At 63.6% G+C, this 115,343-nt stretch carries 96 protein-coding genes, 1 other RNA gene and 1 pseudogene (1 of these 98 cut by a window edge); 32 read left to right on the top strand and 66 right to left on the bottom strand.

Annotation, left to right across the window (positions count from 1 at the left end):
• Positions 1 to 340: 340 nt before the first annotated feature.
• Positions 341 to 2,185 (top strand): aminopeptidase P family protein, encoded by a 1,845-nt coding sequence (locus tag FJ970_RS15355; protein WP_140758143.1) that lies wholly within the window; start codon positions 341 to 343, stop codon positions 2,183 to 2,185.
• Positions 2,186 to 2,408: 223 nt separating this feature from the next.
• Here FJ970_RS15355 and FJ970_RS15350 read toward each other — a convergent pair whose 3' ends face one another.
• The 23 genes from FJ970_RS15350 to mraZ all read right to left on the bottom strand — a co-directional run bounded on the left by FJ970_RS15350 (position 2,409) and on the right by mraZ (position 29,768).
• Complete coding sequence (locus FJ970_RS15350; protein WP_140758144.1) at positions 2,409 to 2,705, bottom strand: AzlD family protein; 297 nt, start codon at positions 2,703 to 2,705, stop codon at positions 2,409 to 2,411.
• Complete coding sequence (locus FJ970_RS15345) at positions 2,702 to 3,430, bottom strand: AzlC family ABC transporter permease (protein ID WP_140758145.1); 729 nt, start codon at positions 3,428 to 3,430, stop codon at positions 2,702 to 2,704. Before FJ970_RS15345 ends, FJ970_RS15350 begins: the two co-directional genes overlap by 4 nt.
• A 170-nt stretch (positions 3,431 to 3,600) precedes the next feature.
• Positions 3,601 to 4,296, bottom strand: a complete 696-nt coding sequence (locus FJ970_RS15340; protein WP_140758146.1) for a DUF2461 domain-containing protein — start codon at positions 4,294 to 4,296, stop codon at positions 3,601 to 3,603.
• Positions 4,293 to 6,497 carry an NAD-dependent DNA ligase LigA gene (gene ligA / locus FJ970_RS15335; RefSeq protein ID WP_140758147.1) on the bottom strand — a complete coding sequence of 735 codons (2,205 nt, stop codon included), beginning with the start codon at positions 6,495 to 6,497 and terminating at the stop codon, positions 4,293 to 4,295. Before ligA ends, FJ970_RS15340 begins: the two co-directional genes overlap by 4 nt.
• A gap of 134 nt (positions 6,498 to 6,631) precedes the next feature.
• Positions 6,632 to 8,305: a DNA repair protein RecN gene (recN, locus tag FJ970_RS15330; RefSeq protein WP_140758148.1), complete on the bottom strand. Its 1,674-nt coding sequence runs from the start codon at positions 8,303 to 8,305 to the stop codon at positions 6,632 to 6,634.
• Between the two features lie 176 nt (positions 8,306 to 8,481).
• Positions 8,482 to 9,351 carry an outer membrane protein assembly factor BamD gene (locus tag FJ970_RS15325; protein ID WP_140758149.1) on the bottom strand — a complete coding sequence of 290 codons (870 nt, stop codon included), beginning with the start codon at positions 9,349 to 9,351 and terminating at the stop codon, positions 8,482 to 8,484.
• Between the two features lie 261 nt (positions 9,352 to 9,612).
• The gene (gene lpxC / locus FJ970_RS15320; RefSeq protein WP_140758150.1) at positions 9,613 to 10,563 is read right to left on the bottom strand and encodes a UDP-3-O-acyl-N-acetylglucosamine deacetylase; all 951 of its coding nucleotides are present in this window, start codon (positions 10,561 to 10,563) and stop codon (positions 9,613 to 9,615) included.
• A 280-nt stretch (positions 10,564 to 10,843) separates the two neighbouring features.
• A complete protein-coding gene (gene ftsZ, locus FJ970_RS15315; RefSeq protein ID WP_140758151.1) occupies positions 10,844 to 12,529 on the bottom strand; it encodes a cell division protein FtsZ in 1,686 nt (561 codons plus the stop codon).
• A gap of 66 nt (positions 12,530 to 12,595) precedes the next feature.
• Positions 12,596 to 13,903 (bottom strand): cell division protein FtsA, encoded by a 1,308-nt coding sequence (ftsA, locus tag FJ970_RS15310; protein ID WP_140758152.1) that lies wholly within the window; start codon positions 13,901 to 13,903, stop codon positions 12,596 to 12,598.
• Positions 13,900 to 14,841, bottom strand: a complete 942-nt coding sequence (locus FJ970_RS15305; protein ID WP_140758153.1) for a cell division protein FtsQ/DivIB — start codon at positions 14,839 to 14,841, stop codon at positions 13,900 to 13,902. Before FJ970_RS15305 ends, ftsA begins: the two co-directional genes overlap by 4 nt.
• Entirely contained in the window at positions 14,829 to 15,755 is a 927-nt protein-coding gene (locus FJ970_RS15300) for a D-alanine--D-alanine ligase (protein WP_140758154.1), read from the bottom strand. The genes FJ970_RS15305 and FJ970_RS15300 overlap by 13 nt, the downstream gene beginning before the upstream one ends.
• A gap of 300 nt (positions 15,756 to 16,055) precedes the next feature.
• A complete protein-coding gene (gene murB / locus FJ970_RS15295) occupies positions 16,056 to 17,021 on the bottom strand; it encodes a UDP-N-acetylmuramate dehydrogenase (RefSeq protein WP_140758155.1) in 966 nt (321 codons plus the stop codon).
• Positions 17,018 to 18,418 (bottom strand): UDP-N-acetylmuramate--L-alanine ligase, encoded by a 1,401-nt coding sequence (gene murC, locus FJ970_RS15290; protein WP_140758156.1) that lies wholly within the window; start codon positions 18,416 to 18,418, stop codon positions 17,018 to 17,020. The genes murB and murC overlap by 4 nt, the downstream gene beginning before the upstream one ends.
• On the bottom strand, positions 18,415 to 19,542 hold the full coding sequence (murG, locus tag FJ970_RS15285) for an undecaprenyldiphospho-muramoylpentapeptide beta-N-acetylglucosaminyltransferase (RefSeq protein ID WP_140758157.1): 1,128 nt from the start codon (positions 19,540 to 19,542) through the stop codon (positions 18,415 to 18,417). The genes murC and murG overlap by 4 nt, the downstream gene beginning before the upstream one ends.
• A gap of 1 nt (position 19,543) precedes the next feature.
• Complete coding sequence (gene ftsW, locus FJ970_RS15280) at positions 19,544 to 20,695, bottom strand: putative lipid II flippase FtsW (protein ID WP_015317209.1); 1,152 nt, start codon at positions 20,693 to 20,695, stop codon at positions 19,544 to 19,546.
• On the bottom strand, positions 20,695 to 22,095 hold the full coding sequence (gene murD / locus FJ970_RS15275; RefSeq protein ID WP_140758158.1) for a UDP-N-acetylmuramoyl-L-alanine--D-glutamate ligase: 1,401 nt from the start codon (positions 22,093 to 22,095) through the stop codon (positions 20,695 to 20,697). The genes ftsW and murD overlap by 1 nt, the downstream gene beginning before the upstream one ends.
• An 8-nt stretch (positions 22,096 to 22,103) precedes the next feature.
• Positions 22,104 to 23,186 (bottom strand): phospho-N-acetylmuramoyl-pentapeptide-transferase, encoded by a 1,083-nt coding sequence (gene mraY, locus FJ970_RS15270; RefSeq protein ID WP_140758159.1) that lies wholly within the window; start codon positions 23,184 to 23,186, stop codon positions 22,104 to 22,106.
• 17 nt (positions 23,187 to 23,203) lie between these two features.
• Positions 23,204 to 24,661, bottom strand: coding sequence for a UDP-N-acetylmuramoylalanyl-D-glutamyl-2,6-diaminopimelate--D-alanyl-D-alanine ligase (locus FJ970_RS15265; RefSeq protein WP_140758160.1), 1,458 nt, complete (start codon positions 24,659 to 24,661; stop codon positions 23,204 to 23,206).
• Positions 24,658 to 26,106, bottom strand: coding sequence for a UDP-N-acetylmuramoyl-L-alanyl-D-glutamate--2,6-diaminopimelate ligase (locus FJ970_RS15260; protein WP_140758161.1), 1,449 nt, complete (start codon positions 26,104 to 26,106; stop codon positions 24,658 to 24,660). The genes FJ970_RS15265 and FJ970_RS15260 overlap by 4 nt, the downstream gene beginning before the upstream one ends.
• Before the next feature lie 54 nt (positions 26,107 to 26,160).
• A complete protein-coding gene (locus tag FJ970_RS15255) occupies positions 26,161 to 27,885 on the bottom strand; it encodes a peptidoglycan D,D-transpeptidase FtsI family protein (RefSeq protein ID WP_140758162.1) in 1,725 nt (574 codons plus the stop codon).
• Entirely contained in the window at positions 27,882 to 28,277 is a 396-nt protein-coding gene (locus FJ970_RS15250; protein ID WP_140758163.1) for a hypothetical protein, read from the bottom strand. Before FJ970_RS15250 ends, FJ970_RS15255 begins: the two co-directional genes overlap by 4 nt.
• Positions 28,278 to 28,281: 4 nt before the next feature.
• Positions 28,282 to 29,298: a 16S rRNA (cytosine(1402)-N(4))-methyltransferase RsmH gene (rsmH, locus tag FJ970_RS15245; protein ID WP_140758164.1), complete on the bottom strand. Its 1,017-nt coding sequence runs from the start codon at positions 29,296 to 29,298 to the stop codon at positions 28,282 to 28,284.
• Positions 29,295 to 29,768: a division/cell wall cluster transcriptional repressor MraZ gene (gene mraZ / locus FJ970_RS15240; RefSeq protein ID WP_140758165.1), complete on the bottom strand. Its 474-nt coding sequence runs from the start codon at positions 29,766 to 29,768 to the stop codon at positions 29,295 to 29,297. The genes rsmH and mraZ overlap by 4 nt, the downstream gene beginning before the upstream one ends.
• A 407-nt stretch (positions 29,769 to 30,175) precedes the next feature.
• On the opposite strand from mraZ, the gene FJ970_RS15235 reads away from it, so the two are divergent.
• Positions 30,176 to 31,291 carry a cystathionine gamma-lyase gene (locus tag FJ970_RS15235; protein ID WP_140758166.1) on the top strand — a complete coding sequence of 372 codons (1,116 nt, stop codon included), beginning with the start codon at positions 30,176 to 30,178 and terminating at the stop codon, positions 31,289 to 31,291.
• Positions 31,292 to 31,299: 8 nt separating this feature from the next.
• On the opposite strand, the gene FJ970_RS15230 is transcribed toward FJ970_RS15235, so the two are convergent.
• From FJ970_RS15230 to FJ970_RS15210, 5 genes are all read right to left on the bottom strand, one after another.
• Positions 31,300 to 31,593: a type II toxin-antitoxin system RelE/ParE family toxin gene (locus FJ970_RS15230; RefSeq protein WP_140758167.1), complete on the bottom strand. Its 294-nt coding sequence runs from the start codon at positions 31,591 to 31,593 to the stop codon at positions 31,300 to 31,302.
• The gene (locus FJ970_RS15225; RefSeq protein WP_140758168.1) at positions 31,590 to 31,874 is read right to left on the bottom strand and encodes a type II toxin-antitoxin system ParD family antitoxin; all 285 of its coding nucleotides are present in this window, start codon (positions 31,872 to 31,874) and stop codon (positions 31,590 to 31,592) included. Before FJ970_RS15225 ends, FJ970_RS15230 begins: the two co-directional genes overlap by 4 nt.
• Positions 31,875 to 32,053: 179 nt before the next feature.
• Positions 32,054 to 32,453: RNase P RNA component class A (rnpB, locus tag FJ970_RS15220), an RNA gene on the bottom strand.
• Between the two features lie 65 nt (positions 32,454 to 32,518).
• Positions 32,519 to 33,238, bottom strand: a complete 720-nt coding sequence (locus tag FJ970_RS15215) for a lytic transglycosylase domain-containing protein (RefSeq protein ID WP_140758169.1) — start codon at positions 33,236 to 33,238, stop codon at positions 32,519 to 32,521.
• A gap of 212 nt (positions 33,239 to 33,450) precedes the next feature.
• On the bottom strand, positions 33,451 to 34,206 hold the full coding sequence (locus tag FJ970_RS15210; RefSeq protein ID WP_140758170.1) for an N-acetylmuramoyl-L-alanine amidase: 756 nt from the start codon (positions 34,204 to 34,206) through the stop codon (positions 33,451 to 33,453).
• Positions 34,207 to 34,469: 263 nt separating this feature from the next.
• On the opposite strand from FJ970_RS15210, the gene FJ970_RS15205 reads away from it, so the two are divergent.
• A complete protein-coding gene (locus tag FJ970_RS15205) occupies positions 34,470 to 35,681 on the top strand; it encodes an IS110 family transposase (protein ID WP_140765949.1) in 1,212 nt (403 codons plus the stop codon).
• Between the two features lie 11 nt (positions 35,682 to 35,692).
• Here the strand turns inward: FJ970_RS15205 and FJ970_RS15200 are convergent, their stop codons facing one another.
• Positions 35,693 to 36,412 carry a J domain-containing protein gene (locus FJ970_RS15200; RefSeq protein ID WP_140758974.1) on the bottom strand — a complete coding sequence of 240 codons (720 nt, stop codon included), beginning with the start codon at positions 36,410 to 36,412 and terminating at the stop codon, positions 35,693 to 35,695.
• A 159-nt stretch (positions 36,413 to 36,571) separates the two neighbouring features.
• Complete coding sequence (locus tag FJ970_RS15195; protein WP_140758975.1) at positions 36,572 to 36,778, bottom strand: hypothetical protein; 207 nt, start codon at positions 36,776 to 36,778, stop codon at positions 36,572 to 36,574.
• A gap of 184 nt (positions 36,779 to 36,962) precedes the next feature.
• On the opposite strand from FJ970_RS15195, the gene FJ970_RS15190 reads away from it, so the two are divergent.
• The 5 genes from FJ970_RS15190 to FJ970_RS15170 all read left to right on the top strand — a co-directional run bounded on the left by FJ970_RS15190 (position 36,963) and on the right by FJ970_RS15170 (position 43,335).
• Positions 36,963 to 40,595 (top strand): hydantoinase B/oxoprolinase family protein, encoded by a 3,633-nt coding sequence (locus tag FJ970_RS15190; RefSeq protein ID WP_140758976.1) that lies wholly within the window; start codon positions 36,963 to 36,965, stop codon positions 40,593 to 40,595.
• 83 nt (positions 40,596 to 40,678) lie between these two features.
• A complete protein-coding gene (locus FJ970_RS15185; protein WP_227792138.1) occupies positions 40,679 to 41,926 on the top strand; it encodes a DUF3419 family protein in 1,248 nt (415 codons plus the stop codon).
• Positions 41,923 to 42,588: a class I SAM-dependent methyltransferase gene (locus tag FJ970_RS15180; RefSeq protein WP_140758978.1), complete on the top strand. Its 666-nt coding sequence runs from the start codon at positions 41,923 to 41,925 to the stop codon at positions 42,586 to 42,588. The genes FJ970_RS15185 and FJ970_RS15180 overlap by 4 nt, the downstream gene beginning before the upstream one ends.
• Positions 42,589 to 42,721: 133 nt before the next feature.
• On the top strand, positions 42,722 to 43,018 hold the full coding sequence (locus FJ970_RS15175; protein ID WP_140758979.1) for a type II toxin-antitoxin system RelE/ParE family toxin: 297 nt from the start codon (positions 42,722 to 42,724) through the stop codon (positions 43,016 to 43,018).
• 8 nt (positions 43,019 to 43,026) lie between these two features.
• Entirely contained in the window at positions 43,027 to 43,335 is a 309-nt protein-coding gene (locus FJ970_RS15170; RefSeq protein ID WP_140758980.1) for a HigA family addiction module antitoxin, read from the top strand.
• A 27-nt stretch (positions 43,336 to 43,362) separates the two neighbouring features.
• On the opposite strand, the gene FJ970_RS15165 is transcribed toward FJ970_RS15170, so the two are convergent.
• Positions 43,363 to 44,742, bottom strand: coding sequence for a serine hydrolase domain-containing protein (locus FJ970_RS15165; protein ID WP_140758981.1), 1,380 nt, complete (start codon positions 44,740 to 44,742; stop codon positions 43,363 to 43,365).
• 287 nt (positions 44,743 to 45,029) lie between these two features.
• Between FJ970_RS15165 and FJ970_RS15160 the strand changes: the two genes are divergently transcribed.
• On the top strand, positions 45,030 to 45,830 hold the full coding sequence (locus tag FJ970_RS15160; protein ID WP_140758982.1) for a GH25 family lysozyme: 801 nt from the start codon (positions 45,030 to 45,032) through the stop codon (positions 45,828 to 45,830).
• Positions 45,831 to 46,067: 237 nt separating this feature from the next.
• Positions 46,068 to 47,246, top strand: a complete 1,179-nt coding sequence (locus FJ970_RS15155; RefSeq protein ID WP_140758983.1) for a lytic murein transglycosylase — start codon at positions 46,068 to 46,070, stop codon at positions 47,244 to 47,246.
• 69 nt (positions 47,247 to 47,315) lie between these two features.
• Here FJ970_RS15155 and FJ970_RS15150 read toward each other — a convergent pair whose 3' ends face one another.
• Entirely contained in the window at positions 47,316 to 48,536 is a 1,221-nt protein-coding gene (locus FJ970_RS15150; protein WP_140758984.1) for an alanine racemase, read from the bottom strand.
• Between the two features lie 275 nt (positions 48,537 to 48,811).
• On the opposite strand from FJ970_RS15150, the gene FJ970_RS15145 reads away from it, so the two are divergent.
• Entirely contained in the window at positions 48,812 to 49,693 is an 882-nt protein-coding gene (locus FJ970_RS15145) for a DMT family transporter (protein ID WP_415752045.1), read from the top strand.
• A 433-nt stretch (positions 49,694 to 50,126) separates the two neighbouring features.
• Here FJ970_RS15145 and metF read toward each other — a convergent pair whose 3' ends face one another.
• Together metF and FJ970_RS15135 are read right to left on the bottom strand one after the other, a co-directional pair.
• Positions 50,127 to 51,044, bottom strand: a complete 918-nt coding sequence (gene metF, locus FJ970_RS15140; protein ID WP_140758986.1) for a methylenetetrahydrofolate reductase [NAD(P)H] — start codon at positions 51,042 to 51,044, stop codon at positions 50,127 to 50,129.
• Positions 51,044 to 52,066 (bottom strand): ArsR/SmtB family transcription factor, encoded by a 1,023-nt coding sequence (locus FJ970_RS15135; RefSeq protein WP_140758987.1) that lies wholly within the window; start codon positions 52,064 to 52,066, stop codon positions 51,044 to 51,046. Before FJ970_RS15135 ends, metF begins: the two co-directional genes overlap by 1 nt.
• A 175-nt stretch (positions 52,067 to 52,241) precedes the next feature.
• Between FJ970_RS15135 and tsaA the strand changes: the two genes are divergently transcribed.
• The 4 genes from tsaA to FJ970_RS15115 all read left to right on the top strand — a co-directional run bounded on the left by tsaA (position 52,242) and on the right by FJ970_RS15115 (position 55,139).
• The gene (gene tsaA, locus FJ970_RS15130; RefSeq protein ID WP_140758988.1) at positions 52,242 to 52,766 is read left to right on the top strand and encodes a tRNA (N6-threonylcarbamoyladenosine(37)-N6)-methyltransferase TrmO; all 525 of its coding nucleotides are present in this window, start codon (positions 52,242 to 52,244) and stop codon (positions 52,764 to 52,766) included.
• Positions 52,763 to 53,077, top strand: a complete 315-nt coding sequence (locus FJ970_RS15125) for a DUF2293 domain-containing protein (protein ID WP_140758989.1) — start codon at positions 52,763 to 52,765, stop codon at positions 53,075 to 53,077. The genes tsaA and FJ970_RS15125 overlap by 4 nt, the downstream gene beginning before the upstream one ends.
• Positions 53,078 to 53,188: 111 nt before the next feature.
• The gene (locus tag FJ970_RS15120) at positions 53,189 to 54,145 is read left to right on the top strand and encodes a D-amino acid aminotransferase (protein WP_140758990.1); all 957 of its coding nucleotides are present in this window, start codon (positions 53,189 to 53,191) and stop codon (positions 54,143 to 54,145) included.
• Positions 54,146 to 54,299: 154 nt separating this feature from the next.
• The gene (locus FJ970_RS15115; RefSeq protein ID WP_140758991.1) at positions 54,300 to 55,139 is read left to right on the top strand and encodes an SDR family oxidoreductase; all 840 of its coding nucleotides are present in this window, start codon (positions 54,300 to 54,302) and stop codon (positions 55,137 to 55,139) included.
• A 72-nt stretch (positions 55,140 to 55,211) separates the two neighbouring features.
• Here the strand turns inward: FJ970_RS15115 and FJ970_RS15110 are convergent, their stop codons facing one another.
• Entirely contained in the window at positions 55,212 to 55,829 is a 618-nt protein-coding gene (locus tag FJ970_RS15110; RefSeq protein WP_140758992.1) for an MOSC domain-containing protein, read from the bottom strand.
• Positions 55,830 to 55,833: 4 nt separating this feature from the next.
• Positions 55,834 to 56,475 carry a TetR/AcrR family transcriptional regulator gene (locus tag FJ970_RS15105; protein WP_140758993.1) on the bottom strand — a complete coding sequence of 214 codons (642 nt, stop codon included), beginning with the start codon at positions 56,473 to 56,475 and terminating at the stop codon, positions 55,834 to 55,836.
• A 119-nt stretch (positions 56,476 to 56,594) separates the two neighbouring features.
• Between FJ970_RS15105 and FJ970_RS15100 the strand changes: the two genes are divergently transcribed.
• The 3 genes from FJ970_RS15100 to FJ970_RS15090 all read left to right on the top strand — a co-directional run bounded on the left by FJ970_RS15100 (position 56,595) and on the right by FJ970_RS15090 (position 58,128).
• Positions 56,595 to 57,017 (top strand): hypothetical protein, encoded by a 423-nt coding sequence (locus tag FJ970_RS15100; protein WP_140758994.1) that lies wholly within the window; start codon positions 56,595 to 56,597, stop codon positions 57,015 to 57,017.
• 11 nt (positions 57,018 to 57,028) lie between these two features.
• The gene (locus FJ970_RS15095) at positions 57,029 to 57,445 is read left to right on the top strand and encodes a glyoxalase/bleomycin resistance/extradiol dioxygenase family protein (RefSeq protein ID WP_140759154.1); all 417 of its coding nucleotides are present in this window, start codon (positions 57,029 to 57,031) and stop codon (positions 57,443 to 57,445) included.
• Between the two features lie 116 nt (positions 57,446 to 57,561).
• The gene (locus FJ970_RS15090; RefSeq protein WP_140758995.1) at positions 57,562 to 58,128 is read left to right on the top strand and encodes a methyltransferase family protein; all 567 of its coding nucleotides are present in this window, start codon (positions 57,562 to 57,564) and stop codon (positions 58,126 to 58,128) included.
• A 17-nt stretch (positions 58,129 to 58,145) separates the two neighbouring features.
• Here FJ970_RS15090 and FJ970_RS15085 read toward each other — a convergent pair whose 3' ends face one another.
• From FJ970_RS15085 to ettA, 3 genes are all read right to left on the bottom strand, one after another.
• Positions 58,146 to 59,267: a beta-ketoacyl-ACP synthase III gene (locus FJ970_RS15085; protein ID WP_140758996.1), complete on the bottom strand. Its 1,122-nt coding sequence runs from the start codon at positions 59,265 to 59,267 to the stop codon at positions 58,146 to 58,148.
• Between the two features lie 118 nt (positions 59,268 to 59,385).
• Positions 59,386 to 60,156, bottom strand: a complete 771-nt coding sequence (gene tam / locus FJ970_RS15080; protein WP_140758997.1) for a trans-aconitate 2-methyltransferase — start codon at positions 60,154 to 60,156, stop codon at positions 59,386 to 59,388.
• Between the two features lie 47 nt (positions 60,157 to 60,203).
• Positions 60,204 to 61,853 carry an energy-dependent translational throttle protein EttA gene (gene ettA / locus FJ970_RS15075; protein ID WP_140758998.1) on the bottom strand — a complete coding sequence of 550 codons (1,650 nt, stop codon included), beginning with the start codon at positions 61,851 to 61,853 and terminating at the stop codon, positions 60,204 to 60,206.
• 257 nt (positions 61,854 to 62,110) lie between these two features.
• On the opposite strand from ettA, the gene FJ970_RS15070 reads away from it, so the two are divergent.
• A complete protein-coding gene (locus FJ970_RS15070; protein WP_140759156.1) occupies positions 62,111 to 63,397 on the top strand; it encodes a sensor domain-containing diguanylate cyclase in 1,287 nt (428 codons plus the stop codon).
• Between the two features lie 49 nt (positions 63,398 to 63,446).
• Here FJ970_RS15070 and FJ970_RS15065 read toward each other — a convergent pair whose 3' ends face one another.
• Positions 63,447 to 64,454 (bottom strand): ribonuclease T2 family protein, encoded by a 1,008-nt coding sequence (locus tag FJ970_RS15065; protein WP_140758999.1) that lies wholly within the window; start codon positions 64,452 to 64,454, stop codon positions 63,447 to 63,449.
• A gap of 185 nt (positions 64,455 to 64,639) precedes the next feature.
• Here FJ970_RS15065 and FJ970_RS15060 point away from each other — a divergent pair, with 185 nt between their 5' ends.
• From FJ970_RS15060 to FJ970_RS15050, 3 genes are all read left to right on the top strand, one after another.
• Complete coding sequence (locus FJ970_RS15060) at positions 64,640 to 65,572, top strand: alpha/beta fold hydrolase (protein WP_140759000.1); 933 nt, start codon at positions 64,640 to 64,642, stop codon at positions 65,570 to 65,572.
• Positions 65,573 to 65,671: 99 nt separating this feature from the next.
• Positions 65,672 to 66,847, top strand: coding sequence for a CaiB/BaiF CoA transferase family protein (locus FJ970_RS15055; protein WP_140759001.1), 1,176 nt, complete (start codon positions 65,672 to 65,674; stop codon positions 66,845 to 66,847).
• Positions 66,844 to 68,493: a thiamine pyrophosphate-binding protein gene (locus FJ970_RS15050; protein WP_140759002.1), complete on the top strand. Its 1,650-nt coding sequence runs from the start codon at positions 66,844 to 66,846 to the stop codon at positions 68,491 to 68,493. Before FJ970_RS15055 ends, FJ970_RS15050 begins: the two co-directional genes overlap by 4 nt.
• Before the next feature lie 67 nt (positions 68,494 to 68,560).
• Here FJ970_RS15050 and FJ970_RS15045 read toward each other — a convergent pair whose 3' ends face one another.
• The 6 genes from FJ970_RS15045 to FJ970_RS15020 all read right to left on the bottom strand — a co-directional run bounded on the left by FJ970_RS15045 (position 68,561) and on the right by FJ970_RS15020 (position 73,559).
• The gene (locus FJ970_RS15045) at positions 68,561 to 69,004 is read right to left on the bottom strand and encodes a CHRD domain-containing protein (RefSeq protein WP_140759003.1); all 444 of its coding nucleotides are present in this window, start codon (positions 69,002 to 69,004) and stop codon (positions 68,561 to 68,563) included.
• A gap of 195 nt (positions 69,005 to 69,199) precedes the next feature.
• The gene (locus tag FJ970_RS15040; protein WP_140759004.1) at positions 69,200 to 70,171 is read right to left on the bottom strand and encodes an ABC transporter substrate-binding protein; all 972 of its coding nucleotides are present in this window, start codon (positions 70,169 to 70,171) and stop codon (positions 69,200 to 69,202) included.
• Between the two features lie 40 nt (positions 70,172 to 70,211).
• The gene (locus FJ970_RS15035) at positions 70,212 to 71,366 is read right to left on the bottom strand and encodes an ABC transporter permease (RefSeq protein ID WP_140759005.1); all 1,155 of its coding nucleotides are present in this window, start codon (positions 71,364 to 71,366) and stop codon (positions 70,212 to 70,214) included.
• On the bottom strand, positions 71,363 to 72,241 hold the full coding sequence (locus FJ970_RS15030; RefSeq protein ID WP_140759006.1) for an ABC transporter permease: 879 nt from the start codon (positions 72,239 to 72,241) through the stop codon (positions 71,363 to 71,365). The genes FJ970_RS15035 and FJ970_RS15030 overlap by 4 nt, the downstream gene beginning before the upstream one ends.
• On the bottom strand, positions 72,242 to 72,775 hold the full coding sequence (locus FJ970_RS15025) for an endonuclease domain-containing protein (RefSeq protein WP_411966542.1): 534 nt from the start codon (positions 72,773 to 72,775) through the stop codon (positions 72,242 to 72,244).
• The gene (locus FJ970_RS15020; RefSeq protein ID WP_140759008.1) at positions 72,768 to 73,559 is read right to left on the bottom strand and encodes an ABC transporter ATP-binding protein; all 792 of its coding nucleotides are present in this window, start codon (positions 73,557 to 73,559) and stop codon (positions 72,768 to 72,770) included. The genes FJ970_RS15025 and FJ970_RS15020 overlap by 8 nt, the downstream gene beginning before the upstream one ends.
• Positions 73,560 to 73,698: 139 nt before the next feature.
• On the opposite strand from FJ970_RS15020, the gene FJ970_RS15015 reads away from it, so the two are divergent.
• Positions 73,699 to 74,103, top strand: coding sequence for a cupin domain-containing protein (locus tag FJ970_RS15015; RefSeq protein WP_015317160.1), 405 nt, complete (start codon positions 73,699 to 73,701; stop codon positions 74,101 to 74,103).
• Positions 74,104 to 74,449: 346 nt separating this feature from the next.
• On the opposite strand, the gene hydA is transcribed toward FJ970_RS15015, so the two are convergent.
• A complete protein-coding gene (hydA, locus tag FJ970_RS15010; protein WP_140759009.1) occupies positions 74,450 to 75,901 on the bottom strand; it encodes a dihydropyrimidinase in 1,452 nt (483 codons plus the stop codon).
• A gap of 67 nt (positions 75,902 to 75,968) precedes the next feature.
• On the bottom strand, positions 75,969 to 77,219 hold the full coding sequence (locus tag FJ970_RS15005) for a Zn-dependent hydrolase (RefSeq protein ID WP_140759010.1): 1,251 nt from the start codon (positions 77,217 to 77,219) through the stop codon (positions 75,969 to 75,971).
• Between the two features lie 121 nt (positions 77,220 to 77,340).
• Here FJ970_RS15005 and FJ970_RS15000 point away from each other — a divergent pair, with 121 nt between their 5' ends.
• A complete protein-coding gene (locus tag FJ970_RS15000) occupies positions 77,341 to 77,979 on the top strand; it encodes a TetR/AcrR family transcriptional regulator (RefSeq protein WP_140759011.1) in 639 nt (212 codons plus the stop codon).
• Positions 77,980 to 78,086: 107 nt separating this feature from the next.
• Here the strand turns inward: FJ970_RS15000 and FJ970_RS14995 are convergent, their stop codons facing one another.
• Entirely contained in the window at positions 78,087 to 79,415 is a 1,329-nt protein-coding gene (locus tag FJ970_RS14995) for an aspartate aminotransferase family protein (protein ID WP_140759012.1), read from the bottom strand.
• A 226-nt stretch (positions 79,416 to 79,641) separates the two neighbouring features.
• On the opposite strand from FJ970_RS14995, the gene FJ970_RS14990 reads away from it, so the two are divergent.
• Positions 79,642 to 80,277 carry a TetR family transcriptional regulator C-terminal domain-containing protein gene (locus FJ970_RS14990; protein WP_140759013.1) on the top strand — a complete coding sequence of 212 codons (636 nt, stop codon included), beginning with the start codon at positions 79,642 to 79,644 and terminating at the stop codon, positions 80,275 to 80,277.
• 72 nt (positions 80,278 to 80,349) lie between these two features.
• Here FJ970_RS14990 and FJ970_RS14985 read toward each other — a convergent pair whose 3' ends face one another.
• On the bottom strand, positions 80,350 to 81,231 hold the full coding sequence (locus tag FJ970_RS14985; protein WP_140759014.1) for a helix-turn-helix transcriptional regulator: 882 nt from the start codon (positions 81,229 to 81,231) through the stop codon (positions 80,350 to 80,352).
• A gap of 103 nt (positions 81,232 to 81,334) precedes the next feature.
• Here FJ970_RS14985 and FJ970_RS14980 point away from each other — a divergent pair, with 103 nt between their 5' ends.
• The gene (locus FJ970_RS14980; protein WP_140759015.1) at positions 81,335 to 82,174 is read left to right on the top strand and encodes an SDR family oxidoreductase; all 840 of its coding nucleotides are present in this window, start codon (positions 81,335 to 81,337) and stop codon (positions 82,172 to 82,174) included.
• Positions 82,171 to 82,893 carry an SDR family oxidoreductase gene (locus FJ970_RS14975; RefSeq protein ID WP_140759016.1) on the top strand — a complete coding sequence of 241 codons (723 nt, stop codon included), beginning with the start codon at positions 82,171 to 82,173 and terminating at the stop codon, positions 82,891 to 82,893. The genes FJ970_RS14980 and FJ970_RS14975 overlap by 4 nt, the downstream gene beginning before the upstream one ends.
• A gap of 11 nt (positions 82,894 to 82,904) precedes the next feature.
• Here the strand turns inward: FJ970_RS14975 and FJ970_RS14970 are convergent, their stop codons facing one another.
• From FJ970_RS14970 to FJ970_RS14960, 3 genes are all read right to left on the bottom strand, one after another.
• Positions 82,905 to 83,399, bottom strand: a complete 495-nt coding sequence (locus tag FJ970_RS14970) for a DUF3592 domain-containing protein (protein WP_140759017.1) — start codon at positions 83,397 to 83,399, stop codon at positions 82,905 to 82,907.
• A 142-nt stretch (positions 83,400 to 83,541) separates the two neighbouring features.
• Complete coding sequence (locus FJ970_RS14965) at positions 83,542 to 84,000, bottom strand: carboxymuconolactone decarboxylase family protein (RefSeq protein ID WP_140759018.1); 459 nt, start codon at positions 83,998 to 84,000, stop codon at positions 83,542 to 83,544.
• Positions 84,001 to 84,028: 28 nt separating this feature from the next.
• Positions 84,029 to 84,547 carry an RrF2 family transcriptional regulator gene (locus FJ970_RS14960; RefSeq protein WP_140759019.1) on the bottom strand — a complete coding sequence of 173 codons (519 nt, stop codon included), beginning with the start codon at positions 84,545 to 84,547 and terminating at the stop codon, positions 84,029 to 84,031.
• 489 nt (positions 84,548 to 85,036) lie between these two features.
• Here FJ970_RS14960 and FJ970_RS14955 point away from each other — a divergent pair, with 489 nt between their 5' ends.
• Complete coding sequence (locus FJ970_RS14955) at positions 85,037 to 85,969, top strand: IS110 family transposase (RefSeq protein WP_140759021.1); 933 nt, start codon at positions 85,037 to 85,039, stop codon at positions 85,967 to 85,969.
• Between the two features lie 84 nt (positions 85,970 to 86,053).
• On the opposite strand, the gene preA is transcribed toward FJ970_RS14955, so the two are convergent.
• The 4 genes from preA to FJ970_RS14935 form a co-directional block, all read right to left on the bottom strand.
• The gene (gene preA, locus FJ970_RS14950; RefSeq protein WP_140759023.1) at positions 86,054 to 87,367 is read right to left on the bottom strand and encodes an NAD-dependent dihydropyrimidine dehydrogenase subunit PreA; all 1,314 of its coding nucleotides are present in this window, start codon (positions 87,365 to 87,367) and stop codon (positions 86,054 to 86,056) included.
• 11 nt (positions 87,368 to 87,378) lie between these two features.
• Positions 87,379 to 87,699: a hypothetical protein gene (locus FJ970_RS14945; protein WP_140759025.1), complete on the bottom strand. Its 321-nt coding sequence runs from the start codon at positions 87,697 to 87,699 to the stop codon at positions 87,379 to 87,381.
• Positions 87,692 to 89,059, bottom strand: coding sequence for an NAD(P)-dependent oxidoreductase (locus tag FJ970_RS14940; protein ID WP_140759027.1), 1,368 nt, complete (start codon positions 89,057 to 89,059; stop codon positions 87,692 to 87,694). Before FJ970_RS14940 ends, FJ970_RS14945 begins: the two co-directional genes overlap by 8 nt.
• Before the next feature lie 121 nt (positions 89,060 to 89,180).
• The gene (locus FJ970_RS14935) at positions 89,181 to 89,906 is read right to left on the bottom strand and encodes a gamma-glutamylcyclotransferase (RefSeq protein ID WP_140759029.1); all 726 of its coding nucleotides are present in this window, start codon (positions 89,904 to 89,906) and stop codon (positions 89,181 to 89,183) included.
• 176 nt (positions 89,907 to 90,082) lie between these two features.
• Between FJ970_RS14935 and FJ970_RS14930 the strand changes: the two genes are divergently transcribed.
• On the top strand, positions 90,083 to 90,859 hold the full coding sequence (locus tag FJ970_RS14930) for a VOC family protein (protein WP_140759031.1): 777 nt from the start codon (positions 90,083 to 90,085) through the stop codon (positions 90,857 to 90,859).
• 41 nt (positions 90,860 to 90,900) lie between these two features.
• Here the strand turns inward: FJ970_RS14930 and FJ970_RS14925 are convergent, their stop codons facing one another.
• Positions 90,901 to 91,389, bottom strand: coding sequence for a hypothetical protein (locus tag FJ970_RS14925; protein ID WP_140759033.1), 489 nt, complete (start codon positions 91,387 to 91,389; stop codon positions 90,901 to 90,903).
• Between the two features lie 201 nt (positions 91,390 to 91,590).
• Here FJ970_RS14925 and FJ970_RS14920 point away from each other — a divergent pair, with 201 nt between their 5' ends.
• The gene (locus tag FJ970_RS14920; protein WP_140759035.1) at positions 91,591 to 91,983 is read left to right on the top strand and encodes a DoxX family protein; all 393 of its coding nucleotides are present in this window, start codon (positions 91,591 to 91,593) and stop codon (positions 91,981 to 91,983) included.
• Between the two features lie 22 nt (positions 91,984 to 92,005).
• Here FJ970_RS14920 and FJ970_RS14915 read toward each other — a convergent pair whose 3' ends face one another.
• Positions 92,006 to 94,447: a GcvT family protein gene (locus FJ970_RS14915; protein ID WP_140759037.1), complete on the bottom strand. Its 2,442-nt coding sequence runs from the start codon at positions 94,445 to 94,447 to the stop codon at positions 92,006 to 92,008.
• Positions 94,448 to 94,523: 76 nt separating this feature from the next.
• Positions 94,524 to 96,062 (bottom strand): trimethylamine methyltransferase family protein, encoded by a 1,539-nt coding sequence (locus tag FJ970_RS14910; RefSeq protein ID WP_140759039.1) that lies wholly within the window; start codon positions 96,060 to 96,062, stop codon positions 94,524 to 94,526.
• A 216-nt stretch (positions 96,063 to 96,278) separates the two neighbouring features.
• Here FJ970_RS14910 and FJ970_RS14905 point away from each other — a divergent pair, with 216 nt between their 5' ends.
• Complete coding sequence (locus tag FJ970_RS14905) at positions 96,279 to 96,869, top strand: transglycosylase SLT domain-containing protein (protein ID WP_140759041.1); 591 nt, start codon at positions 96,279 to 96,281, stop codon at positions 96,867 to 96,869.
• Positions 96,870 to 97,302: 433 nt separating this feature from the next.
• Here FJ970_RS14905 and FJ970_RS14900 read toward each other — a convergent pair.
• From FJ970_RS14900 to FJ970_RS14875, 6 genes and pseudogenes are all read right to left on the bottom strand, one after another.
• Positions 97,303 to 99,627, bottom strand: a pseudogene (locus FJ970_RS14900) (dipeptide ABC transporter ATP-binding protein); the annotation flags it as partial.
• Between the two features lie 48 nt (positions 99,628 to 99,675).
• Positions 99,676 to 100,833 carry an ABC transporter permease gene (locus FJ970_RS14895; protein WP_140759045.1) on the bottom strand — a complete coding sequence of 386 codons (1,158 nt, stop codon included), beginning with the start codon at positions 100,831 to 100,833 and terminating at the stop codon, positions 99,676 to 99,678.
• An 11-nt stretch (positions 100,834 to 100,844) separates the two neighbouring features.
• A complete protein-coding gene (locus tag FJ970_RS14890) occupies positions 100,845 to 101,879 on the bottom strand; it encodes an ABC transporter permease (RefSeq protein WP_140759047.1) in 1,035 nt (344 codons plus the stop codon).
• 150 nt (positions 101,880 to 102,029) lie between these two features.
• The gene (locus tag FJ970_RS14885) at positions 102,030 to 103,688 is read right to left on the bottom strand and encodes an ABC transporter substrate-binding protein (protein ID WP_140759049.1); all 1,659 of its coding nucleotides are present in this window, start codon (positions 103,686 to 103,688) and stop codon (positions 102,030 to 102,032) included.
• A gap of 252 nt (positions 103,689 to 103,940) precedes the next feature.
• Positions 103,941 to 109,997, bottom strand: coding sequence for a translocation/assembly module TamB domain-containing protein (locus tag FJ970_RS14880; protein ID WP_140759051.1), 6,057 nt, complete (start codon positions 109,995 to 109,997; stop codon positions 103,941 to 103,943).
• A 2-nt stretch (positions 109,998 to 109,999) separates the two neighbouring features.
• Positions 110,000 to 111,928, bottom strand: coding sequence for an autotransporter assembly complex protein TamA (locus FJ970_RS14875; protein ID WP_140759053.1), 1,929 nt, complete (start codon positions 111,926 to 111,928; stop codon positions 110,000 to 110,002).
• Positions 111,929 to 112,208: 280 nt separating this feature from the next.
• Here FJ970_RS14875 and FJ970_RS14870 point away from each other — a divergent pair, with 280 nt between their 5' ends.
• A protein-coding gene (locus tag FJ970_RS14870; protein WP_140759055.1) for an alpha-2-macroglobulin family protein crosses the window boundary here: on the top strand, positions 112,209 to 115,343 show its 5' portion. It continues 2,364 nt past the right edge of the window; the window shows 3,135 of its 5,499 coding nt (coding positions 1-3,135); its start codon is at positions 112,209 to 112,211; its stop codon lies off the right edge, out of view.

Genomic DNA, 115,343 nt, shown 5'->3' with positions numbered 1-115,343 from the left:
CTCTTCATGAAAACCCCCGTTGTCCCTCAAGTGACAAGTTTGTCTTGCGCCGGCAAAGACAGTCAACCGGCGACTAAATTAGGGTGAACTTAACCCACCGGTGTTGCCAATTGGCTATGGACATGAGCGCTTCTGACGTCGAGAAAATGACTTCTAGCACCAGCTTGGCACGGAATCCGACCTCGGTCGGATCGTCCGCTCGCCTCAGCCTTCCGGCATGGCTGGACCAAGCGCGATCGGTTGTCAGCCGGGCGACGCTGTAGCAGTTTGCGCCGGCTGGAAATCGATTCCGATTTACAGCCCCATAGGTTACGGTCGCGCGAATACCAGGAGGCCCACCATGTTCCAGTCCTTCGATTCCGCGGGCGACCCGGCGGTCGGCAAGCCGCGCGTGGCGCTGCTACGCCAATGGCTCGGCGACAATGGCCTCGATGGCTTCATCGTACCGCGCGCCGACGAACACCAGGGCGAATATGTCGCCGATCGTTCGGCCCGGCTGAAATGGTTGACTGGCTTCAGCGGCTCGGCCGGCGTCGCCGTCGTGCTGCGCGACCGCGCCTTCGTCTTCGTCGACGGGCGCTACACGCTGCAGGTGCGGGGCGAAGTCGACCTCGGCATCTTCTCGATCGAGAGCCTGGTCGACAACCCGCCCGCTGTCTGGCTCAGGGATAACATCGGCAAAGGGGCGCGGCTGGGTTTCGATCCCTGGCTGCACACGATCGGCGAGGTCAAGGCGCTGCAGGCCTCCGCCGACAAGAACGGCGCGCTGCTCGTGCCGCTCGACAGGAACCCGATCGACATCATCTGGAAGGATCAGCCCGCCGCACCCGTGACCCCGGTCGAGCTGCATCCGATCGGCTTTGCCGGCGAGCTCGCCAAGGACAAGCTGGCGCGGCTGGCAACGGCAATCGGCAAGGACGGCGCCACCCATGCCGTGCTGACCGACCCATCCTCCATTGCCTGGGCCTTCAACATCCGTGGCGGCGACGTTCCGCACACGCCGCTGGCGCTCGGCTTCGCCATCCTCGCAGCCGACGGATCGCACCAGCTTTTCATGGATCGGCGCAAGTTCTCGCGTCAGGTCGCGGCCTACCTCACCCAGCTTGCCGATCCGCATGAGCCCGGCGAATTCGAAGCCGCGATCGTGGCGCTTGCGAAAAGCGGCGCGAAAATCGCGCTCGATCCGGTGCTGGCGGCCGACCGGCTGCGCATGCTGGTCGAGGACAATGGCGGCACGGTGATTGCCGCGCCCGATCCTGCCCGCATCCCGCGTGCCACCAAAAACCCTGCCGAGATCAACGGCTCGCGCGCCGCGCATCGCCGCGACGGCGCGGCGGTGGCCAAGCTGCTGTGCTGGCTGGAGCGCCAGAAACCCGGCTCCCTCGACGAGATCGCGGTTGTCACCAGGCTCGAAGAGACGCGCCGGCAGACCGGCGAGGAAACCCAGATGCCGCTGCGCGACGTCTCCTTCGACACCATTTCCGGCGCCGGCCCGAACGGCGCCATCATGCATTACCGCGTCTCGAGCGCCACCAGCCGCAAGCTGCAGGCCGGCGAACTGTTCCTGCTCGATTCCGGCGCGCAATACCAGGACGGCACGACAGACATCACCCGCACCGTGCCGATCGGCCAGCCGACCGAAGAGATGCGCGAACGCTACACGCTGGTGCTGAAAGGCATGATCGGCATTTCGACGCTGCGCTTCCCCGCCGGCACGCGCGGCTCGGAAATCGATGCGGTTGCCCGCATGGCGTTATGGAAGCATGGCTGCGACTTCGCCCATGGCACAGGCCACGGCGTCGGCTCGTATCTGGCCGTGCATGAGGGTCCGCAGCGCATCGCCCGCACCGGCACCGAAAAGCTGCTCGAAGGCATGATGCTGTCGAACGAGCCCGGCTACTACAAGGAAGGCGCCTATGGCATCCGTATCGAGAACCTCATCCTGGTGACACCGGCCGAACAGATCGAGGGAGGCGACATCGCCATGCACGGGTTCGAGACGCTGACGCTCGCCCCGATCGACATCAGGCTGGTGCGATCGGACCTGCTGACTCGCGACGAACTGCACTGGCTCGACACCTACCACGCCCGCGTGCTGGCCGAGGTCGGACCGATGCTCGACGGCGAAACGCTGGCCTGGCTGGAAAAGGCGACGGCACCGCTGCCGCACGACGCGAAGATTTGAATGCCAGGCTCGGAAGGTCAGCGCTGCCCCTCATCGCCCTGCCGGGCACTTCTCCCCGTCTAGTGACGGGGAGAAGGACGCTGTCACCGTCGGCTTCGCCAAACATCAATGCTGCAGAAAAGAGCGCCAAGGCTGACGCCAGCCCCTTCTCCCCGTCACTATACGGGGAGAAGATGCCGGCAGGCAGATGAGGGGCAGCGCCGACGATTCAAACCGATCGCGCCTACCCCGCGAACTGACGCGCCAGGATCAGCACCGCAGCGCCTGCCAGAAACATCGCCATCAGCCCGCCACGCAGCGAAACCACGGCTGTGACGACCAGGGCCGCCCACTCCGCCGGTCCGGCATGCAGCAGCTCCGGCGCCACCAGCGTCGTCAGCACTGCCGCCGGCACGGCATTGAGGCCGGCTTCCACGCGCGGATGGATGTTGTCAAAGCGGGAGATGACCAGATGCCCGCCGATGCGCGTGAGATAGGTGGCGATCGCGCCGGCGATTATGATCCAGAATGTCGTGCTCATGGCCTTGTCTCCACGCCGCTGTGGTGCGGCGGCAGGATGACGGCGAGCAGCACGCCGGCAACGGCGCCGATCGACACGTGCCAGGGCGAGCCCACCGTCTTGTAGGCGACGATCGAGGCGCAGGCACTGGCGACGACCACCGGCAGCCACAGCGGCCGCTTGCGGAACCCCATCACGAGGCCGAGGAAATAGATCGGCAGCAGGAAATCGATGCCCAGCGCATGGGTGTCGGGGATGAGCTTGCCGAACAGCGCGCCGAGCGCGCTTTCGACGATCCAGAACAGATAGACCGGCAGGCCAAGCCCCAGATACCAGGCGAAGCCCACGGTCTGACCGGATTGCGCCCGTGCCTCGGCGACCGCGAATTGCGGATCGGTGAGGATGAAATAGCCGAGTGCCTGCTGAATGACGGGCCAGTGCGCGATGCGCCGGCCGATGCCGGCGGAATAGAGCACGTGGCGGAAGTTGACGGCGAAGATCGACAGCACGACCAGCCATGGCGCGACATGCTGGCCGAACAGCTGGATGCCGACCATTTGGCTGGCGCCACCATAGACCAGCGCGCTCATCAGGAAGGCTTCGAGGACCGAGAAGCCGTTGTCGACGGCGAGTGCGCCGAACAGCACCGCGAACGGCGCCGACGCCACCACGACCGGCATGGAGAGCCGCACGCCCTGCCAGAAATCGCTCTTGCCGCCGCTCTCTGAAATCACGTCCGTCGCCATCGGCCACTCCTGATGCATGTCGCCCAAAACTGCGTAGCGGTTTTTGGACAACGACATGCACGACAACAAAAGGAGTGGCGGTATTTAGGTGGCATGGTTTGCCGTGTCACACGAATTCGGTTGAGCCAAACGATCAGCGGAAATGATCGTCGCGACGCTTGCGGGGAAGCTCATTGTTTCTCGGCCTTGCCCTCGATCGCCCTGCCCCAATCGAGCAGCGGCTTGGCGCGCATGGTGAAATCGACAAGTTCCTCGACCAGTTCCGGCCCGTGGATACCAGCCGGATCGATCGCGTGGCGGACGGCGAAATGCCGGTTGCGGATGGCGGCGACGAGGTCTTTGTCAGCGACCTCTTCGAAGCCGCGCGGCGTTCGTTTCATGCCGCCTTCGGCATCGAGTTCGAGGCCATTCTTCCTCAGCGCCGCCACCACGGCGCGAAACGCATCGGGATGGCTCGCGATGGCCTTGCGCATGGCCGTCAGCAGTTCCGGCGCCGGCTGCCACCAGGCAACGCCGGCAAAGCAGCGCTCGAGCCCGATATGGACGAAGAACACACCCTGCTCCATCTTGGTGCCGTCCGCCGACAGGATAGCCGACAGATGTCGGTTGTAGGGTCGCTTGTCCTTGGCGAAGCGAACGTCGCGGTTGATGCGGAACAGCGACTTCTTGCGATCGCCGCGCAGGCCGAGACCCGCCTCAGTAAAACGATGCGTCAGCGTCTCGACGAGATCGCCCAGTGGGTCGCGCAATTCCTTTTCGAACAAGTCGCGATTCTCCAGGAACCACTCGCGGCTCTGGTGGAAATCCAATGCCTTCAGGAACGGAATGGCCTTGGGGCCGAACCCTTTGAACGCTTCGCCCGTCACGACTTGCCGACCCGCTGCAGCCAGCTGTCCTCGTCGATGACTTCGACGCCCAGTTCACTGGCAAGCTTGAGCTTGGAGCCCGCACCCGGCCCCGCAACCACAAGATCGGTCTTGGCCGAAACCGAGCCGGCCACCTTGGCGCCGAGACGTTCGGCCATTGCCTTGGCTTCGGAGCGTGTCATCTTTTCCAGCGAACCGGTAAAGACGATCGTCTTGCCGGCGACCTCGCTGTCGGCCGAGACGGTGACGATGTACGGCTTCGGTTTGACCTGCTCCAGCAGCTTGTCGAGCACGTCGTCATTGCGCTCATTGCCGAAGAAATCGCGAAGCGCATCGATCACCGTGTCGCCAATGCCGTTGATCGATGGGAAGACGGCATGCGGATCCTCCGCCGCCGCGGTCTCCTTGCCGACGCGGATAAGCTCCTCGATGGTAGAGAACGTGCGGGCCAACACGGCGGCCGTGGTTTCGCCGATATGGCGGATGCCGAGCGCGAAAATGAAGCGGTCGAGCTCCGGCGCGCGGCGCGAATCGATGGCCGAAAACAGCTTGTCGAGACCCTCATAATTGCGGTCCTCGACGCTGCGCACATTCTTGCGGGCCTTGCCGGACGCCGCCTCGCGCTGCCTGGCCTGCTCCTCGCGCCGCTCGGCCAGCGCCTTGGTCACGGCCGGGCGGCGCTCCCTGAGCGTGAAGATGTCGGCGGCTGTCTTGATCAACCCGGCATTGAAGAAAGTATCGATGTTTTCCGCGCCGAGGCCTTCGATATCCAGGGCGCCGCGCGACACGAAGTGGCGCAGCCCTTCCACGGCCTGCGCCGGGCAGATCAGCTCGCCGGTACAACGGCGGCGCGAATCCTCCTTGCCGGTCTTCTCGTTGATCTCGCGCGTCGCCGGCGAGCCGCAGATCGGGCAGGTGTGCGGGAATTCGTACGGCACGGCATCAGGCGGACGCTTGCCGATGACGACGCTGACAATCTGCGGGATGACGTCCCCTGCCCGCTGGATCACGACCGTGTCGCCAATGCGCACGTCGATACCGTCGCGGATCGGTTGGCCGGTGCTGTCCAGGCCCTTGATATAGTCCTCATTGTGCAGCGTGACGTTTTCCACCACGACGCCGCCGACCGTCACCGGCGCAAGCCGCGCGACCGGCGCCAGCGTGCCGGTCCGGCCAACCTGGATGTCGATCTTCTGCACGGTCGTCATTGCCTGTTCGGCCGGGAATTTGTGCGCGACGGCCCAGCGCGGCTCGCCGGTGACGAAGCCCCAGCGGCGCTGCAGCTCCAGTTGATCGACCTTGTAGACGACGCCGTCAATGTCATAGCCGAGCGACGAGCGCTGCTCCTCGATCCGGTGATAATGCGCGACCAGTTCCTCGACCGATTTTGCGCGCACCATCAGCGGACTGATCTTGAAACCCCAATCGGCGAATTTCCGCACTGATTCGTACTGCGTTGGTGCCGGATCGGCCGTCGTATAACCCCAGGCATAGGCAAAGAATTTGAGATTGCGGCTGGCGGTGACGGACGGATCCTTCTGGCGCAGAGACCCGGCCGCCGTATTGCGCGGATTGACGTAATCCTGGCCGCCGACAGCCGCCGAGCGCGCCTTGAGTGCCTCGAATTCCGCATAGGTCATGTAGACCTCGCCGCGAATCTCGATGGTTTCAGGCCAGCCTGATCCCTTGAGCTTCGCGGGAATGTCGGCGATTGTCCTCAAATTGGCGGTGATGTCCTCGCCCACAGTGCCGTCGCCGCGCGTCGCACCTTGCATGAACACGCCCTTTTCGTAACGCAGCGAAGCCGACAGGCCATCGATCTTCGGCTCGGCGGTGAAAGCGATGTCGAGGTCCTTGTCGCGGTCGAAGAAGCGGCGGCCACGCTCGATGAAATCGGCAACGTCAGCGTCGGTATAGGCCTTGGCAAGGCTCAGCATCGGCACGGCATGGCGCACCTTGGTGAAACCTTCCGCCGGTGCGGCACCCACCCTGAGCGAGGGCGAATCCTCGCGCACCAAGCCGGGAAAGCGCTCCTCGATGGCGAGATTGCGCCGCCGCAACGCGTCATACTCCGCGTCCGTGATCGTGGGTGCGTCCTCGGCATGGTAGCGCCGGTCATGAGCGGCGATCTCCTCGGCAAGGCGCTGGAGTTCGGCTTCAGCCTCGCTTTCGCTGAGCGAATCGACAGGTTTTTCGGCCATGCTTTTTGTCCCTGAACGGTGGCGCGTCACAATAGAGCATGATCCCGAAAGGTGGGAACCGGTTTTCGGAAAAGATCATTCCTGAACAGCAGGATGGAGCCATATCCTGACTCGCCCCATGATGCCGGATAGTCTCATGCCGCGTTTGTATTCTCGCGCAGCAGCCGCTCGGCGGCGGCGCGCGCCTCGTCGGTGATCGTGGCGCCGGCCAGCATGCGGGCGATCTCCTCCTGCCGCGCGGTCCTGTCCATCTCGGCAATGCCGGTCGCGACACGGTCGGTGCTGCCCGATTTGGAGATCAGGAAATGTGTCGCCGCGCGCGCCGCCACTTGCGGCGCATGCGTGACCGAAAGCACCTGGACGCGCTTCGACAGCCGCGCCAACCGCTGGCCAATGGCGTCGGCCACCGCGCCGCCCACGCCGGTGTCGATTTCGTCGAAAACCAGTGTCGGCGCCGAACCACGATCGGCAAGCGCCACTTTCAGTGCCAGCAGGAAGCGTGACAGCTCGCCGCCGGACGCGACCTTCATCATCGGGCCGGGCCGCGTGCCAGGATTGGTGCGCACCCAGAACTCGATCTGGTCGATGCCCTCTTCCATGCGGGCCTCGGCCTCGCTCTTCATCTCGACGATGAAGGCCGCGCGTTCGAGCTTCAGCGCCGGCAATTCCGCCATCACCGCCTTGGTCAGACCGACCGCCGCGCCATGGCGAAGCGAGGACAACTGTGCGGCGGCGATGTCATAGGTTTCGCGCGCGGCGGCCGCCTGCTTTTCCAGTCCATGCAGGCGCTCCTCGCCCGCATCGAGATCGGCGAGATCGGCAACCATCGTGTCGCGCAGCTGCGCCAGATCGTCGACGGCGACGCTGTGCTTGCGCGAGGCCGCGCGCAGCGAAAACAGCCGTTCCTCGGCTTTTTCCAGCCGTTGCGGGTCATATTCGGTGGCACGCAATGCGGCCTCGACGCCGGACTGCGCCGCGTCGAGCGACAGCATCGCTTCATCCAGCGACTTGACCACGTCCTCGAGCAGGCCGGGCGCCTCCGTTGCCTTGCGCTGCAGCCGCCTCAGCAAACTTGCCAGTTGCGGCAAGGGCGACGACGGGCCCGACAGCACATCCTGCGCATCATGGATTTCGGAAGCGATCTTCTCGGCGCGCATCAAGTGGGCGCGCAGCTCGGCAAGTTCGGTTTCCTCGCCGGGCTGCGGGTCGAGCTTGGTCAGTTCGGCAACCGCGGCGCGCAGATAGTCGGCCTCGCGTGCGGCGGCGGCCACCTTGGCGCGATGGCGCGTCAGCTCCTGCTCGCAGGCGCGCCAGTGCCGCCATGCCTCGCCGGTCGAGCGGACGGCGCCCAGATGGCCGCCGAAAGCATCGAGCACGTCGCGGTGCGCGCCGGGATCGACCAAAGCGCGTTCATCATGCTGGCCATGGATCTCGACCAGCGCGCGGCCGACATCGCGCATCAGCGTCACGGAGGACGGCTGGTCGTTGACGAACACACGGGTGCGGCCGTCCGCTGTCTGCACGCGGCGCAGGATGATGTCTCCATCGTCCTCGATGGCATTTTCGGCAAGCAGCGCGCGCACCGGATGGTTGCGCGGAACATCGAACACGGCGATGACCTGGCCCTGCGATGCGCCATGGCGCACCAGCGAGGCATCGCCGCGCGCGCCGAGCGCCAGCGACAGGGCATCGAGCAGAATGGATTTTCCGGCGCCGGTTTCGCCGGTCAGCACGGAAAGACCCGGCTGGAAGTCGATGTCCAGCTTTTCGATCAGGACGATATCTCGGATCGACAGTCTGGAAAGCATGAGAAACCGGACCTATTGCATGCCGCCCGAAAGTGGACCCGGTCTCGGGATAACGACAGGCACGAGAACAAAGAGATTAAAGGCGGCGCCGACAGGTGGAGTCGCAGCGCCGCACTATCTTTTTGTTTGGGCTTCGGATCAATCCGAAAAAGCGCGCTGCGCTCGGAGCTCTGCGGTCACGCGCCGGTGATCAGCTTCCCGGCCTTGGATATCCACGATCCGGCATTTTCGCGCGGCGCCAGCCCGTTGCTCTGCAGCAGCTTGTAGGAATCCTTGTACCACGAGCTGTCGGGATAGTTGGTACCGAGCACCGCGGCGGCCGTCTGGGCCTCCGAGGTCAAGCCCAACGCGTAATAGCTTTCGGTGAGGCGGGCGAGCGCTTCCTCGACATGGCGCGTGTTGGAATAGTTTTCGACCACGGTGCGGAAGCGCTTGACGGCGGCGATGTATTCGCGGCGCTCCAGATAATAGCGGCCGATCTGCATCTCCTTGCCGGCGAGCTGGTCGTTGGCGAAGCGGATCTTTTCCTTGGCGTCGTCGACATATTCCGACGTCGGCCAGCGCGTCACCAGGTCCTGCATCGTCTGCAGGGTCTGGCGTGCTTCCTTCTGGTCCTGCGTCACGTCCTTGATCTGGCGATAGTAGCTGAGACCAATGATGTACTGGGCATAGGGCGCGTCATCCGTGGACGGATAAAGGGCCAAATATCGCTTTGCCGACTGGATCGCGTCGTCGTAGCTGCCCTTCCGATAGTCGGCGAACGCACCCATCACCATCGATTTGCGGGCCCACTCCGAATAGGGGTGCTGGCGGTCGACGGCGTCGAACTTCTTGCTCGCCTCGTCCAGGCGTCCCGCATTCATGTTGGCGAGACCCTGATTGTAGAGCACGTCGGCCGGCTCGGTCTGGTCGACATAGGTCGACAGGTCGATATCTTTCTCCGACGACATGCAGGCCGACAGAAAGAGCGATGGAACAACCACCGAAAGCGCCAGGAAAACGGACCGCTGCGGCACTTTCGATTGACCGACTCGCTTGAAGAACATGATTGGATTGCGCCCTTTCGGCGTTATTTCAATGCCTCTTGCATGCTGTTGTCCCAAAACTGGTCCCCACTTTTGAGCGACATGCACTAATCGACGGCAGCAGCCATAAACCTAACCGCCTTGCCCGGCAACGCTATGTCCAGCCAATCGCACATTTTTGTGGCGGCGGACCGCAGCGTATCAATCTATGCAATTTCGCTGATGGATGATGCATTCATGCAACACCCACGCCGCCATGGAATCCGAAAAAGATAAAGGAAATCAGATCATCCAGGGCGCATAGAGCGGCGCGTTGACGGCGTTCATTTCGGCGCCCCGGCCACGCTCGCGGCGTGTCGTCTCGACGATCTCGAAGGCCGTGCGATCCGACAGCAGGCGCCGCAGCGCGGCGGCGTTCAGCCTGTGGCCGCCGCGATAGGAGCGGAAACAGCCGATGAAGCGCGCGCCGGCCAGCGCCAGGTCGCCCATGGCGTCGAGCGTCTTGTGGCGCACGAATTCGTTGGGATAGCGCAGGCCGCCCATATTGATGACGCGGTTGTCGTCACCGATCACCAAGGAATTTTCCAGCGAGGATCCCAGCGCATAGCCGGCAGCCCACAGCCGTTCGACGTCCTTCATGAAGCCGAAGGTGCGGGCGCGGGCGATGTCGCGGCGGAAAATATCGGCATTGATGTCCGATGCGAAGAGCTGACGGCCGATAGCCGGGCTTTCAAAATCGATCTCGACCTCGAAACGGGTCCCGTCATAGGGCCTGAACTCGGCCCAGGAAGCGCCATTCTCGATGCGGACCGGCTTGACCACCCTGATATAGCGGCGCTTGACGGCCAGCACCTCGATGCCGGCCTGGTCGATGGCTTCGACGAATGCCATGGCGCTGCCGTCTAGGATTGGGACCTCGTGGCCGTCGATCTCGATGATGACATTGTCGATGCCGAGCCCGAACAGGGCGGCCATGATGTGCTCGACTGTCGCGATGTGCTCGCCCGAGGGATCGCCGAGCATGGTGCAAAGGTCGGTGGCGCCGATCTCGGAAAACAGGGCGCGGAACTCACGGCCCTGCCCGTCTCCATTGAGGAGTTGGAACACGATGCCGGTGTCGGCATCCGCGGGCAGGAAACTGATGGAAACTTCTTTGCCGCTGTGAACGCCGGTGCCTGTAAGCGACGCGCGCGTCTTCACTGTCGTCTGGTGGTCGTGCAAGACAATCCCCATGAGCCCGTAATGCCTAGGTCCGCTTCTCCAGCCCGAGGGCGCGGCTCTTGTTAAATCGGCAGGCAGGGCGACTTCCCCCAAAATCCCGGCAAACCGACTATGGTAGGCGGCGAAGATAATGTCCCGGCAGGGAGAGTCCAAATCACGGTTTCTTACTCTTTGTAACCGCGAACTGGAACATGTACGGCATCGTAACTGATTGATTATGCGCCGTTTTAAACGTTAACAGGCAAGCAATTTCTTGCCTGCCTGTTAACAATTGTTACAGTCCGTTAACGGCTCAGTTGGCCTGGCGGCGCAGGAACGCCGGAATCTCCAACTGATCGTCGTCCTGAGTCGCCCTGGTCTGTGGCGTCAGGCGGCCCTGATCGTCCAGCTGGCCGCGGCGCGGCGCGTAGAGCTGCGCATCCTGGCTGGCGAGGCGGCGCACTTCCGGTGCGGCCTGGCGCAGCTTGGGCTCGCGCGGCTGCGCCGGCTGCAAGCGTGCAGGCTCTTCTTCGCGACGGGTCAGGCCATTGGTCAGGCGCTTCAGGAGACCCATCGGTCCGCTGTTCTCATGATCGGCCGGACGGCTCTTGGCGTCGACCTCGGCCTTCACGACCGGCGGAAAGTCTTCGACGCGCGGCATGCGTTGCGGCGCCATCGCGACCGGCTGCTGAACCTCACGCAGGATTTCGCGCGGTTGCGGGGCCGGCTGCATCATCTGCTGGACAGCAGGCTGCACCATCGGCTGCGGCTGTGCGGGCGGCGCCTGGAAGATCTTGCTCTGCGGGCGGAAATCGTCCGCATGGGCGACCGGAGCCGGACGAGCCTGCGCCATGGCCGCGGCATTCGCTTCGGCCAACTGGATGGCTTCGGCAACCGGATCGGCGGCGCGTGGCTCATACACCGTGTGCTGGACCGGCGCCGGGCGGCTTTCCACCGCGGCGACGGCCGGCCGGGCAGCCGGCTTCGGCGGAGCGGCACGGATCGAGATCGGCGCGGCGGCGATTTCAGCGGCCGACTTGTCGATGCCGGTGGCGACCACCGAGACGCGGATGACGCCTTCGAGTTCCTCGTCGAAAGTGGCGCCCAGGATGATGTTGGCGTCCTGGTCGACTTCCTCGCGGATGCGGGTCGCCGCTTCGTCGACTTCGAACAGGGTCAGGTCGCGGCCGCCGGTGATCGAGATCAGCAGGCCCTTGGCGCCCTTCATCGAGGTTTCGTCGAGCAGCGGATTGGCGATCGCGGCTTCCGCGGCGGCCATCGCACGACCTTCGCCCGAAGCCTCGCCCGTGCCCATCATCGCCTTGCCCATCTCGCGCATCACCGAACGCACGTCGGCGAAGTCGAGGTTGATCAGACCTTCCTTGACCATCAGGTCGGTGATGCAGGCGACACCGGAGTAGAGCACCTGGTCGGCCATCGCGAAGGCGTCGGCGAAGGTGGTCTTGTCATTGGCTAGCCGGAACAGGTTCTGGTTCGGGATGACGATCAAGGTGTCGACGCATTTCTGCAGTTCCTCGATGCCGAAGTCGGCCGTCTTCATGCGGCGCTGGCCCTCGAAGTGGAACGGCTTGGTGACGACGCCGACGGTGAGAATGCCCTTCTCACGGGCTGCGCGCGCAACAACCGGAGCCGCACCCGTGCCGGTGCCGCCGCCCATGCCGGCGGTGACGAAGCACATATGGGTGTTGGTGAGATGGTCGATGATCTCGTCGATGCACTCTTCCGCCGCGGCGCGGCCGACTTCCGGCTGCGAGCCGGCACCGAGCCCCTCGGTGACATGCGCGCCGAGTTGGATCAGCCGGTCGGCCTTCGACATGGTCAGCGCTTGCGCATCGGTGTTGGCGACAACGAACTCGACACCGCGCAGACCGGCGGTGATCATGTTGTTGACGGCATTGCCGCCGCCGCCACCGACACCGAACACGGTGATGCGCGGCTTAAGCTCGGTGATGTCCGGCTTCTGCAGATTGATGGTCATTGTCTCCGTCCTTTGCCTTTCACGCCGCTTCGCCGCCGCGGCCGCCTATGGGGCTGTCCCCGTCAATTAGAAACTGTCTCTCAACCACTGACTCATGCGATGCAGTTTTCCGCCCGTTCCGGTCATCCTGAGACCGGAAATGCCTTTCGCCGGATGGCTCTCGAAGCTCGCCATCTGCGGATAGATCAGAAGCCCGACCGCAGCCGAGAAAGCCGGCCCTTTCGCCGCTTCGGGCAGGCCCGCCACGCCGAGCGGGCGGCCGATGCGCACATTGCGCCCCAGGATGCGGCGTGCCGCCTCGGGCAGGCCGGCCAGTTGGCTGGCGCCGCCGGTGAGCACGACGCGCTTGCCGACCGCATTGCCGTAACCGGATTTGTTGAGCCGGTCGCGCAGGAGTTCGAGCGTCTCGTCGATGCGTGCGCGCACGATGCGCGTCATCACCGAACGCGGAATCTGCAGCGGCACATCGCCATCGTCGCCGATCGGCTGGATCGAGATCAGGTCACGATCGTCGGCGCTGCCCGGCAGCGCCGAGCCGTGCATCACCTTCAGCCGCTCGGCCGCATCGAGCGAGGTCGAAAGGCCCTTGGCCATGTCGAGCGTCACATGGTTGCCACCGATGGCGATGGCATCGCCATGAACGAACTTGCCTTCCGAAAACACCGAGATCGTCGTCGTACCGCCGCCCATGTCGATGCAGGCGGCTCCGAGCTCCAGCTCGTCGTCGACGAGTGCCGCCAGCCCGCTGGCATAGGGCGTCGCCACCATGCGTTCGACCGACAGGTGCGAACGGTTGATGGAGAGCTCCAAATTGCGCATCGGCGCCGCGTCACCCGTCAGCACATGCATGTCGACGCCAAGCGCATCGCCCACCATGCCGCGCGGATCGCGCACGCCGCGCTCGGCGTCCAGCGAGAAGCCGACTGGCAGTGAATGGATCACCTCGCGTTCGGACTTGAGCGCCTGCTTGGCGCCGGCGCCGAGCACGCGCTTGATGTCGGCCTCGTCGGCCTCGTGGCCGCCAAGGTTGATGGTGGCCGAAAAGGCTTCACTCTTCAGCCGTCCGGCGGTCATGTTGACGATCAGCGAGTCGACCGTCAGCCCAGCCATGCGCTCGGCGGCATCGACGGAGAGGCGGATGGCATGCTCGGCGCGATCGAGATCGACGACGACGCCCGACTTCACGCCTTGCGATTTCTGGTGTCCGATGCCGATCACCTGGACCCGGTGCGAGCGGCCACGCAACAGTTTCCCGTCATCGCACGGCTTGAGCTTGGCCACCATGCAGCAGACCTTGTTCGAGCCGACATCCAGCACCGTCAGGGTGCCCGACCGGCGCGACGAGGCATCGCCAGAACCGCCAAGCCAGCTCATATCTTCGTCTCCGGCTTGCGCTTGAGGGTCTTTGGTTTCTCGTTGAGCGCGGCCTCGCGCTGCGTTGCCGCCTGCGGCGTCAGCTCCACGACCAGCCGGTCCGTCAGGCGCATGTCGACGGCGGCGATGTCGCGCGACAACAGCCCCTTGTCATGGTCCAGCTTGACGAGTTCGGCGAGCGCCTTGTCCTCGTCATCCTCGGGCAGCTTGATGGTGATGCCGTTGTCCAGCTTCAGGTCCCAGCGCCGCTCGCCGACACGGACATAGCCTTTGATGCGGCTGGCCAGGTCGGGATATTGTTCGACCCTGGCCAGGAAATCGGGCGCCTTCGCGGGCGCGCCGGCGCCGATCAACAGGGGCAGGAGCACCTGCTTGCCGCCCGAGAATGGCGCGATGACAGCGCCATTCTTTTCGATGACCGAGAGATCATTGCCCTGCTGCCAGAGCGCGAAGGCCGCACGCTCCTCGACACGCACTTCCAGCGTGTGCGGATAGACCTTGCGCACCGCGGCGACCTGGATCCACGGCAGGGTCGCGATGCGTTCGCGCGCGGCCTCGGCATCGAAGCCGATCAGCGACGTCCAGCCATCGAGTTCGAGCCTGTCGAGAATGTCGATCTCCGAAGTCTGACGATTGCCGACCACCTTGACCTGATCGACGGCAAAGCCGGTGCGGGCGGTGATGCTTTGAATGATGCCGTCGGCATGACCGCCAAGGTAGGCGCCATAGGCCCCGCTCGAGGCCAGCAGCACCGCCGACATGATCGCGGAGGAGAATCGCGGCGCCTGGAATTCACCGTCGCCCAGACGCGTCAGGATGCGCACGGGGCGGCGAAGCACGCGCGGCAGGACGAAATGGTCCAACGACAATGGCAGGCCGAACAGCGACGGCCCGGCCGCGCCCCTCACCTTGCCCTGTCCCCATTTCAACGCAGACACGAAGCGTCCTCCACCATCCAACTCAACAATTCACCAAACGAATGCCCGGCATGGGCGGCAATTTCAGGCACCAGAGACGTCGGCGTCATGCCCGGCTGAGTGTTGACCTCGAGCCATACAACCTCGCCATTTTCGGAGTGACGATCGTCATAACGGAAGTCCGACCGGGAAACGCCCCGACAGCCGACAGCTTGGTGAGCCTTGAGCGCCAGTGTCTGTATTTTTTGGTAAATATTCGGTGAAACTTTTGCGGGGCATTCGTGTTTTGATCCGCCCGCGACATATTTTGAATCGTAGTCGTAGAAGGAATGGCCCGTCGGGATGATCTCGCAGACGCCAAGCGCCACATCGCCCATGACGGCACAGGTCAGCTCGCGCCCATGGATGTAGCGCTCGACCATGACGATATCGCCATATTTCCACTCGGATGACCCGATCACCTGCGGTGGATGCGACTGCCCCTCCGACACGATGACGACGCCAAAGCTCGATCCTTCGCTGACCGGCTTGACCACGTAGGGCGGCTTCATCGGGTGCTTGTTCTGGATGGAGAAGCGATTGGCGACCTTCGATTCGGCAACCGGGACGCCGACCGATTTGACGATCTTCTTCGCCTGCTCCTTGTTCATGGCGAGCGCCGAAGCGAGCACGCCGGAATGGGTGTAGGGAATGCCGAGATATTCGAGGATGCCCTGAATGGTACCGTCCTCGCCAAAGGGTCCATGCAGCGCATTGAAGGCGACGTCGGGCTTGAGCTCGGCAAGCACCGAGCCGACATCGCGCCCGACATCGACGCGGCTGACCTGGTAGCCTTCCTGTTCCAGCGCATCGGCACAGGCCTTTCCGGAAGACAAAGACACGGGCCGCTCGGACGAGAAACCTCCCAGCAATACGGCCACATGCTTGCTCTTCATTCCCCGTCATCCCCTCTCACGGCGGACCAAAATCCAAGATTTCCGCAACATTGAGTCCGAGTCTCCCGGCAGGTTGCCCCCCAGACGGAAAACGCGGGTAACGCGTCGAACGACTCAAATCAGGAAACGCTTTGGGGCAGAGAATCAGAGAGTTGATTCACTGGCAAGTACTTATGATTCCGAGAGATTCACTTTCTGAGAAAATGGATGCGAAAACCGAGTCGCCGAGTCCCCGGAGCAACGGTTTCACGGCATTTCGATCCCGCTGAAGTTCACGCATCACGTGAACTTCAAGATGCGCTAAAGAAGCTGACCAAGGAACTCCTGCACGGCATGTCCGGAGCGGAAATTGCCGATGCGCTTGATCTCCCACTGCAAGCGGATGCCGGAATGCTCGAGCACCCGCGCGCGTACCGTCTCGCCGAGATATTCGAGGTCGTAGCCGGTCGCGGTTCCGGTGTTGATCATGAAGTTGCAATGCATCGGCGACATCTGCGCGCCGCCGATCATCAGGCCGCGGCAACCCGCCTTGTCGATTTCCTTCCAGGCCGAGGTGCCTTCCGGGTTCTTGAAGGTCGAGCCGCCGGTCTTCTCGCGGATCGGCTGTACGGTTTCGCGGTGGTTCTGCACCGCGTCCATCGCCGTCTTGATCGCCGCTTTGTCCTCGGCAAAGCCCTCGAAAATGGCCGAGGTGAAGATCAGACCGGATGGTGCCGCCGAATGGCGGTAGGCATAGCCCATCTCGGCATTGCTCAGCGTCTGGGCATTGCCCGCGCGGTCAAGCGCCCGCACCTCGACGACGCGCTCGCGCGTCTCGATGCCATTGGCGCCGGCGTTCATCCTGAGCGCGCCGCCGACGGCGCCTGGAATGCCGTGGTAGAAATGGAAGCCGCCAATGCCGGCCTCCAGCGCCACCGCCGCCACACGCTTGTCGGGCGTGGCGGCACCGGCCTTGATCCTGATCGGGGAAATGACTTCGGCCTCGCCAAAGCCCTTGGCGGAAAGCCTGACGACGAAACCCGGAATGCCGCCGTCGCGGACCAGAAGGTTCGAGCCGACGCCGACAATCGTCAGGGGGATCTCTTCGGGAACCGCCTTGAGGAACGCGGCAAGGTCCTCCTCGTCGGCCGGCTGGAACAGCGCCTCGGCAAGGCCGCCTGCCCGGAACCAGGTGATCTTGTCCATCTCGGCATTCGGCGTGATCCGGCCGCGCAGGCCGGCCAGCCGGTCGCCAAGTCTGTCGATCAGGGCCTGGCCGTTCATCATGAGGCGGCGAGCTCCTTCGGCAGCGCATAGGCCCATTGGGTGATATTGCCGGCGCCCAGGAAGACGACGAAGTCGCCGGGCTTGGCGATGTCGCGGATGACAGGCGCGATATCGGCCGGCCCTTCGATATAGCGGGCATCGCGATGGCCGCCGGCGCGGATGCGCGACACCAGCGCATCCGAGGTCACGCCGTCGATCGGCTCTTCGCCGGCGGCGTAGACCGGGGCGACCATCACCGTGTCGGCATCGTTGAAACAGGTGGAGAACTCGTTGAACAGATCGTGCAGCCTGGTGAAGCGGTGCGGCTGGGCAATGGCGATGACACGCCCATTGGTGGCGCTGCGCGCCGCCTTCAGCACCGCCGAGATCTCGACCGGGTGGTGGCCGTAGTCGTCGAACACGTCGACGCCGTTCCAGGAACCGGTGTGGGTGAAGCGGCGTTTGACACCGGCGAAGGACGACAGGCCCTTCCTGATCGCCTCGGCCGATAGGCCGAGTTCGTGCGCGACCGCGATCGCGGCCGTCGCGTTGGACACATTGTGGTGGCCAGGCATCGGCAGGCGCAGGCCCGCTATCGTCGTCTGGCCGCGCCCCTTGCGGTCGCGGATCATCACATCGAACTCCGAGGTCGCACCCGCCATGCGATGGTTGGTGAAGCGCACATCGGCCTGTGCGTTCTCGCCATAGGTGATGACGCGCCGGTCTTCGATGCGCCCGACCAGCGCCTGCACTTCCGGGTGATCCGTGCACATCACGCCGAAGCCATAGAAAGGCACGTTCTCGACGAACTGGCGGAACGCCTCGCGCACATTGTCGAAGTTGCCATAATGATCGAGATGCTCGGGATCGATGTTGGTGACGACGGCGATCTCGGCCGGCAGCTTGAGGAAGGTACCGTCGCTTTCGTCGGCTTCGACCACCATCCACTCGCCGTCGCCCATGCGCGCATTGGTGCCATAGGCATTGATGATGCCGCCATTGATGACGGTCGGGTCGAGCCCACCGGCTTCCAGCAGCGCCGCCACCATCGAGGTCGTCGTCGTCTTGCCATGCGTGCCGCCGATGGCGACAGCCTGACGGAAACGCATCAACTCGGCCAGCATCTCGGCGCGGCGCACGATCGGCAACAGCTTTTCACGTGCTGCCTTCAGTTCCGGATTCGACTTCTTGATCGCCGTCGAGACGACGATGACCTCGGCGTCACCGAGATTCTCGGCCTTGTGGCCGACGAAGCATTCGATGCCCTTGTCGCGCAGCCGCTGCACATTGGCGCTGTCGGCCTGGTCGGACCCTTGCACCTTGTAGCCGAGATTGTGCAGCACCTCGGCGATGCCGCTCATGCCGATGCCGCCAATGCCGATGAAATGCACGAGGCCAATGGTCTGCGGCATCTTCATGGGTGCGTCCCCTTCCTGAAATCCGATACTGTTTTGCGGGACGCAATAGCCTCTGTGAGGTCGGCGAGCAACCGTGCCGCGTCCGGCCTGCCGACCGATTTGGCCGCTGCGGCCATCGTCGCCAGCCGCTCCGGGTGGTCCATCAGGGCGCCGAGCAGTGCCGCGATACGCTCGGGCGAGAGCGACGATTGCACGTGCACTTCGCCGCCGCCGGCGGCGGCAAGCGCTGCTGCATTCGCCGCCTGGTCGTGGTCGAGCGCGAAGGGATAGGGCACCAGCAGCGCCGGCCGGCCGACGACGGCGATCTCCGACACGGTCGAGGCGCCGGAACGCGAGATCACCAGATGCGCCGCCGCTATGCGCGCCGCCATGTCGGTAAAAAACGGCGAGACCTCGACGGCGACGCCGAGCGCGGCGTAGGCCGCCTTCACCCGCGCCACGTCGTCCGCGCGAGCTTGTTGGGTAATGACAAGGCGTCTGCGCTGTGCATCCGAAAGCAGCGCGACTGCCCCCGGCATCGCATCGGAAAAGAATTGCGCGCCCTGGCTGCCGCCGAACACCAGCAGGCGGAAAGGCTCGTCCCCGGTTGAAGCCACGTACGGTGTCCTGGCTGCTTCGAGCACAGCCGGCCTGACCGGATTGCCGGTCGTCACCGTCTTGGCGCCGGCGGCACTCTCATCCAGCGGCAGGAAGCCGCCGGCAATGGCGTCCACACGGCCGGCCAAAGCCCGGTTGGCGCGCCCCATCACCGCGTTCTGCTCATGGATCAGCGTCGGCACCTTGCGCCGCGTCGCCGCGTAGAGGGGCGGCAAGGTCGGATAGCCGCCAAAGCCCACGACGGCCTCCGGCTTGATCCTGCCGATGATGGCGGAGGCCTGACGCACGCCGCTCCAGATTTTCCAGAAGGCGCCAAGCAGGGTGAAGGGATTTTTCGAGCCCAACGTCGCCGACTGGATCGGGTGGACGGCCGCTGCCGGGAAATGGGCGGCAAACCGCTCGGCCCGGGTGTCGGTCGCCAGATGCACCGCCCAGCCGCGCTCGATCAGTTCATGCGCCAGCGCTTCGGCTGGAAACAGATGTCCGCCGGTTCCACCCGCCGCGAGAAGGATAACGCCTCTGGCCATGTCACTCCGCCGGCATGGCGCGCTGCGGCAGGGTAAAGCCCATCTGCTTGCGCTTTTCCGGCCGCTTGCGCGTCAGCGCCAGCACCATCCCCATCGAGATGGCGATGGCGATCTGCGAGGAGCCGCCGTAGGAGATGAAGGGCAGCGTCATGCCCTTGGCCGGCACAAGCTGCAGGTTGACGCACATGTTGATGACGGCTTGCAGGCCGAACACGGTGACCAGACCGCCGACCGCGTAACGGGTGAAGTCGTCATGTTCCTTCAGCGCCGTATTGAGGCCGCGCAGCACGATGAAGGCGAAGATCGACATGATGAAGAAGCACATGATCAGCCCGAATTCCTCGCCCGCGACCGAGAAGACGAAGTCGGCATGGCTGTCGGGGATGACCCGCTTGACGGTGCCCTCGCCGGGCCCGACGCCGAACCAGCCGCCATTGATCAGCGCATCGCGGCCCATATCGACCTGGAACGTGTCGCCTTCACCGGTGAGGAACTTGTCGATACGCAGCGCGACGTGCGGAAACACCGTATAGGCTGCGAAGACGCCGCCGACGCCGGCGGCGCCCAGAACGATGATCCAAAGCCATGGCAGCCCCGCCATGAAGAACATGATGCCCCAGGTGCCGGTGGTCAGCATGGTCTGGCCGAGGTCCGGCTGCGCCACCAGCAACGACACGACCAGCACCAGCAGCAGCATGGCGAACAGATTGCCGGGAATGTCGGGCTGGCGCTTGTGTTCGGCGAACAGCCAGGCGCACATGATGACGAAGGCCGGTTTGAGGAATTCCGAAGGCTGGATCGACAGGCCGGCGAGCGACACCCAGCGGCGCGCGCCCTTCACCTCGACGCCGACATAGAGCACCGCCACCATCAGCACCAGCATGAGGCACAGCATGATCAGCGACATGCGCCGGATCTGCCTGGAATCGAGGAAGGAGACCGCCAGCATCACGCCGAGTGCCGGGACGGTGAAGATGATCTGCCGGGTGGCGAAATGGAAACTGTCGAGGCCGATGCGTTCGGCGACCGCGGGGCTTGCCGCGAAGGATAATACGATGCCGAGCCCCATCAGCGACAGGAACGCCGCCAGGAACCAGCGATCGATGGTCCACCACCAGGTTGCGACCGGACTTTTGTCGAGACGGCTCTGCATTATCGTGCCCCTCCGATGGGTTTGACACCATCTATAGCGCTCGCAGCTTGCCTGAAGGCTTCGCCACGGACCTCGAAATTCTTGAACTGGTCGAAACTGGCGCAGGCCGGCGACAACAGCACCACCGCCTCGCCGCCGTCGTCTTTGGCCGCGTCATGCGCGGCATGCTCGACAGCGGCCGCCAGGGTGCCCGAAATCTCGTAGGGCACGGCCTCGCCGAGCGTCGCCGAAAAGGCGGGTGCGGCTTCGCCGATCAGATAGGCCTTGGCGATGCGCGGGAAGAAGCCGCGCAGCGGCTCGATGCCGCCTTCCTTGGGCAGGCCGCCGGCGATCCAGTAAATGCGGCTGAAGCTGGACAGCGCGGGTGCCGCGGCATCGGCATTGGTCGCCTTGGAATCGTTGACGAACAGCACATGGTCCTTGCGGCCGACCTGCTCCATGCGATGGGCGAGACCCGGGAAGCTTTCCAGTCCGGACTGTATCTCGCCGAGGTCGAGCCCGACCTTGAGGCAGGCGGCGACGGCGGCCAGCGCGTTCTGCGCATTGTGCTGGCCGCGCAGCGAGCCGATGCCTTCGAGGAAGGCGACCCGGCTGTAGCGGCCATGCACCGCCTCCATCAGATCGGTACCGTCGGCGAAATAGCCGTCGGTCAGCGGCAGGCGCTTGGAAATGCGGATGACCTGCCGCCCCGCCCGCTCCAGCCGCTCGGCGATCTGCGCGCACCAGGAATCGTCGATGCCGATGATCGCCGTGTCGCTGCCCGCCACCAGCCGCTCCTTGATCGAAGCGTAGTGCTGCATGGTGCCGTGGCGGTCGAGATGGTCCGGCGTCAGATTGAGCAGGATGCCGGCCGTCGGATTGATCGAGGGCGCAAGGTCGATCTGGTAGGACGAGCATTCGACCACATAGTGCCGGTCGGGCTTCGGCGGATCGAGCGTCATCACCGCGCGGCCGATATTGCCGCCCATCTGCATGTCGCGCCCGGAAGCTTGAAGGATATGCGCCGTCAGTGCGGTCGTCGTCGACTTGCCGTTGGTGCCGGTGATGGCGATGAAGGGAGCATCCGGCGCACGCTGCGTCCGCTCCCTGCAGAACAGCTCGATATCGCCGATGACCTCGACGCCCGCCCCACGCGCCAGTTCCACGGTCCAGTGCGGCTTGGGATGGGTCAGCGGCACGCCGGGCGACAGCACGAAGGCGGAAAAGCCGGCCCAGTCGGCGCCACGCAGATCGCCGGTGGCGATACCGGTGGCGGCCGCCTTTGCGACGCTGTCGGGATTGTCGTCCCAGGCCAGCACCTCGGCGCCGCCCTCGATCAGCGCGCGCGCCGTGGCGATCCCCGAGCCGCCGAGCCCGAAGAGCGAAACACGCTTGCCTGCGAAGGATGCGGCGGGGATCAAATGGCGGCCTATCTCAGTTTGAGAGTGGAGAGGCCGACCAGCGCCAGGATGACGGCGATGATCCAGAAGCGGATCACCACCTGGCTTTCGGTCCAGCCGAGCTTTTCGAAATGATGATGGATCGGCGCCATCAGGAAAACGCGCTTTCCGGTCATCTTGAAGTAGCCGACCTGGATGATGACCGAGAAGATCTCGACCACGAACAGGCCACCGACGATGACCAGCACGATCTCGTGCTTGGTGGCGACCGCGACCGTGCCGATCAGGCCGCCCATGGCCAGTGACCCGGTGTCGCCCATGAAGATCGCCGCCGGCGGCGCGTTGAACCAGAGGAAGCCGAGGCCGGCGCCGATGACCGCGCCAAGCACGACCGCCAGTTCACCGGTGCCGGGCACGAAATGGATCTGCAGGTATTCGGCGAACACCGCATTGCCCGAGAGATAGGCGATGACGCCGAAGGACGCCGCCGCGATCATGATCGGCACGATCGCCAGGCCGTCGAGGCCGTCGGTCAGGTTCACCGCATTGCCGGCACCGACGATGACGAAGCAGGAGAACGGAACGAAGAACCAGCCGAGGTTGATGATGAATTCCTTGGCGAAGGGGAATGTCAGCGACGACGAGAACGGCGCCTGGCCATTGTGCATGATCACCCAGGCGGCGATGCCGGCGATAACGAATTCCAACGCAAGCCGCGCCTTGCCGGAGAAGCCGAGATGCGACTGCTTGGTCACCTTCAGATAGTCGTCATAAAAGCCGATCGAACCGAAGCCGATTGTCACCAAAAGCACCACCCAGACATAGATGCTCGACAGGTTCGCCCATAAAAGCGACGAGCCGATGATGCCGGACAGGATCATCAGTCCGCCCATCGTCGGCGTGCCCGCCTTCTTGAAATGCGTCTGCGGCCCGTCGGCGCGGATCGGTTGGCCCTTGCCTTGCCTGAGCCGCAGCGAATTGATGATGGTCGGCCCGAAGATGAAAACGATCAGCGCCGAGGTGATCAGCGCCCCGCCGGTGCGGAACGTGATGTAGCGGAAGACGTTGAAGACGGAGACCTTGTCCGCGAAATCGACCAGCAGTGTGAACATGCGCTTTTCGTCCCCGACTAGGTCTGGTTGCTTGTTGTCGTCTCGGCCGGGAATTTGCCCAGCAGCGCATCGACCAGTTTTGCAAAACCGATGCCCTTCGACGATTTGATCATCACCACGTCGCCCGGCTTCAGCGCGGCGAGCAGCACCGGCTTCAACTCCTCGACGCCGGCGCGGTACTCCGTGCTGATGTCGCCCGGCAGCGCTTCCGCCAGCGCCCGCATTTCCGGCCCGCCTAGAAAGACTGTCCGCGTGCCCGTGCCGACGATGAGATCGGCAAGAGCGGCATGCAGCTTGGCCGAATGGTCGCCGAGTTCGAGCATGTCGCCAAGCACGGCGATGCGTCGGCCCTCGCCCGTCACCGGCGTCGCGTTGAGCAGCGCCATGGCGGCCGCCATCGAGGCCGGATTGGCGTTGTAGCTTTCGTCGATCAGCGTGATCGAGCCACCGGGTTGGCTCGAAGTCGAGCCACCGAGGTGCCGCAGCACATGGCGTTTGCCGCGCCCGCGCTCGGCCGACAGATCGGCCAGCGCCAATGCCACCTTGTCGAGATCGGCGCCGACCAGATGCGCGGCACCAAGCACCGCCAACACGTTCTGCACCATGTGCCGGCCGGGAGCTCCGATACGAGCGATCATATCGTGACCGCCGATCCTGGCGGCGATGTCGGAATGGTCGGCATGCAACTCGCACTTGGCCAGCTTGAAGGTCGAGCGCGCATTCTCGCCGAAGCCATAGACATGCTCGACGCCGGCAGCCTGTGCCATCTTGTCCAGCAGCTTGAAACGCGCATCGTCGCGGTTGAGGACCGCGGCACCGCCAGGCTCCAGCCCTTCGAAAATCTCGGCCTTGGCCTTGGCGATCTCGTCCAGATTGCGAAAGAAACCAAGGTGCGCGGCCGCGATCATGGTGACGATGGCGACATGCGGCCGCACCATCTTCACCAGCGGCCGGATCTCGTCGGGATGGTTCATGCCGATCTCGAACACGGCATAGTCGCAATCGGCGGGCATGCGCGCCAGGGTCAATGGCACGCCCCAATGATTGTTGAAGGACTGCGCCGAGGCATGCACCTTGCCGACGGCCGAAAGCACGTGGCGAAGCGCCTCCTTGGTCGTGGTCTTGCCCGCGGAGCCGGTCACCGCGATAATCTTGGCCTGCGAGCGGGCGCGCGCCGCGACACCGAGCTTTTCCAGCGCAACCAGCACGTCCTCGACGACGATGATCGGCGCGGTCAACCGGCCGAGAGACGGCAGCTTGCCTTCCGCCACCACCAGCACGCCGGCGCCGGCCTTGATGGCCGCGGTGACGAAATCATGGCCGTCCATCGCCTCGCCCTTGATGGCAAAGAAAGCCTCGCCCGGCTGCAGGCTGCGGCTGTCGATCGAAATGCCCGATATGCCTGCGGGCATGGGGCCGAGCGGCCGCCCGTCCGTGGCGGCAACCAGCGCTTCCGAAGTCCACAGCAAACTCATGCGGCACGCTCCCTGAGCGCGGCGCGCACTTCCTCGTGGTCGGAGAAATGCAGGGTTTCCGAGCCGATCGTCTGGCCTTCCTCATGGCCCTTGCCGGCCACGATCAGCGTGTCGCCGGCATGCAGCATGCCGACAGCCTCGTGGATTGCCTTGCGCCGGTCGCCGATCTCGATGGCGCCGGGCGCGGCGGCAAGAATGGCAGCGCGGATGGTTTCGGGCACTTCGGAGCGCGGATTGTCGTCGGTGACGATGACGACATCGGCAAGACGTGTCGCGATCTCGCCCATGATCGCTCGCTTCCCCCGGTCACGGTCGCCGCCGCAGCCGAACACGACCATCACGCGCCCGGTGGTGAACGGACGCACCGAGGCCAGAACATTCTCCAGCGCATCGGGCTTGTGGGCGTAATCGACATAGACCGGCGCGCCGCTCGCCGTGGTTCCGACCAGGTCGAGCCGGCCCGGCGCGCCTTTCAATTTCTCCAATGCAGCCAAGGCCTTTGCGACAGATGTTCCGGTGGAAATGGCAAGCCCCGCCGAAACCAGCGCATTCGCGATCTGGAAATCGCCGGCGAGCGGCAGGTCGATCTCGTGGATCACACCGTTGGCCTCGACCTCGGCGCGCTGGCGATGACGCTCATGCTCGACCCGCTTCAGCCTGAGGAAGTCGCCATGGCGGCCGACCGTCAGCACGTCCAGCCCGGCGGCCCGCGCCGCCTTTATCGTCGGTTCCGACCACGGGTCGTCGGCGAAGACGACAGCGGGTGCACCCTTCGGCAGCAGCGTATCGAACAGGCGCAATTTGGCGCGATGATAATTCTCGATCGTCGGATGGTAATCCATGTGGTCGCGGCCGAGATTGGTGAAGCCGCCAGCCGAGAGCTTCACCCCGTCGAGGCGGCGCTGGTCGAGCCCGTGGCTGGAGGCCTCCATCGAGGCGTGGGTGACGCCGGCATCGGCCAATTCCCTCAGCAACTGGTGCAGGGCGACCGGATCGGGTGTCGTCAGCGAACCATATTCGTTGCGGCCGGGCGCGACCACGCCGGTGGTGCCGATCGAGGCGGCTGCGTATCCCGCCTGCTCCCATATCTGCCTGGTGAAGGCGGCGACCGACGTCTTGCCGCTGGTACCGGTCACGGCGACCATGGTTTGCGGCTGTCTGCCGAAATAGCGGGCGGCACTCAACGCCAGTGCCAGGCGCGGATCATCGACCGCCAGCACCGGAACCGGCAGATCGGCAAGGGCTTTGTCCGCGACGATCGCGGCAGCGCCACGCCGGGCCGCATCGGCGGCGTAGCTCGCGCCATCGGCCTTGGTTCCGGCAAGCGCGAAAAAGACGACGCCGGGTTTTACCTGGCGGGAATCCGACGAGATGCCGGTAACCTCCAGATCGGCGGAAGCTGTTCCTTCGACTGGCAGGATACCGGCTAGATCTTTGAGCTTCATCGAGTCCCGTTCACCGCAACAAAATAGCGCGCAGTTGCCGGCGCGCCCCAAGAATCACTGATAGGAAACCAGCGTTGCACCATTTTCATGGCTGAAATCTGGCTTCACGCCAAGCATGGCCGCTGCACGCCTGATAATATTGCCGGCCATCACCCCCGCATTGTTGGCCGCGACGTCCGTCATCCCGGGCTTTTCGGGATGCGGGGCGTCGGCGATCGTGAACACCAGATATTGCGGATCGTCCATCGGGAATGCGGCGACAAACGTGTTGAAATTCAACTCCTTCGAGTAACGGCCGTTGATGACCTTCTCGGCCGTTCCGGTCTTGCCGCCGACGCGGTAGCCGGGAACCCGGGCGTTTCTGGCCGACCCCTTCTCGGCATTGAGCGAATAGAGGTAGCGCATGCCCTCGACGGTCTTTTCGCTCACAACCCTCTTGGCGGTGGCCATGGCTTCCTGCTGAGTACGTACTAGGAAGGTAGGGTTCATCAGGAAGCCGCCATTCATCAACGCCGCGCAGCCGACAGCCGCCTGCAGCGGTGTCGTCGACACGCCATGGCCGAAGGCGATCGTGAACGAATTCACCTGTTTCCAGACCTTCGGTTCAGTCGGACGCGCGACTTCCGGCAACTCGGTCTGCATCCTTTCCAGAATACCCAGACGATGCAGGAATTCACGGTGCGCCTCGATGCCGACCAGTTCGGCCTCCCTGGCCGACCCGATGTTGGACGAATAGAGGAACACCTCCGGCAACGACAGCACACGGTTCTTGCCGTGGAAATCGTGAATGGCCTGATGACCGACCCGGATTGGATGCGAAGCGTCGAAGCGGCTTGACATCGTCGCCTTGCCGGAATCGAGCGCCATGGCCGAGGTGAAGCTCTTGAAGGTCGACCCCATCTCATAAAGGCCCGCCGACATCCGGTTCAGCCGGTCCTTTTCCTGTGCATTATAGGGGTTGTTCGGATCAAAATCCGGCACCGAGGCCATGGCCACCACTTCGCCGGTCTTGACGTTGAGCACGACTGCGCCGGCGCCGATGGCGCGATAGCGCTCCAGGCCGGCGGCGATCTCGTCGCGCACCACATGCTGGACGCGCAGATCGATCGAAAGCTTCACCGGCCTGAGATCCTTCGCCACCGCCAGGCCCGATGCCTGCAGGTCGCTCAGTCCCTGCTCATCGATATATTTCTCCATGCCGGAGATGCCCTGGTTGTCGATGTTGGTCAGGCCGACAACGTAGGATGAGGTTTCGCCGCTCGGATAGAAACGGCGCTTTTCGGTGCGGAAGCCGAAGCCGGGAATGCCGAGCTGCATGATGTCGGCCTGCTGCTTGGGCGTCAGCTGCCGCTGCAGCCAGACGAAGCCTGCGCCGCTCTTCAGCTTGTGATAGGTCTGCTCGTAGTCGATTTCGGGCAGCACCGTCGACAGCTTCTCGATCGCCTCGTCGGCATCGACGATGCGGCGCGGCTCGGCGAACAGCGACGCCGTCTTGATGTCGGTGGCCAGCACCTCGCCGTTGCGATCGACAATATCCGGGCGTGACGCGGTCACCCGGCTCTGCGGGCCGCCCGACAGGTCCGGTGTCTGGAAACCGAGATAGACCAGCCGCCCCGATATGGTAGAGAAGATGCCGAAGAACACCGCCATCGTCATCACGATGCGCGCCTTGCCCTTGCCGCCGGTCGCCTTGCGGGCGCCTTCGACCACGATCGACCCGTCCCCGCCAGTCCTGGCGCGGCCTACCGCGGCGAAGCGCTTCAGCAGTTTGCCGATCATTGGGCGATGTCTCCGGTCACGACGGGATCCTTGTCGCCCGAGGGCGCCTTGTCGGAATTGTCGGCCATGGCGCCCTGGCGCCCATTCAGGATGTCCTGGATGTCGAGCGCCTTGGCCGGCAGGTCGCCCAGGCCCACGATCTGCCGGGCACTGACCGGCTCCAGTGCGAGCTGCGATTTGTAGAGCTCTGCCAGCTTTTGCAGCCGCGACGGCTGGGTGAGCAGGCTCCAGTCGGCCTTGAGCAGGTCGATCGTGTCTTCCTCGTAGCGTATCTCGGCATGGATTTTCTGCACGGCCGTCAACTGGTCCTCGGCCTCGCGCTTGGCCTTGTAGGTCAGGGCGGCGGCCGAAACCATGACGGCGATCAGGATGATATCGCTGGTACGAAACACGTGCTTACCTCTCCCCCGGCCGGTCGATGCCGGGAAGTTTTGGAAGGCCGAAGATCGAAAAATCGCCGCTGCGCGCCGGCGCCTCGGTGCGGATCGCGGCACGCAGCCTGGCCGAACGGGCGCGCGGGTTGGCCGCGACCTCGGCATCGCCTGCCGTCACACCGCCACCAGCCTTGCGGAAGGTCGCGGTGCGGGCCTGCGCCTCCGGCATGTGGCGCGAGCCGGTCATGGCGTCGGAGCGGTCGGCGATGAAGCGCTTGACGATGCGGTCTTCCAGCGAATGGAACGTCACCACGACAAGGCGTCCGCCTGGCTTCAGCGCGCGTTCGGCCGCGAACAGCGCCTTGGCCAATTCGCCGAGCTCGTCATTGACGAGGATGCGCAGCGCCTGGAAGACTCGCGTCGCCGGATGGATCTTGTCCTTCGGCGCGCGGCCGATATGCGTCTCGATCGCGTCGGCAAGCTCCAGCGTGCGCTCGAACGGCCGTTTTTCCCGGCGCGCCTCGATCATGCGGGCGATGCGTCCGGCATGGCGCTCCTCGCCAAGGAAGCCGAAGATGCGGGCAAGGTCGCCCGGCTTGAAACTGTTGACGACATCGGCGGCGCTCAGTCCCGCTTGCGCCATGCGCATGTCGAGCGGTCCGTCGTTGCGGAAGGAAAAGCCGCGCTCGGCCTGGTCGAGCTGCATCGAGGAGACGCCGATGTCGAGCACGATGCCATCGGCGCTTTCGATGTGTTCGTCGAGCGTCGAGAACGGCACCTGCACGAGCTTCAGCCGGCCCCCGGACCGCGCCTCGAGGTCGCGGCCGGCCGCTATGGCATCGGGATCACGGTCGATGGCAACCACGGACGCGCCCGCGGCCAGGATGGCCTTGGTGTAGCCGCCGGCGCCGAACGTACCGTCGATGATGATGTCGCCTTCCACCGGCGCCAGCGCTTCCAGCACTTCGCCAAGGAGGACCGGAATGTGGCGGACCGATCCGCCAACGGCGTTGATATCATCGCCGTGGCCCACCGTCATTCCGGTCGCTCCCCAGCCTTGGCCTCGTGAGCCTTCGTCCCCTGCCGAAGCTGCAAAAGCCTGGCCCGCGCCTGCGCCCCATAGGCCGCAAGCCGCCCCGGCTCCCAGATCTGAAAGAAATTGCCGCGCCCGACAAAGGCCACTTCCGCAGAGATGCCGGCATGCTCGCGAATGAAGTCGGTCATGGTGATACGGCCGTCCTGGTCGAGTTTCAGGAATGCGCCGTCGCCATGGCAGAAGAACGACATGTCGTCCGCCGTCTGCAGGAACGGGTCTTCCCGCGCGATGCGCTGCTCGTAGCGGTCGAGCAGGTCTAGCCCGCCGACATCCATCGCCGGCAGGTCCAGGCAGCGCAGCGCATAGAGTTCCGAATAGCCGCGCTTCTGCACCACGGCACGAAAATGCGCAGGAACGGACACCCGCCCCTTCGCATCGATCCTGCTCACCGTGTTCGACAGAAACCGGTCCATCACACGTTGCAGCCGCTTGCGCCGCCGCACCCCTCTTCGTCGTGTCGCACGCGCCACCGCCGCGCGTTGCCTGCCCCGCACCCACCTCGTCCACACGGGCGAAAACCGGCAAACGCGCAGCCGCCGCGGCTGCCCGATTGGCGTACGCTTTACCCTGACGCGGAACGAAGGCTTTGATGTCTGGATGGGATATCATGGGGCACTATGGGCGTCAACGGGAATAGGCTTCTCAAACACGCGCATCACGCCGACTGGAGGGGCTTTGACAGCACGTCTCGTCTTTATGGTCTATTAAGCCTAACGAACCGTTTAGAGCCTGCCTGGCCCAACTTGAGGCGCCTTGCCGCGAGCCGCGGCCGGGCATAGCGTCTCGTCTATCTCACCGATCGCCAAGGGATTTGAAATCGATGCCTGAAACTGCGAAGTCGCGCGCTGCAGCCCTGCCCCATTTGCGTCGCAGCGGGTTTGCCGTGGGCGATTCCATTCCCCTGCCCCTGACCATGGCCGCCATCTTCCATGCACCGGGCGATGCCACCGGCTTCAACCAGTACGGTCGCTTCAGCAACCCGACCTGGGATGCCGTCGAACACATGTTGTCCCATTTGGAAGACGCGCCTTGCGTCGGTTTTCCCTCGGGGATGGCGGCGATCTCGGCGGCATTTTTTGCCGTACTCAAGGCCGGCGACCATATCCTGCTGCCTTCGGACGGCTATCACACCACCAGGGCGCTGGCCGATCGTTTCCTGAAGCCGCTCGGCGTCACCCACGATGTCAGGCCGACATCGACCTTCCTCGATGGCGGCTTCGCTGGTTACCGCCTGGCCTTCGTCGAAACGCCCGCTAATCCGGGGCTGGACATCTGCGACATCGCCGCTGTCGCCGAAGCCGTTCACAAGGCCGGCGCGCTGCTGGTGGTCGACAACACGACGATGACGCCCTTCGGCCAGCGCCCTCTCGATCACGGCGCCGATATCGTTGTCGCTGCCGACACCAAGGCGCCCAACGGCCATTCCGACGTGTTGTTCGGCCATGTCGCCAGCCGCAATGCGGATATCATCGCCGCCGTGACCGGCTGGCGCGAGGTCTCGGGCAGCATCCCCGGGCCGTTCGAAGCCTGGCTGGTGCATCGCGGCCTGGAAACATTGGACGTGCGCTTCGACCGCATGTGTTCGTCAGCCGAGGTGATCGCAAGGCGGCTGCAGGGGCATCGCGCGATCACCGGCCTGCGCTATCCCGGACTGGAAGGAGATCCCTCGCACAATCTGGCCCGCGCCCAGATGGAGCGCTTCGGCTTCCTCATCTCCTTCGAACTCGCTTCCGAGCAGAAAGCCGAGGATTTCATCAACAATTGCAGCCTGATGCAGGCCGCGACCTCCTTCGGTGGCGTCCACACCTCGGCCGAGCGGCGGCTTAAGCGAGGCGACGCGGTTCCGGCTGGCTTCGTGCGCCTGTCGGTCGGCTGTGAGCCCGTGGAAGAACTCTGGAACGCGATCGAGGCCTCGCTGGACAGGATCAGTGGCTGACAAATCGATTACGAGCCGAGGTCATCGGCTTCGATGTTGCGGCGACCATGCAGCACGCGAAGAATTTCGATCGCATCACCGCCGACCCGGTACAAGGTGACATATTCGCCGACAATCAGATGGCGGATACCCGGCGCTATGTCGTCGCGTGGCGCACCTGAAAAAGGATGCAAGGTCAGCAAATCCCAACGTCTTTCCAGCGCATCTACGAGGCGAACAGCAGCGCGCGGGTCATGGCTGGCAATGTAGTCGCCAATGCTTTCGAGATCGACGGTGGCTTGAGGAAGCAGTCGGTATTTCACTCCTGAAAGCCTTTGGCCTCGGCCATCTTCAGGTATTTCGCGCGCAATCGTTCCATGATTGGCTGGCCGTCTTGCGCAAGCCCGCTGTCGATCCCCTCCTGCACCAGCTTGCGCAGTTCCTCGACCGTGTAGCCCATCAGGTCGCGGCGGTCTTTCCATTGCCTCAATGCGTCGCGGATCACCTCGCTCGCCGAGGCGTATTCTCCTGCCGCGACCACATCGTCGACCGCCCGCGCCAGTTCTGGCGAAAGCGTGATGCTGCGTTTGTCGACCTGACCCATGATACGCTCCCGATGTATGAGCCATGATGGTACGATTTAATCGCACCAGCTTCAAGAAAGTCGGTGGAGAACTCTGTCACGTGGCGATGCAAAATAGCGCCGCGCCCTTGAATCAGAAGTTGCGCCCAAGGGCGTAACCTTCTGATATCGAAAGACTCAATCCATATATCGTGGAGAAAATTGCCAGCCAGCCTGTAAGCCGGGTTTTGTATGGCCCTCGCCCCTTGCGAGGCGAGAACGTGGCGGCCATTCATCTTGGGCGCATGTTGCCATGCGCCTCACGCAACCTACCCGGACGGTGAGCCGGAAACAGCCCTCGAGGGTTTCCCCTCGCACCGCCCCTATTCGGTCTTGCTCCCGGTGGGGTTTACCGTGCCGCTCCTGTTGCCAGTCGCGCGGTGGGCTCTTACCCCACCCTTTCACCCTTACCCCGACAAAGTCGGGGCGGTTTGCTTTCTGTGGCACTTTCCCTGGGGTCGCCCCCGCCGGCCATTAACCGGCACCGTGTCTCCATGGAGCCCGGACTTTCCTCACCCGCGGCCTTTCGGCGTTTGCGGGTGCGGCCGCCCGGCCAGCTGGCAGGGCGTATAAAGGGGTTCACACCACAAAACGCAACCGAAAAAGCCGGCAGTAACCGGTTCTTGTCAAGCCGGCGCGCCGACAGCCGCCAACTGAACCTTGACCTTGCTGCAGTAAGCCGCCGAAACCGGGTTCATCCGGGTGGCGCCATGGCCGGCATTGTATTTCAGGATCGTGCCGCAGGTCGTGCCGCCCCCGAGGTCGCGTGCCATGGCGAGGTACTTCATGCCATATTTGATGTTGGTGTCGGGATCGAACAGGCCCTTGGCCGAGCCGCTGTAACCCATCATGCGCGCGGTTGCCGGCTTGATCTGCATCAGGCCGATCTCGCCGGCGCCACCGACCAGGTTCGGCCGGTAGTTGCTCTCGATCTTGATGACGGCATCGGCCAGCGACACCGGAACCCCGTAGCTCGCCGCATAGCGGGCGACAATCGCGGAATACTGGCCGCCGCTCGTCACTGCCGCCGTCGCCGCGGCGACGTTGCCGAGGCCGATCGATGCCGTCGTCGTCATGTCCACGGTTTTGCGGCCGCGCTTCCTCTGCCTCTTGGCAGAGGATTTCCTTGCCTTGGTCCAGCTTGCCTTTTCCACTTTCGCGGAAGCCTGCTTCGTCGTCGCCTTCGCACTCTTGCTGCTTTTGGCCGAAATGACCTTGCCTTTGGCGGATGCCGCGACGAAGCCCTGGTCGGCCCGTGGGCTGAATGGCGCGGCGTCGGCTGCACTGAAGGCAAAACTCATTACCCCGGCAGCAAGAGCTGCCGTTAAAACGGTCAATTTCTGCATGTGATCCTGTTCTGTTGGGACCGCGCGAAGATTTTCGCGTGGCATCGCTTGATCAATATCGGAACACCCGGGGGGCTGGACGTCCGACAAACTGTACGAAAAGCCCTTTGAGGCCCGATTTGGCGCCAATGAAGGCGAGGCAAGTCACTTTAAGTGACAGTTTGTAACTTTATGACCAGGGAGGATTACTTGGATCAGGAATTGCCCCAGGGTCAATTCCGGATGGAAGCAAGCAGCTTCTGCAGCGTGCGCATCGTCGAGCCGTCGGCAACTCCGTCGATCCGGCGCGGCCGGAAATGCCGCTGGAAGGCCTCTACGACGACCCGTGTCCGATCATCGAAAAGGCCCGATATCTCGACACCATAGCCATAGAGCGACAGCATCGACTGCAGTGTCTCGACATCGGCGCCGCGGTCGCCAGGCTTCAGCGCGGTTCCGCGCCTGAGGGGAGCGGCTGGCACGAGATGGCCGACACCGGCCTTGAACAGCGCGGCCCATGGAAACTTCTCGCCTGGGTCGATCTTGCGACCGGGCGCCACGTCGGAGTGAGCCAGCACCCGCTCGGCGACGATCGCATGCCGCGCGGCAATCCCCTTGCACAGCTCGATGACCGCCGTGATCTGACGTTTCGGAAAGCTGGGATAGCCCAGTGAGTGGCCCGGATTGACTATTTCGATGCCGACCGAGCAGGAATTGATGTCGGTGCGTCCGAACCAGGAACTCTGGCCGGCGTGCCAGGCGCGGTCGCTTTCCCGGACCATCTGCACGATGTGGCCATTCTCATGGACGAGATAGTGCGACGAGACTTCACTCGCCGGATCACACAGCCAGGCTTCGGCCCCGGCACCGGTTGCCATGCCCGTATAGTGCAGCACGATCATGTCGGGTTTCTGCGCGTCGCGCCTTGGCCCGAAATTCGGCGATACCCTGACCTCGGCGCTCGGCTCGTCGGGCAGGAAGCCGCTCATCAGGCAACCTCACGATTGCGTTGAATCAGTTTAGGAGCTGATTGGGCGTTGGTCCCGCGCCACCGTGACGACTGCCTATGTCGCTTGCCCGATGAGGGCCCGCATGAGACTTGCAGCGTTTCGGTGGCCGAGAGCCACAGACGGGCTACAGGAAGATGCGCCACAGACACTTCGACCAAGATGGGTCCAGAGCGCCGATTGATGAGCAACCCGTGAGGGCTCCCGGCACCGGGCACCATACTCCAGTTCAGTGAGGTGCATCCATGACCATTTTCGTCGGACTCGACTGGGGCGGCTCGAGCCATGCCGTCTGTGTCGTCGACGCCGCCGGTAAGGTCCTCGACCATTTTGTCGTGGCCCATGACCGCGATGGGCTTGCCGATCTCGTCGCGCGTTTGCGACGGCATGGGCCACCCGGCGAGACGCCGATCGCCATCGAACGGCCTAGCGGGTTGCTCGTCGACGCGCTGGTCGATGCCGGCTTCGTCGTCACGCCGGTCCATCCCAATGTCGTCAAGGCGTGCCGGCCGCGCTATCGCGCCGTCGCCGCCAAGAGCGATCCTGGTGACGCCTACATCCTTGCCGACATCCTGCGCACCGACGGGCACCGGCTGACCCCGCTCAAGCCGCAATCCGATGCCATCAAGGCACTGCGCGCGCTGGTGCGTGGCCGTGACGATCTCGTCGCCACAAGACTCGTCCTCGCCAACCAGCTGCGCGCCTTGCTCGAAAGCTTCTGGCCTGGCGCCGCCGGTTTGTTCGCCGACATCGCAAGCCCGATCGCACTGGCCTTCCTCCAGCGCTATCCCACACCCGAAAGCGCCAGCCGCTTGGGTGAGAAGCGCATGGCTGCCTTCCTTGCCCAGAACCAGTATTGCGGCCGGCGTAGTGTTGCCGATGTGCTCGGCCGGCTGCGCGCGGCTCCCGCCACAATGGCCGCTGAAGCTGAGGCCGACGCCAAGGGTGAACTCGTACGTGCCATCGCCGTTACTCTCGAAAGCCTCGTCGCCCAGATCGGCAAGCTCTCCAGCCGCATCGAACATGCCGTTGCCGAACTGCCCGAAGGAAAGATCGTCATGTCCTTTCCGCGCGCCGGAAAGATCTGCGCTGCACAGATCACCGCCGAGCTGGGCGACGTGCGGGACCGCTTCCAGAGCCAGGAACACCTGGCCGCCGAGGCCGGCGTCGCACCAGTCACCTACCAGAGCGGTAAATCCCGCGCCGTTACATGGCGATGGGCCTGCAACAAGCGACTGCGCGCGGCGCTCACCTGCTTCGCCGACAACTCCCGCCATGCCAGCCCCTGGGCTGCCAAGGTCTATCACGACGCCAGAGAGCGAGGATGCAGACACCCTCATGCCGTTCGCATCCTCGCCAGAGCCTGGCTCAGAATCCTCTGGCGCGCATGGCAGGACGGCACATCCTACGACCCCAACAAACACCCCGCCGCTAGCTTCTTGCTCACAACAGGTTGACACAGGAAGTCTCATGCGTGCCGCAGGCCCCGCTCGATCATCTCGTAAGCGGCGTTGATCGCCGCGACCCTGGTCGTCGCGATCTTGATGAATTCCTGCGGCAGGCCTCGCGCGATCAGCCGGTCCGGATGGTTGTCCGACACCAGCTTGCGATAGCGTTTTCTGACCTCTTCGAACGGCTTGCCGCGCTCTATGCCGAGCACGACATAGGGGTCGCCGGCGCCAAGGTTGACGTGCCGTGCCATGATCGATTCGTAGTGCGTCTCATCGATGCGGAAGATCTCTGCTATACGGTGCAGGAAGATGCCTTCGCGCTCATGCACCAGCCCATCGGCCTTGGCGATATGGAACAGGCCGTCGAGTATGTCTTCCAGCATCACGCAATTGGAGTGCCCGGAGCCGCAGAGTTGCGCCATGCGCTCAGCATAGGTTTCGAAACCGGCCACGTCCCGCTGGGCGAGATGGAACAGCCGCGCAACGTTGCGCGTCTCTTTCGGCGGCACTTCGAAGATTTCCTGGAAGGCTCGCACCTCATCCTGGGTGACGATGCCGTCGGCCTTGGCCATCTTGGCCGAAAGCGCGATCATCGCAACCGAGAAGGCGACGCGGCGGCGCAAGTCGGCGTCGCCGGAAAAAACCGTGCGCACAGCCTCGACCACGTCGGCGACGCCAGACGTGGTCGAAGATGAAACCCGCGTGATGAAGTCGCCGAGGCGGTCCCAAATCGACATGGCCAGCTTCATAAAGCCAACCGGTCCCCGCTATCAAGCCAATAACGGCCGCTGCCGGGCAAGTGCACGAAAAGGCGATTGCCGGTCCCGATGGTGGTCTCCACGAGAAAAGGCCGGCATAAAGCCGGCCTTTCTCCCAAGACACGTACTGGCTACAAACTACTGCGCGGGCGCAGGAGCTGGCGTTGCCGGAGCCGGCTCGGCAGGCTTGGTCGACTTGTCAGCCGGGGCCGCGGGCTTCATCGGCTGCTCGGCAGGCGGCGGATTGGTGCTCTGGGTCGTGGTCTTGTCGGTGCCGCTGTCGCTGCAGGCCGCGACGCCAAACAATGTAAGCGCCGATACCGACGCAAGAATGAGCTTTTTCATAACATCTCTCCTTCAACACACGCTCACATTGCGGTGAACGGTCGAAGAGGAAATGCCCTAAGTGGCCATGGGTTTCGTAACGTTGCGTTTCCACCTGTAACATCAATAGCATGCAGGCGACGTTGCTGCCGGCGCTTCGGCGCTTTAACAACGACACCAGAAACGGAATACCGGAGACAGCCGCATGACCGCGAAATGGGATTTCTGGATCGATCGCGGCGGCACTTTCACCGATGTTATCGGCCGTGACCCGCAAGGCGGGCTGCATCCGCGCAAGCTGCTGTCTGAGAATCCCGAAGCCTATGCCGATGCCGCGATCCAGGGCATTCGCGACCTGCTCGACCTTGAAACGGACGCCACGATCCCGTCCGGCCTGATCGGCGACATCAAGATGGGAACCACGGTGGCCACGAACGCCCTTCTGGAGCGCAAGGGCGACCGTGTGTTGTTGCTCATCACCAAGGGGTTTCGCGACGCGCTCAGGATCGCCTATCAGGCGCGACCCGACATCTTCGCCAAGGAGATCATTCTTCCCGAGCAACTCTACGAGCGCGTCATCGAGATCGACGAGCGCGTGCTCGCCGATGGCTGCGTCGAACGGCTGCTCGACATATCGGCTTGCCGGCCGGCCATAGAACAAGCGAAGGCCGATGGCATCGACGCCGTTGCAATCGTCTTCATGCATGCCTGGAAATATCCCGATCACGAGAAGGCGGTGGCCAAGGTCTGCCGCAAGCTTGGCTTCGGCCAGGTCTCGGTCAGCCACGAGGTCTCGCCGCTGATCAAGCTGGTCGGCCGCGGCGACACTGCCGTGGTCGACGCCTATCTGTCGCCCATCCTCTCACGCTACGTACAAAGGGTGGCGGGAGACCTGGGCGCGGCGGGAGAAAACGACGAATCCCCTCGCCTGATGTTCATGATGTCTTCCGGCGGCCTCACCGCCGCCGACATGTTCCAGGGCAAGGACGCGCTGCTGTCGGGCCCGGCCGGCGGCGTCGTCGGCATGGTCGAGACGGCGAGGCTCGCCGGTTTCGACAAGGTCATCGGCTTCGACATGGGCGGCACGTCAACGGACGTCGCCCACTATGACGGCGAGTATGAACGTGCCTTCGATACCGAAGTCGCCGGCGTGCGCGTCCGCGCGCCGATGATGCGAATCCACACCGTCGCCGCCGGCGGCGGCTCGATCCTGCATTACGAGGCCGGCCGTTTCCGTGTCGGACCGGACTCCGCGGGCGCCAATCCCGGCCCCGCCGCCTACCGGCGCGGCGGTCCGCTGGCCGTCACCGATGCCAACGTCATGCTGGGCAAGCTGCGGCCCGATTTCTTCCCGTCGATCTTCGGTCCCGGCCAGGACGCGCCGCTCGATGCCGAAACCGTGCGCGCGAAATTCGCGGCTCTTGCCGCCGGGATCGGTGACGGCCGCTCGCCGGAAGCGGTCGCCGAAGGCTTCGTCACCATCGCGGTCGAGAACATGGCCAATGCGATCAAGAAGATTTCCGTGCAGCGCGGCTACGATGTCACCGAATATCTCCTGAACTGTTTCGGCGGCGCCGGCGGCCAGCACGCCTGCCTGGTCGCCGACGCGCTCGGCATGGAGGCGGTGCTGATCCATCCCTTCTCCGGCCTGCTGTCGGCCTATGGCATCGGCCTGGCCTCGGTCTTTGCCTCGCGCCAGCAGGCGCTGCTGAAGCCGCTTGCCGAGGAATCCAGAACGGAAATCGGCGGCCTCATCGCCACCTTGAAAAAGGCCGTGATCGCGGAGTTGGGGGCGCAAGGCATCGCCGAGGACTCGGTCGCCACCAGGCCGGTACTGCACATTCGCTATGACGGCACCGACACGGCACTGCCGGTGAATTTCGAGGCAGACTCGATCTTCCAGGCCAGGCGCGATTTCGAAATCGCCCACAAGGCGCAATTCGGTTTCGTCTATGACGACAAACCGATGATCGTCGAGACGGTCGGCGTCGAAGGCACCGAAGCCGGCCAGACGACCGCCGAAGCCTATGCGCCCGCCGGACCGGGAAGGGTCAAGTCAGCCTCTTCCGAGACCCGGCGTATCTACACGGAGGGCCAGTGGCATGAAGCCGGCGTCTACCGTCGCGAGAACCTCGGACCGTCCAATCTGGTCGCCGGCCCCGCTCTGATCATCGAGCCGAACCAGACCATCGTCGTCGAGCCGGGCTGGCAGGCCGAAATCACCAACCTCAATCACGTCGTCATACGCCGCACGGAAAAGAAAGCGCGCGCCGCTGCCCTTGGCACGCAAGCCGATCCGGTGATGCTCGAAGTCTTCAACAATCTCTTCATGTCCATCGCCGAGCAAATGGGCGTGACGCTGCAGAACACCGCCTATTCCGTCAACATCAAGGAAAGGCTGGATTTTTCCTGCGCCGTCTTCGACCATACCGGGGCGCTGGTCGCCAATGCGCCGCACATGCCGGTGCATCTCGGCTCCATGGATCGGTCGGTCGAAACCATCATCCGGCTGAACTCCGGCGACATCCACCCCGGCGACGTCTTTGCCTTGAACGCCCCCTATAATGGCGGCACGCATCTGCCAGACATCACCGTGGTGACGCCGGTCTTCGACGATGCCCAGAAAAACATCCTCTTCTGGGCAGCCTCGCGCGGCCACCATGCCGACATTGGCGGCACCGCTCCGGGCTCGATGACGCCGCTCGCCACCACGGTCGACGAGGAAGGCGTGTTGTTCGACAATTTCCGCATCGTCGACCGCGGAAAATTCCGCGAGACGGAGCTGCATACGCTGCTCACCGACCACCGCTACCCCGCCCGCAACCCGCACCAGAACATTGCCGACCTGAAGGCGCAGATTGCCGCCAACGAGAAGGGTGTGGCGGAACTTCGCAAGATGGTGGGGCATTTCGGCCTTGATGTCGTCGAAGCCTATATGGGCCATGTCCAGGACAATGCCGCCGAAAGCGTGCGCCGCGTGCTGGAGCGGCTGCCGGACACGTCGGAGTATGAATATCCGACCGATACCGGCCAGATGATCAAGGTCAAGATATCGGTCGACAGGCAAAAGCGCGAAGCGACCGTCGACTTCACCGGCACGTCGAAGGTGGAGAAGAACAATTTCAACGCGCCCGAGCCGGTCGCTCGTGCCGCCGTGCTCTACGCCTTCCGCGTCATGGTCGAGGACATGATCCCGATGAATGCCGGGTGCCTCAGACCAATCAACATCGTCATTCCTGATGGCTGCATGCTCAAGCCCACCTACCCTGCCGCCGTCGTCGCCGGCAATGTCGAGACTTCGCAGCACGTCACCAACGCGCTGTTTGGCGCCATGGGTGCGATGGCCAATGCGCAGGGAACGATGAACAATCTGACCTTCGGCAACAAGAAGTACCAGTACTACGAGACGATCTGCTCCGGCTCGCCGGCCGGCCATATGAACTCCGGCCGCGGCTTTGCCGGCACCTCGGGTGTGCACACCCACATGACCAATTCGCGCCTCACCGACCCGGAAGTGCTGGAGCTGCGCTTTCCGGTGGTGTTGGAGGATTTTCACATCCGCCAGGGATCCGGCGGCAAGGGCAAATGGAATGCCGGCGACGGCACCAAACGCGCCATCCGCTTCCTCGAGAAGATGGAATGCGCGATCCTGTCCTCGCACCGCAACCGCCCGCCGCAAGGACTGGACGGCGGCGGCGACGGCGAGGTCGGCTCGACCAAGGTGCGCCGCAACGACGGCACGGTCGACATGCTGAAGGCTTGCGACCAGACCGTGCTCGATGCTGGCGAGGCTGTCATTGTGACCACGCCGACGCCGGGGGGATTTGGTAGACTGTAAAGAAGGCGTCAACAGGCTGTCACCGGCCTGTCATCAGCCTGCGTTACCCGCTTGCGCCAAAGCAAATGGGGAATCACATTGCTATGACGGACGTCTCCTCGGATCTGGTTTTTCGCCGCGGCAAGGAAGTTGGAAAAGCCGTCTACCAGAACCGCCCGCTTTCGAAAGCCGGGATCTCCGAGCGATTGTTCGCCTTCCTGTTTTCCGGCCTCGTCTATCCGCAGATCTGGGAAGACCCCGACGTCGACATGGACGCGATGCAGCTTGGCCAGGGTCACCGCGTCGTCACCATCGCCTCGGGCGGCTGCAACATCCTGGCATACCTCACCCGCTCGCCGGGACGGATCGACGCCGTCGACCTCAACGCTGCCCACATCGCGCTGAACCGCATGAAGCTGGAGGCGGTGCGCCATCTGCCTTCGCAGGGCGATCTCTTCCGCTTCTTCGGTGCAGCGGACACAAGCCACAATTCCGAGGCCTACGACCGCTTCATCGCCCCGCATCTCGATCCGGTCAGCCGCCACTATTGGGAGCGCCGCAACTGGCGTGGCAACAGGCGCATCGGCGTTTTCGACCGCAATTTCTACCAGACCGGCCTGCTCGGCCTGTTCATCGCCATGGGCCACCGCACGGCGAAATTCTTCGGCGTCAACCCGGCCCGCATGATGGAAGCCAGGAACATCGGCGAACAGCGCCGCTTCTTCAACGAGGAGCTGGCGCCGGTTTTCGACAAGAAGCTTCTGAAATGGGCGACCTCGCGAAAAGCTTCCCTGTTCGGTCTCGGCATCCCGCCGGCGCAGTATGATTCGCTGATCACTTCCGGTGACGGCACCATGGCCAGCGTTCTGAAGGCCCGGTTGGAAAAACTCGCCTGTGATTTCCCCTTGGAAAACAATTATTTCGCCTGGCAAGCCTTTGCGCGCCGCTATCCCGAGCCCGGCGAGGCCGCCTTGCCCGCCTATCTGGAAAAGCGCAACTACGAGACCATCCGCGGCAATATCGACCGCGTCGCCATCCATCACGCCAACCTGATCGAATTCCTCGCCGGCAAGGATGCAGGCGCCGTCGACCGCTTCATCCTGCTCGACGCACAGGACTGGATGACCGACGACCAGCTCAACGCGCTGTGGTCGGAGATCACCCGCACCGCCTCCGCCGGGGCCCGCGTCATCTTCCGCACCGCCGCCGAGCCCAGTCTGCTGCCGGGGCGCGTCTCGACCTCGCTGCTCGATCAGTGGGACTATCAGGATGAAGCATCGCGCGAATTCTCGGCCCGCGACCGCTCGGCCATCTATGGCGGCTTCCACCTCTATGTGAAGCGCGCGGCATGAGCACGACGGAGCTGCCGGCCAGCCACGCCGAACTGATGGACGGCGTCTACCGCTGGCAGCGCCACATCTATGACCTGACCCGCAAATACTACCTGCTCGGCCGCGACCGGCTGATCGCGGGACTGGACCTGCCGCCGGGCGGTACCGTGTTGGAACTTGGCTGTGGCACCGGCCGCAACATCATCCTGGCCGCCCGCGGCTATCCCGATGCGCGGTTCTTCGGGCTCGATATTTCGGCCGAAATGCTGGAGACGGCCGGCAAGGCGATCGACCGCGAAGGCCTGTCGGATCGCGTAACACTGGCAAGGGGCGACGCCACCGATTTCGACGCGGGCGCGCTTTATGGCATCGAACGGTTCGACCGCATCTTCGTATCCTATTCGCTGTCGATGATCCCGGGCTGGGAGAAGACGGTCTCGGCAGCACTTGCCGCGCTCGCCCCCACGGGCTCGCTGCACATAGTCGATTTCGGGCAGCAGGAAGGTCTGCCGGGCTGGTTCCGCACCTTGCTACGCGGATGGCTGAATAAATTCCACGTCACGCCACGTGCATCCCTGCGTGGAGTCCTGGAATCGGAAGCTAAGCGAACCGGCGCAACCTTCCGGTTTCGCACGCTTTATCGGGGCTATGCATGGCTGGCGGTCATCAAGCTCGGCATCTGACATCGGAGACATGATCGGCGAGCAACGTTTCAGGTCCCACGGACGATCCCGCGGATGGATCGACTGGTTAGCCAATCACGGTTTGCCGAAAGGCCCAAGGGGTGGTACATTACCTCCACGCTGGAGGTCGAAAGTGATCGTCGGGTTTCGGGACGGATGGCTACGGGCCTTCTTCGTCGAAGACATTCACTCCCGCAACATTCCGTCCGACCTTGAAAGCCGGTTATTTCGCAAGCTCCAGATGATCGATGACGCGATGACCGATCTGGATTTGCGTGTGCCACCCAGCAACCATTTCGAGAAGTTGCGCGGCAATCTCGATGGCTTCCATTCGATCCGCGTCAACAGCCAATGGCGGCTGATCTTCCGGTGGGACGGCGGACGCGGTGAAGCGTCGGGTATTTATCTCGACGACCATAGTTACAGATGAGGTGACACATGTTGATGACCACACGCAAGCCTGCAACAGTTGGCGAAATCCTCACGGAAGAATTCATGCAACCGCTTGGCCTGACACAGGCGGCTTTGGCCGAAGCGATGGGGGTCCAGCGCAAGCATGTGAACGAATTGTGCAACGACCGCCGTAACGTGACGGCTGCGACCGCGCTTATTCTGGCGCGGGTCTTCGGCAACAGCCCGGATTTCTGGCTGAACGTGCAGCGCCGTAGCGATCTCTGGTCGGTCATGAACTCGCCCGACGAGCGCGCGCGCGTCGATCGCGCCAAGCCTTTGGCGACTGCGGCATAGAAGAAACTTGCAGCAATCGACTGCCGCTTAATGCAGCGCCTTCACCAGCGCGCCCACCATTGCTTGCGGACGATAATTGAGCTTGGCCGGCGTTAGCCCCAGCCGCACCACCACCAATTGCTCGGATGGAATGATGGCAACCGTCTGTCCGTCATGGCCTTCCATCCAGTAAGTGTCCTTGGGCAGGCCGGCAGCAACGCCGGCGCCGGGATTTTCCTCGTCGCCCGGCGCCTCGATCCACAGCTGGCCCTTGCCGTAGACTTTCGAGGCGGATGCCGGCTCGCGCATCCAGTCGACGAAGCCGGAAGGCAGGACCTGGTTGCCGTTCCATACCCCGCCCTGCAGCAGGAACTGGCCGAAGCGAGCCCAGTCATGCGCCGTGGCGTAGAGATAGGACGAGCCGACGAACGTGCCCTGCTCGTCGGTCTCCAACACCGCGCTGTGCATGCCGAGCGGTTCGAACAATGCCGTGCGCGGCCACGTCAATGCCTTGGCCTTGTCGCCGATCGCGTCCTGCCAGAGGCGCGACAGCATCACCGCCGTGCCGCTGGAATAGGAAAACACCTTGCCGACCTCGCCGGTGAGCGGTTTGGAGTCGGCAAAGCCCGCCATGTCGGGTTCGAGATAGAGCATGCGCGTGACATCGGCGACGTCGCCATAGTCTTCGTTGAACTCCAGCCCGCTCGACATCGCCATCATGTCGGCAAGGCTGATCGCAGCGCGGCCGTCGACCTTCCAAGGCGCGAACAGGCCCTTGTTGTCGACCGCCAGCTTGCCGTCCTTGACCAGTGTGCCGACGATGGCGGCGTTGACCGTCTTGGTCATCGACCAGCCGAGCAGAGGCGTCTTGGCCGAAAAGCCGTCGCCATAGCGTTCCGCGACGACGCGGCCGTTCTTGACCACGACGATCGCGCGCATGCCGGTGCCGGCCATCGCGTCGTCCGCGACGACCTTCGAGACTTCGGGGTTCTGCGAGGCATCCACCCGTTCGCCCTCGGGCCACAGCGCATCCTGGCTTGTCGCGGCCGGTTCGGCATGGACGGCCGTGCGCCGCGCCTTGCCGACATCGCCGTCGGGAACCGAGGCACAGCCCAGCCCGTCGCGGGCCACCGCCTCGCTCTTGCCGAGGAAGCCGAGCAGGTCGGCGGAAACCGTACCGCGGTTCTTGTCGACCGAGACCCGCATCAGCCGCAGCAGCGGGTGGCCGGGCGCCTGCACATCGACAGCCAGCACCTCGTTGGGGTCGCGCCCGGCGATGAAGACGTTGGAACAGACGATCTTGGCCGAATAGCCCGAGCCGACGCGGATGAGTTCCGGCGGCGCGATATAGAGCCAGGCCAACAGCGCGGCGACCGCCAGCACGATCAGGCCAAGCAGCCATTTGATGATCCTGACGACGATCCGCATCCATTGCCTCCCAGGCACTCGCCCGATCTTTATGTCATCGAATTGCCGCCATTGCTTCCGCAAAATCGGGCTTCTTGTCGAGCGCATAAACCAGATATCAACCATGATCGGCGATCACAGGGATGCATGTCGCCCAAAAGTGCGCAGCGGTTTTGCGACAATGACATGCACTGAAAACGAATAGACCGGGCGATGCGTGGGGCGATCGCCTGGAGGGGGCCAGACCAACTTCGGCCATCAGTGCACAGACCCATCAGCGACCGGCTGATTCCGGCTTGGAAGTTGCGATGCGCCGTCTTGCGGTCCTTTTCATGCTGACGCTGCTCGGCGCCTGCTCGACCGTGGACGATCTCTCACCGCTGTCGCCGTCCGCGTCGAGCAGTCCGATAGTGGCCGTGCGCGCGCCGCGCTTTGCCGATTCCAAGCCGCATGAGTGGGACAGCGGCGCACCGTGGAACTATGCCGTCCACGGCACCGATGTCTCCAAATACCAGACATCGATCGACTGGCCGATGGCCAAGGCCAGCGGCATCTCCTTCGCCTTCATCAAGGCGACCGAAGGCGGCGACCGTTTCGATGAATATTTCAGCGAGCACTGGGCGCGCACCAAAGCCAACGGGATTCCACGCGCGGCCTATCACTTCTTCTATTTCTGCACGCCCGCCGCCGTGCAGGCGCGCTGGTTCATCCAGAATGTCCCCGTCGACCGCTCCGCATTGCCGCCGGTTCTCGACATGGAATGGAACCCGAACTCGCCGACCTGCCGCCTGCGCCCCGACGCGGCCACGGTGCGCGCTGAGATGACCGCCTTCCTCGAGATCGTCGAGCGCCATTACGGCAAGAAACCGATCATCTACACCTCGGTCGATTTCTTCGAGGACAACGACCTGTCGAGCTTCCGCGGCTACCCCTACTGGCTGCGCTCCGTCGCCGGCCACCCGCGCGAGAAATATGGCAGCCACCCCTTCACCTTCTGGCAGTACACCGGAACCGGCATCGTTCCCGGCATGACCGGCAAGTCCGACATCAACGTCTTCAACGGCTCGGAAGCCGCCTGGAATAAGTGGCTGCGGCAGAACACACGCTGATGCCGTGGCAACGGCAGCGAAGCCGCCTGGAATAGCGGCTCCGGCAGAAGACCCGTCGACACCGTGGCAACGGCAGCGAAGCCGTCTGGAATAGCGGCTGAAGCAGAAGACCCGTTGACACCGGGCCTGCCGCCTGCTTTTCGACACTGCCAGCGGTAGAGTGCAACCGCTGGTAATTCAGGGCGTTGGGCTTCCAGCCAGGCACGACATTGCCCTCTTCGTTTCGAAAGGAAGCTGATGCGACTGCGTTCCCAAGCCCTCGCGGCGCTATTCTTGTGCGCCACGGCCTTGCCGGCGATGGCGCAGGAATGCGGCGGCGATTTCGAAACCTGGAAACAGGGCGTGGCGGCGGAAGCCAAGGCGGCCGGTGTCGGCGCCGTCGGCCTCGACGCGCTCGAGGACGCCAGGATCGACGATAGGGCTCTGGCGCGCGACCGCGCACAGGGCGTTTTCACACAAACCTTCATCCAATTTTCCAACCGCATGATCTCAGCCTACCGGCTGAAGCAAGGTGCGGCGAACATGAAGAAATACGCCGATATCTTCGCCCGCGCCGACCAGCAGTTCGGCGTCCAGGCGCCTGTCATCACCGCCTTCTGGGCGCTTGAAACGGATTTCGGCGCCGTGCAGGGCGATTTCCATACGCTGAGCGCACTGGTGACGCTGTCGCATGACTGCCGCCGTCCGCAGCTTTTCCGCCAGCAACTGGTGCCGCTGCTGGAACTGATCGATCGCGGCGTGCTGCCGGCAGATGTCACGGGTGCCTGGGCCGGCGAGATCGGCCAGACGCAGATCCTGCCGTCCGACTATCTCGCGCGCGGCGTCGATGGCGATGGCGACGGCAAGATCGATCTTAGAAACAGCGCGCCGGACGTGATCATGACCACGGGCAACAAGGTGCTGTCGCGCGGCTGGAAGCGCGACGAACCCTGGATCCAGGAAGTGCGCGTGCCCGACGAGATGCCGTGGGACCAGACCGGGCGCACCAACAAATTGCCGCTGACACAGTGGACGCAGTGGGGCGTCACCAACCCCGACGGCTCGCCGCTGATCGATAAGGGCCTGAAGGCCGGCCTGGCGCTGCCCATGGGCCGCAAGGGTCCGGCCTTCCTCACCTACGAGAATTTCGACGTCTATCTCGAATGGAACCAGTCCTTCACCTACGCGCTGACCGCGGCCAATCTCGCCGCGCGGCTGGCGGGCGCGCCGCCGCTCGATCCGCGCGATCCCGAGCCGGGTCTCGACAACGAGCAGATGAAGGCGCTGCAGACCAAGCTCGAGGCCAGGGGCTACGACGTCGGCACGGTCGACGGCATTCTGGGCACCAACACCCGCGAAGCCATCCGCAAGGAACAGATGCGGCTAGGCCTGCCGGTGGATGGCTGGCCGACGCCGGAGTTGCTGACGAAGCTGTGAAGAGAGTGAGTAGCGAGTAGTGGAATAGAGGAAATTCCCTACTGACTACTCACTACTCACTTCTTTTTCCTAATCCGCCATCGTCTCCAGGCTCGCAAACCCCTGCGGCGCGTCGCCCTCGTCGAAGGGCGTCGTCACCTCGACGAAGGTGTCGGGATAAAAGCCGTTGAAGCGGGTCCTGAGCGACAGCGAGTAGGCGCCGATATGGCCGATCTCGATCCAGTCGCCGGTGTCGACGGTTTCCGGCAGCCAGAACGGCCGCGACAGGATGTCGACGGAATCGCAGGTCGCGCCGCACACCTTGAACGGCACGATCTTGGTCTCGTCGCCATTGCGCGTACGGATCGCCGGATCGGGGATGAAGCGTGCCGGCAGCGTGATCTTGCCGGTCCATGAATCCGACAGCGACGCCCAGATACCGTCATTGATGTAGAGCCGCTTGCCCTTGCGCAGGAGCACGCGCACGATCAGCGACAGGCAGCGCGCCACGATCACCCTGCCCGGCTCCGCCACCAGCGGTATCTGGTCGAACTGGTATTCCTTCAGGTCGCCGGAAAGCCGCGACATGATCTGGCCGAGCGACGGCATCTGGATCAGCTTGCGGTTGGGATCATGGCCGTATTCGGCCGGAAAGCCGCCGCCGACATCGAGCCCGGCAATGTCGAAGGTCAGCCGGTTGCGCACCCAGTCGGCCGAGGCCAGTGCCCGCTCATAAGTGTCGGGATCCTCGATCTGGCTGCCGACATGGAAACAGAGGCCGACCTTGTAGCCGGTGCGGTTCAGCCGCTCCGCGAGTTCGACCGCATAGGCCGGCCCGGCGCCGAATTTCTTCGACAGTTCGTAGGCGGCATGCCCCTTGGTCTGCACACGCACGAAAACGCTGACCGCGCCCGGGTCGATATCGAGCGCCCGCACCACCCGGGTCAGCTTGGTGATCTCGTCTTCGTGGTCGAGCGAGATGACGCGGATGCCGTATTTTTCCAGCGCCAGCTTGATGTCCGACTGCGCCTTGACCGGGTGCATGTAGAGCATCTCGGCGTCGGGCGAGACGGCGCGCACGGCGGCGAACTCGCCTGGTGAAGCGACGTCGAAGGCGGTGACGCCAGCCTCGATCAGCGTCTTCAGCACGATCTGCTCGCCATTGGTCTTGACCGCATAGGCGGTCTTGCCGGGAAACATGCCCATGAACTGCAAGGCGTCGGCCTTGAGCACCTGTGGGCGGAAGCAGTAGACGGGGTCGTCCGGACGAAGCGCCAGTGCCGCCTCGCTTGCATTCTCGAATCGCTGCATGGACGAATCCCCGACTTCAGCTGCGCACAATTAATCCAAGCTAGCGGCTAGCGCATGACCCCGAAAGTCAATTTCGACCTTCGGAACAGGATCATGCGCCAGGAATGAATCTTGCAGCGTCCTTTGCGGCATTAGCCTTTACCAGCAGTCCATCGATCCGGTTTCGGGTGGCCCTTGCCACCGGATCCGATATGGCTTCTGCCTGATCGCTGGCATCCGGCGTCTGGGGGAGAATTCACGTGACAGTGACCGGTTCATCCGCAGCACGTGGACCGATGGCGCTCAGGGACTGGGGGCAGTTGCTTCTGCTCGGCGCCATCTGGGGCGGCTCGTTCTTTTTCGCGCGCATCGCGGTGGCGGAACTTCACCCATTGGTGCTGGTTCTGTTTCGCGTCGCCATCGCCGCGATCGCGCTGCAGCTCTATCTCGGCTTGCGCGGCCCCTCCTTCCGCCTCGCCCTGCCGCATGCCGGCCTGTTCTTCCTGCTGGCCTTCACCAACAACGTCGTCCCCTTCTCGCTGATCTTCGCCGGCCAGACCCAGCTTGGCGCTGGCGTCGCCTCGGTGCTCAACGCGACGACGCCGTTCTGGACGCTGATCCTCGCCAACGCGCTGACATCGTACGAAAAGTTGTCCTGGAACAAGCTCGCCGGCATCGCGCTCGGTGTCGCCGGCACCGCTATCATGATCGGTCCCGGCCTGCTCGCCGGGCTCGGCGGCCCTGTCTGGGCCAAATTCGCGCTGATCGGCGCCTCGCTGTCCTATGGCATTGCGCTGATGGTCGCCCGCCGCTTCAAGGGCGTGCCCTCGCCGGTCGTCGCCACCGGACAATTGACGGCCTCGACCATCATCATGATCCCGATCGTGCTCTTCGCTCATGGCCCGGCCGGCCTGTTCTCGGCCTCGCCGCCGGTATGGGCGGCGGTGCTGGCGCTGGCGCTTCTGTCCACGGCCTTCGCCTACATCCTCTACTTCAACCTCGTCGCCTCGGCCGGCGCCACCAACGCCTCGCTGGTCACGCTGATCGTGCCGGCCAGTGCCATGCTGCTCGGCTTTCTTTTCCTGGGCGAGCGGCTGGAAGCGTTCGAGATCGGCGGCGTGGTGCTGATCGGACTCGGTCTTCTCACAATCGACGGACGAGTGTTCGGTCGCCGTTAGGCACGGCATGTGCAATCGCGAAAGTCGAAGCCGACTTTCGCAGGGGTAGCGCTGCCATGACACAGCATCGACACGCCACCGCCATAATTTATTCACAGGTCTGAAGCGGGTTTTTGCCGAAGAGTTTCAACGGCTAACGGCAAAACCGAGGTCGCGAATTTCACAATCACGTCGCAATGCAGCATATTTTCCGCTTGCCTGTGGCACAAATGAACCTAGACTCCAGGGCATAGCTCTTTAAGAGGAGGCTATGTCATGGGACTTACGAGGCCAATCAACGCATTGATGATTTGTGCTGCGTTTGCTTTCATCGGCGCCCTCATTATCGGCGTCCTTCCCTGAACCCGCCAAGACGGGGAAGACCAGCACCAAATAGTCTAACCAATTCGAAAGGCCGGGTTTTTACCCGGCCTTTTGCTTTTCCAGCCGACCCTTATGCAGCAGCGGAACCAGCCACCTCCGCCTCATGCGAGCGGATGCCGATCATGTGGCAGACGGCGAACACCAGATCGGCCCGGTTCATCGTGTAGAAGTGAAAATCGCCGACGCCGCGCTCGACGAGGTCCAGCACCTGTTCGGCCGCCACGGCGGATGCCACCAGCGCATGCGTTTGCGGATCGTTCTGGAGTCCCTCGAAGCGCTCGGCCAGCCAAGCCGGCACCAGCGCGCCGCAGCGCGCCGAGAAATTGGCGACCTGGGTGAAATTGTGCACCGGCAGAATGCCGGGAACGATCGGGATGTAGATGCCGGCGCGGCGGGCGCGCTCGACGTAACGCTCGTAGAGATCATTGTCGAAGAAGAACTGGGTGATCGCCCGCGTCGCGCCATTGTCGACCTTGCGCTTCAGCATGTCGATGTCGGTGGCGAAGTCAGGGCTTTCCGGATGCTTTTCCGGGTAGGCCGAAACCGAGATGTCGAAATCGCCGGCGTCCTTCAGCGCCCCGACCAGCTCGGCGCCATTGGCATAGCCGTCCGGATGCGGCCGGTAAGCGGCGCCGACGCCTTCCGCCGGATCGCCGCGCAAGGCGACGAAGCGCTTCACGCCCATGTCGGTGAATTCCTGGATCACCGCGTCGACCTGATGGCGAGCGGCATCGACGCAGGTCATGTGGGCGGCTGGCGTCAGGCTGGTTTCCTTCAGGATGCGGCCGATGGTGCGCGCCGTGCGCTCACGCGTCGAACCGCCCGCGCCATAGGTCACCGAGACGAATTTCGGCCGCAGCGGCTCCAGCCGCGTGACCGTATCCCACAGCCTTGCCTCCATCTCGTCGTTCTTCGGCGGGAAGAACTCGAACGAAACCCTGACCTTGTCGCCGATATCGGGACGGCGGGAAAAACGAAACTGGTTCATCAGGCGATTTCCCCTATCGAGCTCACTCTGGTCTGCTGGCTGGCATTGGCAGGATCGGCGATCAGCAGGCGCCGGTCGCGGCCAAGCCAAAGTTTTACGGTGAGCCTGGCCTCGTTGCCGCCGCGCGGTTCGAATTCCTGGGCATCCTCCAGATCGAGGCCGGCTTCGGAGAACCACTCCCCGATCTGCCGGTCGGAAAAGCCGAGGCGCATATGCGCATGCTCGTCGCGCAGGAACTCCAGCGCGTGCGGCGCGAAATCGACGATGACCAGACGGCCCGCCGGGCGCAGCAGCCGCGCCGCCTCATGGATGGCGCGGGCCGGATCGTCGAGATAGTGCAGCACCTGGTGGATGGTGACGAGATCGAAAGCATCGCGCTCGACCGGCGGCGAAAAGATATCGCCTTGCCGCACCTGCGCATTCGAAACGCCGGCCTTGTCGAGATTGGCGCGCGCCACGGTCAGCATCTCGCGCGACATGTCGATGCCGATCCCGCGCCGGTAGAGTGGCGAGAAGATTTCGAGCAGCCGCCCGGTGCCGGTGCCAAGGTCGAGCATGGACTGGAACGGCCGTTTGCCGACCAGCTTCAGCATCGCGGCCTCTACGGCGCGGTCGGGCACATGCAGCGAGCGGATGTGATCCCAACTCGCCGCGTTCTGCGAAAAATACTCGGTCGCGCGGTCCTGGCGCTTGCGCTTGACCGAGGTCAGCCGCTCCAGATCGCGCTCGACCCGCGGGTCGGCTCCGCGAATGCCGGAAACCAGCCCCATCACGAAGTCTCGTGCCGAATCGGCGTCCGACAGTCGGAAGAAGGCCCACGACCCTTCCTGGTAGCGACCGATCAGCCCGGCCTCAAGCAGCAGCTTCAGGTGTCGCGAGACACGCGGCTGCGACTGGCCGAGAATTTCGGTAAGGTCGGAAACGGTGAGGTCGCCGCGCGACAACAATGCCAATATGCGCAGGCGGCTGGATTCGGCCGCCGCCTTCAGCGTATCCACCATGGTGTCGAGCGAGACATGCATCAGCGTATTCTCTTTGAAAAAGATATAAACATATGTTTATGTCGATTTTGGCAGTCTTGCAAGCGCTATGTCGCTTCCGGACCAGAAAATGCCGCATGCGTGATTTCCCGGTCCAGGTCACCTCGAAACGTCTAGCGGTTTGAGACAATGGCATGCACCAGCAAAGAGACAGGCAATGACCGGACCGCGTGAGATGTTCGAGGCACGTGAAGGCGAGCAGAGGTTGGACCAGGATCCGGCAACGATGCCTCCTGACGGCGGCATCGTCTTCATCGGCCGCATCGCCTCGCCCTGGACCACCCGGGAAAGCTGCCCGAAGAACATGCGCGCCGCACGCGAGACGGGACAGCCGGCGGCGCTCACCATCGACGCGCCCTATCGCAGCGGCCTGCAAGGCCTCGAGCGCGCCAGCCACATCGTCATCCTGTCCTGGCTGCATCACGCGCCGCGGGATCTGATCGTGCAAAAACCCCGCCATGCGGCTGAAGCAAAAGGCGTGTTCGGGTTGCGCTCCCCTGCCCGGCCGAATCCAATCGGCCTGCATGTAGCCAAAGTCCTCGGATTGGACATTGCCACCGGGCGCATCGACCTCGACGCCATCGACGTGCTCGACGGCACGCCGGTCATCGACATCAAACCTTATTTCGCCTCGACCGACGCCATTGCCGAGGCGACCGTTGAGGGGCGCGAGGAGCGATGACCGCGCCGACCGGTCGCCGCCGCGCCATCGCCAAGGCGCTGACAACACTCCTGCCGCTGGCACCCTATGCCGACATGGAGAAGATCCGCGCCGACGCCGGCTCGGTGCATATGAAGACCTTGCCGCCGACGATCGCGGTGTGGCTGGCAACGATCGCCCATATCCGTCACATGCACACCGACTACGAAAAGCTGCTGGCCGAGGGCTATGACCGCGACTCGGCGCGCTTCTTCGTCATCGAGCGGACCAACATCGTGCTCACGCGCTGGCGCGCCACCCGCCTGCTCGACGCCGATGACGAGGAGGAATGAAGCTATTGCCAGGCCGGATCTTCATCTCGAGGATGACTGAAGTCGGGCTACTGGCTCTATGCGCTCGGCCTGCCGCCGATAGCTTGTGACGCAATGGCAAGGAGTTGCCCTATGAGCCAAATCGCACAGGATACACCGCCGCTGCCTGTGGTGAGCGACCGCCATGTCGACCCCAACGCCTATCCCGAAGGCATTGCCTTCCTCGACGGCCAGTACCTGCCGATGTCGCAAGCCAAGGTCTCGGTGCTGGATTGGGGTTTTCTGCACTCCGACGCCACCTACGATACCGTGCATGTCTGGAACGGCCGCTTCTTCCGCCTCGACCTGCATCTCGACCGTTTCTTCGGCGGGCTCGACAAGTTGCGCATGACGATCCCGTTCGATCGCGACGGCGTGGCCGACATCCTGCACAATTGCGTCGCACTGTCTGGCCATCGCGCCGCCTATGTCGAGATGCTGTGCACGCGCGGCGCCTCGCCGACCTTCAGCCGCGACCCGCGCCAGGCGATCAACCGCTTCATGGCATTTGCCGTGCCGTTCGGCTCGGTCGCCAATGCCGAGCAGTTGCAGCGCGGCCTGCGTGTCGCGATCAGCGACAAGGTGCGCATTCCGCCGGCCTCGATCGATCCGGCGATCAAGAACTACCACTGGCTCGACTTGGTGCGCGGCCTCTACGATGCCTATGATCGCGGCGCCGAGACGGCCCTCATTCTCGACTTCAACGGCAATATCGCCGAAGGTCCTGGCTTCAACGTCTTCTGCGTCAAGGACGGCAGACTGTCGACACCGGCCATCGGCGTGCTGCCAGGCATCACCCGCCGCACCGTCTTCGATCTCTGTGGCGAGGCCGGACTCTCGGCGACGGCCAGGGACGTCAGCGTGGCCATGTTGCGCGGCGCCGACGAAGTCTTCATCACCTCGACCGCCGGCGGCATCATGCCGGTGACGGAGATCGACGGTGCCGACATCGCCGACGGCAAGGTCGGGCCGGTCACCAGCCGGCTGATGGCGCTCTACTGGCAAAAGCACGACGACCCGGCATGGTCGAGTTTGCTGAATTACCCCTGATCCACACGATTTCTTGTTCTACGGGAAAGCCCCAGGTTCAAAAAGATTTCCCCCCGCCTCTGGAAAATCACGGGACAGGCCGTATATGCCCGAAAGCGGAGAAGCCTCCGCTTTCATCCAGAAATTGTGCCCGCAGGGGCAAGGATTCCACATCATGACATCAAAGGTTTGGTTCATCACCGGATCGTCGAAAGGCTTTGGCCGCGTCTGGACCGAGGCCGCATTGGCGCGCGGCGACCGCGTTGCCGCGACCGCCCGTGACGTCGGCACGCTCGCCGATCTCGTGGCAAAATATGGCGATAACGTCGCTGCGATTCAGCTCGACGTCACCGCCAAGAAAGCCGTCGATGCCGCAATCGCCGAAGCACACAAGCGCTTTGGCCGGCTCGACGTCGTCATCAACAATGCCGGTTACGGCCATTTCGGCGCCATCGAGGAAGTCAGCGAGCAGGAAGCCCGCGATCAGATCGAGACCAATGTCTTCGGCTCTCTCTGGGTCACCCAGGCCGCCCTGCCGATCATGCGCGCGCAGCGGTCGGGCCACATCATCCAGATCTCGTCGATCGGCGGCGTCAACGCCTTTGCCTCGCTCGGCCTCTATCATGCCTCGAAATGGGCGCTGGAAGCCTTCAGCCAGTCACTCAGCATCGAGGTCGCGGAATTCGGCATTCATGTCACGCTGGTCGAGCCGGGCGGCTTCTCCACCGACTGGTCGGGAGCATCGGCCAAGGTCTCCAAGCCGATCGAGGCCTATGCGCCTGCCCGCGCCAGGATGGCCGAGCGCCGCGCCAACTCGGTCGCCGGCGATCCCGAGGCGACCGGTCCGGCCATGCTGGCCATCGTCGATGCGGCCGAGCCGCCGCTGCGGGTCTTCTTCGGCGATGGCGGCCTGCCGATGATACGCCAGGAATACGCCAACCGCCTCGCCACTTGGGACAAATGGGACCACGTTTCCGTCATGGCGCAAGGCGCCAACAAGAACCGCAAGGGCTAAAGCCCGGCGACTTCTGCTACGCCGCCTCACAGGCGGCGTAGCTCCCACCTCGGCCACGACGCGAGCGCGCGGCTATGCCTGATAAATCCATTGTTCCGGCACCCGCACCGAAATCTGCTCGCCGGCCCTGACGATGCCGGGCTTTTCAACCCAGGCGACCACGCCGCGCAACCTTTTCGCCGCCTTCGGAAACAACAGCGCGCCGGCTTCAACGTCGGCCATTCCAGCATTTTCGGCGATCGATCGCCCGGCGATGCGGCATGGCCCGTTCTGGGCGTCGACCTTGAGGGTCACGCCACCCTTGAAGAACAGCAAAGTGCCGGCCGGCAGCATCGACAGATGCGGCACGCCTTCGATCACCAGATTGGCACCGATCCACTCAGGCTTGATTTCGGCCAGCCCCATCCGTTCGGCGACGATGGCCAATTCGTCCGCTGCCACGATCGATATCTGCCGTTCGTTGCGCATCTCGGTGCCGCGCGGATACCAGGGTTCACGCCCGCCGGAACGCCGCGTCGGTCCGGCATGGAAGTCGCCTGAAATGCCGTCGAAGTCGAGCCGCAATTCGTCCACCGGACGCGTCTGGAAATCGTCCGCTGGCGCGACATACAGCGCCGCCGCGCGGGCGGTAAGCTTCTTCGACGGAATGATTTCGGTCGGCTTTTCAGCCTCGGGAAAGAGATCCAGCATGGCTTCATTCCTTGGATGACGTGCCCTGGTTTTGCCCTTCGGCCGGCAAGGCCGCAAGAGCGGTTCGGGCCAAAATGCGCAACTCTTCGGTCGACGCGCCGTCCCGTGCCTGGATCGACATGCCGTTCATGACGCCCGCAATATATTTAGCGAAGCCTTCGACGGAGAGGTTTTCCGGCACGTCGCCTTCTGCCTTGCCTTTGGCCAGCCGCGCCGCGATCGCCGCCTCGCTCGCCTTGCGATAGGCCTTGAGCTCATCGGCAATGGCTTGCGCCTGCGGCGAGGCCGCCAGCGCGCCGCTGACGAAAAGACAGCCACCCGGCTTGCCGGGCCTGGAATAGGCCGCCGCCGCGCCCAGCAGCAAGCGCCGGATCGCCTCCCCCGTCGACACCGGCGCGCTCAGCGCTTCCAGCGCGAAGCCTATCTCGGTCTCGTGGTAGCGCGTCAACGCCCCGCGAAACAAAGTCTCTTTGTCGGTGAAGGCGTTGTAGATCTGTGGCGGCGTCAGCCCCATCGCTTCGCGCAGCATGGCCAGCGACGTCGCTTCATAGCCGTGCTCCCAGAAGAGATGCATCGCGGCATCGAGCGCCCGGTCCGGGTCGAATGCGCGCGGCCGGCCGCCGCGTGGTTTGTCCAAGTTTTCCATAGTGATCGATACGAAACCTATTGACTCACCTTTCCCTCATAACATATCAATCGATATGTAACCAGGCAAACCGGAAGATGACCTCCCGGCGAGGGCCGTGCAACCCAAGGAGAAAAGCAATGCCGATCACCGTGACCGCGCCGGAGGGCGTACTGACCCCAGCGGGAGAGCGCGAAATCCTGCCGCGCCTGAGCGCTGCCCTCATCGAAGCCTCCGGCGCCACCGGCAATTCGTTCTTCACCGCGATCGTCGGCGGCACCGTCCATATCCTGCCGCCGCGCGACATTTACGCGGGTGGCGCCAACCGGCCGGTCGTTATGGTCGAGTTGAAGCTGCCCAATATCGCCCTTGGCTCGATCGAAGCCCGCAAGGATTTCGTCACCGCCGCCGCCGGCATCGTCGCCGATCTCTGTATCCCAGAGCACAAGCCGGAAAACACCTGGATCAACATCGTCAATGCGCCCGACGGCGGCTGGGGCATCGGTGACAGGCAATATACCGGCGACGCGCTCATCGCGGCCGCCACCGCCGCCGCGCAGTGACGAACAGGATGATGCGGCTCTCCCCGTCGCTGTTCTTCACCACCAACTGCGAGGCTGCGCTGGCCTTCTACGAACAATGTGGTCTTGGCCGGGCAACGGTCCTGCTGCGCTGGGGTGACAACAATATGCCGGTGCGCACCGAAGCCATGCGCGGAAAAGTCCTGCATGCCCGCTTCGAAGGTCCGGGTGTGCTGTTCCACGCCTCGGACAATGACGACGCGGAGCCGATGAAGGGGTCCGCCATGATGCTGGAATTCGACGGGCCCGCAGCAGCGCCAGAGGTTTTCGCCCGCGAGGAACTTTTCGCACGCATGGCCGCAGGCGGCCGGATCACCGTGCCGTTTGCCCGGCAATATTGGGGGACCAGCTTCGGCATGCTGGTCGACGCCTTCGGCGTGCAGTGGATGTTCAGTTGCTCCAATGAATAGAGGCCAGTCGCTGACCGCTCGATCACAACCTTCTTACCGAAAAACGGCGCCGCGCCGCATTGCCGCCGCGCTGCGTCGGCTTCATGGTGAAGACCAGACCGTCGACGGAGGTTCTCATGCGTCCCGGAGCGGCGATCGCAGCGCTTTGGTTGATCTGGGTGGTCACATGGATGGCGGCGGCCCTATGGGCCGATCCAGTGCAAAAACGCGCCACCATCGGGGCCGAGGCCCGCTATCGCGTCTTCTGGCTGGCCGGCACCGTCCTGCTGTTCGTGCCAGCGCACGGCTATGAAGGCAGGCTGAGATTGTGGACGCCGACCCTTGCGGAAGCTTGGGCCTGCGTTGCCCTGATCGCGCTCGGCATCGGCTTCGCGTGGTGGGCGCGCATCCATCTCGGGCGGTTGTGGTCCGCCACGGTCACCGCCAAGGCGGATCATCGCGTGGTCGACACCGGACCCTATCGCCTGGTCCGGCATCCGATCTACACCGGGCTGCTGCTGTCCGTGCTCGCCACCATGGTGGCGAAGGGCACGGTCTGGGGCATTGTCGGTACGGCCCTGCTCATCATCGGCGTCGTCGTGAAGGCGAGGCTGGAGGAGCGTTTCCTGCGCGGCGAACTCGGCCCCGCCTATGACGACTACGCCAAGCGGGTGCCGATGCTGGTCCCCTTCGCACCTGCCTGACGCGGCGCGACGCTCGATCAGAGCATTTTCAGCAGCGCGCCGCCGATCGAATACCCCGCACCGAAGGCGCAGATCAGGCCGAAATCGGCTGGCTTCATGTCGGCATGGTTTTCCGACAGAGCGACGATGGCGCCGGCGCCCGCCGTATTGCCGAGCCGCTCCAGCACCATGGGCGCGCGGTCATGGCCGACATCGTGGCCGAATGCCAGCTTCAGGATCATCGCATTCATGCGCGCATTGGCCTGGTGCAGCCAGAAGCGCCGGACCGCCTGTGGCGTCAGCCCATGCTCGGCCAGGAATTCGACGATGAATTTATGCCCGGCGACGGTGACTTCCTTGAACACCTTGTTGCCGACCTGCTTGATGAGGTTGCCTTCCAGGTTGATCATGTAGGGATCGTCCTGCGCGGTCCGCGTGTGGTAGCCGAGATTGGTGCGGATGTTGTTCGACATCTGCGTCCAGATGCGCGTGTCCAGCACCTCGAAGCGGCCCGGCCGCTTCTCACCCTGGGCGAGCCCCTCCACGACCATCGACACCGAAGCGTCGCCGAAGATGAAATGCGTCTGCCGATCGCGGAAATTGAGATGGCCGGTGATGATTTCGGGCGTGGTCACCAGGATGCGCTTGTGCGCGCCCGAGCGCACCAGATTGACCGCCATGTGCAGCGCAGCCGCCGCGGACGAACAGCCAAGTCCCATATCGAAGCCGGCACCCCTTGTGCCCAGCGCCTGCTGCATTTCGATTGCGATCGCCGGATACGGCCTCTGCTGATGCGAGGACGAGCAGATCACCAGATCGATGTCCGACGCCGCGATGCCGGCGTGCTCGATCGCCTTCCTGGCCGAAGCGACGCCGAATTCCGCCTGCAGCGAGAGCGCGTCGTCCGAACGCGCCGGAATGCGCGGCGCCATGCGGGTCGGGTCGAGAATACCTTCCCGTTCGATCACATGGCGGGCGCGCACGCCCGAGGCATGGACGATGAAGTCGGAATCCGATTTTTGCAGCAGGGTCTCGCCGGTATCCTGGCGTCGCGCGTTCTCCGTATCGACCCAGGCATTGAAGCTGGCGACCAGTTCCTCATTCGTGATGACAGGCTTGGGAATTTCAGCGCCGATGCCGCTGATGATGACGCGATGCATGTTTCCAGTCCGTCCCGTCCGCGGGCATTGCGGCTTCATGTGGGCGCCGAAACGCTTCGGCGCAACACTTTTCTCACTCGGCCGGTTTACACCGGCTTAAACCAAGGTTTACGCCAGCCTACCCCGCCCGCTTGGCGACAATGAAAATGCGGGGGAAACGCAGCAGCACCTTGCCATCAGCGGTCTTCGGATAGGCCTTGGCGATCTTGGCCGTGTAGCTGTCGAGGAACAGCTTGCGCTCGTCGGCTTCCAGCGGATCGAGAAACGGCTTCAGTCCGGTCGACTTCACCCATTCGACGATCGCCTCGGCGTCGGCCAGCGGATGATTGTAGATGGTGTGCCAGATGTCGAGCCGAGCGGAGAGCGGCGACAGAAGGTCGTAGTAGAACGATACCGGCGGCAGCGGCGCACGGGCCGCGCCCTTTATCTTCGCCGCGAAAGGCATTTGCACCGCGGTCTCCCGCATCAGGCGATGCGAATCCTCGCCCATATTGTCGGGCATCTGGATCGCCAGCGCGCCACCAGGCGCCAGAAAACCCATCAGCCGCTGGAACACCGCTGGATGCGTGGGCAGCCACTGGAACACGGCATTGGCGAAGATGACGTTGACGGGCTCGGCCGGCTGCCATGTCGACGCATCGGCGAGGTCGAAGCTGACATCGGGCAGGCGTGCCCTCGCCTTTTCGATCATGTCAGGCGACGTGTCGAAGCCGCTCACTTGCGCATCCGGCCAACGCTCGACCAGAAGTTCGGTCGAATTGCCCGGCCCGCAGCCGATGTCGACGACGCGGCGCGGAAAATCCACCGGCACCTGGGCCGCGAGGTCACGCGCCGGCCGTGTGCGTTCGTCCTCGAATTTCAGATATTGGGCGGCGGACCAATCAGCCATTTGAGCTCTCCTCGTATCCCTGAGAAATTCGCCGCCCAATGAAGGCCTTACCGCGTCAGCCGCTTGTGCGTCATACGGTGCGGAGCCGCCGCTTCCGCGCCCATGCGGCGCAGCTTGTCCTTCTCGTATTCCTCGAAATTGCCTTCGAACCATTCGACATGCGCGTCGCCCTCGAAGGCAAGCATGTGGGTGGCCATGCGGTCGAGGAACATGCGATCGTGGCTGATGATGACCGCGCAGCCGGCATAGGCTTCCAGCGCGTCTTCCAGCGCGCTCAGCGTTTCCGTATCAAGGTCGTTGGTCGGTTCGTCGAGCAGCAGCACATTGCCGCCGGTCTTCAGCATCTTGGCCAGGTGCACGCGATTGCGCTGGCCGCCCGAGAGATTACCGACCTTCTGCTGCTGGTCGCCGCCACGGAAGTTGAAGGAGGAGCAGTAGGCGCGGCTGTTGACCTCGTGCTTGCCGAGCTTGATGATCTCGGCGCCGCCGGATATCTCTTCCCACACCGTCTTGTTGGCATCGAGTGCGTCGCGGCTCTGGTCGACATAGCCGAGCCTGACCGTCTCGCCGATGCGGACGGTGCCCGCGTCCGGCTTCTCCTGGCCGGTGAACGTCTTGAACAGCGTCGTCTTGCCGGCGCCGTTCGGGCCGATGACGCCGACAATGCCGCCCGGCGGCAACCTGAACGACAGATCCTCGATCAGGAGCTCGTCGCCAAAGCCCTTATTGAGGCCTTCGACCTCGATGACGACATTGCCGAGACGCTCGCTCGACGGAATGACTATCTGCGTGTCGGTCGGCTTGCGGTTCTGTGACTGCTCGACCAGTTCCTCATAGGCCTTGATACGCGCCTTGGACTTGGTCTGCCGAGCCTTCGGCGAGGACTGGATCCACTCGCGCTCGCGCCAGATCGACTTCTGGCGGGCGTCGTCCTCGCGGCCTTCCTGGATCAGGCGCTTGGCCTTGGCGTCGAGATATCTGGTGTAGTTGCCCTCGTACGGGATGCCGCGGCCACGATCGAGTTCGAGAATCCAGCCGGTGACGTTGTCGAGGAAGTAGCGGTCGTGGGTGATGATCAGCACCGAGCCCGGATAGTCGCGCAGGTGCTTTTCCAGCCACGCCGTGGTCTCGGCGTCGAGATGGTTGGTCGGTTCGTCGAGCAGAAGCAGATCGGGCTGTTGCAGAAGCAGCCGGCACAGCGCCACGCGGCGACGCTCGCCGCCGGACAGGTTGGTCACCTCGGAATCCGGCGGCGGGCACTGCAGCGCGTCCATAGCCATCTCGACCTGCTGCTCGAGATCCCACAAATTGAGCCGGTCCATCTCATCCTGGAGCTTGGCGGACTCGTCGGCCGTCTCGTCGGAATAGTTCATCATCAGCTCGTTGTAGCGCTCGATGATGGCGGTCTTCCTGGCAACGCCGTCCATGACGTTTTCCATCACGGTCTTGCTGTTGTCGAGCTGCGGTTCCTGCGCCAAGTAGCCCACGGTCGCGCCCTCAGCCAGCCAGGCCTCGCCCTGGAACTCCTTGTCAAGCCCGGCCATGATGCGCAGGATCGTGGACTTGCCCGAGCCGTTGGGGCCGAGGATGCCGATCTTGGCGTCCGGATAGAAGGACAGATGAACGTTATCGAGCACCTTCTTGGTGCCGTAGGCCTTCGACAGGCCGGACATGTGATAGATGAACTGGCGTGCCACGCGCGCTTTCCCTGAAAAACTGACTGGATTTGCCGAATTGAATGGAGGTTGGCCGCTATGTAGGCGATGCGGCGCCGAACGGCAATCGCTTTTGCCACGTCGAGCCAACCACACGGACATGTGTGCGCTACCGCCGAAGTTTTCAACCGGTCACGAGACGCGCTGAAATCTCCGGTTAACCCTTCCAAGTCAAAACAGGATCGGGTTTGGAATCGCCGGCTTGCCGCGATTTCGAGAGAGAGATCGGATCGACGGCATTGCTGAACAGTTTCCTGCTCCTTGCCGAAGCGGTCGTCTACTTCAGCGTCATGGTGACGCTTTTCCGGTTCCGTAAGCGCATCGGCCTTGGCGTCTTCGTCTGCGCCCTCGGCGTCATGCATTTCCTGGAAACCTATCTCGCCAGCGTCTTTTACGTCGCCCTGCCGTTCGGCCTAGTCTCGCCAGGCTCAGCGGTCATGTTTTCGGGAAAGCTGGTCATGCTGCTTCTGCTTTACATCAAGGAAGACGCCGCCACCGTGCGCCAACCGATCTACGGCCTGCTGCTCGGCAATGTGCTGATGATCGGGCTGGTGCTGCTGCTTCGCCTGCACGCCGTCGCACCACTTCCCGATGGCCGGCTCCCCGACATCGGCTTCATCGACGAGATGGGCTGGCTGATGGTGTGGGGCACGACGCTGCTGGTCATCGACGCCATCCTGATCATCCTGCTCTACGAAAAACTTGGGCGCACTTTGCGCAAGGCGCGGTTCGCGCGCATCCTGATTTCGGTTGCCTGCGTGCTCACCTTCGACCAGGCCGGCTTCTTCACCGCGCTGCATTTCGTTGCCGGAGCACCGATCGCGGTCTTCTTCGGCGGCTGGTTCGCCAAGTTGGCGGCGGCACTGACTTTCAGCGCCATGCTGGTCGCCTATCTCAAATGGTTCGAGGTCCGGGACGTCCAGACGCCACGCGGCCTGACCGACATTTTCGAGACGCTGACCTATCGCGAACGCTACGAGGCGCTGGTCGAGCATGTCGGCCGCGACGGCCTCACCGGCCTGCTGCACCGCGGACGCTTCGACGCCGACGGTGAGGCCGCCGTCCAGTCCAGCCTGCGCACGGCGAGGCCGCTCAGCCTGCTCGTCGTCGATGTCGACCACTTCAAGTCGATCAACGACCGTTTCGGCCATGCCGAGGGCGACAAGGTGCTGAAGGCGGTCGCGACCGTACTTTGCGAGGCGGCAGGCGCCGAGGACCAGGTGTTCCGGATCGGCGGCGAGGAATTCGCCATCCTGAGTTCGCGTCCGCATTCCGTCGCCAGGCTGTTTGGCGAAAGCGTCCGCACCGCGCTCAAGGCATCGGCCGCCACCAGCCGCTTCGAACTGACCGTCAGCGCCGGTGTTTCCACCGTCAGCGAAACGACGCAGTGCCTGGCCGACCTGTTCGCGCTCGCCGACCAGCGCCTCTACAAGGCGAAATCTACCGGACGCGACCGAGTCGTCGGTGAACCGGGCGGGCATGAGGCCGACGCCGCAATTGCCTGGACCAGGTCAGCCCAGGTCTAGCTCTCTCCGCGACGGCCGCTCCGGCCTACCGGAAGCGGCGATCCCGCACTTACTGGAAGCCGATCGGATCGACCGTGCCCGTCGGGCAACCGGCCTTGTTGGTCGGCACCGAGGCCAGCAGCAGGTCCTTGAGCGAGCTGTTGGGGCCGATCGGACCGGCAAGGCCGAGCGTCAGTTCGCCGATCAGCCGCCGGCCACTCGACGGATCGATAAGGCAGGACACACGCACCCGGTCCCCCGCCCCTGCGCCGAAGGCCTGGTCGAAGGCACCGCGGATCTGGTCCGCCGTCAGCTTGCCACCGATGTTCTTGGCGAAGAGGTCGCGCACGGGCGAGCGGTTGACCTCACGCATCAAATGGAGGGCGTCGGAAAAATACTCCTGCTGGCTTTTGCCGTAGCAGGTGCCGTGCTTGATCCATTCATGTCGTTCCAGCTTCGAGGCGGTGCCCGGCATCACCTTGTCGAGCTCGGTGCGGGTGTCCGCATCGAGGTTGACCGGTGGCAGGTCCTGCCAGTGGGCCGGACTGTCATTGGCCTTGTCGCTGGCCGAAGCCTGGCAATAGAAATTGCCGTTCGGCTGCGGCCACAGGCCGTGCAGTGTGAAATTGGTGGCATCAAACTCGCTGGGATTTTGCGCCTTGCATTCGGTCTTGTTCGACTTGGTCTCGCAGAAGGCCGGCTGCCAGCTCAACGCGAAGACATATTCGGGCTTTCCCGCGGGCGCGGGCTTGCCTTGCCCGCTCGGTGCCGCCGGCACGGTCGCGGCACTGCTGCCCGAGAGATGACCGCAGCTCACCTTCACCCAGCGGCGCTCGGGATCGGCGCCCGGCACCAGGATGAGGTAGTGGGTCGGAGCGTCCTTGTTGCCGGCCAGCAATTGGTAGGTCTTGCCCGCATCGGTCGAGACACTGCCGGGGTTCTTGCCGTTCTTGATCGCCTGCGTCGCCGGACAGGCAGCGTCGGCCACGAAGGTGCCGCTCATCTTGACGTCGGCATGCGCCGCGCCTGCCAGCGATCCCGCCAGCAAGGCCAATCCGAAAACAACAGCAACGCGCATGGAGAATCCCCTGCTGGAAAGTGGGCGACAGACTGAAGCTGTCTCCATGTCAGAATTGCGATATTTTGCAGGCCCCTGGCAAGAAAGATCGTCGCGGAAAAGCCGGCAGGCCGGATTGACGCAAATCTGGCACCGGCGCACAGGTTGGACATCACGAGGGCGGAGCCAGGGGGAGACCAGCGGGCATGCCATTCAGCCAGCAGCGCGTGGTCCGCTCGCCGACCGGCGCCGACCTCAATCTGTTCGTCCGGCAGGCCGACAGCTCTCCACGCGCGGTGGTCCAGATCAATCATGGCCTGGCCGAACATGCCTCGCGCTACGATCGCTTCGCCGGTTTCCTGGCCGCCCGGGGCTTCCATGTCTATGTCCACGACCACCGTGGCCATGGCGCGACCAAGGCACCCGACGCGCCGCTCGGCAGATTCGCCGACAAGGACGGCCCGGCCAAGGTGATCGCCGATGTCGACGCCGTCCACGATCTCATCGCCGGCGAGCAGCCTAACCTGCCGGTGATCCTTCTCGGCCACTCGATGGGCGCGTCCGTGGCGCTGAACTACCTGTTACGACACTCCGGGCGCGTTCGTGCGGCGGCGATCTGGAACGGCAATTTCTCGCATGGCCTGCTCGGCCAGGTGGCGCTCGGTATTCTCGCCTGGGAACGGATGCGGCTGGGCTCCGATGTCCCGTCGCGCCTGCTGCCGAAACTGACTTTCCAGGCCTGGGGCAAGGCGGTGCCCAACCATCGCACGCTGTTCGACTGGCTGTCGCGCGACGAGGCGGAGGTGGCGAAATACATCGCCGATCCACTCTGCGGCTGGGATGCCTCCATTTCGATGTGGCGCGATGTGATCGCCATGGCGCTGAACGGCGGCAAGGATGCAGGCTTTGCCGCCATTCGCCGCGACATCCCTGTCGCCATCGTCGGCGGCGAAAAGGACCCGGCCTCGGACTACGGCAAGGGCATCACCCATCTCGCCAGCCGCATGCGCACGATGGGCTTTTCGAATCTGGTTTCAAAGGTTTACGCCGACACCCGCCACGAAAGCCTGAACGACGTGAACCGGGACGTCATCATGGACGATTTCGCCACCTGGGCGGACACTGTCTTGAAGGGGTGACGGGTTGGCCCATTGCAAGGACCGTGACAGCCGCTACCGGGCTTGATAGAGGCTCTGCTTTCGCAGCAATCAGGATGATTGCGGCAAACACGGTGATTTATGGCCGAACCCCCGCTGAAAGGCATCCGCGTCGTCGAACTCGCCCGCATTCTTGCCGGGCCCTGGGCCGGGCAGTTGCTTGCCGATCTCGGCGCTGATGTCATCAAGGTCGAGAGCCCCGATGGCGGCGACGACACCCGCAAATGGGGTCCGCCCTTCGTCATGAGCCATGACGGCGAGAACCTGTCGGCCGCCTATTACCATTCCTGCAATCGCGGCAAGCGCTCCATCGCCATCGATTTCTCGACGCCGGAAGGCGCCGAGACCGTGCGCCGACTGGTCGCGACGGCGGATGTGCTGATCGAGAACTTCAAGCTCGGCGGCCTGAAGAAATACGGGCTCGACCATGACAGCCTTCGCAAGATCAACCCTCGCCTGGTCTACTGCTCCATCACCGGCTTCGGTCAGGACGGGCCCTATGCGCCACGCGCGGGCTACGACTTCATCATCCAGGCCATGGCCGGCATGATGTCGATCACCGGCGAAGCCGGCCGCGAGCCGCAGAAGGCCGGCGTCGCCATCTCGGATATCTTCACCGGCCTTTATTCGGTCATCGCCATCCAGGCCGCCTTGCGTCATGCCGAACAGACCGGCGAAGGCCAGCGCATCGACATGGCGCTGTTCGACACGCAAATCTCAGCGCTCGGCAACCAGAACCTCAACTATCTCGTTTCCGGCAAGTCGCCGGTGCAGATGGGCAATGCGCATATGAACATTGCCCCCTACGAAGTGCTCCCGGTCAGGGACGGCCACATCATCCTGGCTGTCGGCAACGACGGCCAGTTCGCCAAGTTCTGCGCTGCGGTCGGGCTGGACGATTTGCCGGCCAATCCCGATTTCACCACCAATCCGGCCCGCGTCGCCAACCGCGTGGAACTTCGCGCACGCATCATCGAGGCGCTGAAGATTTTTGATCGCGATCCGCTGCTGGCGAAGCTCGAAGCCGCCAGCGTGCCGGCAAGCCCGATCAACACGATCGGCCAGATGTTCGCCGATCCGCAGACCATTGCCCGCGGCATGCGGCTCGATCTCGACGACGGCCATGGCAATCGCCTGCCGTCGGTGCGCGCGCCGATGGTGATGTCCGAAACGCCGCTCGTCTACGAGCGTCCCTCGCCGCGCCTTGGCGAGCACACTGACGAAATCCTTGCCGAACTGGAGAACTCTGGGAAATGAAGACCGGTGGACAACTGATCGTCGACGCCCTCGAAGCCAACGGCACCGACCGCATCTTCTGCGTGCCTGGCGAATCCTACCTTGCGGTGCTCGACGCGCTGCATGACTCCTCGATCCGCACCATCGTCTGCCGCCAGGAAGGTGGCGCCGCCATGATGGCCGATTGTCAGGGCCGGCTGACCGGCAAGCCCGGCATCTGCTTCGTCACCCGCGGCCCCGGCGCCACCAACGCTTCGGCAGGCATCCACATCGCCATGCAGGATTCGGTTCCGCTCATCCTGTTCATCGGCCAGGTCGCCAGCCACGCCAAGGAGCGCGAGGCGTTCCAGGAGGTTGATTACGTCAGGTTCTTCGGCGACATCGCCAAATGGGTGGTCGAGATCGACGACGCCTCGCGCATCCCCGAATTCGTTACCCGCGCCTTCGCGATAGCGACGTCGGGCCGCCCCGGCCCGGTCGTCGTCTCGCTGCCGGAGGATATGCTGACCAGCGTCGTCGAAGCGCCGAAAGCCTTGCCGCACACGCCCGTCGAAACGCGGCCCGGCGAAGCCGAACTCGACGCACTGGAGAAGCTTCTGGCCAAGTCCACCAGGCCTTTCGTCATTCTCGGCGGAACACGCTGGGATGCCGAGGCCGTGGCGAGGATGCAGGCGATATCAGAGGCTTGGTCGTTGCCGGTCGGATGCTCTTTCCGGCGCCAGATGCTGTTCGACCACCTTCATCCGAACTATGCCGGCGATGTCGGCATCGGCATCAATCCGAAGCTGGCGACAGCGATCAAGCAGGCGGACCTCGTGCTGCTGATCGGAGGCCGCATGGGCGAGATGCCCTCTTCCGACTACACGCTGCTGAAAAGCCCCTACCCCGACCAGACGCTGGTGCACGTCCATGCGGACGCCAGCGAACTCGGCCGGGTCTACCGTCCGACGCTGGCGATCAATGCCTCGCCAGCGGCTTTCGTCGAGGCCTTCGCCAAGCGCAAGCCGGCCGGAACGCCATCATGGGCGGCCGAGACACCCAGGCATCACGCTGCCTATCTCGAATGGTCGACGCCACCACAGACCGGCCCCGGCGCGGTGCAGATGGGTCCGATCATGGACTATCTGGAAAAAGTGTTGCCCGACGATACCATCCTGACCAATGGCGCCGGCAATTATGCGACTTGGGTTCATCGCTTCCACCGTTCCCGCCGCTTCGGCACGCAGGCCGCGCCGACGTCGGGCTCGATGGGTTACGGCACGCCGGCGGCGGTCGCCGCCAAGGTGCTTTATCCGGAGCGCACCGTGGTTGCGTTTGCCGGCGACGGCTGCTTCCTGATGAACGGCCAGGAATTCGCCACCGCCGTACAGTACGACCTGCCGATCATCGTGATTGTCGTCAACAACGGCATTTACGGCACCATCCGCATGCACCAGGAGCGCGAATATCCCGGGCGTGTCGTCGGCACCGATCTGAAGAACCCCGATTTCGCGGCACTTGCCCGCGCCTATGGCGGCCATGGCGAGACGGTGGAGAAGACAGCTGATTTCGCGCCTGCCTTCGAGCGCGCGCGAACCAGCGGCAAGCCGGCGATCGTCGAGATCAGGCTCGATCCCGAGGCAATCACGCCGACCCGGACGATGACCCAGATACGCGACAAGGTTTAAGGGCCGCCAGGCTGAATTCCCTGGCGCGCCCGTCTGTCCCGCTGGGCTTCGGCTCCTTCGGCTCCTCCTACATCGCCTTTTCGATCTGACCGCGGATCTCGCCGTCCTTGTGGGCCGCCGTATGCACGTTGACGTAATATTTGCCGGCCTCCAGATCAGCGGCCTGCGCATCCGTCAGCGTCGCCGACCCCTTGATCGGGCTCTTGAGCTTGCCTTTGAACGGGATCACGGGGTCCGCGTTTTCACCCATTGCCGCCGGGCCGTGGATATGCGCGGCCACCGCCGGGCCGCTGAGGCCGGAATACTTCACGTTCCAGCTGAGCTTCTTCTTCGTGGTGTCGAAGGTGAGAGTGGCCGTCCCCTTGCCCTTCGTGGTGACGGGCGGGCTCTGCTGGCCGCCATCCAGGGTCGCCTTGTATTTTACCATCTCGGCCATGGCCGGTGATGCGAACAGGAAAGCGGTGGAAATGGCGAGCGCCGATAGCGCCGGCAAGAAGGAGTGTGCGCGCATGAAGAACCTCCGATTGCAACAAGCATCCGTCACGGTCCCCCGACGCGCGCATGCTTCAATGCAACGGCTGGTTGGCATAATGTATCCCCGCACACGGTTTTGTGATCGGAGCGAATGGAAAGGGGCGGTCGCCCGCCCCCTTTTGGTGTCAGCCGTCAAAACGGTCGCAGGCGCTGTTGATCGCGCCTGCCGGGCTTATTTGACCGCCTTGTCGGTGATGGCGGTGGTGTAGGCGCCGGTCGGCTCCTTGGTGATGATCTTCTGGTCGAGCAGCGCCTTGGCGGTGCGCTCGTAGGTCGCCGGATCGAGCTTGCCGTCGGCATTGTCGATCAGCTTGGCGACTTCGCTCATCATCCGCTTCTGGTGGTTCTCGTCCTGGCCGCCGCCATCCATGACGATGCCAGCAGCCTCGTCATTGTTGTCGATGGCGTATTTCCAGCCCTTCATCGAAGCGCGCACGAAACGCACCATCTTGTCCTCGAAGGCTGGATCCTTGAGCTTGTCTTCCGACGCATAGAGCCCGTCCTCGAGCAGGTCGTTGCCCATGGCCGAGTAGTTGAACACGGTGAGCTGTTCGGGCTTGTAGCCGGCGTCGATCAGCTGCCAGTACTCATTGTAGGTCATGACCGAGATGCAGTCCGCCTGCTTCTGGATGAGCGGCTGCACGTCGAAACTCTGCTTGAGAACGGTGACGCCATCGGGGCCGCCATCGGTCTTTAGGCCAAGCTTGTTCATCCAGGCGTAGAACGGATATTCATTGCCGAAGAACCAGACGCCCAGCGTATGACCCTTGAAGTCGGCTTCGCTCTTGATCGGACCATCCTTCGGGCAGACCAGCTCCATGCCAGCCTTCTTGAACGGCTGGGCGATGTTGACCAGTGGCACGCCCTTTTCGCGCGCGGCGAGCGCGCCGCCCATCCAGTCGACGATCACATCGGCGCCGCCGCCGGCGATCACCTGCTCTGGCGCGATATCGGGGCCACCCGGCTTGATGTCGACGTCGAGGCCTTCGGCGTCATAGAAACCCTTGGCCTTGGCGACATAGTAGCCGGCAAACTGCGCCTGCGTGACCCATTTCAGCTGCAAGGTCACCTTGTCGGCGGCCATTGCCGGGAAAGCGGCCAGCGACATCGCGCCGGCCAGAACTGGAATAATAAGTCTTTTCATTTTTTTACCCTCTGAAGTTAGTGCCCTAAACCCACCGCCCCTATCCACCACGGACAGAGGGATGCCAAAACGTGACGGCCCTTTCGACAAGGGCTACCACGCCATAAAAGACCGAACCCGCAAGTGCTGCAACTGCGATTTCGGCCCAGACCATGTCGATGTTCATCCGCCCGACCTCGGTCGAAATGCGGAATCCCATGCCGACGACTGGCGTGCCGAAGAACTCGGCGACGATGGCGCCGATCAGCGCCAGCGTCGAGTTGATCTTCAGCGCGTTGAAGATGAACGGCGCCGCCGCCGGCAGCCGCAGCTTGACGAGCGTCGGCCAATAGCCGGACGCATAGGTGCGCATCAGGTCGCGCTCCATATGGCCGGACGCGGCGAGCCCGGCGACGGTGTTCACCAGCATAGGAAAGAAGGTCATGATGATGACCACAGCCGCCTTGGACTGCCAGTCGAAACCGAACCACATGACCATGATCGGCGCCACGCCGATTATCGGCAGCGCCGAGACCATGTTGCCGATCGGCAAGAGCCCGCGCCGCAGGAACGCCACGCGGTCGGCGAGAACAGCGGTGATGAAGCCCGCGCCGCTGCCCACGACATAACCGAAGAGCACCGCCTTGAAGATGGTCTGCCGGACATCGGCACCGAGCACGGGTAGCGAACCGGCGATGCGCGCGCCGATGGCGCTCGGCGGCGGCAGCAGGATGAAAGGGATGCCGGCGCCGCGCGTGACCGCTTCCCAGATGATCAGGATCCAGGCGCCGAAGATCGCCGGGATGATCAGGCGCAGCGCGGTCCGTGCCCAGCTTGCCGTAGGGCGCAGTCCAGACAAGACCGCGACACAACGCCAGCCAAGCAGCCAGGCGGCCGCGAGCAGTAGGAAATATGGCGCCCGCGCCAGACCTTCGAAGCCGGCAATGCCGCCGATGAGCAGCCAGGCCGCCAGATGCGCACCGATGAAAAGCACGAAAGCCTCGACCATGGGCGGTAATTTGGCCATGGAGATCAAAGCGGCGAGAAGCAGCGCGCCGAAGATCAGCCAGCTCGTCGCTCCATAGGGATAGATCAACGTCCCGGCAGGCTGCGCCAGCGGATCCACTTTTGGCGCTGCGATCGTTCCGAGCGCAACGGCGATCAGGCAAAGTACGATAGCGAGCACCGCTTGCCAGGAGAGTTTCAGCGAATTCATGCCGGCCTCCCGCCCATGGCGCGGTCGACGAGGCGCCCGGCCATGCCAACCACCATCACAAGCAGTGCCGCCACGATCGAACCAGCGACCAGCGCCGACCAGATGTCGATGGACTGGCTGTAATAGGCGCCGGCCAACAGCTTGGCGCCGATGCCGGCGACCGCGCCGGTCGGCAGTTCGCCGACGATGGCGCCGACCAGGCTCGCCGCCACTGCCACCTTCATCGAGGTGAACAGGAACGGCACCGAGGCCGGCACGCGCAATTTCCAGAAGGTCTGCGCGCGGCTGGCATTGTAGGTGTGCATCAGGTCGAGATGCATAAGTTCGGGCGAGCGCAGCCCCTTCACCATGCCGACGGTGACCGGGAAGAACGACAAATAGGTCGAGATCATCGCCTTCGGGATCAGACCGGTGATGCCGATGGCCGCCAGCACGACGATGATCATCGGTGCCACCGCCAGGATCGGAATGGTCTGCGAGGCGATGATCCACGGCATCAGGCTGCGGTCGAGCGTCGCCACATGGACGATGCCGACGGCGATGACGATGCCGAGCGCGGTGCCGAAGGCAAAGCCGAGCAGCGTCGACGACAGCGTTACCCAGGCGTTGTAGACCAGGCTGCGATTCGAGGTGATGGGCCGCAGAAAAGTGTTCTCGAAGAAATTCACCGCCACCTGATGCGGTGCCGGCAGCGTCGGCTTCGGCTGCGACAGCGTCTTGCCGATGAATTCGACGGTGCCTGGCGTTTCGTTTGCGCGGGTATCGAGATCGCGCTGGAACGGCGCGTTGAGGATGACGGCGAAAACGTACCAGAGCACGATGACGCCGGCGAGGATCGAGGTGACCGGGATGAGTTTGTCGCGGAAGGTGTCCATCTAGCGATCCTCGCCGGGCTGGCGCCCTCCTCTCCCCAACGGGGAGAGGGTGGCCGGAGCGAAGCGGAGGTCGGGTGAGGGGGTAGAAATCTTTCCGTCAAGGCAAGCCAAGATCGTATCAAGGACCGCTCGGCGCTCGGCCAACACTTCGTGGTTCCAGAATCTCAGAACGGAATACCCTTGGCCGTTCAGCCAAGCGGTTCTCACGGCATCGGCTGGGGAATCCGCGTGCTGGCTGCCGTCAAGTTCGACAATCAGGCCGTTCTCGCGGCAAACGAAATCGGCGATGAAGGGTCCGAGAGGCACTTGCCTCACAAATTTGTAACCGTTGAGATGACGGCCTCTCAGTTCGCCCCAAAGTCTGTATTCAGCCTCGGTCTCGTCAACCCGCAGCCTTCGGGCGCGTTCGGTTGCCCCGACCTTCCTTTTGGTCGGATCTGTCGGCGCTGCCCCCTCACCCGACCTCCGCTTCGCTCCGGCCACCCTCTCCCCGTGGGGGAGAGGAGGAAGCTCATCCTGCCCCCACTCAATCATCATAACTATGCCCTGCCCTCAAGCCATCGCGCACGCGCGCGGCGATCGCCAGGAACTCCGGCGTCTCGCGGATGTCGAGCGGCCGCTCCTTCGGCAGCGTCGATTCGATGACATCGCTGACCCGGCCCGGACGCGGCGACATGACGACGATGCGCGTCGACAGGTAGACGGCTTCCGGAATGGAATGGGTGACGAAGCAGATGGTCTTGTTCGTCCGTCCCCACAGTTCAAGCAATTGCTCGTTGAGGTGGTCGCGCACGATCTCGTCCAGCGCGCCGAACGGCTCGTCCATCAGCAGGAGGTCGGCGTCGAAGGCAAGCGCACGCGCGATCGAGGCGCGCTGCTGCATGCCGCCGGAAAGCTGCCAGGGATACTTCTTCTCGAAGCCACTGAGATTGACGAGGTCGAGCGTGCGCTTGATGCGCTCCGCCTGCTCGGCCCTGGACAGGCCCATGATCTCCAGCGGCAGCGCGACATTGCGTTCGATGGTGCGCCAGGGAAACAGGGCGGCTGCCTGGAAGACATAGCCATAGGCGCGTTTCTCGCGCGCCTGTTCCGGCGTCATGCCGTTGACCGAAATCGCCCCCGAGGTCGGCTTTTCCAGATCGGCGATGACGCGCAGCAAAGTGGTCTTGCCGCAGCCCGACGGCCCGATGAAGGAGACGAACTCACCCTTGCCGATGGTCAGGTCGACATTGGACAGCGCCTGCACCGGCCCGTCATTGGTCTGGAAGGTGAGGCCAAGTTTGTTTGCCGAAACGACGGCTGGCGAAGTTCCCGTCATCGGTTGCGGCCTGCCTGTTCCCGCGGCGCCGTCCCGATTCCGATTGCTTTTATCGCGATGTTGTTTTCCATTCGACCCGTCCCATTGGCCTTCAGTCCTGCTGACTTTGTTCCACTCAACCGACGCCCGGAGTTTCCCGATGTCGCCTAAACCCACTTGTCATCTTATCCGCCCTGAAAGCACTTATGAAGGCAAGCAGGGTCTGACCTATTTCGCCGGCATCGCCACCGAGTCGGTCGGCTCTTCCGGCATCTGCATGCACGTGCTCACCATGCCGCCCGGCGCCCGCGCCAAGGCGCATCTGCACGAGAACCATGAAACGGCGATCTACGTGCTCTCCGGCGAGGTCCATACCTGGTATGGCGACCGGCTGGAGCATCACATCGTCGTCAAGGCCGGTGACCTCTTCTACATTCCCGCAGGGGTGCCGCATTTGCCTGCCAATCTGAGCAACGCCCCCTCCTCCGCCGTCATCGCCCGCACCGACCCCAACGAACAGGAAAGCGTCGTCCTGTTGCCGGAACTGGATGCGCTGGTCGCCTGAGACCGGCATTGGCCGGTGGGCAGTCCGCATGGGGAATGCAGGTAGAACAATTGCCTCAGGCCGGCGCCGCCCCTCATCGCCCTGCCGGGCACTTCTCCCCGTATAGTGACGGGGAGAAGGGCGATGAGTGCGACCTCGGTGCTCTTTCTGGCAACGCAGGCGATTGGCGAAATCGTTCGCGACGGCGTCCTTCTCCCCGTCTCTATACGGGGAGAAGATGCCGGCAGGCAGATGAGGGGCGGCGCCGACCTCGGCAATCATCGGCACCGAGACATTTCCATATGGGTGTTGCCATCCAAGGTCAGTATCGCGGTTGCCGCCATCGCGGGAGCAAGAGTCCGCATCCTCAAACCCCGGTCGCCGGAATGCCGGTCCGCTCGACCTTGCGCGGCGCGGTGATCTCTTTCCAGGTCGACAGCGCCCGGTTGACCGCGGCATTCGGCTCGCGGCCGACGAACTGGCCATGGCCGGGCTTTGCCTTCACCTCGGCTTCCTCGATCGACAACTCGCCGCGCGAGAAGACGAAGCGCGGCAGACCCGTCACCTCGACGCCTTCGAAGACGTTGTAGTCGATGACAGACTGCTGCTTCTTCGAAGAAATCGTCTTTTTGCGCTGGGGATCCCAGACGATGATGTCGGCATCGGCGCCTTCGACGATGGCTCCCTTTTTCGGATACATGTTGAGGATCTTGGCGATGTTGGTCGAGGTCACCGCGACGAACTCGTTCATCGTCAGCCGCCCGGTGTTGACGCCCTTGGTCCACAGCACCGGCAGCCGGTCCTCGAGACCGCCCGTGCCGTTGGGGATCTTGGTGAAATTGCCGACGCCGAAGCGCTTCTGCTCGGTGGTGAAGGCGCAATGGTCTGTCGCCACCACCTGCAGCGATCCGGCCTGCAAGCCGGCCCACAGAGAATCCTGGTGCAACTTGTTGCGGAAGGGCGGGCTCATCACGCGGCGCGCGGCATGGTCCCAGTCCTTGTCGAAATACTCGCTCTCGTCCAGCGTCAGGTGCTGGATCAGCGGCTCGCCGAACACGCGCATGCCTTTCTGGCGGGCCCGGCGGATCGCCTCGTGGCTCTGCTCGCAGGAGACGTGCACGACATAGAGCGGCACGCCGGCCATGTCGGCGATCATGATGGCGCGGTTGGTCGCCTCGCCCTCCACTTCCGGCGGGCGAGAATAGGCATGCCCTTCGGGGCCATTGTTTCCGGCGGTAAGCAGCTTCTGCGACAGGGCAGCGACCACATCGCCATTCTCGGCATGCACCAGCGGCAGCGCGCCGAGGTCGGCGCAGCGCTGGAACGACGCGTACATCTCGTCGTCGTCCACCATCAGCGCGCCCTTGTAGGCCATGAAGTGCTTGAACGAAGTGATGCCCTTGTCGACGACGGTGGCCATCTCGTCGAACACCTGCTTGCCCCACCAGGTGATCGCCATGTGGAAGGAATAATCGCAGGCAGCCTTCGAGGTCTTGTTGTCCCACATCTGCAAGGCCTCGAGCAGCGATTGCTGTGGGGACGGCAGGCAGAAATCGACCACCATGGTGGTGCCGCCGGCAAGGGCCGCGCGCGTGCCGGATTCGAAATCGTCGGCGGAATAGGTGCCCATGAACGGCATTTCGAGATGGGTATGCGGATCGATGCCACCCGGCATCACATAGCAACCGGTGGCATCATACTCATGGTCGCCATGCAGGCCCGAGCCGATGGCGACGATCTTGCCGTGCTGCATCAGCACGTCGGCCTTCCACGTGCGATCGGCGGTGACGATGGTGCCGTTCTTGATGACTTTGGTCATTTTGCTGTTCCCTGTTCTTCTCTTCGCGCTTCTTGGTGAGCGACGTTTGAAGGTAAATCCTCTTGGCTCACTCCACGATGACGGCCGTCTCCACCACCGCGTGGAACAGAACGTCGGCTCCGGCCGCGGCCCATTCCTTGGTGATCTCTTCCGCCTCGTTGTGGCTCAACCCATCCACGCAAGGGCACATCACCATGGCGGTCGGCGCGACGCGATTGATCCAGCAGGCGTCGTGGCCAGCACCTGAGACGATGTTGCGGTGCGTATAGCCAAGCCGCTCGGCGGCATCGCGGATCGCTTTGACGCAGCCCTTGTCGAAAGTGACCGGATCGAAATGACCGACCTGCTCGATCTCGTATCGGATATCGAGCGCATCGCAGATCGTGTCTATGCCTTCGCGGATACGCCCATCCATGGCGTCGAGCACTTCCTTCTCCGGCGAGCGGATGTCGATGGTGAAGACGGTACGTCCGGCGATGATGTTGCGCGAGTTGGGATAGACCTCCATGTGGCCGACCGCGCCGACGGCATCGGGCTGGTAGTCCATGGCGATCTCGTGCACCAGTTCGATTACACGAGCCATGCCGAGCCCGGCATTGCGGCGCTTGGGCATCGGCGTCGAGCCGGTATGCGCTTCCTTGCCGGTCAGCGTCACCTGTAGCCATTTCAGGCCCTGGCCGTGGGTGACGACGCCGATGTCGATGTCTTCGTCCTCCAGGATCGGGCCCTGTTCGATATGCAGTTCGAAGAAAGCATGGATCTTGCGATCGCCGACCTTCTCGGTGCCCTTCCAGCCGATGCGCTCCAGTTCCTCGCCGAATTTCTTGCCGTTCTTGTCCGTGTGCTTGTAGACATCGGCCTGGTCGAGCACGCCGGCAAACACGCCGGACGCCATCATGGCGGGAGCGAAGCGCGCGCCCTCCTCGTTGGTCCAGTTGGTGACGACGATCGGATGTTTCGTCTTGATGTCGAGATCGTTGAGCGAGCGCACGATCTCAAGGCCGCCGAGAACGCCGAGAACGCCGTCATACTTGCCGCCGGTCGGCTGCGTATCGAGATGGCTGCCGACATAGACCGGCGGCAGGCTGGGGTCGGTGCCTTCGCGGCGGGCAAACATGGTGCCCATCTCGTCGACGCCCATTTCGAGCCCGGCCGCATCGCACCAGCGCTTGAACAGGTGCCGGCCCTCGCCGTCCTCGTCGGTCACGGTCTGGCGATTGTTGCCGCCGGCAATGCCGGGGCCGATCTTCGCCATCTCCATGATGGAATCCCACAAGCGGTCTGAATTGATTCGCAGATTTTCGCCGGGTGCGGCCATCTCAAGTTCCCATCTACACCAGGAGTCTTGTCGCCCCTTGAGTGATTTGCATCCTGACCGTATGGTCAGCTTTCAGACTACACAACCTGACCAAGCGGTCAACTAGAATCTTGGGGAAGACATGACCGAAGCCACCCGCCCCATGCGGCGCCAGGACATCCGCCGGGAGAACGAAAAAGCCATTCTGCTCGCCGCCGAAAAGGTGTTCGCCGAGGCGGGGTTTGGCGGCGCCACGATGCAGTTGATCGCCGATCTGGCGGGTTTGCCAAAGGCAAATCTCCACTACTATTTCGCCACCAAAGAAGAACTCTACCGATCCGTCGTCCAGAATATTTTTGAAATCTGGCTACAGGCGGCCAATTGCTTCGATGCGGCGCGCGGGCCGATTGACGGCATCAGTGCCTATATCGACGCCAAGATGGAGATATCGCGCCGCCATCCGGACGGCTCCAAGGTCTGGGCTTCCGAAGTGATGCACGGTGCGCCGGTGCTTCAGGACTATATGGAATCGACGCTGCGCGAATGGACCGACGGCCGCGTCGAGATCATCCGGCGCTGGATCGAGGAACGCAAGATGGACCCGGTGGATCCGCGCCACCTGCTCTACATGCTTTGGGCGGCGACCCAGCATTATGCCGATTTCGGCCATCAGATCGAGACGCTCAACGGCGGCAAGCCTCTGTCCGACCGGCAATGGCGGGAAGCCAAGGAAAATATCAAACGGGTGATCCTGACCGGAATCGGCGCACAGCCCGCCTGACTGCGGCCGCCCTTTGCCACAACAGATTCAGGTCAGCGCGGCGCCGCGCTGACCTGCCGGTTTGCGGCTACTCTCGCCTGCGTCGGGAGGGTGGCCGCGGTGGTGCCTCAGTCGATAGACCGCAGCACTTCACGCACATGGTCGATCAGTTCGTTGATCTGGCCCTTGGTGATGATCAGCGGCGGCGACAGCGCGATGATGTCGCCGGTGGTGCGGATCAGCGCGCCGCGCTCGAACGCCTTGACGAAGGCCGAGAAGGCCCGCTTGGTCGGGCTGCCGGCGATCGGCGCCAGCTCGATCGCGCCGATCAGGCCGATGTTCCTGATGTCGATGACATGCGGCTCGCCCTTCAGCGAATGCAGCGCGTCTTCCCAATAAGGCGCCAGCTCCTCGCCACGCGTCAGCAGGCCCTCTTCCTTGTAGGTGTCGAGCGTTCCGAGTGCTGCCGCACACGCGATCGGATTGCCCGAATAGGTGTAGCCGTGGAAGAACTCGATCATGTGCTCCGGTCCGGTCATGAAGGCGTCGTGGATTTCCTTCTTCACGAACACGGCGCCCATCGGGATGACGCCGTTGGAGACGCCCTTGGCGGTGGTCATGATGTCGGGCGTGACGCCGAAATAGTCGGCGGCGAACGGTGCACCGAGACGGCCGAAACCGGTGATGACCTCGTCGAAGATCAACAGGATGCCGTGCTTGGTGCAGATTTCGCGCAGCTTCTCGAGATAGCCCTTCGGTGGCAGGATGACGCCGGTGGAGCCGGCGACCGGTTCGACGATGACGGCGGCGATGGTCGAGGCATCATGCAAAGCGACGATACGCTCCAGCTCGTTGGCGAGCTCCGCGCCATGCTCCGGCACGCCCTTGGAGAAGGCGTTCTTCTCCGGCAGGTGCGTGTGCGGCATGTGGTCGACGCCGCCCAGCAGCGTGCCGAACATCTTGCGGTTGGTGACGATGCCGCCGACCGAGATGCCACCGAAATTGACACCGTGATAACCGCGCTCGCGACCAATGAGGCGGGTGCGTGAGCCCTCGCCCTTCACGCGGTGATAGGCGATCGCCATCTTCAGCGCCGTCTCGACCGATTCCGAACCGGAATTGGTGAAGAACACATGGTCCATGCCCTTGGGCGCGACATCGACCAGGCGGTTGGCCAGCTCGAACACGATCGGATGACCCATCTGGAAGGCCGGGGCGTAGTCGAGTTCGGCGGCCTGTTGCTGGATCGCCTCCGTGATCTTCGGACGGCAATGGCCGGCATTGACGCACCACAGGCCGGCGGTGCCGTCCAGCACCTTGCGGCCGTCGCTGGTCGTGTAATGCATGTCCTTGGCGGACACGAACATGCGCGGCGCCTGCTTGAACTGCCGGTTTGCCGTGAACGGCATCCAGAATGCGCTGAGATCGTTCGGCGTGACTTTCAGCCGGTTGGACATGACCAAGACTTCCCCTTGTAACCTGTTTCGCTGCGTCCAACGCTTGGTCTTTGCCGCGCATTCATGCTACGCAAATTTTGACCGATTGGACAAACGTTAGCACCGCCCTGTCGGCGGTCAATGGATTACTAGCGGAAATGCGGCTCCTGAAGTGCGTTCCACAGGCTGGAGAAAAACTGGTCCAGAGAATTGGTCCAGACGACCGTCTATGCGAGGGGCCGCAACGGTGACCACGAGCACGCAAGCCCCTCGCCGCACCCGCATCCAGCAGGAAAAGCGCGAACTGATCCTGGAGGCCGCGCTCGAAGTGTTCTCCACCAACGGCTTCCGCGGCTCGACCATCGACCAGATCGCCGAAGCCGCCGGCATGTCGAAGCCGAACCTGCTCTACTATTTCCGCCGCAAGGAAGACATTCACGAGACATTGATGGAGCGGCTGCTCGAAACCTGGCTGGCGCCGCTCAGGGAACTCGACGACATCGGCGATCCCCTGACCGAATTGCGCAGCTACATCAGGCGCAAGCTGGAAATGGCGCGCGATTTTCCGCGCGAGAGTCGGCTGTTCGCCAACGAGATCCTGCAGGGAGCGCCGCGCATCATGCCGCTGCTGGTGGGCGAGTTGAAGACATTGGTCGACGAGAAAGCCGCCGTCATCAAGGGCTGGATGCGCGCCGGCAAGATCGCCCGGACCGATCCCTGGCACCTGATCTTCTCGATCTGGGCGACGACGCAGCATTATGCCGATTTCGACGTCCAGGTCCGCGCCGTGCTGGGACCAAACCGCGGCGGCGACGGCCGCTTCGAGGACGCTGCCCGCTTTCTGGAGCAATTGTTCCTCGATGGGCTGAAGCCTAAGGGCTAGCGGTCGACCTACCAATTGCTTGGTTGCTGCTGACCGTGGAGGTTAGCCGAGGCGCTCATCATTTGAGGGGTCTCAGGCGCTGCGCCGTTCGGCCGGCATCGCGTCGAGCAATTGTTGCAGCTTGGCGATCGAGTTCTGCTCGGCGAGCGGCGTGTAGACGATCAGCCGCATGTCCGAGCCGTCGTCGATCGACAGGCTCATATGCTCGAAAGCCATCAAGCCTGCCTTGGGATGCCGGACGTGCTTCACGCCGGTCAGTTTTCGCGCCACATCGCGCCGGGGCCACCAGTCGCGGAACTCGGGACTTGAGTTCATCATCAGCGCGATCAGCCTGTCGAAATCGGGATCGCCGACATATTTGGCGCTTTCGGCACGAAACGAGGCGAGCACCACGCGGGCGAGTTCTTCCCAGTCGACCAGCAGGCGGCGGTGGTGCGGGTTGGTGAACACCATGTGGACGATATTTCTGCTATCGCCCTCCAGCAGGCCATAGTCGCCGAACACCGCCACGGCCGCTTCGTTCCAGGCAAGAACGTCCCAACGCCGGCCGACGACATAGGCGGGCTGCAGCACCAGGCTTTGCAGCATATGCAACAGCGTGGCGTCGACCTTCTCGGGCGCCGCCACACGACGTTCCGGCTGCTGGCGGCCGGCCAGAATGAACAGATGCCGCTTCTCGACGGCGTCGAGGCGCAAAGCCTCGCAGAGCGCCACCAGCACTTCCACCGAGGGCCGCACGTCCCTGCCCTGTTCGAGCCAGGTGTACCAGGTGGTGCCGACACCGGCGATCATCGCCACTTCCTCACGCCGCAGACCCGGCGTGCGCCGTCGCGGACCTGTCGCGATGCCGGTGGCCGATGGCGTCAGCCTTTCCCGGCGCGAACGCAGGAAGGCGCCGAGTTCGCGCCGGCGGCTCTCGTCGGTTGATCGGGTGGAGGCAGCGGGAACGTCCATGCCGGCTATTATAGCAGTATTGATACCAGGATAAAGTTTGAACTGTTTGCCACGGGCAAAGCGCCCCATCTTGCGTTCAGAGCGACAACAGGAGGCTCTGAACATGGAATTGAAAGACAAGACCATCCTCATCACCGGCTCGACCGACGGCGTCGGCAGGGTCGTGGCGCAAAGGCTGGGTGCCGCCGGCGCACGCGTGCTGGTGCATGGCCGCGATGCCACACGCGGCAAGACTGTTGTCGCCGAGATCGAAGCCGCCGGCGGCAAGGCCGAGTTTTTCGCGGCCGATCTCGCTTCGCTGGCGGAGGTAAGACGCCTCGCCGAGGCCGTGCGCAGCAGCACAACCCGCCTCGACATCCTCATCAACAATGCCGGCGTCGGCACTGCTGGCGACAATCGACAGACAAGCGCCGATGGCTACGAACTGCGCTTCGCCGTCAATTATCTCGCCGGCTTCCTGCTGGCCTCGGAACTGCTGCCGCTGCTCAGGGCAAGCGCCCCGGCGCGCATCGTCAACGTCGCGTCCGCCGGCCAGCAGGCGATCGATTTCGACGACGTCATGCTGACCCACGGCTATAGCGGCGTGCGCGCCTACTGCCAGAGCAAGCTGGCGCAGATCCTGTTCACCATCGATCTGGCAGAGCAGTTGAAAGGCACCGGCGTCACCGTCAACGCGCTGCATCCGGCGAGCTACATGAACACCACCATGGTCCGACAGGCGGGCGTAACGCCGTGGAGCTCGGTCGAAACCGGCGCCGAAGCCATCTTGAACCTCGCCACCTCATCCGCGCTCGAAGGGAGTAGCGGCCTCTATTTCGACGGCCTGCGCGAATCCCGCGCCGACGCCCAGGCCTATGACGCCAGGGCAAGACGTCAATTGCGAAGCCTGAGCCTCGATCTGGTCGGGTTGGCTTCGCCAAAATCGAAGGAAGAACAATCATGACCAACAGCACCGAACACACAGTCATCATCGGCGGCTCGTCCGGCATCGGCCTGGCGACAGCGCGCAAACTGCTCGGCCCGGGCATGAAGGTCACCATCACCGGACGCAACCAGGACAAGCTCGTCAGCGCCTGGAAAAGCCTTGGCGGCGCCGCCGACAAGGCCGCCTTCGACGCTTCGAAGCCGGATGAGGTGCGCCAGTTCTTCGGCCGGCTCGGTCCGTTCGACCACCTCGTCCTGGCCGCGAGCGGTGGCAAGGGTCTTGGCCTGTTCGAGACGCTCGACCTTGCAGACATCGGCGGCGGCGTCGACGAGAAGGTGCGGCCGCAACTATCCTGCCTGCAGGCCGCCTTGCCGACGCTAAGCAAGAGCGGATCGGTCACTTTCATTTCGGCGGTGTCGGCTCAGGTCGCGATGCCGGGCGTCGCCGGCATCGGCGCCATCAACGGCATGCTGCTGACCGTCGCGCCGATCCTGGCGGTAGAACTGAAGCCGCTGCGCGTCAATGTCGTGGCGCCCGGCGTCATCGATACGCCCTGGTGGGATTTTCTGCCCGCTGAGCAGCGGCAGGCAGTCTTCAGCGAATATGCCGGCAAGACCCCGGTCGGCCGGATCGGACGCGCCGAGGATGTTGCCTCGGCGATAGCCTTCCTCGTCTCCAACAGCTTCATGACCGGCCAGGTCCTGACCTGCGACGGCGGCCTGCGGTTCGCCGCTTGAACCGCCAACAGTTAATTGGAAATGAGGCCGGGCGAGAAGGCAAGCACCATCAGCCCGGCAACGACCGCATACCAGACAACGAGGTGAACTGCCTTCGCCAACGAGCGGCCCACTTCGCGTGCCCGCTTTGGGTGAAGGGGATCGTACATTACCTCGACCAGCGCGCCGACATTGCTGGTCGTTGTGTTGACTGGCAGATGCGACTCGAAACGCCACGTCTTGCCCAGCCGATCGGTGAATTCGATGACCGGCGTATCCGGCCCATCGCTCGATTTGTCGATCCTGACCACCTTGCCGGTGGCAAAGGCGCCGCGTCGCCTGAGCACGATGTCACCATAGGTCTGTATGGCGACGAGCACCAGGAAGAAGACGCCACACAGGAAGCACCATATCTGAATATCGCTCGGATGCCCGCCAACGGCTTCCGCAACAGCTCGGAACGGAAACAGCGCCTGATGGAAGGCTTCCGAAACGCGTGCCCAGAATGCAGTCCCGCTCTGCTCCATGAACGCTCCGACGGGCGAACCTGTATTTGCCAATACAGGACAATCGCGACAGAGCGATTAACGCAGAGCCATCATATGCGCCGAATCCGCCGGAGATCAAAGCGAGGCGGGCCCTCAACAGACCCGCATGATTATGGAACGATCAGGCCGCCTTGGCGGCCGGCATCGGATGGATGGCATGGAACGGGATGCAAAGCCGGTTCCAGGTGTTGATCATGCCGACCGCGACGGACAGCTTGACCAGTTCCTCTTCCGAAAAATGCTCCAGCGTGCGGATGTAAAGCTGGTCCGGCACACCATTTTTGGCGATCAGCGTCACTGCCTCGGTCCAGGCGAGGGCGGCGCGTTCCCGCTCGGAGAAGAGCGGCGATTCCTTCCAGGCGGCGATCAGATAGAGCCGCTGTTCGGTCTCACCGTCGCGCCTGGCCTCGCGGCTGTGCATCTCGACGCAGAAGGAACAGCCATTGATCTGCGAGGCCCTGAGCTTGATCAGGTGCAGCAGGCTCGCCTCCAGTCCGCATTCGTCGACCGCCTTGTTGAGCGCCGACACCGCCTTCATGATTTCCGGCGCCTTGGCGAAAAACTGCATTCTCTGTTTCATTGTCTTTCCTTTCGCATCCTTGGGGAGGTTAGGCTTGGTCGGTTGAACTGGATTTCTGCGGCCGCTGATGACGCTCGACAAAGGCGCAGCTCGCGGCAAACGATCTGGGGTCGCCTTCCGCTGCGTAATCCGCCACGATGTCAGACAACTTCACCTCGGCCAGCGCTGCCCGGTAGGCGCGCTCCGCCTTCAACATCGCGGCATTGATGCCACAGGGTTTAATATAGGCCGAGGCATCCAGCTTGACCGGACCGTTGCGACGGATCTCGCCGCAGCGAAACGCCGGCTCGCGCCCTTCGATGGCCAGCACGATGTCAAGCAGTGTTATGCGCTCGGCAGGCCGTGCCAGCCGGTAGCCACCGGCCGGACCCGGCACCGATTCCAGAACACCGGACGCCGCCAGCATCTTGAGATGCTTCAGCAAATAGCTCGCCGATAGGCCAAAGGATTCCGCCAGCGCAGCGCCCGGCATGGTGCTGTTGCCGTCGACGCTCGCCAGGGTGGCCGCGCAGTGGATGGCCGCCTCAACGCCCTCGCCCAGCTTCATGATGCCAATCTCCAATTCATGGATATATTTTATCGTGGATAATTTTTATCTGCAATAGAAAAATGGAGATTGCCCGCTAATTCTGATGGTTCCGGCACGCCGCTTAGCAAGACTTGGTTCCTCGCACCCCGCGGAGCGGGGGAGAGGTGGCCCGGCGAAGCCGGGACGGAGAGGGGGACGACCTTTGTGAAGATGCAACCGGTGAGGAGGATGCGCGAGTAAAGGCGATCAGGAGCCTTGGGCAGTTCCCAGTCGTCCCGAAGTCCCCTCTCCGTCCCGGCTTCGCCGGGCCACCTTGTATCTACACAAGAGAGATTTTGTGGGAATGAAGCGATTGAGCCAAGGCCCGGGTGACCGCCCGGACCTTGGCTTGGCGAAGTCGCCCGTACCACCTGAGGTTACAGCCGCGGGAGAGCTTGGGATCTTCGCCTTCGTCACGCACGACCGAACAGTCGCTTGGTTCCAACCGTACGCACAAGGCAGGTTGCCGTGAACAAGATCATTTGTGGAGTTGATGTTTCGAAGGATTGGCTGGACGCGCATGTCTGGCCGGAAGGGGCGGCAGAGCGCTTCACCAATGATGCGACGGGGATCGCAGCTCTTTGGCTGTTCTGCCGCAGCCATGGTGCAGCCCACGCGGTGATGGAGGCCTCGGGCGGTTATGAGCGGCTGGGGTTCATGCTTTTGTGGGCGCACGGCATGCCATGCTGCGTGGTCAATGCCAAGAGCGTGCGTCGCTTCGCCGAGGCGATGGGCTATCTGGAAAAGACCGATCGGATCGACGCTGCTGTCATTGCCCATTACAGCGCGGTGAAGAAGACGGTCCCGACGCCACCGCCGAGCGCTGCCCAGCAGCGGCTTGCCGCGCTGGTTGGGCGGCTTTGCCAGGTTGTCGGCGATGCGACCATCAACAAGCAGCGCAGAAGTGCCGCACGCGATGCCGAGACATGCGCCAGCATCGAGGCGATGCTGGCCTTCCTCAAGCGCGAGCAGCGGCGCCTGGAGGGTGAGATCGCCTCGATGCTCGACGACGATCCGCTGTGGTCCAGGCTGGAGCGGGCCTTCCGTTCCCTCAAGGGCGTGGCCGGCCGCACCGTCCTGATGGCCGAACTGCCCGAGATCGGTCTCATCTCCAACAAGGCCATCGCCAAGCTGGCAGGCCTCGCCCCCATCGCCAACGACAGCGGCAGGCGCGCCGGCAACAGGCATGTGCGCGGCGGACGCGCCGGGCCGCGTGGCATCCTCTTCATCGTCGCAGCCATCGTGGCCAAATTCGATCCTCATCTCAAAGCCTTCGCTCAGCGGTTGCAACAGGCGGGGAAACCCAAAATGCTCATCCGCATCGCACTCGCCAGAAAACTGCTCGTCATCCTCAATGCAAAAGCACGCGACGCGAGAAGCGAATTCGCAAATGCAACTTGACACCCCAGACAGTCGCTCTCCCCACTTTCGTGGGGCGAGGAACCTAAGTTCTGCCAAACAGCCCTTCTTATGCTGGAGCAAACCCTACTCCGCCGCCACCTTGGCCATCGGGTTGTTCGGGTGTGTCGTCCAGTTGGCGTAGACCGGCGACACCGGTCTGCCGGTGCGCTGGTCCATCGCGCCCGCCGCCAGCGGCTCCATGGTGATGCAATTGTCGACCGGGCAGACATTGACGCACAAATTGCAGCCGACGCATTCGGCCTCGATCACCTCGAAATGCCTGACGCCGTTGACCATGCTGGTGATCGCCTGGTGGGAAGTGTCCTCGCAGGCGATGTGGCAGCGGCCGCATTTGATGCAGGCGTCCTGGTCGATACGCGCCTTGGCGACATAGTTGAGGTTGAGATATTGCCAGTCCGTGACGTTTGGCGTGGCACGGCCGATGACGTCGTCGAGCGAGCGGTGGCCCTTCTCGTCCATCCAGTTTTCGAGACCGGCGATCATCTCCTGCACGATCTTGAAGCCGTAGGTCATCGCCGCCGTGCAGACCTGCACATTGCCGGCGCCCAGCGCCATGAATTCGGCGGCGTCGCGCCACGTGGTGATACCGCCGATGCCGGAGATCGGCAGGCCGCGGGTTTCGGGGTCGCGGGCGATCTCGGCCACCATGTTCATGGCGATCGGCTTCACCGCCGGCCCGCAATAGCCGCCATGCGAGCCCTTGCCGTCGATGGTCGGCTCCGGCGCGAAGCTGTCGAGATTGACGCCGGTGATCGAGTTGATGGTGTTGATCAGCGATACCGCGTCGGTGCCACCGGCATGTGCGGCCCGCGCCGGCTTGCGGATATCGGTGATGTTGGGCGTCAGCTTGGTGATGACGGGCATGCGCGTGTACTGCTTGCACCAGCGCACCACCATTTCGATATATTCCGGCACCTGGCCGACGGCCGCGCCCATGCCACGCTCCGACATGCCATGCGGGCAGCCGAAATTGAGCTCGATGCCGTCGGCGCCCGTCTCCTCGACCAGCGGCAGAATGGATTTCCAGCTTTCCTCGACGCAAGGCACCATGATCGAAGCGATCAGCGCGCGGTCGGGCCAGTCCATCTTGACCTGCTTCATCTCGCGCAGATTGGTCTGCAAATCGCGGTCGGTGATCAGCTCGATATTGTTGAGGCCGAGCAGGCGCCGGTCGGCGCCCCAGATCGCGCCGTAGCGCGGACCGTTGACGTTGACCACCGGCGGGCCTTCCTCGCCGAGCGTCTTCCAGACGACACCGCCCCACCCTGCCTTGAAGGCACGGATGACATTATAGGCTTTGTCCGTCGGCGGCGCCGAGGCTAGCCAGAACGGATTGGGAGATTTTATGCCGACGAAATTATTGCGGATGTCTGCCATGTTTCTCTCCGCTAACCACAGATGACAACAATAGTGATCTGAACTGCGACAGGCTCGCTCGAAATGTTTCGGACGACGACCTGCCATACATGGTCGCTGAACGGATAACTTGCCGACACAACCAACGCATTAGGGTTGGCTGGCGGGATATCAAGCACGTAACCCCCAGAGATGAGCTCCTCGTTCCCACATCCAAGCATAGGAGAGAAACCCTTCCCTGCCGGAACTTCCGGTTCGTCAAAAAATCTGGTCACCCGATGAGCCGAGGCGTTGGCAGAGAACAGCAATAGGCTCGTGCCTAAAACCCCAACGAACTTGACGACATTAGGCATTCCAGCTTCCTCCAGCTAGAGCCCGATGCATGCTTTCGGCCGCATCGCGTCCTTGCGCAACGGCTGAGACCGTCAGGTCATCACCACCAAAAATACAATCGCCGCCGGCCCAGACCTTGGCCAGCGAGGTGCGCCCTTCCTCGTCAACCTTGATGCGGCCGGCTTCGAGGTCGATCGACGCCCCGCTGCCGTTGAGTGCGACCGGCACAAAACTCTGGCCGATCGCCTTGAACACCTGGTCGGCAACCAGTGTCAGCGTCTCGCCGGTGCCGGCAAGCTTGTCACCGTCGAGCGCGGTGTATTCGAGTTCGATGCCCGACACCTTACCACCTTCGGCAATCACGCGCTTCGGTTGCAGCCAATGACGGATGGTGACGCCGTTGGCGGCGGCCAGGTCCTGCTCGAATTCGGAGGCGTTCATATGCTCCTGGCCGCGCCGATAGCAGATCGTCACCTCCTCGGCGCCAAGCAGCTTCGACTGCACGGCGGCATCGATCGCCGTCATGCCGCCGCCGATGACGACGACGCGGCGGCCGACCGCCAAGGCTGAAAGATCGCTGGCCTGGCGCAGTTCGGCAATGAATTCGACCGCGTTGGTGACGCCGGCCGCGTCCTCGCCGTCGGCGCGCAGCGCGTTGACGCCGCCCAGCCCCATGCCGAGGAACACCGCATCGTAATTGCGGATCAGGTCGGAGAGTTGGTAGTCGCGGCCGAGCGCCTTGCCGTTCTGGATGTCGATGCCGCCGATCGCGGTGACATAGTCGACCTCGGCCTGGGCGAAGTTGTCGACGCTCTTGTAGGCGGCGATGCCGTATTCGTTGAGGCCGCCGGCCTTCGGGCGCGCCTCCAGGATGGTCACGTCATGGCCATGGCGGGCGAGCCGGTGCGCCGCGGCAAGGCCGGCCGGGCCGGCGCCGACCACGGCGACCGCCTTCCCTGTTGGTTCGGCACGTGGATAAAACTGCTTGTTCTCGCTCATCGCGACATCGGTGGCGTAGCGCTGCAGGCGGCCGATCTGCACCGGCTTGCCTTCCGCCACCTCGCGCACGCAGACCTCCTCGCACAGTGTCTCGGTCGGGCAGACGCGGGCGCACATGCCGCCCAGGATGTTCTGGTCGAAGATGGTCTTGGCCGACCCGATCGGGTTGCCGGTCGAGATCTGGCGGATGAACAGCGGAATGTCGATCGAGGTCGGGCATGCATTCATGCACGGCGCGTCGTAGCAGAAATAACAGCGGTCGGATTCGACCAGCGCCTCGTGATGATCGAGCGGCGGATGCAGGTCGGAAAAATTGTCCGCGTATTGGTCGGGCAGAAGTCGGCCGCCGACGATACCCTCTTTGAACTGGCCCTCTGGCATTTTCAGTTCCCCATGTTTTCGTTTTGGGGAAGGCTAGCACGTTTTATTTTTTTATCAATTGGTCAATTTTTGACGCAAACTGCTGAAAAGGCTGAACTAAAAGATGACACAAGCATTCAAGTTAAGGTGACGGTGAGGCGAGCATAGAGCCGCCGCCCATGCCAATGCCATGGATCGACCTGATCTCATCGGCTACCAATTGCTGCAACTTCCAGAGATTGCGGTCGCGGATGCCGAATTCCTCGAGGTGGCCGACCGTGTTGTAAAGGTATTCCGCCCCGGAGCCGACATGGCCGCAGGCGCGCGCCAGCACCCGTGCCACAGTCTCCAGCGGCTGCCCGAGCGAAGTGCCTCTACCCGTCACCCCGACCCAGAAACCCAGCGCCCGCAACGGCCCTTGCGCCGTACGCACCGGAACCCACCTGACCGAAGCGACGCTCTCATGATCGTCGATTTCGCGCCGCAATAGCCTTTCGATCTGAGCAGTCTTCTCCCCTTCCGGCAAACGATAGATCACGCCATCGCATCGCCCGCCGCGTTCGAGCGCCATCATCAGTCCAGGCTGCGCGACGCTGCCGCGCCAGCGAACCATGTCGATGCAGAAGGAGCGGTGCCAGCCATGGGCGGTGGCGCGCTGGCGTTCGACAGACTCGAAAGCCGGCTTCCAGATCAGCGAGCCATAGGCGAACACCCATAACGGCCCCGCATCGGCTTCATCGGACAGCCGCGCGGAGAGAGCCTGGAAATCCTCGTCGCTCAGTTGTGTCCAGCTGCCGCTGGGCCCGGGATCGGCCTCCTCGCGATGGCACAGTGCGACAAGCTCGGCTGTGAGTGACATCTGCCGCATGGATCGAGGCCCCCTTCTCGACGCCAAGCAAAGGCGAAAATCGCAAGGCATGCAAGATGCCTGGAGGCTGCGCCTTGCCGTTTCCGATTTCTAGCCCAGATGTCGGATTTCTGTCGTCGAGATCGTCCTAGGATGGATCGAACGACGATCGGTGCACAAATGTGAGGAGACCGACCATGCCAAAATCCCCGATGCCCTTCTTCTGGTACGAACTGATGACGTCGGACCTCGACGCCGCCGAGGCTTTTTACACCGCCGTGGTCGGCTGGCGGGCCGAGCCCTTCGACAAGACCCCGGGCATGCCGCGCTATATCGTCATGAATGTCGGCGAGCGCGGCGTCGGCGGCCTGATGACGATACCCGAGGATGCGGCCAAGATGGGCATGCCGCCCGCCTGGCTGGGCTATATCCACGCCAGGGATGTCGACGCAGCAACGGCGTCGCTGGAAAAAGCAGGTGGCGCCGTTCACCGCCGGCCCGACGACATTCCAGGCGTCGGCCGCTTCGCCGTCGTGGCCGACCCGCAAGGCGCGACCTTCATGTTCCTGCAGCCGAACGGTCCGGACCAGCCCGTCGTGCCGGCCAGCACGCCGGGCCATATCGGCTGGCACGAACTCTACACGAGCGACTGGAAGGCCGCGTTCGATTTCTATTCCGGCCAGTTCGGCTGGGTCAATGCCGGCGAATTCGACATGGGCCCGATGGGCATCTACCAGACCTTTACCGCCGGCCCTGAATCCGGTGGCGGCATCATGAACAAGCCCGAGCAGATTCCGGTGCCGGTCTGGCAGTTCTATTTCAATGTCCCGGCCATCGACGCGGCCGCCAAACGCGTCACCGACAATGGCGGCAAGATCCTGATGGGGCCGATGGACGTCCCCGGTGGCAGCTGGATCGTGCAATGCCAGGATCCGCAAGGTGCGCATTTCGCTTTGATGGCACCGGTGCGGTAGCGCCTACGTCAACCGCTGATATCACGCTTGCTGGCGTCGGCTCATTCCGGCGCCAGCACCGCGACCTTGAGGGTCTCTTTCTTGGCGCCGCTGAACTGGACGGTGGCTTGGCCGGCCGCCAGCTTGAAGCGCACGCTCTTGCGGATGCCGGGGCAGGTCCTGACGCCGCTATAGCCCGCCGATTTCACCGCATGGCCATCCTGGATGACATCGATCCAGGCCTCGCCCGACAGGCTGATCTGGATGGCCCCCTCCGGCGGCACCGCCACGCTGGCGACGGCGCCAAACGTGCCCGCTGCTGGGGCGTGTTCGGGCGGCACCGCGAAACCGGCTTTCTCGGCCGGCACCAACGCAAGATCCGCGGCGGCACCGACTGCCAGCGTTGCTCCGGACGGCGTTGAGGGTGCAGCGGGAAACAGCGCCTGTTCACGCGTCACCGGCCATTTGAAGGCCTCGCAGCCGGCATCCTCGGCCATGGCGAAGCTGGTGCCTGCAACGAGTGCGAATAGGCTGATGATAACTTTTTTCATGGCAAGGAAATCCACACGTTCAGAGTGCCCATGTCAATACAACCATAGCGACAAAAATGCAACCCAGGCGAGAATAATATTGGGAAGGCATACCGGGGAACGTTTTCAATCACCGATTGTTGATGACATGCCAGGGGAAGTGAATGGTCCATCACTGGGCGATAATCTATCGCCGGGCCGGAGGGTAAAAATGGAGTTCAGATGAAACGTTTTGAAGGCCTTGCCAAGTACCAGCAGCAGGCGCTTGGGGTGTTGCGCATCATGACCGCGCTGCAGTTCATCGAACACGGCAGCCAGAAACTGTTCAACTTCCCGGTAAGCGCCCAACCCCACGCCCTTACCGGGCTGACCACGACCGCCGGCATCCTCGAATTCGCCGGTGGCATCTTGCTGGCGCTCGGCCTTCTCACCCGCCCGGTCGCGTTCCTCCTGGCCGGTGAAATGGCGATCGCCTATTTCTCGGCGCACATGCCGCGCGACTTCTTCCCCGTCAACAACAGCGGCGACGCGGCGATCTCGTTCTGCTTCATCTTCCTCTATCTGGTCTTTGCCGGCGCCGGCGCCTTCGCGCTCGACAACCGCCGCAACGTGTGATCCCCCATGCGGGGGTGATCTCTCACCCCCGCATTCGTTCGAAATTCGCATCGAACAGCGGCGTCGCCTGCATGCGCGCAGCATGCCGCTTGCCGAGCAACTCGATCTCGAAGCCGTCGCTCTCGTCGGCGATCTCCTTCGGCACGTAGCCGACCGCGACCGACTTTTGCGAATGATGGGCATAGCCGCCCGACGTCACCCAGCCGCGCACCGCGCCGCCGAACCAGATCGGCTCGTCGCCGATGACATCGGCATCATCGGCATCGACGATGAAGGCGCGCAGCCGCAGCTTGCCACCCTGTTTGCGCTCGGCCAGCGCCGCCGCCTTGCCGATGAAATCCGCCTCCTTGCCATAAGCGACGAAGCGGTCGAGCCCGGCTTCCAGCGGCCCGTAGATCGGCCGGTATTCGCGCCCCCATGAGCCATAGTTCTTCTCCAGACGCAGCGCGTTGAGCGCGCGCGAGCCAAACAGGCCGATGCCGAACTCTTCTCCTACCGCCATCAAGGCGTTGAACGCCGCACGCTGATATTCCGGCGCCACCCAGATCTCGTAGCCGAGATCACCGGTGTAGCTGACGCGGCCGACCAGGCAAGGCGCCATGCCGATATCCATCTTGCCGATAGCCATGAAGGGAAACGCCGCATTCGATATGTCGCAGCGCGTGGCTTTCGCCAGCACGTCCCTCGCCTTGGGACCGGCGATCGACAGGCCGGTGAGCCTTTGCCCCAGCGCTTCGATGTGGACCGAGCCATCATCGGGCAGATGCTGCTCGAACCAGCGCATGTGATATTGCTCGGCAATGCCGGAGCCGGCCAGGAACCAGCCCCCTTCTTCCCGATCTTGAGGGCCCAGATTGGCCAGCGTGAAATCGCCGATCAGTCTGCCGTCTTCCTTGAGCATCGGTGCCAGGGTCATGCGACCGGGCTTCGGCAGCTTGCAGGCGAGCATCCGGTCGAGCCAGGCCGCCGCCCCCTCGCCCGTCACCTTGTATTTGGCGAAGCTCGATATCTCCGACAGGCCGACGCCTGAGCGCACCGCCGCGACTTCGGCGGCGACATGGGTGAAGTCGCTCGAGCGCCGCCATGAGAACTCGTCCTTGACGCCTTCCGGCGCGTACCAGAGCGGCACCTCCAGCCCGTAGGCGACGCCCCATTGCGCGCCCCTGGCCGACAACAGGTCATAGACGGGCGTCGTCTTCAGCGGCCGCCCGGCCGGCAGTTCCTCGTTGGGAAAGCGGATCGAAAAGCGCCGGGAATAGTTTTCGCGCACCTTGGCATTGGTGTAGGCCATGGTCGCCCAGTCGCCGTAGCGCGCCACGTCCATCGCCCAGATGTCGGCGCCCGGATCGCCCTGGATCATCCAGTTGGACAGCGCCAGACCAACGCCGCCGCCCTGGCTGAAGCCGGCCATGACGCCACAGGCGACCCAGAAGCCCGGCAGGCCGCGCACCGGCCCGACCAGCGGGTTGCCGTCCGGCGCGAAAGTGAAGGGTCCGTTGATGATCTGCTTGATGCCGGTGTTCTGGAAGGCCGGGAAATGTCGGAAGCCGACCTCGAGCGACGGCGCGATGCGATCGATGTCCGGCGCCAGCAATTCATGACCGAAATTCCAGGGCGTCTGGTATTCTGACCACGGCTTGTTGGCCTTCTCATAGGTGCCCATCAGCATGCCGCCGCGCTCCTGGCGCAGATAGAGCTCGCCGTCGAAATCGACCGCGTGGATGACCTCGGTTCCGGTTTTCTGGTTCCAGGCAGCGACCTCCGGCATGTCCTCGGTGATCAGGTACATGTGCTCCATGGCGAGCACCGGCAGTTCGAGCCCGACCATGCGGCCGACCTCGCGCGCCCACAGGCCGCCGGCATTGACGACATGCTCGGCCACCACCTCGCCCTTGTTGGTGATGACGCGCCACATCCCGTCGGGACGGCGCACGATGTCCTCCACCTTGGTGAACCGTTCGATCTCGGCGCCCAGCTTTCGCGCCGCCTTGGCATAGGCATGCGTGACACCAGAGGGATCGAGGTGGCCGTCCTCCTTGTTGCGGACGGCGCCGACGAACTGGCTGGGGTCGAGCAGCGGCATCAGTTCGGCCGCCTCTTTGGGCGAGATTTCCTCCAGCTCGATGCCGAGATAACGGCCCTTGGCGACCACCCCGCGCAGCCAGTCAAGCCGCGCCTCGGTTGCAGCCAAAAGCACGCCGCCGGTCAGGTGGACGCCGGTCGCCTGGCCCGACAGCTCCTCGATCTCCTTGTAAAGGTTGATGGTGTATTTCTGCAGCTTGGCGACGTTGGGGTCGCCATTGATCGTGTGCATGCCGCCAGCCGCGTGCCAGGTCGAGCCGGAGGTCAACTCGTCGCGCTCCAGCAGCACGATGTCGGTCCAGCCATGGCGGGCGAGGTGGAACAGCACGGAACATCCGACGACACCGCCGCCAATGACCACGACCTTTGCATGCGATTTCATGAATTTTTCTCTGATATCAACGAGTTGGATGGGTGATGTGAATCGGGATGGGAAGTGCCTCGCGCCGACGCTAAAGTCACGGCTCGCCCTGCCCGATCGCCTCGCGCCGCTTGGCCATGTAAGCCTCGAGCTCCTCGCGCACGGCAATGTCCATTGCCGGCTCGATATAATCCTCCAGCGCCTTCTTCCACAGCCGCGTCGCGCGCGCGGTTGCGTCGAGACCGCCGGCTTCCTGCCAGGCTTCGAAATTCTGCCAGTTGGAGAGCATCGGCTGGTAGAAGGCGGTCACATAGCGCTCCAGCGTGTGCGGCTCGCCGAAGAAATGGCCGCCGGTCGGCACCGCGCCCAATGCCTCGACGGCAAGCTCGGCCTCGTCGACCACGATCGGGCGCAAAAACTCCATCATGTGCTGGATCATCTCGATGTCGATGATGAATTTCTCGAACGATGCCGTCAGCCCGCCCTCCTGCCAACCGGCGGCGTGGTAGACGAGGTTGCCGTGGCCGAGCACCGCGCCCCACAGTGCCATCAGCGTCTCATAGGCGCCTTGTGCGTCGGCGGCGTTGGAGGCCGAGCCCGGTGTCGTCCGGTATGGTAGGCCGTAGCGCCGCGCCAACTGTCCCGAGGCGATGTTGGCCTTGGTATTTTCGGGCGTGCCGAAGGCCGGCGCGCCCGACTTCATGTCGACATTGGACGTGAAGGCGCCGTACATCACAGGCGCGCCCGGACGCACGAGTTGCGTCAGCACAACGCCGAACAGCGCCTCGGCATTCTGCTGCGCCAGGGCGCCGGCCAGCGTCACCGGGCTCATCGCCCCCATCAGCGTGAACGGTGTCACCGCCACCGACTGACCGTACTCGGCCATGGTCATCAGCCCCTCGGCCATCATCTCGTCGAAGCGGCGCGGCGAGTTAACCGAAATGATGGTGGCGATGCCGGGATCATCGCGCATCTGATCCAGCGTCAGCCCGCGCGAAATCGCCATCATCTCGATGCCGTCCAGAGCCCTGCCCCGACCGATCGCCGAGACATGGAAACTCTTGTCGGTCAGCGTCAGATTGGTGAAGTAGGTGTCGAGGTGGCGTGAGTTGGCCGGCAGCTCGACCGGCGCGCAGACCTGGTTGCCAAGCATGTGGACGCAGTTGAAATGCTGCGCCAGGCGGGTGAGATCGGCATAGTCGCGCAGATTGCCAGCGCGGCGGCCGCGCTCCATGTCGTGCACATTGGGAGGACCGGCCACAAGCGTGAAATTGATGGTGTTGCCGCCGAGATGGATTGACTTGGCCGGGTTGCGTGGGGTCAGCGTATAGTCTGACCGCGTGGTCTTCAGCGCCTCATCGATCATGCCGCGATCGACACGCACATTGGCCGAGGCGTGATCAACCTTGGCGCCGGCCTTCTCGAACAGCGATAGCGCACGCGGGCTCATCACCTCGATACCGAAATTCTCCAATATGTGCATCGACGCCTGATGGATCGCCTCGATCTGGTCTGATGACAACAACGCCATCGGCGGATAGGGATTCGTCACCCGCCTGGGCGGCAGCTGCGCGATAGGCGCTGGGCCTCTGTTGCTGGTGCGCTCGGCGCCGCGCTTGCGTCTTGGTTCGGTCATGCCGGCATCAAAGCTTCGGCAGCGCGGCCGGTCTGTCAGAAATACGCCGCTTGCCGGCGTGATTTTAGCCAAGGCGGCATATCTGCAATGTCTGTTTAGAAAAAGCGACAATCGGCGTCGGAATACCGATACGGCATTTTCCCATCTGCTGGTGCCGGCGAAGCCTTAACGGCGGTAGCAAGATTCCCTTTATGATTTCGGCCTATTGCTCCTCACATGCGTAGGTCGAGTTTTAGTAAAATTGTAGCAGTTTGCGCGCTGTTGGCGCTTTCGGCTTGCGCCACCGCGCCCAGCCACATCAACAATGTCTGCGCCGTCTTCGACCAGAATGACGGCTGGTTTGACAATTGGCAGTCGGCGGCCGAGCGCGCGTCCCAGAAATACGGCGTGCCGGTGCCAGTGCTGATGGCCACCGTGCGCAAGGAGTCCGGCTTCAAGAGCAACGCCCGGCCGCCGCGCACAAAGCTGCTCGGCTTCATCCCCTGGAAACACGTCTCGTCGGCCACCGGCTTCTCGCAGGCGCTGGACGGCACCTGGTCGCAATATCAGAGCGAGACCGGCAATTGGGCGGCACGGCGAACGAAATTCGCCGACGCCGTCGACTTCGTAGGCTGGTATCATTCCAAGACATCAGACAGCTACGGCGTCGCGCGCAACGACACCTACAACCTCTATCTCGCCTACTATCTCGGCTGGACCGCCTATGGCCGAGGCAATCGTGGCGATGCCGGGGTACAGGGCTATGCACGGGCCACCGACAAGATGGCCCGCGATTATGCACAACAACTGAGCCAGTGCGGCAACTAAAGTGTTGCCGCAACGGTCGTGGCTTTCAGCGCGGCTTCTTGCCGAACACCTTGATGTATTCAGCCTCGCCGCCCTTGGCTAGCGCCTTTGCCTGCTTGACCCAGTCCTCGCGCTCGATACGGCCGTGGAATCTCAGATGATCGTCAACCCACTCGCGCTCTGCTTTCTTCCATGCGGCGACCTGAGCGTAGGTGAAGATGCCGAGGCCATTGAGGATGCCCTCCGTCTTCGGGCCGACGCCGGAGATCAGCTTGAGGTCATCGGATTTGGCAGGCTTGGCGATGCCGGACGGGCGGTTCTTGTCGACATTTGCGCCGGCCAGACGGGTCTGCCTCGCCGCCGGCTCAGCAATTGGTGCCACGCGTGCGTTCTCCGCCTGGCGGCCGTCTCCAAGCGTCCTTGGCGTGAACGGCGCGGAGGTGGCGTTGGCGGGCTTCGGAGAGGCATCGCCGGTCTCGGAGACGTCGTCCCGAACTTCGTGCCGGCGGGCCCGTGAAACGGCTTCGGCCTCCTCGGCGGCCTCCCCCACGGCGTCGGCTTCCGCACTGGCCGTCTTGCCATGCGGCCGGTCGGGCGGAGTTCCGGCAAAGCCCGGACCGTCGCCATGGGGCGCATCATCCGGCACGCCCTCATTGGCGGCGTGTTCCTTGTCGAATTTGATCACCGGCTCCATGGTCTTGAGCACTTCGTCGGAAAGCCAGCACAGGCTCATATGGCCGTCGCCGAGGTTCTTGACCGGCGGCACCTTGGTCTCGCACAGATTGTCCGGCACCAGCTTCTTGTAGCCGCAGCGTGTCTGGAACGGGCAGCCGGACGGCGGGTTCATCGCCGAGGGGATGTCGCCCTCCAGCACGACATGTTTCTTGATCACGCTGGTGTCGGCAATCGGGATCGCCGACAGCAGCGCCTCGGTATAGGGGTGGTAGGGCGGTGCGAAGATCTGGTCTGTCGTGCCCTGCTCGACGATATAGCCGAGATACATGACGACGACCCGGTCGGCGATGTAGCGCACGACGGAGAGATCGTGGCTGATGAACAGCATCGTCGTCTTGTTCTTGCGCTGGATGTCCATCAGCAATTCGGTCACCGCCGCCTGCACCGAGACGTCGAGCGCCGAAACCGGCTCGTCGGCCACCACCACCTTGGCGTCACCGGCAAAGGCGCGGGCCACACCGATACGCTGCTTCTGGCCACCTGAGAGCTGTCGCGGCTTCCGGGTCTCGAAGGCGCGCGGCAGCTTCACTAGGTCGAGCAGTTCCAGCATGCGTTTGCGCCGGTCGGCGACCGTCTTGCCGACATTGAATTTTTCCAGCGTGCGGATGATCTGCGATCCGACCGAATGGCTGGGGTTGAGCGTGTCGAATGGATTCTGGAACACCATCTGGATCGACGACACGGTGTCGACGCTGCGGCTCTCGATGCCGGTCGACTGGATTTCCTTGTTGCCCAGCGTCACGCTGCCGGAACTGGCCGTCTCCAGCCCGAGCAGCACCTTGGCCAGGGTCGACTTGCCGCAGCCGGATTCGCCGACGATGGCGACCGTCTCGGATTCGCGCGCCATGAACGAGATCGTCTCGTTGGCCTTGACGACACGGCCCTCGCTCGAGCCGAACACCTCGCTGCCGCCGACCTTGTAGTATTTCCGGAGGTCCTCGATCTTGAGCACCGGCGCACCGGGCACGACACGTTCATTGACCTTCTTGGCACCGGGCGGCAGCGCTTCCCAGTCGATCTCGTTGAAGCGCACGCAGCGCGAGAAATGGCCTTCGTGTCCCGCGACCTCGATCATCGGGATCTCGGCGGCGTTGCAGACGCCCTCGACGAAATGGTGACAGCGCGGGCCGAAATTGCAGCCCTTCGGCCGCTCGTGCGGCAGTGGCAATTGGCCGGGGATAGAGATCAGTGGCCGCGAGTTCTTGTCCGCGCCCGGCAGCGGGATCGAACGGAACAGCCCTTGCGTATAGGGGTGGCGCATCCGGTCGAAGACGTCCTTGATCTTGCCGGTCTCTACCGCCTCGCCCGAATACATCACCGTGATGCGGTCGCAGGTTTCCAGGATGAGGCCGAGATTGTGCGAGACGAAGATCATCGAGGTGCCGAACTTCTCGCCGAGACCCTTGACCAGATCGACGATGCCCGCCTCCACGGTCACATCGAGCGCGGTGGTCGGCTCGTCGAGCAGAAGCAGCGCCGGCTTCGACAGCAGCGCCATGGCGATGACGATGCGCTGCTGCTGGCCGCCGGAAAGTTGGTGCGGATAGGAGCGCATCATGCGCTCGGGATCGGGAAGCTTGACCGAGCGCACCATTTCGAGCGCCCTGGAATAGGCCTCTTCCTTCGACACCTTGTCGTGGATCAGCGGCACTTCCATCAGCTGCTGGCCGATCTTCATCGCCGGATTGAGGCTGGCCATCGGCTCCTGGTAAATCATGGCGATCTTGTTGCCACGGATGGCGCGCAGCTCCTCGTCGGAGAGCTCGCCCATGTCCTTGCCCTGGAACTTGATCTTGCCGCCGACGATTTTTCCGATGTTGGACAGGTCGCGCATGATGCCGAGCGACACGGTCGACTTGCCGCAGCCGGATTCACCGACGATGCCCATCGCCTCGCCCGGCATGACCGTGCAGGAAAAATCCATCACGGCCGGTATTTCGCCCTTGCGGGTGAAGAAGGAGATCGACAGGTTCTCGATCTCGATGATCGGCCCATTGGTCGGCCCATTGGTCGGCTTGGCGGGATTTCGAACTGCCTCGTTCATGGGTCGCTCCAATCCAAATTATACCAGATGCGGGTCAAGACCCGTCAATCAGTCTTTCATCGATTGCTCGCGCAGCGAATCGGCCAACAGGTTGAGCCCCAGCACGAACGACATCAGCGCGATCGTCGGCGGCAGCGCCGGGTGGATGAAGGAGCGCAGCAATCGGCTGGCGTCCTTGATCGCGGTGCCCCAGTCCGGGCTCTCGGGCGCAAGGCCGAGGCCGAAATAGCCCAGCGTGCCGAGCAGGATCGTGGTGTAGCCGATGCGCAGGCAGGCATCGACGATCAGCGGACCGCGTGCATTGGGCAGGATCTCCCACAGCATGATGTACCAGGGTGATTCACCGCGCGTTTGCGCCGCCGCCACATAGTCGCGAGTCTTGATATCCATGGTCAGGCCGCGCACGATGCGGAACACGCCGGGGCTGGAGGCGAACACCACAGCCACGAAGATGTTGAGCTGATTGGGATCGATGTGGACGATGTGCAGCGGATCCCTGTCGAAGACGAGGCCGAGGTAGATCCAGCCGCCTATGATCAGCGTCAGACCAAGCAGGATGTAGATCCGGTCGGGCCGGTTCTTGTAGCGGGTCCAGAACAGCACGCTGAAAAAGATGATCGGAAACAGGAAGAAGACACCCGCCAGCGCATAGGGGATTGGCGTGTCCATGATGCCCGGCGTCACCAGCAGGTAGAACAGCAGAATCACCGGGAAAGCCAGCACCAGGTTGGCCAGGAACGACAGGACGGAATCGATCTTGCCGCCGTAATAGCCGGCCGGCAGGCCAAGCGTGATGCCGACCATCAGCGCGAAACCGGTCGCGGCGGGCGCGATGATCAGCACGATCTGGCTGCCATAGACCATGCGCGAGAACACGTCGCGCGCCAGCTTGTCGCCGCCGAAGAGATAGACGAGCCCCGATTGCGGTTCGATGGCGCCGGGCAGCGTGTCCTTCATGATCGGGATCTGGCCGAGCGGATCGAAAGGCGAGATGGTCGAGGCGAAGATCGCCGTGAACAGCCAGAACAGGCAGATGAAGACGCCCGCCATGCCGACGCCGCTGTCGAACAGCTGGCCATAGAGGGCCAGCTTCTTCTTGTAGAGAAAGCTCGCGCCCATGACGATGGCGAGCGCGACCCAAACCGGCCAGAAGCGCCAAAGCACTTCGAGGATGATGGTGGAGGCGCCGATATATTGAGCTTGCATGCGCCTTCTCCCTACTGAACGCGGATGCGCGGATTGAGGAACGCGTAGCCGACGTCGGAAATGAGCTGGGTGATCAAGACGATGAACACCGAGACCAGCGAACAGCCGAGCAGAAGATCGATGTCGTTGTTGCCGGCGGCCTCGACCAGCGTATAGCCGAAGCCCTGGTAGCGGAACATCACCTCGACGATGACGACGCCGGTGAGCAGCCAGGGGAACTGCAGCATGATCACGGTGAACGGGGCGATCAACGCGTTGCGCAGCGCGTGCTTGACCACCACGCTTTTGAAGGAAAGCCCCTTCAGGCGTGCCGTGCGGATATATTGCTGCGTCATCACCTCGACCATCGAGGCGCGCGTCATGCGCGCGATGTAGCCGATGCCGTAGATCGCCAGGGTGATCACCGGCAGCGTGAAATTGTAGAAAGTGATGCCCTGGCTTGCCGAGGCGGCGGAACCGTTCAGCCAGCCGAGCCAGGAGGCGAAGACGACGGTGAAGATGACGCCCGACACATATTCAGGTGTCGCCGTCGAGGCGATCGAGGCGACCGACAGCACGCGGTCGGTGCGCGAGCCCTCGCGCATACCGGCAAGAATGCCGATCAGCAGCGAAACCGGCACCATCACCGCCAGCACCCAGAACATCAGGATGCCGGTGGCGCCGAGCGCCGGGAACAACTTGGCCCCAACCGTGGTCTTGAACTTGGTCGAACAGCCAAAATCACCGTCGATGACGCCGGTGAATGTCGGCACCGTCGGGTCGTTGCAGAAGGAGAAACGCTGCGTCGTCTTCCCGGTCGCCGGATCCGTGATCGGCTGCTTGGGCAAGACGCCGAGCCACTGGCCGTAGCGGACGAAGAAGTTCTGGCGGTAGCCGTGATTGACCAGCCAGCTTTCGAGCTGCTCGGCCGATGTGTGCATTTCGGTCTGGCTGATCGCCAGCTTCTTAAGATTGGGTTCGAGATTGACGAGGAAGAAAACGACCAGCGTCAGGCACAGCATCGTGAGCAGAATAGTGCCGATGCGTCTGATGATGAATGAGAACATTGTGCCCCCCTGCCGGCCGGGTTGGGGTCAGATATGGTCAACCCTGTTTCGAAAACCTTGTGACGTCACGCCGCCGCTGCATCCAGTGCAACGGCGACGATCCTGCGAATACGAGGGGCCAATGGCCCCTCGTATTCGTCAAGCTGTGGGTCACGCCTGATCGAGCCAGACCTTGCCGAAGTCGTGCTCGTAGGTGGGGTGCATCGAGTGGTTCTTCACCTCGGGCTTGATGTTGATGTAGAGCTTGCGCCAGTAAGGCTGGATGATGATGCCGGACTCCTGCAGCATCGTCTCGATGTCCTTCATCACCACCTTGCGCTTCTCCGCATCGGCGATGCCGAGTGCCTCGTTGACCTTCTTGTCGAAGTCCGGATTGGCATAGGCCGTCTCGTTCCAGGCTTCGCCGGAGCGGTAGGCGATGGCGATGACCTGGATGCCAAGCGGACGCATGTTCCAGTTGGTCTCCGAGAAGGGGTACTTCGTCCAGTCGTTCCAGAAGGTCGAGCTCGGCAGCACGGTGCGCTTCACCTTGATGCCGGCCTCGCGCAGCTGGGCCGCGATCGCGTCGGTGGTGTTCTTGTGGTAGTCCTCGTCATTACTGATCAGCTCGTGCTCGAAATCGATCACGCCGGCTTCCGTCAGCATCTGCTTGGCCTTGGCCATGTCGCGCTTGATCTTCGGCAGTTCGACATATTCCGGATGGATCGGCGCGACATGGTGGTTTTCGGCCGGCGTGCCGGCATTGCCGTAGCCGAGCTGCAGCACCACCGAATTGTCCACGGCAAGACACATCGCCTGCCGCACCTTCTGGTCGCCATAGGGCTTGGCATTGACGTTGAAGCGAGAGACCACGGTTGCCGCGGTCACGACTTCCGATGCCGGCGCGCCGACGCCTTCGATGATCTTGACGTAATCGGCCGTGGTTTCGTGGTTGGTCTGCACTTCGCCCGATTCGAAGGCCGAAACCGTCGCGGCCGGATCGGTGCCATAGTCGATGAACTCGACGCCATCGAGGAAGGCCTCGCCCTGCCACCACTTGCCGGTCGTGCGGCGCTTGTAGACCACCTTCTGGCCGACATCATAGGAGACGAGCTCGAACGGACCGGTGCCGATCGGGCAGTTCTTGAAGTTCGCGCCCTTCTCGTCGAAGGTCTTGTGGACGACGAGGCCGGGATAGTCGCACAGGTTCGGGATGATGGCGATGTCGGGCTTCGACAGCTTCAACTTGACGGTCATGTCGTCGACCTTGACCACGGACCCTTCGCGCAACTTCTTGGTCTTCTCGTCGACGAGGCTGCCGAGGCGTCCCGGCATCGAGTTGCCTTCCGCTGATTTGTCGGCCCAGCGCGAGAAATTGTAGATCACGTCGTCGGCGGTGAACTTGTCGCCATTGTTCCATTCGACGCCAGGCCGCACATGCAGCGTGTATTCGGTCGCGTCGTCGTTGATGTCCCAGCTTGCCAGCAGATATGGCGCGAAGGTGTACTCCTTGGTATATTTCACCAGCGGCTCGAGCGCCTGGCGCTCGGCGTTGGAAATCTCGGACCAGTCGGCGGTACGCGGATCCTTGGGATCCTTGATCGACATCGCCACCTTCAGCACGCCGCCCTTCTTGCCCTTGACGTCCTCGGCCTTAGCCGGGGTCGGAGCGGCTAGGCCGAGCAGGCCGTAGGCCATGGCCGTCGACGCGCCGAAGACGCTGGCGAGCGCGAGGAATTCGCGGCGATCGACCTTGCCCGACTTGGCTTCTTCGGCCATCGCCAGGATGTGATCCGGAACGCTGTCGCCGTTGCTCTTATAGATTGTCATGACTAACTCCCATTGTTGGCTTTCCGCCGATTAACATTCCGCATCCGGGCCATGATGTCAAAGACGGCGTGGATTGGGAACATGTTAGCGAATGTGCAACTTTGGGAGGGGAGCGGTTCGCGCGATAGCGACAGTCTTGGCGCAAAATTGCTAGTGCGCCCAGATTTCGCCAAAATCTCTTTTGGCGATTAAACTGAGACATTCGCACCGGTTACGACAGCGCCAGTTGCGGCCAGGACAAGGGCCAGACCCTCAATATTCCTTCTCGTAGAAGATGCCGCCCTTGGCTTCGCCGGCGTCCGTAGCCTCACCGCGCAGTTTAACGCCGCGCCCGACATTGAGATCGACGGTCGCCTTGCCTGAACCCGGCTTGTCGCCCTTCTGGATCGTCACGTAGGTGCGGTCGTTCAGGTACTTGCCGGCCGAGACCGCCGTGCCACCCTTCTCATCGGTGGTGACGTCGAGATCGTCGACGCCAATGGCGCTGCGCAGATTCTCCAGCAGCGACGTAGAGCCGCCGACACCAGCCAGTTGCCCGGCCGCTTGGGCCAGCTGCGCGATCTGCAGCGGCGACAGGTTCGACATGGACCGCCCGAAGATCAGCTGCGCCAGCACTTCATCTTCCGGCAGCGCCGGCACCGAACTGAAGGTGAATTTCGGATTGGTCGCCTCGCCCGAGACCACGATGGTGACGGTTGCGCCGGTCGTGGTCGTCGTCGCGGTCAGGTTGAGATAGGGCACCAGCGAGCCGGAGAACCCGACCGTGCCTTCGGTGAAGGTCAGCCGCTTGCCAAGGATCGACAGCCGGCCGCGCTGCAAGGTGAAGGTGCCGACGGCTTGCGGCGACGAGGCCGGGCCGGTTAGTTTGAGCGAGCCGCCGAGTTCGGCGTCGACACCCCTGCCCTGGATGAAGATCTGGTTCGGCGCATTGACCGTGACGTCGAGCGCAAGGCCGCTGCCGCCGCTCTTGCCGCTGGTCGTCGCCGGGCGCAGCGCCTTATCTTGCGCCCTGACCGGGCCTGGCGCATTCTTGTGCTTGACGTCGAGCGCCGAGAGCGAGCCCGGCAGTTTGTCTGGAACCGTGATGACGGTCTTGGCCAGGTTGACGGTGCCGGCAATCGCAGGTGCCGAAGTGAGCGGCCCCTTGATCGTCAGGTCGCCGCCAAGGTTGGCGGTCACCACGCGTCCATCCGTGTAGCGGCCATCGGTGAGCTTGATCGACAGGTCGGCCGGGAACCCTTGCGCCGGATTGATGCCGACCGTACCGCTGGCCGACAGGCTGCCGCGCGTCGACAGCGTCCCGGTCAACCGATTGATCCTGGCGACGCCGTTGCCTATCGAGACATCGGCCGCGATATCGTTGACGGCAAGGCCCGAGCGTGCGTCGACCAGCCGCGCGCCCGAGGTTTTGACGCTGCCGCCGATCACGGGCGATGTCGCCGGACCGCGCACCTGAACATTGACGTTGGCATTGCCGGTCAACGACAGGCCCTGTGCGGCAAGCTTCTCGCTGAGCAGGCCGAATGGCGCGGCACCGTTGAAGTCGAGCGCCAGCGCCGGCGTGCCCGCTGTCGTCACCGTGCCGCCGCCCTTGAGGCCAAGGCCAGCCCCATCGCTGATATTGGCATTGAAGGCCAGCTTGTTGCCGGCGAAGGTGCCGGACGAGGAAACACTCACCGCGCCGACGCCCGCGCCACGGGTCTGCGATGTCTGCACGCCGGCCGCGTCTATGTTGAAGGCAACGGCGGGGCTCGCTGGTGCGCCCGTCACTTTCACCGTGCCGGAGATGGAACCCGCGGCATCGAGCCCGGGCGAGAAACTGTTGGCGAGCGACATCGGCACGCGCGCCAGCACTGCATTGATGTCGAGCGCCTGCCCGACCTTGCCGGTTACCGTCGCGGTGCCGCCGCCAAGGTTGAGCACCAGCCTGTCCAGCGTCGTCGTGCCGTTGGCGATGCTGACGGTCGAGGCCTGGGCGATGGCCGCCTTGATGCCCTGGACGGTCGCCTGCCCCGAAGCGAGCTCGATGGTGGTGGTGCCGCCGGCCACCTTCACGCGGCCGGCTGCCCTTGCCGGAATGCCCTTGACCGTCGCGCCGCCGGAGAAGCCGGTCCAATCGCCATCGCGCTTCAAATCGACATCGATGCCGCTGATCAGGGTGCCGCCCGATGTGACGGTGTCGGCGCGGATCTTGCCGGAGATGACTGGCGCGCCGAGATAGTTGGCGATCAGCGCATCGATGGAAACGGCTTTCGCCTGGAGATCGCCACGCGTGATCGAGGCGGTAGCCGCCTTGATGGCGACTTGGGGTGCCGCGCCTTTCCTGGAGAAGGCGATCGTGCCGCGCATGTCGCCTTCCGCCTTTTCCAGCGCCAGCGCGGCGAGCGGGCCGATATCGGGCAGGTCGAGCGAGATGGTGCCTTCAGGCACGAACTTGTCGTCCAGTGCCAGATCGCCGGAGATCCTGTTTTTGCCCAGCGACAGAAGCAGGCCGTTGATGGCGCTCTTGCCGCCGGCGGTTGCCAGCACGGCACTCCCCTGCAGCGCCTGGCCGGCGACAATGCCGGTGAGCTGCACATTGGCCGCCGGGTTGGCGGCATCGGCCTTGCCGGTGGCGGTGAGCTTCAATCCGGTGATCTCGCGCGATGCCACCGAGAGCTTGTCGCTGTTGACGGTAAGCGACAGGTCCGGTGCCATGGTCGGCCCTTGCGCGCTGAGCGCGAAAGCTATGGCGCCCCTGGCATCCTTCGACAATGGCGAGATGTCGCTTAGCGTCCCCCTGATGTCGGCGGTCACTTTGTTGTCGGCAAGGCTTGCCTGCCCGTCGGCGCTCAGCGCGCCCGAAGTCAGTTTCAATCCACCCAGGTTGAGATTGCCGTTGGGCTCGCGCTTCAGCGTGGCGCTTATCTCGGCGCGGTCGCCAAGCATGCCGCGTGCCGCCGCTGGCAAGGCCGATGATGGCGCATCCGCCTTCAGGTTGAGGTCGATGGCACCGTCACGCAGCGATACCTGGCCGGCGACCTGGCTGCTGAGGGCATCGCTTTTCAGCGAGCCGCTGTCGATGGCGACGGCGTCGGCGCTCAGCCGGGCGTTGAGCGCCGCCGTGACCTTGCCCGCGATGAGTGGCGCGATCGTTGGATTGTCGAGCCCAACCTTGTCCACCGACACCGTTCCGGAAACCGGCCCGGCGCGATTCCTAAGATCGAACGCATCCGAGTGCAGCGTCAGGGTAAGTCCGTCCACCTTCGCAGGGTTGGTGACGACCGAGGGCAGGATCGCGGAAAGGTCCAGCCGGGCATGCGTGCTGTCACCCGCAATTTTTGCCGACACTGATCGGACCTCGATCTTGACCGGGCTCTCGGCGCTTCCGACCGTCAGCGGCAGGCTGGGGCCGGACGAGGTCAGATCGATCGCGAAATCGCTGGCCCCGTTCGGGTTGATGGTGCCGGCGGCCTGGCCGGAGACCTTGTCGCCGGAGAGGGTGGCGTGGTCGACGGCAACGCCGCCGGCAATCGTGTAGCTGCCGACCGCATCGACGGCGAGCGGTCCGAGCCCCGCCTGTCGGGTCTGGCTGGTCTCGGCGCCGGCCAGTTTCACGTTGAACCGGATGTCGGGAGCTGCGCGCGCTCCGCTCACTTCAGCGATACCGTCAAGTGTTCCCGCGGCATCGAGGCCAGGCGAAAACGCATTGGCAAGGGCGGCAGGCAAAGCGGAGACCTGTGCCGCAAGATCGAGGGTCTCGCCGGCGCTGCCCGACAGCGCCGCCTTGCCGCCGCCAATATCGAGCGCCAGCTTGTCGATCTTGGCCGTGCCGTCGGCGATGGTCAGAGCCGACGGTTCGGCAATCTCCGCCTTGATGCCGCGAATGGTGGCTTCGCCCGAGGCGATCTCGACGCTGGTGGTGCCCTCGGTGATCTTCACCCGACCGGCAGCGGTCGCCGGAATGCCCGCGATCGTGGCGCCGCCGGTGAAATCGGTCCAGTCGCCGTCTCGCTTGAGATCGACGCCGATGCCGCTGATTTCGGTGCTCCCCGAAGTGACCGCATCGGCCTTGATGGTGCCCGAGATCGCCGGCGCCTTGAGATAATTGGCGACCAGCGCATTGATGGCGATCGCCTTGGCCGTCACCTCGCCGCGCGCGACCGACGTGCTCTTGGCATCGATGGCAATGGAAGGCGCGTCGCCATCCTTGGCGAACAAGATGGTGCCGTTGATGTCGCCGGTCACCGCCTGGCCGGCAAGCGCGGCCAACTGGTCGATGGCAGGCGCGGCGAGCGTCAGCATGCCCAAGGGCATGAACTTGTCGTCGAGCGCCAGGTCGCCCGAGACCTTGTTGTCGCCCAGCGAAACAAGGAAGCCGTTGATCGAACGCTTACCCTCGCTGGTCACCAGCGCCGCCTTGATGTCGAGCGGCTGGTCGTTGACGGCGCCGGTCAGCGAGACGTTGGCGGAAGGGTTCGTTATGTCGGCTTTGCCGCTCGCGGTCAGCTTGATGGCCTTCACCGTGCGGCCCGAAGCGGTCAGGCTGTCGCTGCCGGCGCTGACAGTGAAATCCGGCGCGGTGATCGCGCCGGTGGCCGACAGCGCGAAATCGACCCCGCCGGCAACCGGCACGCCGACCGTCGGCGACAACACCGAAACGTCACCCAATTTGCCCTTGATGTCGGCCTGGATGTCCGTGCCTTGCATGCTGGCCGTACCGCTGGCGCTGAGCGATCCCGAAGTGAGTTCGATGGAGTTCGCGGCGAAGGAACCTTGCGGATCGCGCGATGCGGTGGCCGAGAATTTCACCCGTCCGCCGAGCACGGAGGCGATCTGCTGCGGGAACGCGGTCGCCACGGCATCGGCATTCATTTTGAGCTGCATCGACATGTCCGCGAGCGCTACCGTCGCCGTCAGCGACGCATTGAGCGCATCGGAGCGCAGCGTACCTTGATCGATGGCAACAATGGCGTCCTTGCTGATTGAACCGGCCAGATCGACGTTGACCTTGCCGGTGATCAGCGGCGCCAACGTCGCGACGTCGGTTTTCAGGCCGCCCGCCTCCAGCTTGACGGCAACCGGGCCGGCGCGATTCTGGATGTCGAAACCATCGGAATGGATCTGCGCCGCCAGATCGTCCAGCCGCGTGCCGCCGACGACGATCGAAACGAACGAGGCGCCGATGTCGACGATCGGCGCCTTGCCGTCGCCGAAGGCGCGAGCAGTGGCGTTCTTGATCGCGAGCGTGATCGGCTGCGCCTTGCTGCCTACGCTGATCACCACGGGCGGGCCCTTGGCGGCGAGTTCGACCGACAGGTCGCTGGCGCCGGCAGGATCGGCAATGCCGGAGGCGGTGCCGTGCACCGCATCGCTCTCGATGCTGGCCCGGTCGATGCTGATGCCGCCAGCGGATGTGGCGGTGCCCGCTACATCGAAGCTGGTCTTGCCGGCGAACAGCGACTTCAGGTTTTCCGGCAGGAAGCGCGCAAAATCGCCATCGCCCTTCGCCTCGACATGATTGCCCTTGTCGGTGAGCTGGTGCCGGCCGGTGAGTTGGGTGACGATCCGATGGTCGACGAGGAAGGTGCCGACTCCACTCCAGTTGGCAAGCGGCCCGCTGCCCGAAACCACGATATCGACCGGTGGCGCATCCTGCAGCTTGAGCAGGTTGGCAATGATGCCGCCGGCCGGTTCCGACGCCTTGAGGTCGAGGTCCAGCTTATTGTCGGCGGGTGCGAAATGGATCTTGGCATCGACATTGCCCTGTTTGCCGTCGTGGCGGGTGACGTTGAGCACCGTCTGGACCGCCAGTGGCGCGGCATCGGCCTTGAGCATTCCCTTGGCCGCGAGCTCGGCGATGCCGCTGCCGGCCAGCTGCTCGCCAAGCGCGATTTCCGGCAGGTCGATCTGCTTGATGTCGATGGAGACCGGCAGCGTCGTCGTGCCGCTTTGCGCCGGCGGCTGCGTGCCGGCCACCGGCAGGCGTGCAAGCTCGATGCGCTCGGCCGCGATGCGGTCGGCGCTGAAGCTTTTCGACAAAAGTGCCGTCGGCGACCAGTCGACGGCCACCTTGCGCGCCACCAGCCAGGCGCCCTCGCGATCCTCAAGCACGACATGGTCGATGCTGAGCGCGCCCGACCAGATGCCGTCGATGCCGCTGACGGTGACCTTTCGGTCGTCGCTCGAGGCCAGCCGCGAAATGATGCCGGCGAGGTTGTCGCGCCCGCGCTCGGTCTTGGTCAGCACGACCAGCGCGCCTATCGCACCCGCGACCACGATCAGCAGGGTGTAAAGGACAATGCGAAGGATGCGCCAGACCGTCTTCATCGTCAAAACGCCTGGCCAATGCCGGCATAAATGCCGAAATGCGGGTCGCCGGGATCCCGGTTGAGCGGCACGGCCGCGTCGATGCGTAGCGGTCCGAACGGCGTGACATAGCGCAGCCCGACGCCGGCGCCGACCTTGACGTCGGAGAAGTTGGGAACCGACCTGGTCGATACCGTACCGGCATCGATGAAGGGCACGATGCCGATCGTGTCGGTGACGGCGATACGCATCTCCACCGAGGTTTCGAAGAAGGAGAGGCCGCCGATCGGCTGGCCGGTGAAATCCTTCGGACCTATGCCCTGATAGGCATAGCCGCGCACCGAACCGCCGCCGCCGGAATAGAAGCGCCGGTCGGCCGGAACGTTCTGCAGCCCGGTGCCGACGATGGAGCCGACTGTGACACGTTCGGCCAGCACGAACTTCGACGCGGTGTCCAGCGACTGATAGGCCGAGCCCTCGCCCTTCAGCTTAAGGAAGGCGGCACCACTCAATATGTCGTAGCTCGGCTCGGCATAGGCAAGCACCCTGAAGCCCCTGGTCGGGTTCAACCTGCTGTCCCTGTTGTCATAGACATATTGCAGCGGAATGCTGGCGATCAGGTAGGTGTGCTTGCCGAAGGCGTCGTGGATGCGCGAATAGTCGAGCGCGACCTCGGCCGATACGGTCTGCTTCTTGTCGAGTTCATAGGACAGGCCGGCGCTGCCCTTGACCGAGAAATGGTCATAGGCGTCCGGATGCTCGAGCACGGTCTTCATGCTGGCGAAGAACTTCGACGCCGGCCCGATCACGCCGGGCTTCTCGAACATGATGCCGGCATTGTAGTTCAGTTCGGACAGATTGTTGCTGCCGATGCCGCTGATGGCGCCGTCGATGCGCAGCTTTTCGGCACGGCCAAACAGGTTGCGATGGCCCCAGTAACCTTCCAAGCCAAGCCCCTCGGTGTTGGAAAATGTGCCGCCGAGGCCGTAATAGCGCGGCTTGCGCTCGCTGACCTGGACGCCGATCGGGATGTTTCCGTCGGCATCGAGCTTGTCGGCTTCCTTGAAGGTCACGCTGTTGAAGACCTCGAGCGCCAGCAACCTGTCACGCGCGTCGCTGATCTCCTGCGGCGAGTATTGCTTGCCGCGCTTCAGCCCGGTCATGTATTCGGTGAAGTCGCGGTCGACCTTCTCGGTGCCTTCCACGGTGGTCGCGCCATAGCCGGCGACCGGCCCGGCTGCGACCGTCAGCGTCACGTCGAGCGTCGATGTGGCATGGTCGGCGACGATCTGCCGGTCGGTCACCTTGGCCAGGGGCCTGCCCTGCTCCATCAGCGTCCGCACGATCAGCGCCTCGGCCTTGAGCACCGCGCCCGATCCGGCGTCGCCACCTGATATCAGCCCGTAATCGGCGCTCATCAGCCCCGCCGCGTCGCCCTCCAGCCGGATGTTGCCAAGAGTGAATTTGGGGCCGGCCGAAATGGTGATCGCCACCGGAATGGGCTGCGGACCCTTGAATTCTGCGTCCGGCGGCAGTTCGTCGAGCGGTTTGCCGTCGATGGTGATGGTGACGACGCCTTCATACCGGGCATCGGCATAAAGCGCCGCCACCAGCTGTTCGCGATCGCTGCGCGCCTTGGTCATCAGCCCGAGCGAGCCCGAAACCGGCCGGTCCTCGTCGCCCTTCAGCGCCGAGGCATTTTCGAGCTTCTTGACGAGATCCTTGTCGGCATCGGGTGCGGAGATGGTCACCGCGTAGCGCAGGGGATCGACAATGTCAGCGTCCTCGTCTTTAGACGACCCCCACAGCTTGATGCCGAAAATCTCGAACGCGGCCGCGGGCCTCGATTCGCAAAGCAGCGCCGACGAGCACATCATGGCCAAAAGCAGGGCGCGCGGAAGCACGCGCCCTGGCGCGGTCCCTCCTGACATCTGCTCTTCATGCGCCGGCATTAAGACAACCTAATTCGTAAACCTAAAATTGGAATGAAGTTCTGAAGCGCTCGTAAAGGGGCCACAATCCAATTGTCTGAAATAGGACGGGCTTGGAATTCACACCTTCTGCGTTTCCGCAAGAATGCGTGATCCCCTGTCCTATGGAGGTTACTGTCGCATACCGGTCCTTGGCCGGAAAATAAACCGTTGGCGGGCGGCACCTGCCGCGTTCGCGCGTTGACAAGCCCGACTGAAGCTTGATCATGCCCGGACGTCTGCAATTGTCTGGAGGGGTGTTATGGCAATGCGCGCGGCTCGTGGTCTGTCGATTCTCGTCCTTCTCTTCTTCGCCTGGGCCACCGCCTTAGCCTGGAACGGCGTCGCGCAAGCGGCCGAGGCCCGGCGCATCGCAACGACCGACAATTCCGACTATTTCGGTTTCGACCTCAGGTCGGACCAGAACGTCACGCTCGACCAGTGCAAGACGACATGTCTCGGCGATCCGGCCTGCCGCGCCTTCACCTACAACACCAAGGCCAAATGGTGCTTTCTCAAATCCGACTATAACCAGTTGAAATCCTTCATCGGCGCGATCGCCGGCAAGGTCGTCAACATCGACGGGGACCCGGACATCGGCGCGCCGCCCGAACTCGCCTTCTTCCCCAACTGGATGGCCGACCAGGCCCAGCAATACCGCAACAAGCTGCTTGGCCCGGCCTTTGACAAGCCGACCGAGGGCATGGCGGCTCTTACAAATGCCGCCGAACAGGCCGTATTGGCTGGCGACCATCGCTCCGCCATGCGGAAATATGAGGCCGCGGTCTCGGTCATGCCGGACGATGGCCAGCTCTGGCTCAAGCTGGCGCGCGAAACCCTGGCAGTGCAGCCCACCGCCAACACCTCCGAAGCCTCGACTTTGCCCGCAAACGGCACATCGGCCGCCTTCAACGCCTATAAACTGCTGCGCACCACCAAGACACGCGCCGAAGTGCTGGCGCTGCTCGGCAATGGTCTCGACAAGCGCGATCTCTACCGCCCGGCGCTGCAAGCCTATGAAGCCAGCCTTGCTCTGGAAAGTTCGCCCGCGGTCCAGGCCGAGTATGCCGATCTCAAGGCCCGCAAGGGGTTCCGTGTCATCGATCACTCTGTCGATGCCGACACCAGCGCACCGCGCATTTGTGCGCAATTCTCCGAGGATCTGGTCAAGACCGGCGTCGATTACGCGCAGTTCGTCACCGTCGACAACGCGCCGCCGAAGGGCGTCGAGGCCAAGGACAAGCAGATCTGCGTCGAAGGGCTCGAACACGGCCAGCACTATGACGTGACCTTCCGCGCCGGCCTGCCGGCCGCGATCGGCGAAGTGACCGCCGTCCCCGTGGTGCTGTCGATCTATGTGCAGGATCGCGCGCCGTCCGCCCGCTTCACCGGCGACAGCTTCGTGCTGCCGGCAGGCGCGCGCCGCGGCATCCCGATCGTCACCGTCAACATGAATGGCGCCGAGATGAAGCTGTACCGCATCGGCGACCGTTCGCTGGCGCAGCTTCTGTCGGGTTACCAGTTCCTGCACCAGCTCGACGGCTATGACATCTCCAACATTTCCGAGCAGATCGGCGCGCCGGTCTGGCAGGGCCAGCTCGACATCGTCAATGACCTCAACAAGGAAGTCACCACCTCCTTCCCGGTCGACGAAGCGCTGCCGCAGCGCAAGCCCGGCGTCTATGTGCTGACCGCGCAGCCCGTCAACGACAAGAGCGACGACTACGGCTCGCTGGCCACGCAGTGGTTCGTCGTCTCCGACATCGGCCTGTCGACCTATACCGGCCAGGACGGGCTCAACGTCTTTGCCCGTTCGCTGGGCAGCGCCAAGCCGATTGCCGGAGCCGAACTGACGCTGGTTGCCCGCAACAACGAGGTTCTCGGAACCGCGACATCGGATGCGAACGGCCACGCCGTCTTCAACCCCGGCCTAACGCGCGGTGACGGCGGCATGGTGCCGGCCGTGCTGATGGCCAAGCAGGGCGACAATGATTTCGTCTTCCTCGACATGGCCAAGGCCGGCTTCGACCTGTCCGACCGTGGCGTCACCGGACGCGCCGCACCGGGCGCGCTCGACGTCTATGCCTGGACCGAGCGCGGCATCTACCGCGCCGGCGAGGACGTCCATGTCGCCGCCCTTGCCCGCGACGGCGCGGCCAAGGCGGTCGAGAACCTGCCGCTGACCTTCATCTTCTCGCGCCCCGATGGCGTCGAGGATCGCCGCATCGTCAGCGACGGCGCATCGGCCGGCGGCCACGCCGTCGACCTGCCGCTCGAACCCAACGCCATGCGCGGCACATGGTCGGTGTCGATATACACCGACCCCAAGCAGCCGGAGGTTGCCAGCCAGATGTTCCTGGTCGAGGACTTCGTGCCGGATCGCATCGAATTCGACATGAAGGCCGACAAGCAGGAGATTGCGCGGGGCGAAACCGCCAACATCGACATTGACGGCCGCTTCCTTTATGGCGCGCCGGCGGCGGGCCTGGCGCTGGAAGGCGAATTGACGCTGTCGACGTCGCGCGACTGGGACCGCTTCCCCCACTTTTCCTTCGGCCTCGCCGACGAGCAGTCGGCGCAGCCGACGGTCACGCCGCTCACCGATCTGCCGGTGGTTGGCGATGACGGCAAGGCGACCTTCCCTGTTAGCGTCGACCAGTTGCCATCGACCACCAAGCTGGTCAACGGCAAGATAACGGTGCGCATGCGCGAAACTGGTGGCCGCGCCATCGAGCGCTCGCTCAACATCGGCATCCGTCCGCAAGGCCATATGATCGGCATCCGTCCGGATTTCGCCGACGGTGAAGTGCCGCAGGGGGGCACCGCCAAGTTCAGCCTGATCGCCGTCGATCCCGACGGCAAGCGCGAGGCGCTGAAAGGCGCGCAGTGGACGCTGGTCAAGGTCGAACGCAATTACCAGTGGTACCGCTCCAACAACTCCTGGAACTACGAGCCGGTGAGCTTGACCAAGTCGATCGCCAACGGCCAGATCGACCTCAACGCCGATGGCGACGCCACGGTCTCGGTACCTGTCGACTGGGGCCAGTACAGGCTCGAAGTCGAGACATCGGACCCCGAGGGACCGGCGACCAGCTATGAGTTCGACGCCGGCTGGTATGTCGCCTCGACCACCACCGAAACGCCTGACGGCCTGGAGATTGCCCTCGACAAGGATAACTATGCCGCGGGCGAAGTGGCCAAGCTGAAAATCTCGCCGCATTTTGCCGGCGAGCTTCTGATCAACATCGGCTCCGACAAGCTGCTGAAGACCATCACGGCGACCGTGCCGGCCGGCGGCAGCACCGTCGACATCCCGGTCGGGGACGACTGGGGCGCCGGCGCCTATGTAACGGCAACCCTGTTCCGGCCGGGCGATGCGCAGCAGACGCGCATGCCC

The sequence above is a fragment of the Mesorhizobium sp. B2-1-8 genome (assembly GCF_006442545.2).
GTDB lineage: Bacteria > Pseudomonadota > Alphaproteobacteria > Rhizobiales > Rhizobiaceae > Mesorhizobium.
The sequence above is the reverse complement of the archived record's forward strand: the minus strand, read 5'-3'. Positions and strand labels throughout refer to the sequence as shown.

Excerpts from the sequence above, each read along its gene's own strand:
- FJ970_RS15355 (WP_140758143.1), top strand. The coding sequence starts at position 341 with ATGTTCCAGTCCTTCGATTCCGCGGGCGACCCGGCGGTCGGCAAGCCG.
- FJ970_RS15350 (WP_140758144.1), bottom strand. The coding sequence starts at position 2,705 with ATGAGCACGACATTCTGGATCATAATCGCCGGCGCGATCGCCACCTAT.
- FJ970_RS15345 (WP_140758145.1), bottom strand. The coding sequence starts at position 3,430 with ATGGCGACGGACGTGATTTCAGAGAGCGGCGGCAAGAGCGATTTCTGG.
- ligA (WP_140758147.1), bottom strand. The coding sequence starts at position 6,497 with ATGGCCGAAAAACCTGTCGATTCGCTCAGCGAAAGCGAGGCTGAAGCC.
- recN (WP_140758148.1), bottom strand. The coding sequence starts at position 8,305 with ATGCTTTCCAGACTGTCGATCCGAGATATCGTCCTGATCGAAAAGCTG.
- FJ970_RS15325 (WP_140758149.1), bottom strand. The coding sequence starts at position 9,351 with ATGTTCTTCAAGCGAGTCGGTCAATCGAAAGTGCCGCAGCGGTCCGTT.
- lpxC (WP_140758150.1), bottom strand. The coding sequence starts at position 10,563 with ATGGGGATTGTCTTGCACGACCACCAGACGACAGTGAAGACGCGCGCG.
- ftsZ (WP_140758151.1), bottom strand. The coding sequence starts at position 12,529 with ATGACCATCAATCTGCAGAAGCCGGACATCACCGAGCTTAAGCCGCGC.
- ftsA (WP_140758152.1), bottom strand. The coding sequence starts at position 13,903 with ATGAGCTGGCTTGGCGGTTCTGGCGATGCCTCGTCGCGCCGGTCGGGC.
- FJ970_RS15300 (WP_140758154.1), bottom strand. The coding sequence starts at position 15,755 with ATGAAGAGCAAGCATGTGGCCGTATTGCTGGGAGGTTTCTCGTCCGAG.
- murB (WP_140758155.1), bottom strand. The coding sequence starts at position 17,021 with ATGATGAACGGCCAGGCCCTGATCGACAGACTTGGCGACCGGCTGGCC.
- murC (WP_140758156.1), bottom strand. The coding sequence starts at position 18,418 with ATGAAGATGCCGCAGACCATTGGCCTCGTGCATTTCATCGGCATTGGC.
- murG (WP_140758157.1), bottom strand. The coding sequence starts at position 19,542 with ATGGCCAGAGGCGTTATCCTTCTCGCGGCGGGTGGAACCGGCGGACAT.
- ftsW (WP_015317209.1), bottom strand. The coding sequence starts at position 20,695 with ATGCAGAGCCGTCTCGACAAAAGTCCGGTCGCAACCTGGTGGTGGACC.
- mraY (WP_140758159.1), bottom strand. The coding sequence starts at position 23,186 with ATGTTCACACTGCTGGTCGATTTCGCGGACAAGGTCTCCGTCTTCAAC.
- FJ970_RS15265 (WP_140758160.1), bottom strand. The coding sequence starts at position 24,661 with ATGAGTTTGCTGTGGACTTCGGAAGCGCTGGTTGCCGCCACGGACGGG.
- FJ970_RS15260 (WP_140758161.1), bottom strand. The coding sequence starts at position 26,106 with ATGAAGCTCAAAGATCTAGCCGGTATCCTGCCAGTCGAAGGAACAGCT.
- FJ970_RS15255 (WP_140758162.1), bottom strand. The coding sequence starts at position 27,885 with ATGATCGGCAAACTGCTGAAGCGCTTCGCCGCGGTAGGCCGCGCCAGG.
- rsmH (WP_140758164.1), bottom strand. The coding sequence starts at position 29,298 with ATGACGGTGGGCCACGGCGATGATATCAACGCCGTTGGCGGATCGGTC.
- mraZ (WP_140758165.1), bottom strand. The coding sequence starts at position 29,768 with ATGGACCGGTTTCTGTCGAACACGGTGAGCAGGATCGATGCGAAGGGG.
- FJ970_RS15235 (WP_140758166.1), top strand. The coding sequence starts at position 30,176 with ATGCCTGAAACTGCGAAGTCGCGCGCTGCAGCCCTGCCCCATTTGCGT.
- FJ970_RS15225 (WP_140758168.1), bottom strand. The coding sequence starts at position 31,874 with ATGGGTCAGGTCGACAAACGCAGCATCACGCTTTCGCCAGAACTGGCG.
- FJ970_RS15215 (WP_140758169.1), bottom strand. The coding sequence starts at position 33,238 with ATGCAGAAATTGACCGTTTTAACGGCAGCTCTTGCTGCCGGGGTAATG.
- FJ970_RS15210 (WP_140758170.1), bottom strand. The coding sequence starts at position 34,206 with ATGAGCGGCTTCCTGCCCGACGAGCCGAGCGCCGAGGTCAGGGTATCG.
- FJ970_RS15205 (WP_140765949.1), top strand. The coding sequence starts at position 34,470 with ATGACCATTTTCGTCGGACTCGACTGGGGCGGCTCGAGCCATGCCGTC.
- FJ970_RS15200 (WP_140758974.1), bottom strand. The coding sequence starts at position 36,412 with ATGTCGATTTGGGACCGCCTCGGCGACTTCATCACGCGGGTTTCATCT.
- FJ970_RS15195 (WP_140758975.1), bottom strand. The coding sequence starts at position 36,778 with ATGAAAAAGCTCATTCTTGCGTCGGTATCGGCGCTTACATTGTTTGGC.
- FJ970_RS15190 (WP_140758976.1), top strand. The coding sequence starts at position 36,963 with ATGACCGCGAAATGGGATTTCTGGATCGATCGCGGCGGCACTTTCACC.
- FJ970_RS15185 (WP_227792138.1), top strand. The coding sequence starts at position 40,679 with ATGACGGACGTCTCCTCGGATCTGGTTTTTCGCCGCGGCAAGGAAGTT.
- FJ970_RS15180 (WP_140758978.1), top strand. The coding sequence starts at position 41,923 with ATGAGCACGACGGAGCTGCCGGCCAGCCACGCCGAACTGATGGACGGC.
- FJ970_RS15170 (WP_140758980.1), top strand. The coding sequence starts at position 43,027 with ATGTTGATGACCACACGCAAGCCTGCAACAGTTGGCGAAATCCTCACG.
- FJ970_RS15165 (WP_140758981.1), bottom strand. The coding sequence starts at position 44,742 with ATGCGGATCGTCGTCAGGATCATCAAATGGCTGCTTGGCCTGATCGTG.
- FJ970_RS15160 (WP_140758982.1), top strand. The coding sequence starts at position 45,030 with ATGCGCCGTCTTGCGGTCCTTTTCATGCTGACGCTGCTCGGCGCCTGC.
- FJ970_RS15155 (WP_140758983.1), top strand. The coding sequence starts at position 46,068 with ATGCGACTGCGTTCCCAAGCCCTCGCGGCGCTATTCTTGTGCGCCACG.
- FJ970_RS15150 (WP_140758984.1), bottom strand. The coding sequence starts at position 48,536 with ATGCAGCGATTCGAGAATGCAAGCGAGGCGGCACTGGCGCTTCGTCCG.
- FJ970_RS15145 (WP_415752045.1), top strand. The coding sequence starts at position 48,812 with ATGGCGCTCAGGGACTGGGGGCAGTTGCTTCTGCTCGGCGCCATCTGG.
- metF (WP_140758986.1), bottom strand. The coding sequence starts at position 51,044 with ATGAACCAGTTTCGTTTTTCCCGCCGTCCCGATATCGGCGACAAGGTC.
- FJ970_RS15135 (WP_140758987.1), bottom strand. The coding sequence starts at position 52,066 with ATGCATGTCTCGCTCGACACCATGGTGGATACGCTGAAGGCGGCGGCC.
- tsaA (WP_140758988.1), top strand. The coding sequence starts at position 52,242 with ATGACCGGACCGCGTGAGATGTTCGAGGCACGTGAAGGCGAGCAGAGG.
- FJ970_RS15125 (WP_140758989.1), top strand. The coding sequence starts at position 52,763 with ATGACCGCGCCGACCGGTCGCCGCCGCGCCATCGCCAAGGCGCTGACA.
- FJ970_RS15120 (WP_140758990.1), top strand. The coding sequence starts at position 53,189 with ATGAGCCAAATCGCACAGGATACACCGCCGCTGCCTGTGGTGAGCGAC.
- FJ970_RS15115 (WP_140758991.1), top strand. The coding sequence starts at position 54,300 with ATGACATCAAAGGTTTGGTTCATCACCGGATCGTCGAAAGGCTTTGGC.
- FJ970_RS15110 (WP_140758992.1), bottom strand. The coding sequence starts at position 55,829 with ATGCTGGATCTCTTTCCCGAGGCTGAAAAGCCGACCGAAATCATTCCG.
- FJ970_RS15105 (WP_140758993.1), bottom strand. The coding sequence starts at position 56,475 with ATGGAAAACTTGGACAAACCACGCGGCGGCCGGCCGCGCGCATTCGAC.
- FJ970_RS15100 (WP_140758994.1), top strand. The coding sequence starts at position 56,595 with ATGCCGATCACCGTGACCGCGCCGGAGGGCGTACTGACCCCAGCGGGA.
- FJ970_RS15095 (WP_140759154.1), top strand. The coding sequence starts at position 57,029 with ATGCGGCTCTCCCCGTCGCTGTTCTTCACCACCAACTGCGAGGCTGCG.
- FJ970_RS15090 (WP_140758995.1), top strand. The coding sequence starts at position 57,562 with ATGCGTCCCGGAGCGGCGATCGCAGCGCTTTGGTTGATCTGGGTGGTC.
- FJ970_RS15085 (WP_140758996.1), bottom strand. The coding sequence starts at position 59,267 with ATGCATCGCGTCATCATCAGCGGCATCGGCGCTGAAATTCCCAAGCCT.
- tam (WP_140758997.1), bottom strand. The coding sequence starts at position 60,156 with ATGGCTGATTGGTCCGCCGCCCAATATCTGAAATTCGAGGACGAACGC.
- FJ970_RS15065 (WP_140758999.1), bottom strand. The coding sequence starts at position 64,454 with ATGCGCGTTGCTGTTGTTTTCGGATTGGCCTTGCTGGCGGGATCGCTG.
- FJ970_RS15060 (WP_140759000.1), top strand. The coding sequence starts at position 64,640 with ATGCCATTCAGCCAGCAGCGCGTGGTCCGCTCGCCGACCGGCGCCGAC.
- FJ970_RS15055 (WP_140759001.1), top strand. The coding sequence starts at position 65,672 with ATGGCCGAACCCCCGCTGAAAGGCATCCGCGTCGTCGAACTCGCCCGC.
- FJ970_RS15050 (WP_140759002.1), top strand. The coding sequence starts at position 66,844 with ATGAAGACCGGTGGACAACTGATCGTCGACGCCCTCGAAGCCAACGGC.
- FJ970_RS15045 (WP_140759003.1), bottom strand. The coding sequence starts at position 69,004 with ATGCGCGCACACTCCTTCTTGCCGGCGCTATCGGCGCTCGCCATTTCC.
- FJ970_RS15040 (WP_140759004.1), bottom strand. The coding sequence starts at position 70,171 with ATGAAAAGACTTATTATTCCAGTTCTGGCCGGCGCGATGTCGCTGGCC.
- FJ970_RS15035 (WP_140759005.1), bottom strand. The coding sequence starts at position 71,366 with ATGAATTCGCTGAAACTCTCCTGGCAAGCGGTGCTCGCTATCGTACTT.
- FJ970_RS15030 (WP_140759006.1), bottom strand. The coding sequence starts at position 72,241 with ATGGACACCTTCCGCGACAAACTCATCCCGGTCACCTCGATCCTCGCC.
- FJ970_RS15025 (WP_411966542.1), bottom strand. The coding sequence starts at position 72,775 with ATGATTGAGTGGGGGCAGGATGAGCTTCCTCCTCTCCCCCACGGGGAG.
- FJ970_RS15020 (WP_140759008.1), bottom strand. The coding sequence starts at position 73,559 with ATGACGGGAACTTCGCCAGCCGTCGTTTCGGCAAACAAACTTGGCCTC.
- FJ970_RS15015 (WP_015317160.1), top strand. The coding sequence starts at position 73,699 with ATGTCGCCTAAACCCACTTGTCATCTTATCCGCCCTGAAAGCACTTAT.
- hydA (WP_140759009.1), bottom strand. The coding sequence starts at position 75,901 with ATGACCAAAGTCATCAAGAACGGCACCATCGTCACCGCCGATCGCACG.
- FJ970_RS15005 (WP_140759010.1), bottom strand. The coding sequence starts at position 77,219 with ATGGCCGCACCCGGCGAAAATCTGCGAATCAATTCAGACCGCTTGTGG.
- FJ970_RS15000 (WP_140759011.1), top strand. The coding sequence starts at position 77,341 with ATGACCGAAGCCACCCGCCCCATGCGGCGCCAGGACATCCGCCGGGAG.
- FJ970_RS14995 (WP_140759012.1), bottom strand. The coding sequence starts at position 79,415 with ATGTCCAACCGGCTGAAAGTCACGCCGAACGATCTCAGCGCATTCTGG.
- FJ970_RS14985 (WP_140759014.1), bottom strand. The coding sequence starts at position 81,231 with ATGGACGTTCCCGCTGCCTCCACCCGATCAACCGACGAGAGCCGCCGG.
- FJ970_RS14980 (WP_140759015.1), top strand. The coding sequence starts at position 81,335 with ATGGAATTGAAAGACAAGACCATCCTCATCACCGGCTCGACCGACGGC.
- FJ970_RS14975 (WP_140759016.1), top strand. The coding sequence starts at position 82,171 with ATGACCAACAGCACCGAACACACAGTCATCATCGGCGGCTCGTCCGGC.
- FJ970_RS14970 (WP_140759017.1), bottom strand. The coding sequence starts at position 83,399 with ATGGAGCAGAGCGGGACTGCATTCTGGGCACGCGTTTCGGAAGCCTTC.
- FJ970_RS14965 (WP_140759018.1), bottom strand. The coding sequence starts at position 84,000 with ATGAAACAGAGAATGCAGTTTTTCGCCAAGGCGCCGGAAATCATGAAG.
- FJ970_RS14960 (WP_140759019.1), bottom strand. The coding sequence starts at position 84,547 with ATGAAGCTGGGCGAGGGCGTTGAGGCGGCCATCCACTGCGCGGCCACC.
- preA (WP_140759023.1), bottom strand. The coding sequence starts at position 87,367 with ATGGCAGACATCCGCAATAATTTCGTCGGCATAAAATCTCCCAATCCG.
- FJ970_RS14945 (WP_140759025.1), bottom strand. The coding sequence starts at position 87,699 with ATGCCTAATGTCGTCAAGTTCGTTGGGGTTTTAGGCACGAGCCTATTG.
- FJ970_RS14940 (WP_140759027.1), bottom strand. The coding sequence starts at position 89,059 with ATGCCAGAGGGCCAGTTCAAAGAGGGTATCGTCGGCGGCCGACTTCTG.
- FJ970_RS14935 (WP_140759029.1), bottom strand. The coding sequence starts at position 89,906 with ATGCGGCAGATGTCACTCACAGCCGAGCTTGTCGCACTGTGCCATCGC.
- FJ970_RS14930 (WP_140759031.1), top strand. The coding sequence starts at position 90,083 with ATGCCAAAATCCCCGATGCCCTTCTTCTGGTACGAACTGATGACGTCG.
- FJ970_RS14925 (WP_140759033.1), bottom strand. The coding sequence starts at position 91,389 with ATGAAAAAAGTTATCATCAGCCTATTCGCACTCGTTGCAGGCACCAGC.
- FJ970_RS14920 (WP_140759035.1), top strand. The coding sequence starts at position 91,591 with ATGAAACGTTTTGAAGGCCTTGCCAAGTACCAGCAGCAGGCGCTTGGG.
- FJ970_RS14915 (WP_140759037.1), bottom strand. The coding sequence starts at position 94,447 with ATGAAATCGCATGCAAAGGTCGTGGTCATTGGCGGCGGTGTCGTCGGA.
- FJ970_RS14910 (WP_140759039.1), bottom strand. The coding sequence starts at position 96,062 with ATGACCGAACCAAGACGCAAGCGCGGCGCCGAGCGCACCAGCAACAGA.
- FJ970_RS14905 (WP_140759041.1), top strand. The coding sequence starts at position 96,279 with ATGCGTAGGTCGAGTTTTAGTAAAATTGTAGCAGTTTGCGCGCTGTTG.
- FJ970_RS14895 (WP_140759045.1), bottom strand. The coding sequence starts at position 100,833 with ATGCAAGCTCAATATATCGGCGCCTCCACCATCATCCTCGAAGTGCTT.
- FJ970_RS14890 (WP_140759047.1), bottom strand. The coding sequence starts at position 101,879 with ATGTTCTCATTCATCATCAGACGCATCGGCACTATTCTGCTCACGATG.
- FJ970_RS14885 (WP_140759049.1), bottom strand. The coding sequence starts at position 103,688 with ATGACAATCTATAAGAGCAACGGCGACAGCGTTCCGGATCACATCCTG.
- FJ970_RS14880 (WP_140759051.1), bottom strand. The coding sequence starts at position 109,997 with ATGAAGACGGTCTGGCGCATCCTTCGCATTGTCCTTTACACCCTGCTG.
- FJ970_RS14875 (WP_140759053.1), bottom strand. The coding sequence starts at position 111,928 with ATGCCGGCGCATGAAGAGCAGATGTCAGGAGGGACCGCGCCAGGGCGC.